Origin of the sequence: Streptomyces sp. NPDC046759 (assembly GCF_040645475.1) — a bacterium.
Lineage (GTDB): Bacteria > Actinomycetota > Actinomycetes > Streptomycetales > Streptomycetaceae > Streptomyces.
In genome coordinates, this window is the sequence record NZ_JBEYYJ010000005.1 from 229,437 (window position 1) to 339,331 (window position 109,895).

Consider the following 109,895-nt stretch of genomic DNA (forward strand, 5'->3'; position numbering starts at 1 on the left):
CCTGAGGGAGTCCTATGCGTCATTTCGGGCACATCGCCCCCGAGGTGCGGCAGCGCCTTTTCCACCGGGAGCCGGGCGCGTTCACCGCGGACTCCCCGGCCCGGCTGCTCGCCGCCGCCCTCGGCGCCACCCTGTACAGCCCGGCGACCCGGCCGCGGCTCGCCGACGACATCGTCAAGCAGGCCGGGAACGGCGTGGTCTCGATGGTGCTGTGCCTGGAGGACTCGATCGACGACGCGGACGTCGTGGCCGGCGAGGAGAACCTCGTGGGGCAGTTCGCCGAACTCGCCGCCCGGCCCGGAGCCGAGCCACCGCTGCTCTTCATCCGGGTCCGCACCCCCGAGCAGATCCCCGACCTGGTACGGCGGCTCGGCCCCACCGTGCGGCTGCTGTCCGGATTCGTGCTGCCGAAGTTCACCGAGGAGCGCGGCATCCCCTTCCTGGAGGCCCTGACCGCCGCCGAGGCCGAAAGCGGGCGTCGGCTGTTCGCCATGCCCGTCCTGGAGTCCCCCGAGCTGCTCTACCGCGAGTCCCGCGTCGACACCCTGGAGGGCATCGCCCGGGCGGTCGACAAGTACCGCGACCGGGTGCTGGCACTCCGCCTCGGCGTGACCGACTTCTGCTCCTCCTACGGCCTGCGCCGCGCCCCCGACATGACCGCCTACGACGTCCAGATCGTCGCCTCCGTGATCGCCGACGTCGTGAACATGCTGGGCCGCGCCGACGGCACCGGATTCACCGTGACCGGGCCCGTGTGGGAGTACTTCCGGGTCTCCGAGCGCATGTTCAAGCCGCAGCTCAGGCAGAGCCCCTTTCTGGAGGTGCAGGCCGTAGAACTGCGCGAGAAGCTGATCGAGCACGCCATGGACGGACTGCTGCGGGAGATCTCCCTCGACCAGGCCAACGGCCTGCTCGGCAAGACCTGCATCCACCCCTCCCATGTGCTGCCCGTCCACGCGCTGTCCGTGGTCAGCCACGAGGAGTACAGCGACGCCCAGGACATCGTGCGTCCGGAACGCGGCGGCGGGGGTGTACTCCGGTCGGCCTACACGAACAAGATGAACGAGGTGAAGCCGCACCGCGCCTGGGCCGAACGCACCCTGCTGCGCGCCGAGGTCTTCGGCGTGGCCCACGAGGACGTCGGCTTCGTGGAGCTGCTCGCCGCGGGAATACCCGGCTGAGGCCGGTCGATCGTCCCGGTTGATCCTTCCCATATCGTCCAAGGAACGCATGAACAACGCAGTGAACGACGGGGTCTGGTCCGGCAGCTGGGTCGCCGAGCGGCTCGGAGTCGAACTCGTGGGGGACGACGGCCTGCGGGGCCTGCTCGGGCTCGCCCTGCGCCGCAACCCCAAGCGGGCCCATCTGCTGGTCTCGAACGTGCTCGGCAAGCACGTCCCGCAGTCGCCGGCCGTGGTCTACGGGCACGGGTTCCGCCTGGGCCGGCGGGCCGCCGCGCTGCTCGGCGCGGAGGCGGGCGCCGCCGTCGTCCTGGGCTATGCGGAGACCGCCACCGGGCTGGGCCACGCCGTGGCCGACGGGCTCGGTACGGCGCCGTATCTGCACTCCACGCGGCGGCCGGTGACCGGGGCCGCCCGGGCCGGCGGCTTCGAGGAGTCGCACTCGCACGCCACGTCGCATCTTCTGCTGCCGGAGGATCCCGGGCTGCTGGCCGGGGACGGTCCCCTGGTGCTGGTCGACGATGAGTTCTCCACCGGTAACACCGTCCTCAACACCATCCGCGACCTGCACGAACGGTATCCGCGGGCGCGATATGTGGTGGTGGCGCTGGTCGACATGCGTTCGTCCGAGGACGTCGAGCGGATGCAACGGTTCGCCGGCGACATCGGGGCGCGCGTGGACCTGATCGCCGCAGCGTCCGGGGTCGTACGACTGCCGTCGGACGTGCTGGAGAAGGGGCAGCGGCTGGTGGCTCACCATGAGTCCGCCGGGTGCGGCTCCGCCATGGCTGACCGCGCCCACGCGGCGCCGGCCGCATGCCGGACCCGGTCCCGCGCCCCTCACCGTCTGGACCTGCACTGGCCCGCCCGCCTCCCCGACGGCGGCCGGCACGGCTTCACCCCCGCCCACCGCGCCCGCCTGGAGGCCGCGCTGCCTGCCATGGCGGCCCGCGTGCGCGACGCCCTGCCCGCCGGCGCCCGCCGCGTCCTCGTCCTCGGCTTCGAGGAGCTGATGTACGCCCCCCTGCGCCTCGCCCGGGAGCTGGAGGAGCTGACACCGGCCGAGGTGCGGTTCTCCACCACCACCCGCTCGCCCGTCCTGGCCGTGGACGACCCCGGGTACGCGATACGCACCCGGCTGGTCTTCCCGGCCCACGACGACCCGGCCGACGGACCCGGCGAGCGCTACGCCTACAACGTCGCCGGTGGCGGCTTCGACGCCGTCGTCGCCGTGGTCGACTCCGTCGCCGACACCCCTGCCCTGCACGCGCCGGACGGCCTGCTGGCGTGCCTCGCCGCCCACACCCCGCACGTTCTGTTCGCGGTCCTCCCGTCGTACGTCCCGCACGCTCCCGAAAGGCCGGCCATGCTGCCCGAGCCCCTCCGCGGCCCCGCATTCTCCAGTTACGCGCCCGACGAGGTGGGCTGGCTGCTCCAGGACCTCTCCGACGTCACCCTGGAGGCGCCGACCGAGGAACGGGAGGAGGCCATCCAGAGCGGCGGTGCGCACTACGCCGAGTCGCTGCCGGTGGAGTACCAGCCGAGTGAGCAGTACCAGCAGCTGTTCCACACGGCCCTGGACGCCTCCGCCGCCCGGATCGCCCAGGCGGTCGGCGTGGTGACCGAGGCCGTCATCGCCGAGCGGTCCCCGCGCCCGGTGCTGGTGTCCCTGGCCCGCGCCGGCACCCCGGTCGGCGTCCTGATGCGCCGCTGGGCCCGGTTCCGGCACGGCCTCGACCTCCCGCACTACGCCGTGTCGATCGTGCGCGGCCGGGGCATCGACGCCAACGCGCTGCGCTGGCTCGCCGCCCATCACGACCCCCGGGACGTCGTGTTCGTCGACGGCTGGACCGGCAAGGGCGCCATCACCCGGGAACTCACCGACGCCGTCGCGGAGTTCGAGGCGAAGGAGGGCATCACCGGATTCGACCCGGAGATCGCCGTGCTCGCCGATCCGGGCTCCTGCGTGCGCACCTACGGCACCCGCGAGGACTTCCTCATACCCTCCGCCTGCCTCAACTCGACCGTGTCCGGCCTGATCTCGCGCACGGTCCTGCGCGCCGACCTGGTCGGGCCGGACGACTTCCACGGCGCGAAGTTCTACCGTGAACTCGCCGGCGCCGATGTCTCCGTGGCCTTCCTCGACGCCGTCTGCGAGCGTTTCCCCGAGGTCGCCGACACCGTCGACACGGCGGTCAAGGAGCTGGTGGCCGAGGACCGCAGCCCGACCTGGGCCGGCTGGCGGGCGGTCGAGCGGATCAGCGAGGAGTACGGCATCCACGACGTCAACCTCGTCAAGCCCGGCGTCGGCGAGACCACCCGGGTGCTGCTGCGCCGGGTGCCCTGGAAGATCCTGGCGCGGGCCGGGGCGGGCACCGACCTCGACCACGTCCGGCTGCTCGCCGAGCAGCGCGGGGTACCGGTCGAGGAGGTCGGCGAACTGCCGTACACCTGCGTCGGCTTGATCCATCCCAGGTACACGCGCGGGGCCACCGGCGCCGACGGCAAGGCGGTGAACGCCTGATGCCGGTGCTGGTGGCGAGCGACCTCGACCGTACGCTCATCTATTCCTCGGCTGCCCTCGCGCTGACCATGCCGGACGCGCGGGCGCCCCGGCTGCTGTGCGTGGAGGTGCACGAGAGCAAGCCGCTGTCGTACATGACCGAGACGGCGGCCCAGCTGCTGACCGACCTCGGCGACACGGCGGTCTTCGTGCCGACGACGACCCGGACGCGCAAGCAGTACCAGCGGATCAACCTGCCCGGGCCGCCCCCCGCGTACGCGATCTGCGCCAACGGCGGGCATCTGCTGGTCGACGGGGTCACCGACGAGGACTGGCACGCGGGCGTGCAGGCGCGGCTCGCCGACGAGTGCGCGCCGCTGGCGGAGGTCCGCGAGCATCTGCTGCGCTCCGCCGATCCCGTCTGGGTGCGCAAGCACCGGGTCGCCGAGGACCTGTTCGCCTATCTCGTCGTCGAGCGCGAGCTGCTGCTCGAGGACTGGGTGAAGGAGCTGGCGGTGTGGGCGGAGAACCGCGGCTGGACCGTGTCGCTCCAGGGCCGCAAGATCTACGCCGTCCCGAAGCCCCTCACCAAGAGCGCGGCGGTACGGGAGGTCGCCCGCCGCGCCGGCGCCAACCTGACGCTGGCGGCCGGGGACTCCCTGCTGGACGCCGACCTGCTCCTCGCCGCCGACCGCGGCTGGCGCCCCGGCCATGGGGAGCTGGCGGACACGGGCTGGACGGCGCCCGAGATCGCGGCACTGCCGGAGCGGGGGGTGCTGGCGGGCGAGCGGATCGTGAGGGAGTTCCTGAAGGCGACGCGCGGGACGGCGTCCTGAGGGGCGCGGGGAACTGCGCGACGGGCCACGAGACCGCCGCACCCGCCCGACGGCAGGGTGCGGCGCCCAGGTGGGCCGCTAACCGCAACAGCCTCCACCACAACAACCCCCACCGCCCGGAGCCGCGGGCGCGCCCGCACTCTGTGCGACGCCGCCCACCGCCACGGTCGACAGCAACTTCACCGTGTCGTCGTGCCCCACGGGGCACGTCGCGGGGGCGGCGGACTCGGCCATGGGCCGGCTCAGTTCGAAGGTGTCTCCGCAGCTGCGGCACCGGTACTCGTAGCGAGGCATGAGCACAGGTTAGTGCTCCTCCTCCTTGCCGGGCAGCGGCATGGTCACCGGCGGCACACCGGTCTCGTGCTCACGTCCGGCAGGCTCGGTGGCCGGATCGGGGTGACGGGCCCGCCAGTACGGGTTGTCGTGCGGCAAGGTCGTGCCGACCCTGCCGTACATGCCGAAGGTCATCAGCAGCAGGCCCACGATGAAGCTGAAGAACACGTTCTGGATCCTGAACGCCAGGAAGTTGTAGGGGCTGTCCAGCAGGCCCAGGGTCAGGAAGCCGGCCAGCAGGAACAGCACGCCGAACACCATGTTCAGCGTGGACGCGATGTTCCCGCCGATCACCATCCCGGCGAGCAGGATCGCCCCGACGACGATCGACAGGACGCTCAGCGTGCCGTTGGAGTTCAGCCCGGCGACCGAGTTCCCACCGGTGCCGAAGAAGCCGATGTGGTTGATCAGGCCCAGGATTCCGAAGACGACGAGGAACGCCCCGATCAGGCCCGCGCCGATCCGGTAGACCAGGTTCAGCCGGTGGTCGACGGGCAGGTGCTTGTCGAACTCGATCCGTCGCCGCGGCCTCGTGTGCACTGCGTGTGTGGCCATATCCGCCTCCCTCGGGCGCTAGCGGAGGCCATCCGTCCATTTCAATATCCGCCTGCCCGGCCCGACCCGGCAACACACCCGGGTCGATGGGCGCCGCCATCCGGGTGACAGGGCATCCTCACGGCGCCCGCCGCCCGGCGGTCTCAGCGGGCCCCGCCCCGTTCCTCCCGGATCTGCGCCACCACCCGCGCGGCGGCCTGCCGCACCGCGTCCGTCTCCGTCAGGAAGTGCCAGTAGTCGGGGTGCCGGCCCTGCAGGCTGCCGATCGCCCGCTCCAGCCGGGCCACCGCGTCGTCCAGCGGGCGGGCGTGCCGTGGATCGGGGGTCGCGCGGCCCGTCATGGCCAGCCGCTGCGCGTCACGGATCGCGAACCGGGTGCGGTCGATCTCGGCCTGCGGGTCCTTCTGCACGCCGTTCAGCCGCTGCAGCCGGTCCCCGGCGGCCGACACGGCCTCGTCGGTGGAGTTCAGCAGGGTCCGTACCGTCGACAGCAGTGACGTGGCGTCCGGCCAGCGCTGGGCGTCGCGCGCCGTCTGGGCCTCGCGGAGCTTCAGCTCGGCCTGCCGTACGTTCTCCGCGGCCTGCTCGGGCACGTGCTGCAGGTCCTGCCAGCAGGCGGCCGCGAACCGGCGCCGCAGCTCACTCAGCACCGGGTCCACCTGGCCGGCCCTGGTGGTCAGTGCCTGCGCCCGGGTGCGCAGACTGACCAGCCGGTGGTCGATCTCGGCGGCCTTCTCCGGCAGCCGCTCGGCCTCGGCCCGGATCGCCCCGGCCTCCCGCTGCACCCGCTCGGCCCGCTCCAGGGTCTGCGCCGCGCCGTGCTGTCCCGCGCCCTGGTTCAGCTTGGTCAGCTCGGGCGACAGGGCGGCCAGCCGCCCGGCGAGATCATCCGCCCGCAGCCCCTTCTCCCGCACGGCGTCCAGCGCGTTGCTCGCGCCCAGCAGCGCCTGCCGGGCCCGTTCCACGGCGGGCGCCAGCCGGGCCAGCTGGGTCTCGGCCTTGCCGAGCAGCGGTCCGAGCGAGCTGCCGAAACGGTCCAGCTCCTGTTTGACGCGCACGAGCTCGTCCTTGGCGGACGTCAGCTCCGCGCGCGCCCGGGAGGCAGCGGATGCCTCCAGGTCGTCGCGGTCCAGGTCGTGGGCGTCCACGGCCTGGATGTACCGCTGGCTGACCTCGTCGATGCGCTGCCCGAGCGCCGCGAAGTCCGTCACGGCGCGCCGGGCGGCGGGGGAGTCGTCCACCGCCGTGATCGTCTCGATGGAGATCCGCAGATCGCGCTGGGCGGTGTCCAGTTCGTAGAACGCGGCCGCCGCGGCGTCCTTCGCGGCCTGCGCCTCGGCCCGCTGGCTCTCCGCCCGGCCGCCGAACCAGCGCCGGGTGCCGCCGCCGGCGAACGCGGCGGGCAGCGCGAGCGCGGCCAGCACCGGCAGCCCGACCACCAAGGTTAGGGTGTCCCGCAACGCAGTGGAACCCGACCGGTGTGACCGCGTCGCTGGCGTGCCCGGTGTCGCCGTCACATCCCTCTCCCGTGCCATGGTTCGCCGCCGTGGGTGGTGTCATTCTCCCACCCGCTGCAGACGAAGACACGGGCCGGTCAGTTCGGGTTCCGTACCGTGACCTTCCCGTTGGAGGACTCGGCGGTCACGCGGTGCGGGCTGCGGTCGCGCCGGGACACGCTCACCGACACCGGCCCGTTGTCCGAGTCCGCCTTCACGTGGTACTCGTCGCGGGGCACCGTGACCGTCACCGCGCCGTTGTCGGATTGGGCGTTCACCAGGTCGGGGACGCTGCCGAGCGTGAGGTCCACCGAGCCGTTGCTGACATCGGCCCGCACCTGCCGCGAGGTGACGTCCGCCGTGACCGCGCCGTTGTCGGAGCCGAGGTCGAGCGGCCCGGTGGAGTCGGTGACGTGCACATCGCCGTTGTCCGTCTGGACGCCGAGCGAGGCCGTGAAGCCGTGCGCCCGCACGTCTCCGTTGCCGTCGGTGACCTTGACCGCGACATCGCGCGGCACCTCGAGGCGGTACCGGGTCGAGCAGTCGGCGAAGAGCCCGGAGCAGTGGGTCCGCAGCACGAGCCGGTCGTGGGCGAGCGACCAACTCACCTTCGGCCCGCTGCCGATGGCCACCGATCCCTGGAACCAGCGCGTCACGTGGACGCTTCCCGGCTTGTTCGCGTCCGCGGCGACGATCTCCAGCGGCGCGTTGTCGGAGTCGACCGTGAGGGTGCGGCCGTGCAGCGCGAAGGACCGCTGGTCCGGGTGCTTGTCGTCGCCGGCGGAGGCACCGCAGGCGCTGAGCCCCGTGACCAGCGTGCCGGCGAGGACGGCTGCGGCTGCGGCGCGGAAGGGAACGGAACGGGTCATGCGTGATCTCCCCCTGGACCGGCCCGCCGGTAGGGCGAGCCGTGACTGTCGGTCGGCGACGACAGTAGATGATCATGCCGCGTGATCGGCATCCGGCAGCCTCCCGCGCCCGGGGTGGGGTTAACCCCCGTAGACCCCCGCACGCCCGGCGTCACGGTTTGCGGTGCACCGGTTCCGGCAGGGTAGGCTGTCGACTCGACCTGGGCGTATCGCCCGGGTGTCCGGGTGCGTAGCTCAGGGGTAGAGCGCCTGCCTTACAAGCAGGATGTCGGCGGTTCGAAACCGTCCGCGCCCACAGTCGAAGCCCCCGGCCGCGCGGCCGGGGGCTTCCGTCATTCCTCCGCTTCCGTCATTCCTCCTCGGTCGCCCGCTCGTGGGCGTGCTTCAGCCCGGTGCGGGCGTCCACGCGGTCCTCCGCGGCCACCTCGGCCCAGAACCGGTGGGTGCTGACGAAGACCGCGAGTTCGTGTTCGCGGCGACGCAGCTTCTCCACCTCGGCCTGTTCGTCCGCCGTCCAGCCCGGGGACGCGGGCCGCTCCACCTTCCGCCAGCCGGTGTCGTCACTGAAGCCGTCCATCGGCTCGACCGACCAGGGCAGCCGCTTGAGCAGGGCCGACAGCTCGGCCCGGACCTGATGCAGCTCCTCCTGACCGGCGAGGAGGTCACTGGGGAATTCATAGGTCGTAGCCACGCGGCAATGCTACGCCTGTTCGATTTTGGAGGGCGAGTTCGGTCGTGAGGTTCATGCGAACGGGTGGGCGGGCCCGGTCCGGTGACGGTTCAGGCGTGCCGGCCCGGCGAACCGAGGAGTCCTCGGTGCCCCGCCGCCCGCAGCTCGCCCACCAGGCGGGCCGTCACCGGCACCGGTACGCCGTGCCGGTCCGCCGCGCGGAGCAGTGCCCCGCCGATGGCGTCGAGTTCGAGCGGCCAGCCCGCCTCGGCGTCGCGTTGCATGGACGATCTGGCGCCGGGTGGGAAGGCGTCGTAGCGGGCCAGGGCCTGCGCCGGGTCGGCGGGGGCGCCGCAGGCGCGGCTGACCGCGGTGGTCTCGTCGACCAGGGACTCCAGCTCCTCGCGGTGCCGGGTGCGGGCCTCGCCGAGCGGGAGGCCGTACCGGGTGGTGAGCAGGGCGAACGGCGCGAGGAACGCCATCTTGGCCCACAGGGCCGCCGTCTCGTCCTCGACCGCCCGGGCCGTCACGCCGGCGGATGCCAAAGTGGCCACGAGGCCGTCCAGACGGGGACGGGGGACGGCGTCCCCGGCCAGGTCCAGCTCCGTGAACGGGCTGCCGTGTTCGATCACGCCCGGCGCGACCCGCGTGGACTCCACCCGGATCACCGCCGGGGCGACACGGTCGGGGCGGTAGCGGGCGCGCAACCGGGCGGGGTGTTCCACGCCGTTGAGCAGCGGTACGACGAGGGCGTCGCCCAGGACTGCGGGCGGCACCCGGGTGAGGGCGGCGTCCAGTGCGGTGTGCTTGACGGCGATCAGACAGGCGTCCACCGGGTCGCGCAGTTCGGTGTCCGCCTCGACGGGCGCGGTGAACTCGCCGAACTGCGCGCTGCGGACCGTGATTCCGCTGCGGCGCAGGGCGTCGGCGGTCCCGTCCTGGGCGAGGCAGACCACGTGGTGGCCGGCGCGGGAGAGCAGGGCGGCGAGCAGGCCGCCGGTGCCGCCGGGGCCGAGGACGGCCACGGTGCCCCTGCCTGTCGTCGGGCCGTGTGCCGCAGGGGTGTTCGCCATGGGATGTGCCGCGGGGTCGTTCGCCATGAGGCTGTTCCTTCCGACGGTCGGCCCCGGTGGTCGGTGGCCGCCTTCGGCGATCTTCGCACCGGGACGCGGGGCGCGGGAGACTGGGGGCATGTGCCGGAGTATCAAGACGCTGCGTCCGCCCGTGCTGCCCGATCAGGCCACGCAGGAGGACATCCATGCCGCCGCCCTGCAGTACGTCCGGAAGGTGTCGGGGTTCCGCGCTCCCGCCGCGCACAACCGCGAGGTCTTCGACCGCGCGGTGGCCGCGGTGGCCGAGGCCACGGCGGAGTTGCTCGGAGGGCTGGAGGTGCGGGGGCGGTCGGTGAGGAGCGGGAGCGGGGAGTCGTGAAGGCAGGAGCCGTGAAGGCCGGGGAGTGGGGCGTCATGGGGGGCCGGCCCGATCCGCAAGGTGGATGTTGAACTTGCAAGTACAAGTTAGGTAGCCCTAACCTGATCTCCGTTCGGTACCGCCGCCCCCACGACCGGCCACCCATGCCCCACCTCCCGGCCGGCCCGACCGACACCGAAGAGGAGAACCCCCCTCGTGACCGCACGCCTCAACTCCGCCCAGCCCTATGCCCTCGGGCTGTTCCGCATCGTCGTGGGCCTGCTCTTCGCCGTGCACGGCGCCGCCTCCCTCTTCGGGGTCCTCGGCGGCGCCGCCGGCACCGGGGGCGGCACGATCCCGGCCGGCACCTGGCCCGGCTGGTACGCGGCCGTGATCCAGCTGGTCGCCGGAGCCCTGGTGCTCCTCGGGCTCGGCACCCGCGGGGCGGCGCTGATCGCCTCGGGCTCGATGGCGTACGCGTACTTCGACGTCCACCAGCAGGCCGCGCTGTGGCCCATACAGAACGGCGGCGAGCTGCCGGTGCTGTTCTGCTGGGCGTTCCTCCTGCTGGTCTTCACCGGTTCCGGCGCCTTCGGCCTCGACCGGTTCGTCGCCCGCCGCGCCGCAGCCGACGGCCGGGACGCGGCCGAACGGGCGCCGATGGCCGCCTGACGCGAGGCGGCGCCCTTCCCTGCCACGAGGGGAAGGGCGCCGCCCCGACTGCCGCGGGCCCCGGTTACGAGGCTCCGGCGAACCGCACGGTGAAGCAGGCCACCCTGCTGCCCGCCGTGCCGGGCTCGTTGTGGATCACCACGGAGGAAGCCTCGCCCTTGCGGAACGCCCAGCTGTGCGTGGCGCTGGCATGGCCCGTGCCGGCCGCGCCGGACTTGAAGTCCAGCCAGACCTCGTTGTCTCTGTTCACGTGGTGGGTGTCCGTGCCGGGCACGTTCTGGTAGTGCTTGCCGGCGTCGGCGGGGTCGGCGCCACAGGGCTTCTGATGGATGTGGACACCGAAGGCGTGGTTGGCCTTGACGCCCGCCACCCGCAGTTCGACGGTCGTGACACCGTTCGGCTCGGTCCGCTGGTGGACCCGGATCCTGGAGCCCGCCGGGACCAGGTTCTGGTCGTAGGTCACCGCTGAGGACTTCCCGTGCGCGGTGGGCGGGGAGAACGTGCCGACGGTCTGCAGTGAATAGCCTTGGGCGCTTGCGCTCCCGGTCGCGAACAGGGCCGCGGCGAGGGCGCCCGCGTATACGGCTGCCACCATGATGTGCACCTTTTTCTGCGCATTTGCGACGTGTCGATCGGATGTGTGTCTGATGTCCGTTGACTGGGCTCTCTACCGTTGCTAAGGCACACGGATCCTCTCCACCACGCGAAACGCGCCACTCGGGTGACAGAACGCCACGGACGGCCTATGACCGTTCATCGTTCCGATGGGCCCCGTTCGCCCCCCACGGTCCTGCTGTCACACCCCCGGCGTACGCTGTATGGCTGTCAACGGGGGAACGGGAGTCGTCGTGTTCGAGAGCGTGGGGTCACTGGCCGCCGGGCCGTGGATCTATGCCGCGGTGGTCATGTCCGTCCTGCTGGACGTGTTCGTGCCGGTGCTGCCGAGCGGCGTACTCGTGATCACGGCGGGTACCGCCGCGGCGGCGGGATCGGGCGCGGCCGCCGGCCGGGTGCCGCACGGCGTGCCGGACCTGCTGGTCCTGATCCTCTCCGCGGCGACCGCCTCCGTCCTCGGCGATCTGGTGGCCTACCGCCTGGCCTGGCGGGGCGGTGAGCGGCTGGACCGGGCGATCGCGCGCTCGCGGCGGCTGACCACCGCGCAGGAACGTCTCGGCGACGCCCTGGCCCGGGGCGGCGGCGCGTTGGTCGTGCTCGCCCGCTTCGCCCCCGCCGGCCGCTCGGTGGTCTCCTTCTGCGCCGGCGCCGCCCACCGCCGGGCCCGCGACTTCGTGCCCTGGTCCGCCCTGGCCGGACTGTCGTGGGCCGCCTACAGCGTCGCCCTCGGCTACTACGGCGCGCAGTGGCTCGGCGCGACATGGCTGGCCACGGGCGTGTCCGTGGCGGCGCTGTGCGCGGCGGGCGCGGCGGCGGGCTTCCTGGTGCGCCGTCGCCCGGCTTCCTGACCGTTCGCGGCGCGTTGCGGCGCCGGTATCCGCAGGGTCTCGTGCGAGGGGTGGCGCCGACGGGTGATGCCCGGCATCGGGTGACACCCGCCGGCGCCCTGTCTCAGCCGATACCGGTGACCTGCAGTGCGGTGGTCCAGTTGGTCCTGATGGCGGAGCGTGCCGCCGACAGGGTGATCCGGCCGTCGCAGACGGCGTTCTTCAGCTTGGTCTCGACGCCGTCCTTGGAGTAGGCGGTCTGGCTGCCGTAGTGCGGCTCGGGCCAGAGGTTTGCCGGGTCCTTCGGGGCGCCCCCGAGTTCCAGGGGCACGAGGTGGTCCTCCTCGTAGTCGGACATGTTGGTGTCCGAGTAGCCGTAATCGATGATGCCCTGGGCCTTGAGGGCATTGGTGTAGCTGGTCGAGGGGCGGACCGTGCTGGTCCACCCGGAGGCGCAGATCGTCGAGCCGATGGTCGACTGCGTCACGTCCGGGTTGTAGGCGCCGGGGGTGCAGTGCGAGTCAGGCAGCGGCAGGTAGGCCCGGGAGCAGGTGCTGGCCTGTGCGGTCCCGGCGCTGACGCCGAGGATGAGGCCGCTGATCGCCAGGGAGAGGGCGGATGCGGCGGCGGTGGACAGTCGGGCTATGGGACGCATGAGGCTCTCCTGTGGGGAGGTGGGGAGGTGGGGAGGTGGGGAGTGGCACTCCGGAGTTGCGGGGTGCCGGAGGTGGAGATCATGGGCATGACATGCGAGGACGAGGAGTTGTCCTGGTCGCGCGTCGAGGTTCCGGGCGCCGTCGATCTCGTCGACGCGCGTAGAACCTGGTCATGCGTTGAACTCCCTTGTGGGATGGGGGCGTCGGCTGCGAGCGAGGGAATGTTCGCGGGGCCGTATTGCCGTGGGGTGAGCGCTTGGTGAGAAGCTAGTGACGCGTTCATGTCACAACAAGCCTGCGGCGAGGCTCACGACGGAACCTTCACATGCCTTACGATGGGAGGCGCAGAAGGGGAGTAGCCCTTCGCCGGACCGTCGACATACTGCTCAGCCAGCCTGAGCCGGCGCCCGGAGGCGGATCTGCGCGCAGGGCCGCCGGCGAGACCTTCGGCAAGCAGTGCACGCCCGTGTCCCGTGACGCGGGCGCCGTGTGCTGCCGTGCCGAGGTGTCATCGCGACGCAAGCCCCTCTCGGCCGGCAGCCCCGACCGATTGAGGAACCTTGATCAGCATCACCGTGACGGCGCTCGTCTTCGGCGTCATCTTCCTCGCCGAGCTGCCGGACAAGACCGCGCTCGCCGGCCTCGTCCTCGGTACCCGCTACCGCGCGAGTTACGTCTTCGCGGGCGTCGCCGCCGCCTTCCTGGTCCACGTCGTCCTGGCCGTCGCGGCCGGCAGCGTGCTCACCCTGCTGCCCCGGCAGATCGTGCACGCGATCACCGGCGTCCTCTTCCTCGGCGGCGCCGCGATGCTGCTGCTGCACAAGGGGGAGGACGAGGAGGAGATCAGGAAGCCCGCCGACCAGTCGTTCTGGCGGGTCGCCGGGACCGGCTTCATGCTGATCCTCGTCGCCGAGTTCGGCGATCTCACCCAGATCATGACCGCCAACCTCGCCGCCCGCTACGACGACCCGGTCTCCGTCGGCCTGGGTGCGGTGCTCGGCCTGTGGGCCGTCGCCGGACTCGGCATCGTCGGCGGAAAGGCCCTGATGAAGAAGGTGCCGCTGCGGCTGATCACGCAGATCGCGGCGCTGCTGATGCTCGCGCTCGGCGTGTGGAGCCTGTACGAGGCGGTGGCGGGCTGAGCCCTGCCCGGCTGAACGCCCGGTGAACCCTTTCGGGAGGCGGTGGCGTGACCGCCCAGGGTTTTGTACCGTGGAGGAACAAAGTGGCTCCCGCCCGTTTTCCCTGACCGGCGGGCGGGGCCGCCTTGTCCCTTCCGACGTCCAGCCCGACGTCTCCCCCCACGGGGGCCTTCTCGTTCCTGGAGCTGCCGATGACGGCCACCGCCACGCCCACCGTCCTCACCGCCCGCGCCCTCCTGCTCGACATGGACGGCACCCTCGTCAACTCGGACGCCGTCGTCGAGCGCATCTGGCGGCGCTGGGCCGAGCGGCACGGGCTGGACGGCGACGAGGTGATGAAGGTCGTCCACGGCCGGCAGGGGCACGCCTCCATGGCCCTGCTGCTGCCCGGACGGCCCGTGGAGCAGAACCTCGCCGACAACGCGCGCCTGCTCGCCGAGGAGACCGCCGACACCGACGGCGTGGTGGAGATCCCCGGCGCGAGCGCCTTCCTCGCCTCCCTGCGCGGTCTTCCGCACGCGCTGGTGACCTCCGCCGACGTCGCGCTGTCCACCGCGCGCATGAACGCCGCCGGGCTGCCGCTGCCGGAGGTCCGCGTCACCGCCGAGTCGGTCGGCGCGAGCAAGCCCGATCCCGAGGGCTTCCTGAAGGGCGCCGCCGAGCTGGGCGTGGACCCGGCCGACTGCGTGGTCTTCGAGGACTCCGGCGCCGGGATCGCGGCGGGGCGCTCCGCGGGCATGACGGTGGTCGGGGTCGGTCCCCGCGCCGGTGTGCACGCCCCGGACGTGGCGGTGCCCGACCTCACCCGGGTGCGGGTCGAGGCGACGGGAGACGGGGCGATCCGGCTGCACATCGGCTGACGTGGCGCCGGGGACGCCGGCCGGGGTGGCGCGCCGCCGCGGGGGGCGCCCCCGGCGCCGTTACGGCTTCCGCCCTGCTCTCACGGCTGCGACGTCTCCGCCTCCAGGCTCTTCCGGGTCGCCGGCCCGTACTCGCCCAGGGTGTCGCCCCGGATGCCCCGGGCCAGCTGGTAGATGCGTACGGCGTCCTCGACGGAGCCGGAGAAGATGCCGTTGATCTCGTCGCCGTAGAGGTTCAACTGCCTCAGCCGCTCCTGGAGTTCGCTCACCTGCGGGCCGTGGTCGCCGCGGTGCAGCACCGGGGCGACGGCGTGGGTGCTCGTGGGGGTGGCGGAGACCGGCGCGGACCGGCCGGGGGAGGCGGGGCGGGCCGAGACGGAGGAAGGAGCCGCGCTCGGCGACGCGGACCGAGGAGCCGACGGGCCCGGGCGGCTCGCCGGTGCGGAGGACGACGGCAGCGGCGGTCGAGGCGGGGCGGGGGAGGAGGGCGGTTCCGTCGCCGACGACGCCCCGGGGGCCGGCACGTCCGGCACGCTCTCCCTTACCTCCGGGGCCGCCCGGTCCCGGGACGGCGGGTGGTACGACAACAGCCCGCTCGCGAAGCCCGCCGCCGCCACGACCGCGGCACCGGCACCGGCGACGGACAGCAGAACGGCACGACGGCCCCACCGTGGTGACGGCTCCCCGTCCGGGGCCTCCACGGCACCGGGCCCGACACCTCCCCCGCCGTCACCGGCCCCCTCACCCCCGCCGACGCGACCGCTGCCCCCGGGCTCGCCGCCGGTCACGCATCCTGCGCCGGTCCTGTCCCCGCCGGTCCCGCCCTCGCCGGTCCCTGGGCCTGCGCCGGTCCCTGGGCCTGCGCCGGTCCCTGGGCTCCCGCCGGTCCCTGGGCTCGCATCGGTCGTTGGGCTTGCGCCGGTCCCTGGGCTCCCGCCGGTCGTTGGGCTCCCGCCGGTCCCTGGGCTCGCATCGGTCGTTGGGCTTGCGCCGGTCCCTGGGCCCCCGCCGGTCGTTGGGCTCCCGTCCGTCCCTGGGCCCGCGCCGGTCCCGCGTCCGGTGTCGCCGTCCGTGAACGCCGCTGGGTCGGCGGGGCGCGGCCGCGGCGTGGCGTCGGCGGCCGGTGGCGTGCGGGTCTCCGTCCTGGGCAGGGAGCCGGGCGTGGCCGGTGCCGGGCGGGTCCTCCCGGCGGGCGGCGCACCGGTCGTGGGTGGTGCGCCGGTGTCGCCGGGCGAGGGGTCCGGGGGCGGTGCCGGACGGGCGTCCCCCGCCTCCCCGGGGCGTGGTCCCCCGACCGCGACGTACGGCCGGATCCGCAGCGGATCGAAGTCCTCCGCCGCTGCCGCCTCGGCCGTGCGCGTCTCGCGCAGTGCCTCGGCCGCCCGCTCCGTGCAGTCGCACGACGGGCTGCGGTCCGGGCCTCTCGGCGCCCCGCACTCCGGGCAGGCGTGGCCCCCGAATTCCGTCATGTGTTCGCCCTCCCCTCGCGAACTTCCGAGACTATGCGCACCTTCTTCGCATCGGCCGCCGAAAACGCGGGACTCAACAGGCCATAAAGGGTGACACCGACCACGATGGAAGAGGTGCACTCGAGCCCCGGGAGGACTTCATGGCCCTGGACACGCACGGCACGCAGAAGGAGACCAAGGCCGCCGAGCACGTCTTTGGCAACGTGTTCGTCTCGATCGGCGCGCTGCTCCTCGGGCTGTTGCTCGCCGCGCTCGACCAGACGATCGTCGCGACCGCCCTGCCCACCATCGTCAGCGACCTCGGCGGTCTGGAGCACCTGTCCTGGGTGGTCACCGCCTATCTGCTGGCGTCGACCGCCGCGACTCCGCTGTGGGGCAAGCTCGGTGACCAGTACGGGCGCAAGAGGCTCTTCCAGACCGCCATCGTGATCTTCCTGATCGGCTCGGCACTGTGCGGCATGGCGCAGAGCATGCCCCAGCTGATCGGGTTCCGTGCGCTGCAGGGCCTGGGCGGCGGCGGGCTGATCGTGCTGTCCATGGCGATCGTCGGCGACATCGTGCCGCCCCGCGAACGCGGCCGCTACCAAGGGCTGTTCGGGGCCGTGTTCGGCGCCACGAGTGTGCTCGGCCCGCTGCTCGGCGGGGTGTTCACCGAGCATCTGAGCTGGCGCTGGGTGTTCTACGTCAACCTGCCCGTCGGTGTGGTCGCGCTCGCCGTGATCGCCACCGCGCTGCGCATCCCGCGCCGCACCGCCCACCACGTCATCGACTACCTCGGCACCGTCCTGATCGCCGCCGTCGCCACCTGCCTGGTCCTGGTCGCCTCCCTCGGCGGTACGACCTGGGCCTGGGGCTCGGCGCAGATCGTCGGGCTGGCCGTGCTGGGCGTGCTGCTGGCCGTGGCGTTCGTCGCCGTCGAGCGCCGGGCCGCCGAACCGGTCCTGCCGCTGAAGCTGTTCGGCATCCGCACCTTCACCCTCGCCGCCGTCATCAGTTTCATCGTGGGGTTCGCCATGTTCGGCGCGATGACCTATCTGCCGACCTTCCTGCAGGTCGTGCACGGCATCTCGCCGACCCTGTCCGGTGTGCACATGCTGCCGATGGTCGTCGGCCTGCTGCTGTCCTCCACCCTCTCCGGGCAGATCGTGAGCCGTACCGGCCGCTGGAAGGTCTTCCCCGTCGCCGGCACCGCCGTCACCACCGTCGGCCTGCTCCTGCTGCACCAGCTCGACGAACACAGCTCCACCGCCCGGATGAGCGCCTACTTCTTCGTCTTCGGTCTCGGACTCGGCCTGGTCATGCAGGTTCTGGTGCTCATCGTGCAGAACGCGGTGTCGTACGAGGACCTGGGCGTCGCCACGTCCGGCGCGACCTTCTTCCGCTCCATCGGCGCCTCCTTCGGCGTCGCCATCTTCGGCACGGTGTTCGCCGGCCGCCTCGGCGACAAGCTCGCCGCCGCCTTCCGGGGCGTGCATCTGCCGCCCGGCGCCTCCGCCAACGCCCTGAAGTCCGACCCGCGCGGCATCGCCGCCCTGCCGTCCGCCCTGCGCCCGGCGGCCCTGCACGCGTACGCGTCCGCCATCACCGACGTCTTCCTCTACGCCGCCCCCGTCGCCGCCCTGGGCTTCGTGCTGGCCTGGTTCCTGAAGGAAGACCGGCTGCGCGGCTCGGTCACCGCGCCGGACGTCTCCGAGACCATCCCGCCCAACCCGGTCGAGCGCTCCTCCTACGACGAGGTCTGCCGGGCCCTGTCCGTGCTCGGCACCCGCGAGGGCCGCCGCGAGGTCTGCCGGGACATCACCGAACGGGCCGGCTACGACCTGCTGCCCGCCACCAGCTGGATGCTGCTGCGCATCCGCAGGTACGGGTCGGTGGAACCGGGCGTGCTCGCCGAGCGCAGCCCCGTCCCGCTCGACGCCGTCCTCGCCGCGGCCCGCCAGGTGGAGGAACGTCGCCTCGCCGAACGCCGGGGCCTGGACCTGTACTTGACCCAGTCCGGCCGGGAGGTCGCCGAACGGCTGGCCAAGGCCCGCGAGGAGTCCCTCGCCGAACTCCTCGGCGACTGGTGGGCGCCCGGCCGTTCGGCCGACCTGACCCACCTCGTCCGGGACCTCACCGGCGAACTGTGCGGCTCGGAGCGCGAACGCCCGCACAAGGCGGCACCCACCGAGCTCGGTTGACCACCAGCTCTTGCGGACGTACACGAACCCCCGGGCCGGTTCCCTCCCCTGCGGCCGAATGTTCCGCAGACTGTCTGCCGTGAACCGCACCGACCGCCTCTACGCCCTCGTCGAGGAGCTGCGCGCCGCCGCTCCCCGGCCCCGCAGCGCCCGCGTCCTCGCCCGGCGCTTCGAGGTCAGTGTCCGCACCATCGAGCGGGACCTGGCCGCGTTGCAGCAGTCCGGGGTGCCCCTCCACGCCGAGCCGGGCCGCAGCGGCGGATACGTCCTCGACCGGGAGCGGACGCTGCCACCGCTGACCATCACCCCGGCCGAGGCGACCGCTCTCGCCGTCGGGCTCGAGGCCCTGGCCGGGACGCCGTTCGCGGCGGACGCGCGCAGCGCGCTGCACAAGGTGCTGGCCGTGATGCCGCAACGGGAGCGCAGGGCGGCGGCGGAGCTGACCGGGCGGGTGCGGCTGCTCGTCCCGGCCGCCCGCCCGGCGCCGTCCGCCGGACCGGTGGTGCCCGCCGCGCTGCGGGAGGCGCTGACGGCGGGCCGGGTGCTGCGGCTGGAGTACGCCGACGGCGCGGGCCGGATCACCGCGCGGGACGTGGAACCGCTCGGCTTCCTCGGCGGGCAGGAGCACTGGTATCTGGCGGGCTGGTGCCGGCTGCGGGGCGCGCCGCGCGGCTTCCGGCTGGACCGGGTCCGCGCCGCGACCGCACTGGACGAGCGGGCCCCCGACCGCGCCGTCGACCTCGGCGCGCTCGACACGCTCGGCTCCGACGTCGTACCGCTCGACGCGGCGACCGTGATGTGACCGCAATCACCGACAGGGGGGTGTCGCGGGCCGGGCGGAGGCTGTGCGCATGACTTCGACATCGACACAGCCGGCCGCCGGCGCGACCCTCACCCGCGCCGCCGGCATCGCCCTCTTCGACCGCTGGACCGCCCTGTGGAACGGCGACTTCAGTGACCCCGAGTCCTTCCTCGCGCCCGGCTTCCGCATCTGCTTCGGCAACGATCCCGAGCGCGGGGCGGTCACCGACGCGGTGCGCGGCCCGGCCGGGATCGCCGGGCTGGTCGCCGCCTTCCGGGAGGAGAAGCCCGGACTGCGGTTCACCGTCGACGGCACGCCCCTCGTGGACGCCGGGCCGGGCCAGGCCGCCTGCCGCTGGTACGTGACCCTGCCGGACGGCGCCCAGAAGAGCGGCATCGACCTGCTGGAGGTGGTGGACGGGCGTATCGCGGTGGTCTGGTCGGTGACCGGCCCGCGCCGCTTCGCCGTCTGACCGCCGTTTGTGGCTCCCCTTCCGGGTGACCCGGAAGGGGAGCCGGCCAGTGGGGCCGGCCCGATCGGAAGGCAACGATGTCCACAGGCATGATCGTGTTGATCGTGATCGTGGCGGTGGTGGTCTTCGGTGCGGCCATCGCCCCGACCCTGCGCGGCCGCGGACGGTCCCGCGGACGCGGTCTGAGGCGGCGCTTCGGGCCCGAGTACGAGCGGTCCGTCGCCCTGCACGACGGGGACACCAAGGCCGCCGAGCGGGAGCTCGCCGAGCGGGTGGAACGCCACGGCGACCTGCGGGAACGGCCATTGGACCCGGCTGGGCGGGAGCAGTACGCGGCCCGCTGGACGGCCGTGCAGGAACACTTCGTCGACTCGCCGCGGCAGGCGGTGGCCGAGGCCGACCGGCTGCTCGCCGAACTCGCCGCCGCGCGCGGTTACCCGGACGGCGGGCGCTACGAGGAGCAGCTCGCCGCACTGTCCGTGCACCACGCCGACCACGTCGACGGCTATCGGCAGGTGCACCGGGTGACCTGTGCCGGCGCGAGCGACGGGTCGGGGAAGACAGGCTCCGGGACCGAGGAGATGCGCGCGGCGCTCGTCGGGGCGCGTGCCCTCTTCGACGATCTGATCCAGCCCGCGCAGGACACGGGCCGCCACCGCGCGGCCCAGGCAGGCACCCGCTCGCACACTCCCTGGGCCTTCAGCAGGAGCCACCCGAAGGAGAGTTGACCATGTCGGACAGGACGAGCGGCCCCGGCGACGAACACCCCACCGGCCGCGCAGCGAGGGATCCCCTCCCGGAGGAACGCCTCCCCGGTGAACCCCCGGCACCGCCCGGCTCGGCCGGCTACGGCAGGGAGGGTGTCACGGCCGACGACCGCACCCCCGCCGACGCGCCCCCCTACCCGCCGGGCCCGGCCGGTGTGAGCCCCACGGACGGCCGAACCGCCTCCGGCACGGCCGACTCCGGCACGGCCGCCTCCGGCACGGCCATCGGCGGTTCCGCGGCTCCCGGCGGCGTGGAGCCCACGCCGGGCGGCGGCATACCCATGGAAGGTGCGCCTCGCGGTGGGCCGGCCGGGCGCGGGGCGGTGGGTGGTGGCTCCACGTACGGCGACAGCCCCATGCCGGACGACGGGCTGGGTGTGCCGTCCTCCGGGGAGGTGACCGCGCGCGAGGCGCACACCACCGAGTCCCGGGCGCCGGACGCCTGGCCGACCGCGCCCGGCGGAGCCGCGTCGGCCCCCGCGCCCTCCGGGATCGGTGCGCCGCTGCTGCCGCACGACGAGACCGACCGGTGGGAGCAGCGGATGCGGCAGGTGGCCGCCGGGTTCGTGGACGAACCCCGGGGCGCGGTCGAGCAGGCCGATCACATGCTGGAGGAGATCGTGGGGCGGTTCGGAGAGGCCGTGGCGCGGCGACGGCGTACCCTGCGCCGGTCCTGGGAGGCCTCCGAGGACCGCGGGCCGGGCTCGGAGGCCGACACCGAGCTGCTCAGGCTGGCCCTGCGCGACTACCGGGAGCTGGCAGGGCGCTTGCTACACCTGTGATCCCGGCAGCTCACCCCTGGCGGCAGCCCTGCGCTGCCGCCACTCGCGCAGGACCTCCTCGACGTCGTACGGCTTCTTGCCCAGTGGGGGGCCGGGCGGCGGCTTGAACATCATGTCCTTGATCTTGACGTTGACGTCCTCGATGATCTTCCGGGCGATCCGCTCGGAGGGCGCCGCATAGGCCGCGACCAGCGCGTCCTCGGCCTCCTTGCGCAGGGCGAGGGCGGGCGGCAGGACGGACAGTCCCTCGCACGCCATCTTCCGTCTGACCCACCACAGTTCGTCGTAGGCGGAGTCGAGTTCGGCGGGCAGCGGCTCACCCGTGCCCGGCAGCCGCTCGAACTCACCGCGCCCCTGCGCGTCGCGGATCTGCTTGTCGACCCAGGACTCGAACGGCACACCCGGTGGCTTTCGCTCGGTCATGAGCCCATTGTGCCGGACGCGGCCCGGCCGGGCGTTTTATCATGCGGCGGCGGCACGGCGATCCGGCCGCCGGGCAAGACGTCACACGCCGAACGCCGCAGGGGGAAACGCACGTGCTCGAACTCACCATGGCCACCGTGTCCGGGGCCGACGCGGGTGCCACGGCCGGCATGACGATGGCCGACGCGCCGAGCGAGCCGGGCGCCGTGCTCCGGGTCGGCCGGGACGCGTCCATGTGCCGGCTGGTCACCCCCGAGGACTGGCTGTTCGTCTCCCGGGTCCATCTGGAGTTCCTGTGCACCCCTGACGGCGGCTGGCAACTCACCTGGCTGCGCGGCTCGCAGCCCGATCCGGCGTCCGAAGTGCGCCTGACCGTCGGGGAGTACGCGCAGCCCATCGTCTACGGCGCGACCGTACGGCTGCCGCACGGCGGGTCCGGGGAGATCGTCGTCCAGGACCGCACCGCACCGCGCAGCGTCAACGTCGGTTTCTTCCACGAGGCTTGAGCCGCGAAGCGGACACGGGACCGCTCGGGTCTCCGGCCGGCACGTCTCAGGCCGGCACGTCTCAGGCCGTCACGTCTCCGGCCGGCACGGCTCAGGCCAGCACGCGGGCCAGCGCGAAGCCGTCGTAACCCTTGCTGCCGACCGTCTGGATCGCGGTGCCGCTCAGCCGCGGATGGGTGGCGATCAGCTCGATCGCGGCGCGTGTGCCCACGACGTCGGGTTCGGCGCTGCTCGCGTCGACGACCCGGCCGCCGCGCACCACGTTGTCCACGACGATCAGGCTGCCGGTGCGGGTGAGCCGCAGCGCCCACTCCACGTAGTGCGGGTTGTTGACCTTGTCGGCGTCGATGAACACCAGGTCGAACGGGGCCGGGTTCTCGTCGGCCAGCTTGGGCAGCGACTCCAGGGCCGGGCCCACCCGCACCTCCACGATCCGGTCCAGGCCGGCCCGGGCGATGTTCCGGGTCGCCACCTCGGCGTGTCGGGCGTTGTACTCCAGCGAGATCAGTCTGCCGTCCTCGGGCAGGGCGCGGGCCAGCCAGATGGTGCTGTAACCGCCGAGTGTGCCGATCTCCAGGATGTTCCGCGCGCCCTGCACCTGGGCGAGCAGATGGAGGAACTTGCCCTGTGCCGCGGTGACGGCGATGTGCGGCAGCCCGGCGGCGTCGTTCTCCCGCAGGGCCGCCCGCAGAGAGTCGTCGTCGGGGGCGAGTTGGCTGGTGAAGTAGTCGTCGACGTCGTCCCAGAGCTGGGAGTCGCTCATGCTCCTGCTGCCTTTCCCGAGTGCCTGCCCTTCCCACCAGCATCGTCTCAGCCCACGGGCACCGACGGGGTGATCATCGAGGGATTCACCGCCCCGAAGGGGCGCGGGGAACTGCACGGCCGGCCGCAGCCCACCCGCACCCGGGACACGGCAGCACCTTCTGCGGCGCCTACCGCCGTTCCACCGCCGGCGCCGAACCGGGAAGCGGACGGCCGGCCGACTCGGTCATCCGCCACACCGCGAACCCGCCGATCACCGCCGCGGCCATCATGTAGTAGGCGGGCATCATCATGTTCCCCGTCGCCCCGATCAGCGCGGTGACGACCAGCGGAGTGGTGCCGCCGAACAGGGACACGGACACGTTGAAGCCGATGGACAGGGAGCCGTAGCGCACCCGCGTCGGGAAGAGCGCGGGCAGCGCGGCCGGCATGGCCGCGGTGAAGCACACCAGCAGCAGACCCAGCGCGCCCATGCCCAGCGCGACGGCGAGCAGGCTGCCCTGGCGGATCAGCAGCAGCGCGGGGACGGACAGGAGCAGGAAGCCCGCACAGCCGGCAGCGATCACCGGGCGCCGGCCGACCCGGTCGGTCAGCGCGCCCGCGAACGGCTGCACGATCATCATCAGGGCCATCACACCCAGCACGACCAGCAGACCGTGCGTCTCGTCGTACTTCAGCTCACTCGTGAGATAGCTCGGCATGTACGACAGCAGCATGTAGTCGGTGACGTTGAAGACCAGCACCAGGCCCATGCACAGCAGCAGCGCCTTCCACTGGCCGGCCACCATCTCGCGCAGCGGCACCTTCGGCCGGGCGGCCTCCGCCTTCTCGACCTCCGCCGCGAACGCCGGGGTCTCCTCCAGGCGCATCCGCAGGTACAGGCCGATGATGCCCATCGGGCCGGCGATCAGGAACGGGATCCGCCAGCCCCACGACACCAGATCGTGCGAGGACAGCAGCGCGGTCATCAGGGTGACGAGACCCGCGCCGCCGATGTAGCCCGCCAGCGTGCCGAACTCCAGCCAGCTGCCGAAGAAGCCGCGCTTCTTGTCGGGCGCGTACTCGGCGATGAAGGTCGAGGCGCCCGCGTACTCACCGCCCGTGGAGAAACCCTGCACCAGCCGGGCGGCCAGCAGGAGCAGCGGCGCGCCCACGCCGATCGACGTGTACGACGGGATCAGGCCGATCGCGAAGGTGCCCGCCGCCATCATGATCATCGTGAGGGCGAGCACCTTCTGGCGGCCCACGCGGTCGCCCAGCGGGCCGAAGACCATGCCACCGAGCGGCCGGACCAGGAAGGCGGCCGCGAAGGCGCCGAAGGTCGACAGCAGCTGCGCGGTCGGGTTGGAGGACGGGAAGAAGACCTTGCCCAGGGTGACCGCGATGTAGCTGTAGACACCGAAGTCGAACCACTCCATCGCGTTGCCGAGCGCGGCCGCCTTCACGGCGCGCCTGACGAGTGCGGGGTCGGTGACGGTGACGTCGCGGGCCTTGGTGGCCCGCTGGGTCTTCAGGGACGGGGAGACGGCTGTGGCGGTCGCCAAAACGGGGCTCGCCTACCTTTCGACGGGGACAGGGGCGCGGTCCGTACGGCGACGCTGCCGGGAAACGGGCCGAAAAGCGACCATAGGGCGACTTCGGCGCCTCACGTCACGTACACGTTTAGCTGCACAGTGCAGCTAAATGTGGGATACGCAGGTACGTCTGCCCGATCACGACCAGCCGTGCCGGTCCCGCGCTGTGATGCTTCTCGCGCCCCGGACGGGCCCCCCATGGGCGGCCGACTATCGTCATCCGGACAAAAGGAGAACGGACGACAGGTGAATCGGGGGTTGCCCGCGTCCTTCTCCGGGGGGACGCGAGCCTCATAGGGTTCGCAGAAGATTCCGGCGTGACCGGCGCCGGAGACCGACGGGGCGGGAGGCCGACGCGGCGTGGCGAACGTGGAGCACAGGGGGCGACCGGCGGACACCTTCGGCAGAGCCCCGGCCGAGGCGCGGCTGCTCGCCGCCCGGCTGGCGCTGTGGGCGGTGGCGGCGGTCCTCGCGGTACGGCAGCTGACCGTCGTCCTCACCACGCCGAGCGGCCAGCGGCTGACCGACCTGGAGACCTGGGTCGGCCCACACGGCGTCCTGCACGTGAAGGGGTCGATCTACGACTCGACCCGGTTCACCGGCACCCCCTTCGGCGGTCTGGTCCTCAAGCCCCTCACCCGGTCCGCCCAGGCCGCGCTCGGCTGGGGCTGGACCTTCGGCAGCCTGCTGCTGGTCGTCGCCCTCGGCCTGATCGCCGCCCGCGCGCTGCCCCAGCCGATCGGCCGCCGCACCTCCCTGCTGGCCGCACCGATCGCGATCAGCCTGCTGATGCTGTCGCTGCCGGTCCGCAACGCCCTCTGGCTCGGTCAGACCAGCATCCTCCCGGTGCTGCTCGTCCTGCTCGGCTGCTTCACCGTACGCGGGGAACGTGGGAGCGGCCTGTGCATAGGACTGGCCGCCGCCCTGCAGCCGACCATGCTGCTCTTCGCCCCGCTGCTGTGGTTCACCGGCCGCCGCCGGGCCGCGGTCGCCACGGCCGGGACCTTCGCCGCCTGCACCGCGCTCGCCTGGGCGGCGCTGCCGCACGACTCGTACACGTACTGGGTGCACCACATGGCCGGGACGGGCCTCGGCGGCAAGGCCGACGCCCTGGGCAACCAGTCCCTGCACGGCGCCCTGCTCCGCCTCGGTGTGACCGGCCCGCTGGAGATCACGCTCTTCCTGGTGCTCGGCGCCGCCGTCGCGGCCCTCGCCCTGCGCCGCGCCGTCCACTACGCCCACGACGGCCAGCTGCTGCTCGCCGTGGCCGTCACCGGCTGCGCCGTCGTGGCCGTCTCTCCCACCGCCTGGCAGTACCAGCTTCTGTGGGTGCTGCTCGCGCTGGTCGGCCGGGTCGGCAGGCGGGCCTCCGACCGGTACGTCTGGCCGGTCGCGATGGTCCTGGTGACCACCCTGCCGGCGAAGATGCTGCTGCCGAACATGGCGGCGATGTATCCGCTGCGCGACAACCTCGTCCTGCTCGCGGCGCTGGCCGCCGCCACGGCCGTGCCGTTCCAGTCCCGGACGTCCCCGCACTACCAGAGGCCGGTCCCGGCCAAGTACGCGCCGCCGGTCCCGGCCCGCTTCGGGCGCGTCCCCCTGCTGCCCTTTCTGCGCCGGGTCCTCACCCGCCCGAACCTGCTGCTGGAACTGCTGCTCATCCGTGTCGTGTACGCCGCCTACCAGCAGGTCCGGCTGGCCGCGACCGGTGGCACCATCTCCGGCGGCCGGGTGCGGGCCGAGGACCACGGGCACATCGTGCTGGACATCGAGCGGTTCCTGCACATCGACATCGAGCACCGGGCCAACCACACCGTCGCGCAGATCGGCTGGCTGCGGGGCTTCTTCGACTACTACTACGAGTCCTTCCACTTCGTCGTCCCGCTGACGGTCCTCGCCGTCCTGTACTGGCGCCGTCCGGTCGACTACCGCTGGGCCCGTGCCTCCCTCGGGTTCGCCACCTTCCTCGCCCTGATCGGCTTCTGGCTCTTCCCGCTGGCCCCGCCGCGCCTGATGCCGGGGCTCGGCGTGATCGACACCGTCCACGGGGTCCAGGACTTCTCCAAGCCGGACTACGGCACGCTGACCGCGCTCACCAACCAGTACGCGGCGATGCCGTCGCTGCACTTCGGGTGGGCCCTGTGGTGCGGCGTCGTCATCGCGATCGTCGCCCCGAGGTGGTGGATGAAGGCCCTCGGCCTGCTGCACCCCCTCTTCACCGTCTCGGCCATCATCGCCACCGGCAACCACTGGGTGCTCGACGCGGTGGGCGGCGCGGCGGTGGTGGCGGCGGGCTTCGGACTGTCGTACCTCTGCCAGGGTCCACGGCCCCGGCTCGTCATGACGGCGGCGGTCCGCGAGGAGCCCCCCGTCCCGCTCGCCGTGCAGGAAGGGCAGCGATGACCAAGCTGGTGTCGCTGCCCTCGGGGGAGTCGGGGGAGAACCTCGCCTGGTTCGCGACGTCCGGACTCTTCGACGACGTGGCCGCCTTCATCCTCCGTCACGTGACGGACGAGCAGGTACGGCGCGAGGTCACCGCGGGTGCCGTATCGGGCTACGTCTTCGTCGGGGAGCTGCCCGAACCCGACCGGACGAACGTCCTGATCGCCCTGCGCGACGCGCTCCCCGGCCATGTCGACGCCGAGATCTACCCACCCGAGGTGAGGGCCCGGATGGACGACCCGGACGTCTTCGTCGCCCGCGCCAAGTCGCTCGCGCAGCTGGCCGGCCGCAGCATCGTGCTGCGCGCGACGTCCGCCTGGCCGGCCGGCCAGCCGGCAGTGCCCTCGGACACATCGCGCTGCACCAGCAACGTCAGCTCTTGTCGTCATCCACGGTGATCGGCTGCCTTGGCCTGGAACTCAGCCAAGAGTTCGCGGCTTTTCAACGTGTACGGATGCTCGGCTCCCAGGCTGAGTGTGCGTCTTTCGACGTTCGCCACCATCAGCTCGATCGCCGAATGCATATCGCCGAGGGCGGCTTGGATGCGCGCGTATTGCACTTGTGCCGAGAGCGTGAGTGCGTAGTCAGGACCGTGGGCACGGGCGTAATCCTCGACGATACGGCGAGCGTCTTCGGCAGCCTCCTCGATACGCCCCAGGCGCAACAGGCAAAACCCATAGCTGAGCCGTGATCCCAGCGTCACTGCATGGTCAGGGCCCAAGTGGAGGGCACACTCCTGGGGGAGCGGCATCTCCGCCTCGTCGAGGATGGCTGTCAGGTCGGAGACCGGCAGGAACTCCAGCAGGTGGGCTCGGGACTGCAACGTGAGAGCGTGCTCAGGCCCGAGTACTCGACGGCGGCCGTCCACCGCCCGTTTGAGCAGCGCGATCCCTTCCGCCTTCCGCCCCAGCAGACTCAACGGCTGGCAGATCGCGAAGCAGCTCTCCAGAGTGTCAGGATCATCGGGACCGAAGAGTCGTTCCCGATTGGCCAGCACGTGGCGGTGGGTTCTCTCGGACTCGCCGAACTCGCCGAGGCGGAACAGCGCTCGTGCGCTCCGTGACTGGGCGGACAGCACAAGCCGGTGATCAGGGCCGAACGTCGGCTCGGCGATGGCTGCCGCTTGTGAGGCCAGTTCCCAGGCCGACAGATAGTCGCCCGTGCGATGCAAGGCACAGGCCAATCGCACTGCGACGTCGAGCATCACAGTCGTCACAGACGTATCCACGGCATGCCGCAGCAGCGTGAGGACGTGAGGTGCAAGGAGGCGTAGCCGTAAATCCTGGGGTCCTCGCTGGGGGATTGCCGGCACGGCACCGTCGAGCAGCTGGGCTGCTGTGCTCGTAAGGTGCGCAACCTGCTCGTGCGGTGTGCCGGCCTGCACACTGGCGAGCAGTACGGCGTGGGTCTGCAGACATCGGACACCGGCGTCGACCACCGTGGTCAGGGATTGGTCGAGCAGTCCCCGTAACGCCGCTTCGGTTCGATTCAGCGGAATCAAGGTGGTGATCTGCTGGCTGTTCAACAAGGTGAGCGGGAGCGGGTCAGACCCGAAACAGGCCAGCAAACGAAGCAGCGCCGTTGACTCCGGCAGCCCTTGGGCAGCGAGCGCATCGAGGGACAACTGCCAGGTCCGGCTGATCAGATGCCTTGCGTCTTTTTGTGGCAGTGCGATCACCCCTTGATCGATCAATGCCACACTCTCGTGGCCATCGAGGTGGTGACCGTATTCCGTCATCGTCCACGGCTCGATCACCTGATGCGAAAGGAAACCTCCTGCGAGGACAAGCGCCAAGGGGAGTCTTCCCAATCGATCCGCAACTTTGGCCGCCTCCTCGACAGTTCCGGCCCCCGGTGCCAGGTCGAAGAGGACCTGTGCAGCGGCGTCTCGGGGCAGTTCACCGAGGTGGTGCAGCTTGGCGTGAGGCCACCATCCAGCAGCGGCCAGCCGGGTGGTGACCAGGACCGTGCCCCGCGGACTGCTGCGCAGCCAGTTGCCATCCTGCAGTATCGCCGGTTCGTCGGCGTTGTCGAGCACCAGGAGCCAGGGACGATCGGATGTGTCGAGCCGCTCCCACACCAGGTCCGCAGAGGCCCGTAATCCGCTTCGTGCGGCATGTAATTCTGCCTCCGACGCTCCCCGATCGGCAGCAACAGCAAGCATGCCGCTACGCAGGGTGATTCGATCAGCCGCATTGACCCAGAGGCCGACGCGGTCACCTTCGTTCGTGGCGTACTGGAAGAGCGTGCGGGCCACTGCGGTCTTACCGCAGCCGCCCATCCCGTGAAGGACGAGGATCTGGTTGCTCGTCCCTGGCGCCACCGCCATCTGAAGGTGCTCCATCAGCTTTGTACGATCGCGGAGCACCACGGGCGCCCGACCGCCCGTCGGCTGGCGGACGGATTCAACACCCGGCCAGGCAACCGAGGTGGCGTCACCGTGATGGTGGTGCTCGATGATGTGCTGGTCACCCGAGGACTGATACACCCGACCGCTTCCGTCGGCGCGGCCGTCCATTGCACGGGTCATCGCTCGGAGATGTGCTGGTCACGCCCTGCCTGGTAGATCCGCGCATGACCCGAAGCGGTGGCGTGCTGCGTCACCGCCGGGGTGGTCTCCGGGCTCGAGACGAACTCGTCCAGGAGCCTGCGCAGATCCTCGACCGCTTCCGGTCTGGTCGTGAGGAAACGTCGGATCCGGCCCTGCCACTCCGCTTGGAGCTCGCCCTCGATGTGCTGGTCTCCGGCGGCCGAGGCAGCGAGGAGATCCTCGCGGGTGGCATCGAGTTCAGCAGCGACAACATCCGCGCGCTCCGCCTGTCCGCGACGCCAGAGAGCAACGAAACCCTCCCGCACGCGTTGCCAGGCGTCGGTTGCCATCAAGGTGACGACGGTAGTCCCCGCGGTTCCCGCCAATGCGGCGATCTCCGGTTCCATAGCTCCCCGACCAGCGCTCGACGTCAACTCGTCATCACCCTAGGGCGTGCATGCCCTGCTGCAAGGCAAAACCCAGACAGGTGCCGTACTTCGCGGACACATCCGATCAACTGACCAAACCATCAAAGAGTCACACTTCGGCAGGTCCTGCACTCGAACCAGACCGTCTTCCCGCCGCCGGCGGCGGATGTCACGCCCCACTTGTCGACCACGGCGTCCAGGAGGGCCAGGCCACGGCCGCTCTCCTCCTCCTGAACCACTTCCATGCGGGGAAGCGGCAGTTGGGGGAGGCCGTCGGTCACCTCCGCCCGTACGCCCGTCGTGAGTCGCGCGAGCAGCACGGTGCAGCGGCGGTCCGGTACGTGCCGTACGACGTTGGTGACCAGCTCGCTGACGCCCAGCTCCACGGAGAACGTCAGCTCCGTCAGGGCCCACTCGTCCAGCAGCGAGCGGACGATTCGGCGGATGTGGCCAACCGAGTGCTCGCCGACGGTGAGGTGCATGCGGTACTGGGGGGTGTGGGGAATGTCGAGGTTCACAGGACGAGGCTGACCTGGCGTCACTACTCTGGGCTACGGGATGAATGCAACGGGTCCGAGAGGGGACTTACCGTGGTGAACATCAGCACCCTCGACCCGGGCGCCTCACCGCTCGACTACTACGGCTTCGAGCTGCGCCGGTGCCGGGAGGCCGCGGGGCTGACCCAGCGGCAGCTCGGGGAAATCATCAACTTCACGGGGTCGCTGGTCGGCCAGGTGGAGACGGCCCGGAAGCTGCCGACGCTGGACTTCAGCGAGCGCACGGACGCGGCGCTGGGGACGGGCGGGTTACTGTCCCGGCTCCACCCACTGGTGATGCGAAGCCAACTTCCGGTGTGGTTTCAGCAGGTGGCGGAGCTCGAGGTGCGGGCGATTGAGATCTGCACCTTTCAAGTGGGCATGATTCATGGGCTGTTGCAGACGCCGAACTACGTCCGTGCGGTGCTCGGCGCGTTGGACGACACCGACCTCGACGACCGCTCCGCCGTACGACTGGCCCGCCAGCGCATCTTCGAGAAGGAGGAGCCGCCGGTGTTCTGGATGGTTCTCAGTGAGGCCGCGCTGAAGCAGGAGATCGGCGGGTCGGAGATCATGCGCGGGCAACTGGCCCACCTGTTGAGTTTCGAAAACAACCCGCAGATCAACATTCAGGTCCTGCCGTTTTCGGCCGGGGCACACGCAGGATTGACAGGTCCGTTCAACGTCTACCGCTTCGCCGGCGACCCCGCCATCGTCTACACCGAGGGCTACGGCAGCGGGCACCCGACCGCGAATCCGGACACCGTCAAGGACTGCGCGCTCCGTTACGATCATCTACGAGCCGCCGCGCTCTCGATCAAAGATTCGGTGGCGCTGATCCGACGGGTGATGGAGGACCGCTATGGGGAGCAAGTGGCGTAAGTCCAGCTACAGCGGCGACCAGGGCGGGGATTGTGTCGAATGCGCCGCGCTCGGCGGCTCTGCCTGGCAGAAGTCGTCGTACAGCAGTGACCAGGGCGGCGACTGCGTAGAGGTCGCCGACACCCCCTGCGCCACCATCGCGCTCCGCGACTCGAAGAACCCGGCGGGACCGGTCCTCACCCTCGGCCCCGTCGCGTTCTCCACCTTCGTCGACTGGGCCGCTACAGCCGCTGAATGATCGTCCCGGTGGCCAGCCCGCCGCCCGCGCACATGGTGATGAGCGCGAACTCCTTGTCCGTGCGCTCCAGTTCGTGCAGTGCGGTGGTGATCAGGCGGGCGCCCGTCGCCCCCACCGGGTGACCCAGGGCGATCGCACCGCCGTTGACGTTGACCTTGTCCAGGTCCTGTTCGAAGACCTGGGCCCAGCTCAGCACCACCGACGCGAAGGCCTCGTTGATCTCGACGAGGTCGATGTCCTTCAGGGACATGCCCGCCTTGCCCAGCACCGCGCGCGTCGCGTCGATGGGGCCGTCGAGATGGAAGTGCGGGTCGGCGCCGACGAGGGCCTGGGCGACGATCCGTGCCCTCGGCCTCAGCTTCAGGGCGCGGGCCATCCGCTTGGAGGCCCACATGATCGCCGCCGCGCCGTCCGAGATCTGCGACGAGTTGCCCGCCGTGTGGACGGCCGTCGGCATCACCGGCTTCAGGCCGGCCAGCGCCTGCGGGGAGGTATCCCGCAGCCCCTCGTCCTTGTCCACCAGCCGCCACATGCCCTGACCGGCGTACTGCTCCTCCTCGGTGGTCGGGACCTGCACCGCGAACGTCTCCCGCTTGAAACGTTCCTCCGCCCAGGCGAGGGCCGCCCGCTGCTGGGACAGCAGGCCGAGCGCGTCCGCGTTCTCGCGCGTCAGGCCCCGGTGACGGGCGATGCGTTCGGCCGCCTCGAACTGGTTGGGGAGGTCGACGTTCCATTCGTCGGGGAAGGGCTTGCCCGGGCCGTGCTTGGAGCCGGAACCCAGCGGGACCCGGCTCATCGCCTCGACGCCGCAGCTGATGCCGATGTCGATCACGCCGCCCGCGACCATGTTGGCCACCATGTGCGAGGCCTGCTGGGAGGAGCCGCACTGGCAGTCGACGGTCGTGGCGGCCGTCTCGTAGGGGAGGCCCATGGTCAGCCAGGCGGTACGCGCGGGATTCATGGACTGTTCGCCGGCGTGGGTGACCGTGCCGCCGACGATCTGCTCCACCGCGTCGGCGGGGATGCCGGTGCGGCCGAGGAGTTCACGATAGGTCTCGCCCAGGAGGTAGGCGGGGTGCAGGTTGGCGAGCGCGCCGCCGCGCTTGCCGATCGGGGTGCGTACGGCTTCGACGATCACGGGTTCGGCGGCCATGGGTGCGGGTCCTCTCCGAGAGGGCTCTCCTCCAGAACTAGTACGCGTTCTAGTTCTGTTCAGCAGTCTGCTGACGTGATGTCCATCACCGCAAGGGTCTTGCAGGTCCCGAAGTTGCGATCTGCACGATTTCCGCACGGATTGGCGGCGCCTTGCCTCTTGCTAGTTGTAGAACCCGTTACTACGTTCACCGCACCGCTGATGGACCGTCAGAACGGACGGGAGCCGCCGATGCACTGCCCCGCGCTGCCCGACGGGTTCGACCTGACCGACCCCGATCTGCTGCACCGTCGCGTGCCCCTGCCCGAGTTCGCCGAGCTGCGCCGCACCGAGCCGGTCCGCTGGATCGCCCAGCCGCACGGCGTCGCGGGCTTCGCCGACTCCGGCTACTGGGCCGTGACGCGGCACGCGGACGTCAAGTACGTCTCCACGCACCCGGAACTCTTCTCCTCCACCCTCAACACCGCGATCATCCGCTTCAACGAGCACATCGAGCGCGACGCGATCGACGCTCAGCGGCTGATCCTGCTCAACATGGATCCTCCGGAACATACGCGGGTGCGGCAGATCGTGCAGCGCGGCTTCACGCCACGTTCCATCCGCGCCCTGGAGGAACGGCTCCGTGCGCGTGCGCAGGCCATCGTCGCGGGCGCCCGGGCCCGGTCCGGGCCCTTCGACTTCGTCACCGAGGTCGCCTGTGAACTCCCGCTGCAGGCCATCGCCGAACTGATCGGCGTCCCCCAGGAGGACCGGTCCAAGATCTTCGACTGGTCCAACAGGATGATCGCCTACGACGACCCCGAGTACGCCATCACCGAGGAGGTCGGCGCCCGGTCGGCCGCCGAGATCATCGCCTACGCGATGAACATGGCCGCCGAGCGCAAGCGGTGCCCGGCGCACGACATCGTGACGACGCTCGTCGCCGCGGAGGACGAAGGCAACCTGAACTCGGACGAGTTCGGTTTCTTCGTGCTGATGCTGGCGGTCGCCGGCAACGAGACCACCCGCAACGCCATCACCCACGGCATGCACGCCTTCCTCACCCACCCCGGGCAGTGGGACCTGTTCAAGCGGGAGCGGCCGGGAACGACCGCCGAGGAGATCGTGCGCTGGGCGACCCCGGTGAACGCCTTCCAGCGCACGGCCACCCAGGACACGGAACTGGGCGGGGCCGAGATCAAGAAGGGCGACCGGGTCGGGCTGTTCTACGCCTCCGCCAACCACGACCCCGAGGTCTTCACCGACCCCGACGCCTTCGACATCACCCGGGATCCCAACCCCCACCTCGGCTTCGGCGGTGGCGGGCCCCACTTCTGCCTGGGCAAGTCGCTCGCGGTCCTGGAGATCGACCTGATCTTCCAGGCGATCGCCGACGCGATGCCCGGCCTGCGGCTGGCCGACGCGCCCCGCCGGCTGCGCTCGGCCTGGATCAACGGAGTCAAGGAGCTCCAGGTCACCACCGGCTGACCCACCGGGTCGGCCCACCCCGAGGGAGGCAGGAGCACTCCTACCCCAACGCCCCGTTCCTGCCTCCCCCGAGGTCCGCGGCACTCACTCCCGGCCGGACGTCACCACCGCCAGCATCCCCGAGGTGACGGCCGCGAGCAGCAGCGGGATGCCCAGGCCGTGGTGGAGGACCAGCCAGGCACCCGGACAGGCGCCGGCGAGCATGGCGATCACCGAGGCCGTCCGGCGCGGGGAGCGATGCCCGGTGCCGTCGCCGAGACGGGACTCGGAGGCCAGACCGGTGAGGGTCATGGTCAGGACCGTGGTGGTCAGATCCGCGACGCCCAGTTTGCGGACGGTCGCGTTGCGCAGGCCCATCGCGAACGCCGTCAGGACGATCAGGGCGTAGCGGGTGCCGGTGGTGTCCGGCCAGACGAAGGCCACCACCGCCGACACGCCGACCAGCGCCGCCTCCGCCACCAGCGTCAGCCGGGCCCACAGGCGCCGGGAGCCCTGTGCGACCCGGGCCGCCACCCGGCCGCCCGCCGCCGCGCCGAGCAGGAAGCCGGCCAGTGAGGTCGCCGTGTGCGGCACGGAGAAGCCGGGCGCGCCGGCCGCCGCGAAACCCAGGACGACGACGTTGCCGGTCATGTTCGCCGTGAAGACCCGGCCCAGACCGAGATAGCTGACGGCGTCGATCAGACCGCTCACCACGGTCAGCATCAGCAGTACGATCACCAGCCGCAGGCCGCGCGCCTCCGGGTCCGGTACCGCCGCCTGTGTCGGTGCCGTCGTCATCGTTCCTCCGGGGGGCCGGACGGGCAGGGTGGTGACAACTCCACCACGGGGGCGGGGGAATCCCGGATGTCCCGGCCGAGCGTGTCTCCGTAGCGTTCCGGGCATGACACAGCACACGCGCAAGTCCTCCGGAAGCCATACCAGTTGGGGCAGGCGCAAGGCGGCGGCCGTCGCACTGGCCGCCCTGCTGCCGGCCGGCGCAGCGGCCACGCCGGTGGCCCACGCCGCCGACGGTTCCCCGGGCGGGCGGCAGGGCGAGGGCCGTAGGGGAGAGGTCGTATCGGTCGTTCCCGTCGCCCGGCACAGTAGGGCCGAGATCGCCGGGGAGCTCGAGGCCCAGCACGTCGGCACCGGCTCGCTGCGCTACGGCGTGCGGGCGTACCGGGTGACGTACCGGACCGTGGACCCGTACGGCCGGCCCACCACCGCCACCGGGCTGCTCACTCTCCCGGAGGGCGGCGGGCACCGGCTCGGCCTGGTCTCCGACACGCACGGCACCATGGCCGACCGGGGCTACGCGCCGTCCGTCGCCGAGGACGCGCGCGTCCAGTCGTACCTCTTCGCCTCCACCGGCCGGGCGGCCGCCGCGCCCGAGTACCTGGGCCTGGGCGAGGGGCCGGGCCCGCACCCCTACATGGACACCCGCTCCTCGGTGACCGCCTCCGTGGACATGCTGCGGGCGGCCCGGACGGCGGCGCGCGGGCTGGGCCGCACCGTGACCGGCGACCTGTACGTGACCGGCTTCTCCCAGGGCGGCCAGGTCGCGATGGCGCTGGCGCGGGCCGTGCAGGACGGGCACGCGCCCGGATTCCGGCTCAGGGCCCTCGCGCCGGTGGCGGGACCGTACGACCTGACGGGCACCGAGGTGCCCGCGCTCACGGACGGGCGGGTCAACGACGTCAGCGGAGTGTTCTACATCTCCTACTTCCTCGTCGCCCAGAACCGGCTGCACCCCGTCTACAAGGACCCGGCCGAGGTGTTCCGGCAGCCGTACGCCGCACGTGCGGAGCAGCTCTTCGACGGGCGGCACGAGGACGAGGACATCGTCCGGCAGCTCGCGCCGAACGTGAGGACGCTGCTCACGGACGACTTCTACCGGCGGCTCCGCCATCCGACGGGCGGCCTCGGTGAGGCGCTGCGCGCCAACGACGGCACCTGCTCCTGGAAGCCGGACGTGCCGGTGCGGCTGTACGCCGGCGACAAGGACACGGACGTGCCGATCGGCAACGCCCGGACATGCGCGCGCACCCTCGCCCAGCGGGGGGCGAGGGTGCGGTTGCTCGACATGGGCGCCGTCGACCACAACGGGTCGTACCGGGCGGCGCTGTCCCGGATCGCGCGCTGGTTCAGCGGCGGGAGCCTCGAGAGCGTGGGGCCCGGGGCGGGCAGCCGGCTCAGTACCAGCCGTTCGCCTGCCAGAAGCTCCAGGCCTTGACCGGGTTGCCGTAGCGGGAGTTCATGTAGTCCAGGCCCCACTTGATCTGGGTGGCGGGGTTGGTCTTCCAGTCGGCGCCGGCGGAGGCCATCTTGGAGCCCGGCAGGGCCTGGACCAGGCCGTAGGCGCCGGAGGAGCTGTTGGTGGCGGAGGGGTTCCAGCCGCTTTCATGGGAGACGATCTTGCTGAACGCGTCGAACTGCGCGGCGTCCGGGATCATCTTGTGCGCGATCGCCTGAGCGGAGGAGGCCGACGCGGGGGCGGCCTGGGCGGGCGCCGCGGTCAGTGCCATGCCGGCGGTGGCGGCGGCCACGGCGGCGACGGTGAGGGCCTTCTTCGGGGAAGCGATGCGGCGGATGAAGGAGACGGACACTGAGTACCTCTTGCGTCGGGGACAGGGGATCGCCCGCATGGGACGGGCCACGCGCTGTGGCCTCATGCGTCGGCGCCTCGGCCCTGTGGGCTCGTGGCGCCTGGCGACGTCGTCCAGATAAGCAGCCCGGAAACCCGTCCGCAATGACCCCTTTTACTAGTTGTGGCCGGATGGAGGGGAAAGGTCGCCTCTGTGACCTGGGTCGCAAAGCGCAGGTCAGCAGGGGTGGCGGAAGGTGCATATCCGACATTCCGCACTACGGCCCCACATCGTAGGTGACGTGCGTCATGTGGGGTGCTTCACGGTCTCGCTTCCAGAGGGTGAAGTATCCGTTGCGCACGGTGAGTATTCAGGGGCGTCGAATGTGACCGCGGTCTCGAACGCGGCCCGTCGGGTGGCCCGGCGCAGCGCACGCAGCACGGCCGGGCCGAGGACGAGGGTCAGCACCACCGTGCAGACGGCCCGGCCCAGATCCCAGCCGAGCGAGGTGGCCAGGCAGTAGGCCACGAAACGGGCCAGGTTGGCGGGGACCGAGGCATGGGCGTCGAAGGCGATGTCCGAGGCGGCGGCACCCATGAACGGCCAGCCGGCCAGATTCATGACCGTGCCGTAGGCGAAGGCGGCGAGGAAGCCGTAGACCGCCAGCAGCAGCGACTCCCCCCGGCCCCTGAGCCGGACCGGGCCCGGCAGCAGCCCGGCGCCCATCGTGAACCAGCCCATCGACAGCATCTGGAACGGCAGCCAGGGCCCGACCCCACCGGTGAGCAGCGCGGACGCGAACATCGTCACCGAGCCCAGCGTGAAGCCGAATCCCGGGCCCAGCACCCGCCCGCTGAGCACCATCAGGAAGAACATCGGCTCGATCCCGGCCGTACCCGCCCCGATCGGCCGCAGCGCCGCCCCCGTCGCGGCCAGCACACCCAGCATGGCCACGGCCTTCGGCCCCAGATCCGACTCGGAGATCGTCGCCGCCACCACCGCGACCAGCAGCACCAGCAGGCCCGCGAAGAGCCACGGCGCGTCCTGGGCGTGGGCACTCAGCCCGGACCCGGGCGGGGCGAGGAAGGGCCAGCCGAACGCGACCACGCCGACCGCGCCGACCAGCGCCAGCGCGGCGAGCGAGCGGGGGCCGAGACGGACGGCGTGCAGCCGTGGCGGCGCGCTCATCGCAGCGCCTCCCGCACCTCGGCCACCGTGAGCCACCGCTGCGGGGCGAGGATCTTCGTCACCTGCGGGGCGAAGGACGGCGAGGACACGACGATCTGCGCCGTCGGCCCGTCGGCGATCACCTCGCCGTCCGCGAGCAGCACCACCCGGTGGGCGATCTCGGCCGCCAGCTCCACGTCATGCGTCGCCATGACGATCGCGTGCCCCTCGGCGGCGAGCTCGCGCAGCACGCCCGCCAGGCGGCCCTTCGCCGCGTAGTCCAGGCCGCGGGTCGGTTCGTCGAGGAGGATCAGGGGCGGACGGGCGGTCAGTACGACGGCCAGGGCGAGCGCGAGGCACTGGCCCTCGGAGAGGTCGCGGGGGTGGACGTCGTCCGCGACGCCCGGGAGCAGGGCGGACACCAGGGACCGGCAGGTCCCCGGTGCGGCGCCCGCGTCCCGGTCGGCCGCCGCGCACTCGTCGGCGACCGTGTCGGCGTAGAGCAGGTCCCGTGGTTCCTGGGGGACGAGACCGGCGCGGCGCACCAGGTCGCGTGGGGCGGCGCGGTGCGGGGCGAGTCCGCCGACGGTGACGGTTCCGGAGGTGGGGGCCAGCAGGCCGACGAGTGAGCCGAGGAGGGTGGACTTCCCGGCGCCGTTGCGGCCCATGAGGGCGATGGTCTCGCCAGGGGTGACGGTGAGGTCCGTCCGGCGCAGGGCGTCGACGCGGGCCCGGCGGACGGACAGGGAGCGGACCTCGGCGACGTGCGTCTGCTGAGGCGGGCGGGAGGTGGAGGTGGCCCGGCGACGGAAGAGGCGCCGGGTGCCGGTGGCGCCCGGAAGGGGCGCGGGGAACCGCGCGACCGGCCCCGGCGTACCCGCGGGTGCTGACGCGGCGAGGCGTTCCTTCAGGTCACCGGCTCGGCGGCGGGCGTCCCGTACCGTCAGCGGAAGCGGGGACCAGCCCGCCAGGCGGCCCAGAGCCACCACCGGGGGGTGGACCGGGGAGACCGCCATCACCTCGGACGGGGAGCCGACGACCGGGGGCTCGCCGGGAGCGGGGAGCAGGACGAGCCGGTCGGCGTAGTGGATCACGCGTTCCAGACGGTGCTCGGCCATCAGGATCGTCGTGCCGAGGTCGTGCACCAGGCGCTGGAGCACCGCGAGGACCTCCTCCGCCGCGGCCGGGTCCAGGGCCGAGGTCGGCTCGTCGAGGACGAGCACCCGGGGGTGCGGGGTGAGCACCGAGCCTATGGCGACCCGCTGGCGCTGGCCGCCGGAGAGGGTGGCGATGGAACGGTCGCGCAGCCGGGCGAGGCCCAGCAGGTCCAGGGTCTCCTCCACCCGGCGCCGCATCACCTCCGGGGCGAGGCCCAGCGACTCCATGCCGTAGGCGAGTTCGTCCTCCACCGTGTCGGTCACGAAATGGGCTAGTGGATCCTGGCCCACCGTGCCGACCACGTCGGCGAGTTCGCGTGGCTTGTGGGTACGGGTGTCCCGGCCGGCCACCGTGACGCGGCCGCGCAGGGTACCGCCGGTGAAGTGCGGCACCAGCCCGCTCACCGCGCCGAGCACGGTCGACTTGCCGACCCCGGACGGGCCGACCAGCAGCACCAGTTCGCCCTCCGGCACCTCGAAGTCGACACCGCGGACGGTGGGTTCGGCCGCACCGTCGTACGTCACGCTGACATCCTCGAAGCGGATCACGACGGCTCCTTGGGGATGACGAAGGCGGGCAGCAGGGCGAGGAGGACCGCCGCGGCGGGCCACAGCGGGAGCGTCGGGGCGACCAGCGGGACGACGCCCGGGTGCAGCGCCCCCGGGTCACGGGCGGAGGCCAGGCCGAGCAGCGCGGCGACCGCCGCGCCGGAGCCGGCGACCAGCCAGGCTCGCAGGCCCCAGGGGTCCGGGCGGTACCGGGTGCGCAGCGAACGCCGGCCGCCCAGCCGCAGCCCCGCGAGAGCGGCGACGACACCGGCGAGCAGCAGCGGCAGCCCGTAGGTGCCGCCCTCGGCGGTGAGCAGCCCGTACGTCCCCGCGCACACGCCGAGCAGCCCGCCGAGGGTGAGCGCGCCCGTCGTACGGCGGACGCGGGCGGGGACCTCGGCACTGCGGCCGTAGCCGCGGGCCTCCATCGCCGCGGCGAGCGCGACCGAGCGCTCCAACGCGCCCTCCAGGACCGGCAGCCCGACCTGCAGCAGGCCGCGCACACCCCGGTCCGGGCGGCCGCGCAGCCGCCGGGCGGCACGCAGGCGCCGGACGTCGGCGACGAGGTGCGGAGCGAAGGTGAGGGCGACGACCACGGCGACACCGGTCTCGTACAGGGCGCCGGGGAGGGACTTGAGGAGGCGGCCGGGGCTCGCCAGCGCGTTCGCCGCGCCGACGCAGATCAGCAGGGTGGCCAGCTTGAGCCCGTCGTAGGCGGCGAAGACGAGGGACTCCGCGGTGACCCGGCCGCCCAGGCGGATGCCCTGCGCCCAGTGCGGGAGGGGGACTTCGGGGAGGGTGAGGAGGGTGTGGGTGCCGGGGACGGGGGAGCCGAGGGCGGTCGCGAAGAGGAGGCGGATGAGGAGGACGGCGACGGCGAGCCTGGCGAAGGCCGCGTAGGCGTGGGCGGTGGGGGCGGCGGTGCGGTGCGTCGCCACGACGAAGGCGGAGGCGGACACGAGGAGGGCGAGAAGGAGGGGGTTGGTGGTGCGGGTGGCGGCGGTGCCGAGGCTCAACGCCCAGAGCCACCAGGCGCCGGGATGAACAGTGGTCCGGCGCCGGTGCGGGGCGGGGACGGGGCCGGTCGCCGGCGCCGGCAGGGTGCCGCCGGCGCGACCGGCCGCGGACGGCCCGCGGTCAACCGGAGACATTTCGCCGCCGTGCCTGCCACAGCGCCGCACCCGCCAGGACGACGACCACCCCCGCGCCGATCGGCAGGCCAAGAGAGGGCCCGCTGTCCGAACCGCCGCTCCTTCGCGGCGCCTTCTTGCCCGAGGATCCCGAGACCTGCTCCCCGCAACCCTTCTGCGGATACCCGGCGATCGCACACAGCAGGGCGTTGGCGTCGTAGCGCAGGGGCGGCGCGACGGCCGCGAGCGCGTCGGCGGTCGTCGCGTCGGCCGGCAGTCGCGCACAGGCGGTGCGGACGGCCGGGGGCGCCTCGCCGGACGGCGCATCCGCCGGGGTGCCGAAGTCCAGGACCAGGGCGACCCGCTTCTTGCCCGACTCGGCGGGCGTACGCGCGCAGATGGTGCCGAAGTCCGCCGCCCCGCGTGGTCGGCTCGCGTCCGCCGAGTCCTCGCTGACCGCGAAGCGGAAGCCCTCCACGGCGCCGTCGTCGGGACGGGCGGTCGACGGGCCCTGCGTGGCGTACGTCCAGTGGCCGCCGCCCTGCTCCCAGAAGGACCAGTAGCGGTAGCCGGTGGCGTGTGCCGGGGCCGCGGCGGTCAGGAGGAGCAACGCGGCCGGCAGGACGCTCGCGGCGCGGCGGACGGCGGTCACGGCTGACGCTTCTTCCGGCCGCTGAGCAGGAAGCCGACGCCGGCGCCCGCGACGAGGCAGACGCCGGCGAACCACCAGACGCCGAAGCCCGGACCACTGCCGGACTTCTCGGACTCGGTGGTCTTCTTGACGGCGGAGTCCATGTGCGGGGCCGGGCCCAGCGCGTTGAGGGACCGGACCAGGCTGGTGCCGCCGAAGTCGCCCGGCTGCGCGCCGACCGCGTGCGCGGCGAGGATCAGCTGGGCGTACGCCGCCGGGCCGCTCTGCACCGCCCACGGGGAGGCGTTCTTCTCGAGCCAGTCGTACGACTTCTTCGCCTGCTCCGTCCGCCCGTCCGCGGCGAGCGCGACGACCGTGTCGGCCGTGTTGCCGAAGTCCGGCTGGTCCTTGGCGCCGGGCAGCACGGACAACAGGTGGCCGGTCCTGGCGACGGTCGCCGCCAGATACGCGCCCGCGTTGTCCGCCACCTGTGCCGGGGCCGGACTCCCGGCCTTGGCGCACGTCTCCTTCGCGGGCGCCCTGCCGGCCTCCGCCACGAACCCCCTGCCGAGCGCGCCGAGCACCCCGGCGGCCGTGGCGTCCGCGTTGGCGGCCAGTTCGCCCTTCTTGTCCGGCTGGTAGGGGAGGGCGCCGCCGCCGTCCCGGTCACAGGGGATGGACCAGGCGGCCAGCAGGTCGTAGGGGGACTTGCCGGCCTTGCGGACGGACGCAGGGTCCGTACCGACGGCGGCCAGCGCGCCGATGACCACGGAGGTGGAGTTGGTGTCGCTGGCCCCGCCCGGGGAGTAGCCCCAGCCACCGTCCTTGTTCTGGACGGACTTCAGCCAGGACACCGCCTTGCCGACGGCGTCGTCGTGTCCGCCGACCGCCTTCAGGGCCTGGATCGCGGCGGCCGTGCTGTTGCTGTCCACCATGACCTTGCTGTCGCAGGCCTTGGCGGGAGCGGCACGGAAGGCGGCGAAGGCGCCGTTCGCGCACTGCTGACCGGTGAGCCAGTCCACGGCCGCGTCGGCGGGCCGGTACCCGAGCGTCCGCTGAGCGACCAGGGTCAGCGACTGCCGCCACACCCCGTCGTACGTCGGGTCGGACCTGCCGTACAGCCCGGACGGGATCACGACCTTCGGGGACGGGGACGGGGACTGGCCGGCGGCCGTGGCGGGCGCGGCGGCGGCCAGCACGCCTATGGCGGCGAGAGCCGCGGCGCTGCGGCGGACGTTCATGGTCGGCGACTGCCTCTCCCTGTGGGGAGCCGGGCAGCGCGCGGGTGGGCCCCGGGCGGCTCGGCTCCGTAAACCTCGACGGTGCCGTACGCGGCGGAAGGCCGACGCACACGAGCCGGTCAACGTGTCCCGTCCGGGGCGTTCCGGCTCACCGCTCCTGGGAACGGCTCACGGTTGCGGGTCAGCGCCGGAATTGCACCGGCTTCCCCCCGTACGGGTGTGATGACGACGCCGCCACTTTACCGGCAGCCCCGGGCGGGCCGAGGAGTGGCTGTGGGCACAGGGGGGCGGTGACCGGGGTCACCGCTGGTGCTGTGACCGGAAAGGCTCACCGGCTCGCGACGCCCGCCGCGAGCTTTCCGGCAGACCTTTCCGGTCACAGCATCAGGCGGCGTCCAGCGCCCGCTCGCACTCCTGGGCATCCTCGCCCTCGACCACCCGGTACTCGCGCGCGGAGCGCCGGTCGGCCTCCCGCTCGGCGAACTGGACCGCCGCCGCCCGCTGCCGGGTCGGCGTCACGTCCACCGTCGCGCCGCACGCGAGTGACAGTGCCGCCCCCACCAGGTCCACCCCCGTGGCCCGTTCCACCAGCCACGGGATCAGATCGCCGGGCAGATGCGGCGTGACACCGGTGACCGCCGGCCCGCGCTCGGTCAGCCGCAGGGCCACGTGCGCGACGGTGTGTGTGAGACCGAGCGCCCGGACGGCCCGCTCGACGGCCTGCCGCAGGAACCTGTTGTGCAGCAGGCCGTCATGGGCGTGGACGGAGTGCCGCAACGGGGTCGTACGGGTCAGGGCGGTGATGCGGACCTCGTCGTCCAGCACGACGGTCTCGGCGGACACCAGTGGTCCCGTCATGTCCTCCGGCCCCGCCGGCACCGCCCGGTGCCGCACCAGCAGCGCCCGAAGGGACGCCGGGTCGGCGCAGGCCGCGGCCGTGTCGTACGGCAGGCCCGGCAGACCCAGCCGGCCGGCGATCCGCGCGGCCCCGGCCAGGTGCTCCCTGCGCCAGGTCAGCACGCCGGCCACCGGATGCCGGGCCGCGTACCGCGCCACCGTGTCGGCCGTCTCCACCTCCCGCGCCGGATCGGCCATGAGCAGGCCGGACAGATACGGCCGTGCCCAGGCGGGCACCGAGGCGCCGACCAGCACCACCGGGCGCACGGCGGCGATCCGCGCCAGCGGGAACCCCCCGTGCGCGACCCGGCCGGCCCCGAGCAGAAGGACGGGCTGCGGCATCGGCGGCATCACCTTCACGGGAGAAGTGGGACAGAGAACCACCCCGGTCGCCACTCCTCCGTCGGCGGTGCCCGGGGCGGTCGAAAGCTTGCTCTCTGCGCCGTGATCCTCACCCGCCGCGCCCTCGACTGTCAACGATTGCTGCCCCCTTGCGCAGGTAGACTTGTCATGTCTGGTCGTCGAACGAGTGACCGGGTAGCCTCCCGTCAGTCACAGGCGCAGCCACAGCCGCCGAACGGATGACCGCCCAGGGGGGACCTCGGTGAGTGACGCCTACACCTCGCTGGCCGATGTCCTGGACCGGCTCGGCGAGTTGACCGGACGGCCCGGACGGCTGCCGGAGGCCCTCGACGTGGCCGACCTGTCCCAGCGCACCGGCATCCCCGTCGGCCTCGTCGTCGACCTGCTCGCCGGGGGGCGGGCGCCCGAGACCTGTCTCGCCCAACGGGTGCGCCAGCGACTGGACTTCATCCGGGAGACCCGGCGCCGGCCGGACGGCAAGCGGTACTCGCTGGACGAGCTGGCGAGGATCGCCGGAACCAGCCGGCAGTGGCTCAGCGAGTGGCGCAAGAGCGGTATGCCGAGCCTGGAGCACACCGACCGGCTGCGCCGCCACTTCGGCCTGCCGGCCGGCTTCTTCACCGCCGACGAACCGGAGGCGCTGCACGAGGCGTTGCGGCCGGTGCTGCAGAACCTGGAGGCCGAGGCGGACCCGCTGCTGCGGCTGCGGGAGAGCGGCCTCGTCCGCCTCGCGGCCCGTGCCCCGCAGATGAACGCCCGCCAGCTGGCCACACTCGCCGACCTCGCCGAGATGATCATCTCCGCGGAGCGGCGCGAGGTCGGCTGACCGCCGGGTCAGCGGCCTTTCGGGGCCGGCGGCCTCGGGGCCGGCGGCCTCCGGGCCGGCCGTCCATCGGAGCCAGCGGTCCGTCGCGGTCAGCCGGCGTTCGGTGCTTTCGGGGTGTCGCCGCCGAAGGGCAGGCGCAGCGCACGGGAGGCGATCAGCCACGAGCCGTCGACCCGGCGGAACACGTCCTCGTAGTCGCCCACCTGGACGGGCGGTCCGGCGGGGACGGGGGCGCCGCCGCGGTACCCGTCGACGCGGTACGTCGTGAAGCAGGAGGCGGCGGTCGCCGTGTCCGGGCCGGTCACCGTGACCAGCACGTTCGACATCAGACGGCGGGACAGCCGGTCGGCGGGGCGGGAGCCGAAGTATGCGCCGAGGGCCTCCCGGCCCCGGATCCGGCGCCCGTCCCCCGGCGGGGGCCATTCCCACGTGCCGTCCTCGGTGAACAGCTCCCGCACGGAAGCCGGTTCACCCAGGTCGAGACGGTGGACGAAGTCGACGATCACGCGCTCGCAGGCGCGTTCGGCGAGAAGCCGCTCCAAGGAGTCCATGAGGCTGTGTAACAGGGGCACCCCGGCGGAGGCGAACCGTTCACACTGCCACGTACGCCACCGGACCGCTCCCCGTCAGCGGTTCCGCCCGGCCCTGCTTGACCAGGCGGCGCAGATGGGACTCCGCCTCCGAGACGGCGATGTTCCGGGAGCCGTGGGGGATCTCGGCCCAGGGGCGGTTCCACTCCATGCGCTCGGCGAGCTGCCAGGGCGTGAGCGGCTCGGCGAGCAGGGCGAGCAGGCCGGTCAGGCGCTCCTCGTGGTGCGCGAGCAACTCCCGTACGCGCCGCGGCGCGTCGGTGAAGGCGTGCTGGTGCGCGGGCAGGACCTCGGCGGGGGCGAGCCGGCCGATCCGTTCCAGGGAGTCGAGGTAGTCGCCGAGGGGATCGGTGACGGTCGCGTCGTCGGGGTCCTCGTACAGGCCGATGTGCGGGGTGATCCGGGGCAGGAGGTGGTCGCCGCTGAACAGGCGCCCGTGGCCAGGCCGTTGGGCCGGGTGCTCCTCCTCCAGGTGCAGGCAGACGTGGCCCGGTGTGTGGCCGGGGGTCCAGATCGCGCGCAGCCGGCGGCCGGGCAGGTCGAGGAGTTCGCCGGGGCCGATCTCCCGGTCCGGGAGGGCGGGGCAGAGGCCGGGCAGGGTGCGGGGAGTGCGGAGCGGCGCCAGGTGTTCCGCCGGGGCGCCGGCCGCCGCGAGCTTGGCGCTCATGTAGCGGAACCAGCGCTCCGGCCGGGCCTGACGGGTGCGCCGTACGATCGCGGCGTCGGCGGCGTGCATCGCCACCCACGCGCCGCAGGCCTCGCGCACCCGGGCCGACAGGCCGTGGTGGTCGGGGTGGTGGTGTGTGACGACCACGCCGTAGACCTCCGCCACCGCCGTACCGCACTCCACCAGCCCCGCCACGAGCGTGTCCCAGGACGCGGGATCGTCCCAGCCGGTGTCGATCAGCACCGGGCCGCGGTCGGTCTCCACGACGTACACCAGGGTGTGGCCGAGCGGGTTGTCCGGGATGGGAACCGCCACGGACCGTACGCCCCCGCCGTGATCGAACGTCGTCGTCATCGGTCCTCAGCCCCTCCCGCCGGTCCACGCGCCACCCACCGGTGCGTGACCGCCGTCAACTATAACGAGAACTGATGACACGTCAGCCAGACGTGCGGACCGGCTGCCCGGGCTCGCCGGAGACCTCGCGGCCTGCGCCGTCCGGGCCTGGGTCAGGCGGCGCCCGTGCCCTGGTTCCGGTACGAGGCGACCCTGGTGGCCACCAAGGTGGCGTTGGCGGCGGGGTCCTGCGGGACGGGAGGCACCTTTTCGCTGCTGCAGGCCAGCTGGACCTTGCCGGCCGTCGTCGGCGTCACCACCCCGGTGGAGCTCAGTGGCGCCTCGTTGCAGCCGCTGCCTCGCGGCGTTGCCATCGCGGGGCCACCCGTGATCGAGCAGTGCGCCTTGTCCGCGTGGATCACGTGCGCGGAACCGGTCAGCGTGGAGGTGCCCGCGGGAAGGGCGAGGGTGACGACCTGTGTGTCACTCGCCCCGATGGAGTGCACCGCGGTGGCCTTGCAGATGTCTCCGGGCGCGGCGGACGCGGCGGCGGCCCGCTGTGAAGCGAGCGCGGTGGCTCCTGCACAGGTGCCTTGCACCGGGAGTCCCGGTCACGCGACCGGCCCTGCGGGAGCCCCACGCTTCTGCTGGTCAGAGCCTGTCCGGCCGCAGGTCTGGCCTACTTCGGCGGGAGCTGATATCAGTTTCTGATACAGCGTCAGAAAGATGCGGTGCGGCGGGAGGCAGTCGGCCATGACCGAGCTCGTGGAACACGGACAGCTGTTCATCGGCGGGGAGTTGACCGATCCCCTGGGCGCGGACGTCATCGAGGTGATCTCCCCGCACACCGAGGAGGTCATCGGCCGGGTGCCGCACGCCTCACGGGCGGACGTCGATCGGGCGGTGGCCATGGCGCGCCGCGCCTTCGACGAGGGTCCCTGGCCGCGTGCCCCGCTCGAGGAGCGGATCGAGGTCGTCACCCGCATCAAGGACGGAATCGCCGTCCGGCACGAGGAGATCGCCCGGGTGATCTCCGCGCAGAACGGCTCCCCGTACTCCTGGAGCGTCCTCGCCCAGGCGCTCGGCGCGATGATGGTGTGGGACGCGGCGATCGGTGTCGCGCGGGGCTACACCCACGAGGAGCGCCGGGACGGCGTTCTCGGCCCGATCCTCGTCCGGCGCGAACCGGTCGGTGTCGTCGCCGCCGTGGTCCCCTGGAACGTCCCGCAGTTCGTCGCCGCCGCCAAACTCGCCCCCGCGCTGCTGACCGGCTGCACCGTCGTACTGAAACCGTCCCCCGAGTCCCCGCTGGACGCCTTTCTGCTGGCCGAGATCGCGCGGGACGCCGGGCTGCCCGAGGGTGTGCTCTCCATCCTCCCCGCCGACCGCGAGGTCAGCGAGTACCTGGTCGGCCACCCCGGCATCGACAAGGTGTCCTTCACCGGCTCGGTCGCCGCCGGCAGGCGGGTGATGGAGGTGGCCGCCCGCAACCTCACCCGGGTCACCCTGGAGCTGGGCGGAAAGTCGGCGGCCGTCGTCCTGCCGGACGCGGACGTGCAGACGGCGGTGTCCGGGATCGTACCTGCGGCCTGGATGAACAACGGGCAGGCATGCGTGGCCCAGACCCGCATCCTCCTCCCGCACGCCCGCTACGACGAGTTCGCCGACGCCTTCGCGCAGGCCGCGAGCGCGCTGGAGGTCGGCGACCCGCTGGACCCGGCGACCCAGGTCGGTCCGCTGGTCGCCCGCCGGCAGCAGCAGCGCACCATGGACTACATCCGCATCGGGCAGGAAGAGGGCGCCCAGGTGCTCACGGGCGGTGGGCGGCCGGCCGGGCTGGAGAAGGGCTGGTACGTCGAACCGACCCTGTTCGGCGACGTCGACAACGCCATGCGCATCGCCCGCGAGGAGATCTTCGGCCCGGTCGTCTGCCTGATCCCGTACGGCGACGAACGGGAGGCGGTCGGGATCGCGAACGACTCCGAGTACGGCCTGTCCGGCAGCGTGTGGACGGCGGACGTCGAGCACGGCATCGACATCGCCCGGCAGGTCCGCACCGGCACCTACTCGGTCAACACCTTCAGCCTGGACATGCTCGGCCCGTTCGGCGGCTACAAGAACTCCGGGCTGGGGCGGGAGTTCGGGCCGGAGGGGTACGGCGAGTACCTCGAACACAAGATGATCCACTTGCCGGCGGGGGCGTGAGCATGGGCGACCGCTGGCACGTCGAGGTCGACCGGTCGGTGTGCATCGGCTCGGCCCAGTGCCTCCATCACGCCCCGCAGGCCTTCCGCCTCGACTCCGCCCGCCAGTCCCATCCCGTGCAGCCGGACACCGATGCCGCCGAACCCGTCCTGGAGGCGGCCGAGAGCTGCCCGGTGGAGGCGATCGTGATCACACTGCTGGAGAGCGGGGAGACGGTGTTCCCGCCCGAGGAGTAGAGGTGTCGGTGTCCCGCGTTACTCTCCTGCGGTCTCGACGGAACGAGCAGGGCGGGGAAGCGTGGACAGGTCCGAGGCGGTCGTGCTGATCGAGCGGGCGCGGGAGGCATGGCAGGCGCAGGAGTGGCTGCGTGCGGCCGACCTCTACGAGCGGGTGCTCGCGCACTACCCCGACGAGGCCCCGAGCGCGGTGTGGTGGTACGACGCCGCGCTCGCCCACAAGTTCCTGCGCAACTGGGCGAAGGCGTACGAGCTCGGGCGCGAGGCCGCCGCCCGGGCCCCGCGCGGCGAGGGCGACCCCGCGTACTGGAACCTCGGCATCGCGGCGACGATCCAGCGCGACTGGGCGACCGCCCGCGACGCCTGGACCGGCTTCGGCATCGAACTCCCGCCCGGCGAGGGCCGGATCGACGGCCGGTTCGGCCCGGCCTGCGTGCGCCTGGACACGGGCGGCGAGCGGGAGGTGGTCTGGATCGACCGGCTGTGCCCGACGCGGGGCCGGGTCATGAATGTGCCGGTGACCGCCGGCCGCCGTTTCGGCGAGACCGTCGTCCACGACGGCGAGCCGAAGGGCACCCGGATCGTCGACGGCCGGGAGTTCCCCGTCTTCGACGAGCTCCTCCTCTTCGAGGCGTCCGGCCTGCCCACCTTCACGGTCACGGTGAACGCGGCCGAGGCCGCCGACGTCGAGGCGCTGGTGGAGCTGTTCGTGGCCGAGGACTACGGCGCCGAGCCGGCGAGCGGCTTCGAGCTCGTGTGCGCGTGCTGCAGCGGGGGCACGCTGGAACGGGAGCGCACCACGCACGGGGGAGCCCAGCGGGTCTCCCTGGCGGCCCCGGAGGGGGAGGCCCGCCGGCTGCTGGACCGGTGGGCCGCCGTCACCCCCGCCGGCCGCACCTGGAGCGAGCTGGCACCGGTGGGCTAGGACGCGCCCGGTTCCGTGAGGTCGATCAGGCGGCACACCGTCTCGATGTCGATCTTGACCTGGGCGATGGAGGCACGGCCGGAGAGCCAGGTGATCAGGGCCGAGTGCCAGGTGTGCTCGATCACCCGGACCGCGGAGAGCTGCTCGGGGGTGGGGTGCCCGGAGCCCATCGCGTCCAGGATGATCAGGGTCGTCTGGCGGGAGACCTGGTCGACCTCGGGAGAGACGCTGCGGTCGGCGAAGGTCAGGGCGCGGACCATCGCGTCGGCCAGGTGAGGTTCGCGCTGGAGGGCGCGGAAGGCCCGCATCAGGGTCTCCGCCACCCTCTCGGCGGCCGTGTCACCCGACGGGGGCTTCTTCCGCAGCGTCCCGTGCATGTGCTCCAGCTGGTCCTGCATGGTCGCCACCAGCAGGTGGATCTTGGACGGGAAGTAGCGGTACAGCGTGCCGAGGGCCACCTGGGAGGACTCGGCGACCTCGCGCATCTGCACGGCGTCGAAACCGCCCCGGCTGGCCAGCTGGGCGCTGGCGTGCAGGATCCGGCGGCGGCGGGCCTCCTGGCGCTCCGTGAGCGGAGACGATGGAGCCGGCGAGGGCCGGACCGTACTGGCTTCCACCTTGGATTCCGCAGGCATGGGTCCCGTTCCGTGACAGTCGGTGAAGGCGTCTGTGGGGCACGTGATCAGACAGCATGGCAGGGCCACGCGCCGTGGCGCGAATCACCTGATCCACTGCTCACAGCGCCCGTACCTGCCGGTAGATTCAGAGCCTCTTGAACGATCAAGTCTGAAACTTGTTCTAGATTAGCGTCCCGCGTAGTCTCGCGGGACAGTGCAGGCAGAAGGGGGCACGGAGTGACCGCTGAGGCCCGGGAAGCGGGTGCCCAGGAGGAACCCGCGTCCGACGGCGAGCGACCGCTCGACATCGCGCTCCTCACCTATAAAGGGAACCCGTTCTGCGGCGGGCAGGGTGTCTACGTACGGCATCTCTCGCGCGAGCTGGTCCGGCTCGGGCACCGGGTCGAGGTCATCGGCTCGCAGCCGTACCCCGTGCTCGACGAGGGGTATCCCGGACTCACGCTGACCGAGCTGCCCAGCCTCGACCTCTACCGCCAGCCCGACCCCTTCCGCACCCCCGAGCGGGACGAGTACCGGGACTGGATCGACGCCCTGGAGGTCGCGACGATGTGGACCGGCGGCTTCCCCGAGCCGCTGACCTTCTCGCTGCGCGCCCGCCGCCATCTGCGCGCCCGGCGCGGCGAGTTCGACGTCGTCCACGACAACCAGACCCTCGGGTACGGGCTGCTGGGGGACATCGGTGCGCCCCTCGTGACCACCGTCCACCACCCCATCACCGTCGACCGGCAGTTGGAGCTGGACGCGGCCGAGGGCTGGCAGCGGCGGTACTCGGTCCGCCGCTGGTACGCCTTCACCCGGATGCAGAAGCGCGTCTCGCGCCGGCTGCCGTCGGTCCTCACCGTCTCCGGCAGCTCCCGGCAGGAGATCGTCGACCACCTCGGCGTCCGCGACGACCGCGTGCACGTCGTCCACATCGGCGCCGACACCGATCTGTTCGCGCCGAATCCGGCCGTGCCCGAGGTGCCGGGCCGGATCGTCACCACCTCCAGCGCCGATGTGCCGCTCAAGGGGCTGGTGTTCCTGGTGGAGGCGCTGGCCAAGGTGCGCACCGAGCACCCCGCCGCCCATCTCGTCGTCGTCGGCAAGCGCCCCGAGGAGGGCCCCGTCGCGACCGCGATCGAGCGCTACGGCCTCGAGGACGCCGTCGAGTTCGTCAAGGGCATCTCCGACGCCGAGCTGGTCGACCTGATCCGCTCGGCCGAGATCGCCTGCGTGCCCTCGCTGTACGAGGGCTTCTCGCTGCCCGCCGCCGAGGCCATGGCCACCGGCACCCCGCTGGTCGCCACGACCGGCGGCGCGATCCCCGAGGTCGCCGGGCGCGACGGCGAGACCTGCCTGGCCGTACCGCCGGGGGACGCGGGAGCGCTGGCCGCCGGGCTCGTCCGGCTGCTCGGGGACCGGGAGCTTCGGGTACGGCTCGGCCGTGCGGGCCGCGAGCGGGTGCTGCGGCACTTCACATGGGCGCGGGCCGCGGAAGGGACCGTGGCCCACTACCGCGAGGCCATCGCCCGCTCCGCGGCCGCCCGCCGCGCCCCGTCCCGGGCTCCCGGCCCTCCGGCGGCCCCACAAAGTGTTGCTTCCGCGGCTTCACCCAGTGTTGCTCCCGCGGCCCCGGCAAGTGTTGCAGGCGTCTCTTCCGAAAGCAGGGCCACGTGCTGACCGTCGACTTCTCCCGGTTCCCGCTCGCCCCCGGCGACCGTGTCCTGGACCTCGGCTGCGGAGCCGGCCGGCACGCCTTCGAGTGCTACCGGCGTGGCGCCCAGGTGGTGGCCCTGGACCAGAACGGCGAGGAGATCCGCGAGGTCGCCAAGTGGTTCGCGGCGATGAAGGAGGCCGGGGAGGCCCCGGAGGGCGCGACCGCCACCGCCATGGAGGGCGACGCGCTGGCCCTCCCCTTCCCGGACGAGTCCTTCGACGTGGTCATCATCTCCGAGGTGATGGAGCACATCCCCGACGACAAGGGCGTGCTCGCCGAGATGGTCCGCGTGCTCAAGCCGGGCGGCCGTATCGCCGTCACGGTCCCGCGCTACGGCCCCGAGAAGATCTGCTGGGCGCTGTCCGACGCCTACCACGAGGTCGAGGGCGGCCACATCCGCATCTACAAGGCCGACGAGCTGGTGGGCAAGATCCGTGAGGCGGGTCTGAAGCCGTACGGCAGCCACCACGCGCACGCGCTGCACTCGCCGTACTGGTGGCTGAAGTGCGCCTTCGGCGTCGACAACGACAAGGCGCTGCCGGTGCGGGCGTACCACAAGCTGCTGGTCTGGGACATCATGAAGAAGCCGCTCGCCACGCGGGTCGCCGAGCAGGCGCTGAACCCGCTGATCGGCAAGAGCTTCGTGGTCTACGCGACCAAGCCGCACCTTCCGCGCCTCGCCGACGAGGCGGCCGCCAAGTGACCACTCCCCGGACAGAACACCTCGTCCTGCCCGGGGTCCTCACCGCCGGGCAGGCCGCCGCGACCGTCCGCGGCATCCTCGCCGTACAGCGGGAGGACGGCGCGATCCCCTGGTTCCGCGGGCACCACCTGGACCCGTGGGACCACACCGAGGCCGCGATGGCCCTGGACGCGGCCGGCGAGCACGAGGCCGCCGAGCGGGCGTACGAGTGGCTGGCCCGGCACCAGAACGAGGACGGCTCCTGGTACGCCGCCTACGCCGACGGCGCCCACGACGACGTCACCGACCCCGCGCGCGAGTCGAACTTCGTCGCCTACATAGCCGTGGGCGTGTGGCACCACTACCTCTCCACCGGCGACGACACGTTCCTCGACCGCATGTGGCCGGCCGTCTACGCGGCCGTCGAGTGGGTGCTCGCGCTCCAGCAGCCCGGCGGGCAGATCGGCTGGCGCCGCGAGGACGACGGGACGCCCACCGCGGACGCCCTGCTCACCGGCAGCTCCTCGGTCCACCACGCGCTGCGCTGCGCGCTCGCCATCGCCGAGCAGCGCGAAGAGCCGCAGCCGGACTGGGAGTTGGCGGTCGGGGGGCTCAGGCACGCGATCCGACGGCATCCGGAGCGCTTCCTCGACAAGGACCGCTACTCGATGGACTGGTACTACCCGGTCCTCGGCGGCGCGCTCACCGGCGAGGAGGCCAGGGCCCGCATAGCGCAGTCCTGGGACCGGTTCGTCGTCCCGGACCTCGGCGTGCGCTGCGTCGTCCCGAACCCCTGGGTCACCGGCGGCGAGTCCAGCGAACTCGCCCTGGCGCTGTGGGCGGTGGGGGAGTCGGACCGCGCCCTGGAGATCCTCCAGTCCATCCAGCACCTGCGCGATCCGGAGAGCGGCCTGTACTGGACCGGCTACGTCTTCGAGGACGACGCCGTCTGGCCCCGCGAACTCACCACCTGGACAGCCGGTTCCCTGCTGCTCGCCGTCGCCGCGCTGGGCGGCCACGAGGCCACCTGCGCGGTGTTCGGCGGGGAGCACCTGCCGGCCGGCCTGGACCCCGACTGCTGCGGCTAGTGCTGTGACCGGAAAGGTCTCGCGAGCCGGTGACCCTTTCCGGTCACAGCTTCCGGTCACAGCACTGGCCCGGGGGCTCAGTGCCGGTGCATCCGGTTGGCGATGGCGTGGCCGACGAACAGGTAGACGACGGCCGCCAGTCCGTAGCCGGCGACCACGCGGGCCCAGGCCTCGTTGAACGTGAAGAGGTCGTGGGACCAGCCCGCCAGCCAGGCGGCGGCGTCGTGGACGAACTGCACCAGGCTGTTGGCGCGGTTCGCGTCCAGCAGGTACATCAGGATCCACAGGCCGAGGATCAGTGCCATGACGTCGGCGACGACGGCGATGACCGTGCCGGCCTGATTCGCACCGTTGCGATATCGAGGGGACATACCTTCCGGATTGCCGGGCGGCGGCGGGTGAAACCCGAACGGCTGCGGCCGAGTGGCGCACCCGGCCGTCGTGGGCGAGTCTGCCGGAGGAAGCAAACCGCTCGGGGAGGACATGTCCGGAGGGTCCCGTGCCTGTACCCATACGGCGCCTCGTCTTGGCGCTTACGCTGTGCTGCACCCTGCTGGCCGGCTCCACGGCCTGCGGCACCGGCGAGAAGACCAGAACGAAGGACACCGCGGCGGTCCAGGTCAGTCCCGCCGCCGACACCCCCAGTCCGACCACGTCCGCCGAACGGCAGAAGTTCGCCAAGGCCCGGTTCGTGGCGAACGCGGGCCTCGCGGCCGGTGCGACCTACCAGTGGATCGTGAAGCCCTGGAAGGCGGGCAAGTTCAAGAAGGGCGCCCACGGCCGCAAGATGACCCTGGTCAAGGCCGCTCTGGCCGGTGCGTTCACCTACAACCGGCTCAAGGCGGCGAAGCGGAACGCCCAGGGCGATCCGCTGCTGTCGAAGGCCCTGGCGCCGCTCGGCGCCGCCATCGACGGCCTGAAGAACCTGCCGGCCAAACTGCGCAGCGGCGACGGGAGCGCGGCCGGCGCCTTCGGCGACGTCATCAACAAGGTCAAGGACGCGGGCGGCAGTGCCGGCGCCCCGGTCAAGGACCAGGTGCCCTCGGCCTCCCAGCTGAACAGCGGCGGCTAGGGGTCCGCTCAGGAGTTCAGCTCCGCCAGCACCCTGAGGGTGTGCGGGTCGGGTGACAGGGCCAGCAGGTCCGTCACCGGGCCCGCGCGCCACAACTGCAGCCGCTCGGCGATGCGTTCACGCGGGCCGACCAGCGAGATCTCGTCGGCGAAGGCGTCCGGCACGGCCCGTACGGCCTCCTCCCGCCGTCCCGCCAGGAACAGTTCCTGGATCCGCCGCGCCGCCTCCTCGTACCCCATGCGGGCCATGAGGTCGGCGTGGAAGTTGCGGGAGGCGTGGCCCATCCCGCCGATGTAGAAGCCGAGCATGGCCTTGACGGGCAGCAGCCCCTCGGTCACGTCGTCGCACACCTTCACCCGGGCCATCGCAGCCACCGCGAACCCCTCCGGCAGCTTGTGCACCACGTCCCCGTACACCTCGGGCCGGCTCGGCGACCAGTACAGCGGCAGCCAGCCGTCGGCGATACGGACCGTCTGCGCCACGTTCCTCGGCCCCTCGGCCCCCAGCAGCACCGGCAGGTCGGCCCGCAGCGGATGGGTGACCGGCTTCAGCGGCCTGCCCAGCCCGGTGCCGTCCGGCCCCCGGTAGGGCAGCGGATGGAACCGCCCGTCCACCTCCACCGGCGCCTCCCGGCGCAACACCTGCCGTACGGCGTCCACGTACTCCCGGGTGGCGGTCAGCGGCGACTTCGGGAACGGGCGGCCGTACCAGCCCTCCACCACCTGCGGGCCGGACAGGCCGAGGCCGAGCAGCATCCGCCCGCCGGAGAGGTGGTCCAGGGTGAGCGCGTGCATCGCGGTGGTGGTCGGCGGGCGGGCGGCCATCTGGGCAACGGCCGTACCCAGCCTGATCGTCGAGGTCCGTGCGGCGATCCAGGTCAGTGGCGTGAAGGCGTCCGAGCCCCAGGACTCCGCCGTCCACACCGAGTGGTACCCGAGCCGTTCCGCCTCCCGGGCGAGCGGCACATGCCGGGCGTCCGGACCGCGTCCCCAGTACCCGAGTGCCAGACCGAGCCGCATCCGTCCACCTCCTGACGTACCGTCAGTTCACCGTCGCCAGGCGACTGTACGACAACGGCCCCCCGCCCGGAAGGGCGAGGGGCCGACCGCGGCGCGAATGCGGGCTCAGCCGCGCTGGATGCCGGAGGTGTCCTGGAGCACACCACGGCGGCCGTCCTGGGTCTGCGCGACCAGCGCGGCACCGCGCTGCTCGACGGCCAGGTACCAGGTGCCCGGCGCCAGTTCGGCGATCGGGGCCGGCGAGCCGTCCTCCGCGAACAGCGGGCGGGTCACCGGCACCGCGAACCAGAACGGCGAGAAGTCCCCGGCGGGCGGCTGTGCCGCCGGAGCACCCTGCGCGGCGGGCTGCTGCCCGAACGGCTGGCCCGGCTGCGGCTGGGCACCGTACGGCTGCTGCGGCTGGGCGCCCGGGTAGCCGTAACCGGCGGGCGGCTGGGCGCCGTAGGGCTGCGGGGCGACCGGCTTGGGGGCCGGGACGAGGGCCGCCTGGAGGGCGGGGACGAGAGGTGTGGCGATGGCGGCGCCGGCAAGGACGAGAGCGGCGATGAGACCGACCACCAGACCGGCGCCGGCGTCCACGCCGTCGGGAACGTCGATCAGGGTCCACAGCAGGGTCCAGGCCGCCAGCACCCCGAACGCGGTGCCGACCTGGCCCAGGTCGAGCCCGAGTGCCTTGCGCGGCTGCGGCAGGCAGCGGTTGACGACGATGAGGACGGCACCGATCACCGCACCCATGTAGATGCCGAGGCCCATGCCCAGGTCGTCCCACGCGTTCCGGCTCTGGCTGGTGCTGAAAGCGGAGATGCTCTCGAAAGTGAGGAACGACGCGATGAACAGCACCACCGCTGCTCCGATCACCACGCCGTCGCCTCTAGTGAGGGAGCGGATATTCACTTCAGGTCCTTCGTAGGTCGTCTCGTCGTCGGTAGACACTACCGCCCGCAAGATCCGGGTGTCCGGCCGCGTCCGCCCGCCGGTCACGACTGACGCAGGAAACTCACGATTCCCTCAGAGATCCCTTGCGCCGCCCGCTGCCGCCAGGCTCCGCTGGTCAGGAGTGCCGCGTCCTTGCTATCGCGCATGTTGCCGCACTCGATGAACACCTTGGGAACCGTTGACAGATTGAGACCGCCCAGGTCCGTGCGTGTGACGAGACCGGTACCTTTGCCGACGTAGTTGGACGGCGGCTCACCGGTGTCGCGCAGGAAGTCGCCGGCGACGCGCGCGCCGAGGTCGTGCGAGGGGCCGACGATCCCACGGGTGTCGGCGGCACCGGAGTGCACCGACCCCGGCAGGATGACGTGGAAGCCGCGGTCGCCCTCGGCGGAGCCGTCGGCGTGGAGGGAGATCGCCGCGTCGGCGTGCGCCGCGTTGCCGATCCGGGCCCGCTCGTTCACACACGGTCCCCAGGCCGGGCTGTCGCCGTCGTGGGTCAGCTTCACGGTGGCGCCCTGCTTCTCGAGGAGTGCGCGCAGCCGGTGCGCGACGTCGAGGGTGAACCGGGCCTCGGTGTAACCGGCGTTGGTGGACGTCCCGGTGGTGTCGCACTCCTTCCAGTTCGTACCGATGTCCACCTTGCGGTTGATCTCGGCCGCGTGCTGGAAGTTGCCCGGGTTGTGCCCGGGATCGATGACGACGACCTTGCCCTTGAGAGGACCGGACGCGGGCGCCCCCGAAGGCCGCTTGCCGTCGTCGGTGGGCGAGGCCGAGGCGGACGGCGGCGGCACGGACGCGGCGGAGGTGCCGGCCGCGGGCGTGGCGGACGCCGTACGGTCCGCGTCGCCGCCTCCGGCACCGCCGCCCACCGCCTCGTACACCACCCAGCCGAGCAGCGCCCCGGGCACCAGCGCGGCGAGCGCCACGGTCAGCGGGCCACGCCGGGGCCGGCGCGGTTGCGGGGTTTCGAACTCCGGGCCTAGATACGACACGTCTGCGACTCTAACCGGGGCCTCAGATCACCGTGCCCGTTCGCCGCAGGACACGCAGCGAGCCGGTCACCGAGACCTCCGTGAACGCCCCGGACTCAAGTGCCCGCAGGTACACGCGGTACGGCGCCTGCCCGGTGAACTCGTCCTCGGGCTCCGGGAAGACGTCGTGGATGACGAGGAGGCCGCCTTCGGCCACGTGCGGCGCCCAGCCCTCGTAGTCGGCGCCGGCGTGTTCGTCGGTGTGGCCGCCGTCGACGAAGACCAAGCCGAGCGGGGCGTTCCAGATGGCCGCGATCTGCGGCGACCGGCCGACGAGGGCGACCACGTGCTCCTCCAGGCCCGCCCTGAACAACGTGCGGCGGAAGGCCGGCAGGGTGTCCATCAGGCCGACCTCCGGGTCGACCGTCTCCGGGTCGTGGTAGTCCCAGCCGGGCTGCTGCTCCTCACTGCCCCGGTGGTGGTCGACGGTGAGCGCGGTGACCCCGGCCCCGCGGGCGGCGTCGGCGAGCAGCACCGTGGACCGCCCGCAGTACGTGCCGACCTCCAGCAGCGGCAGCCCCAGCCGCCCGGCCTCCACCGCAGCCGCGTACAACGCCAGCCCCTCGTCCACGGGCATGAAGCCCTTGGCCGCCTCGAACGCGGCAAGGATCTCGGGCTTGGGGGAGGTGGCGGGCATGGAGGGCCTCTCGGTCGTACGGCGCTGACGGCGCGCCCCGAGGGGGCGCGGGGAACTGCGCGACCAGCCGCGACACACCGGCAGCCGCCGGCCGACAGTACCTCCCGGGCTCTACGCGTTCACAGTCTCCCCGGGCAACGAAAGGTCCAGAACGACAGCCCGCTCCTCACCGGAATGCGTTGCGGAGGAAGCGAGCGGCCCGTGGCCGGACGCCTTCGCGGCGAGCACGTACGCCCCCTGAGCCGGCACGGCCAGTGCATACGTGCCGTCCTCCTCGGAGACGGTCGCGCCGGCCTGCCGCCCCCGCCGGTCGATCAGCGTGACCTTGGCCCGGGCCACGGGAACGCCGTCGGCGCCCAGGACCCGGCCCCGGAAGCCCCGCAGCGCCTCCTCGGCCTGCGCCAGCGAGGCGTCCTCCTCGCTGCTCGCCCGGAGCTGAGTGTGCTGCTGGACCGGGCGGGCGGCCTTCGGCAGGCACAGGGCCATCAGCAGGCCGACGGCGACCGCGGCGGTCGCGATCAGGAAGGACACCCGGAAGCCGTGCATGGTGGGTATCGCGACGCCGCCCGCCTTCTTCGCCGTGTTGGCGAGCACCATGCCGATGACGGCGCTGGACACCGACGTACCGATGGACCGCATCAGGGTGTTCAGGCCGTTGGCCGCGCCGGTCTCCGAGGCGGGGACCGCGCCGACGATCAGTGCGGGCAGCGAGGAGTAGGCGAGGCCGATGCCGGCGCCGAGGACCACGGAGGTGACGATCGTCTGCCAGGCCGCGTCCATCAGACCGAGTCCGCCGCCGTAGCCGATCGCGATGATCAGCAGGCCGATGATGAGGGTGACCTTCGGGCCGTACCTGGCGGACAGGCGGGCGTAGACCGGCGCCGTGAACATCATCGTCAGGCCCAGCGGGGCGACGCACAGACCCGCGACGACCATGGACCGGCCGAGGCCGTAGCCGGTGGCGCTGGGCAGCTGGAGGAGCTGGGGCAGGACGAGCGAGACGACGTAGAACGCCACGCCGACCATGATCGACGCGAGGTTGGTGAAGAGGACGGCCGGGCGCGCGGTGGTGCGCAGGTCGACCAGGGGCGCCCGGTGGCGCAGCTCGAACAGGCCCCACAGGAGGAGGACGACGACCGACGCGGCGAACAGGCCGAGCGTCGTGCCCGACGACCAGCCCCAGTCGCTGCCCTTGGTGATGGGCAGCAGGAGCAGCACCAGGCCGGTCGACAGGCCCAGCGCGCCGAGGAGGTCGAAGGAGCCCTGTGCCCGCATCGGGGACTCGGGCACCACGAGGAGGGTGAGGACGATGGCGAGCGCGCCGAGCCCGGCGGCGCCGTAGAACAGGGCGTGCCAGTTCGTGTGCTGGGCGACCAGGGCCGCGGCGGGCAGCGCGAGGCCGCCGCCGACGCCGATCGAGGAGCTCATCAGGGCCATGGCCGAGCCGAGCTTCTCGCGGGGCAGCATGTCGCGCATCAGGCCGATGCCGAGCGGGATGGCGCCCATGGCGAAGCCCTGCAGCGTACGGCCGACGATCATGGTGAGCAGCTGGCTGGTGAGCGCGCTGATCAGGGCGCCGGCCACCATCACGGCGAGGCTGAGGATCAGCATCCGCCGCTTGCCGTAGAGGTCGCCGAGCCGGCCCATGATCGGAGTGGCGACGGCACCGGACAGAAGGGTCGAGGTGAGGACCCAGGTGGCGTTGGAGGGGGCGGTGTCCAGCAGCTGCGGCAGGTCCTTGATGACCGGCACGAGCAGGGTCTGCATCACCGCGACCACGATGCCCGCGAAGGCGAGCACCGGGACTACGGCGCCGCTCGGCCTTCGGCCGGGCTGGTCGGTCGTCGTGTGGGTCATTGGGTCGAGGCCTCCCCGTAGTGACAAGTGCTCGGTCAACCTCGTATGCACAGGCAACTATTCCGTTGCTTCGGGCCCCTAACGAATCCTTGACCGGTTCATGGGTTTCTGATCTGCCGTCAGGGGGTGGCGGCCTACTGGAACACGTTCTAATCTGCGCGTCATGAAGGCCTATGTCGCCGGGGTCGGGATGACCAGGTTCGAGAAGCCCGAGACCCGTGCATGGCACTACTGGGACATGGTGCGGGAGGCGGGCGAGGCTGCCCTGGCGGATGCCGGGGTCACCTATGCGGACGTGGAACAGGTTCCCGTCGGGTACTGTTTCCAGCCCTCGACGGCCGGCCAGCGCGCCGCCTACGAGCTCGGTCTGACCGGCATCCCCGTCTACAACGTCAACAACAACTGCGCGACCGGCTCGACCGCGCTCATGCTCGCCCGGCAGCTCGTCGAAGGGGGCGCCGCCGACTGCGTGCTGGCGCTGGGCTTCGAGAAGATGAAGAAGGGCGCGCTGGGCTCGGGCGCCGACGGCGGGGACTTCCGGACGTCTCCCGTCGCCCGGCACTACGGGATCATGGCCGCCCGGCACGGCTTCGAGCCGGCCCCGCCGACCGCACAGATCTTCGGCGACGCGGCCCGCGAGCACATGGAGAAGTACGGCACGACCGAGGCCCAGCTCGCCGCGGTCGCCGCCAAGAACCACCGGCACTCCGCGCACAACCCCTGCGCCCAGTTCCAGGACGTCTACGACGTCGCCGGCATCCTCGCCTCCCGCACGGTCCACCGGCCGCTGACCAAGCTCCAGTGCTCACCGACCTCGGACGGCGCGGCGGCGGCCGTGGTGGTGTCGCAGCGGTTCGCCGAGGCCCGCTCCCTCACCGGACTCGTCGAGATCGCCGGGCAGGCCATGACCACGGACACCGAGGAGTCCTTCGCGTCCGGCTCCTGCATCGACGTCGTCGGCCTGCCCATGTCCCGCCGGGCGGCCCGGCAGGCCTGCGAGCGGGCCGGGCTGGGCATCGAGGACGTCGACGTGATCGAGCTGCACGACTGCTTCTCCGTCAACGAACTGCTGACCTACGAGGCGCTCGGCATGTGCGCACCGGGGGAGTCCGGGAAGCTGGTCGAGTCCGGCGCGACGACCTACGGCGGCCGATGGGTGGTGAACCCGTCGGGCGGACTCATCTCCAAGGGGCACCCCCTGGGCGCGACCGGCCTGGCGCAGACCGCCGAGCTGGTGTGGCAGCTGCGCGGCGAGGCCGGCCGGCGGCAGGTGCCGGGAGCGCGGGTGGGGCTCGCGCACAACATCGGGCTGGGCGGGGCGGCGGTGGTGACGCTGCTGCGCGCGGCCTAGGCCGCAGGGCCTGGGCCCCGGTGGTCCGAAATGCCGATGCAAGGACCGTAACCGGGTTGAGAGCATGACGCTCATGCTGGAAGCCGCCGACACCGCACCCCTCATTGCCCGCCGCAGGACGGCGCCCACCTGGCTGGTCGTGGCGCTCGCCTGCGCCGGACAGTTCCTGGTCGTCCTCGACGTGTCGGTGGTGAACGTCGCCCTGCCGTCCATGCGGGCCGGGCTCGGCCTGACCCCGTCCGGTCTGCAGTGGGTGGTGAACGCTTACGCCATCGCCTTCGCCGGGTTCATGCTGCTCGGCGGCCGGGCCGGCGACCTGTACGGGCGCAAGCGGATGTTCCTGGTCGGCCTCGGCCTGTTCACCCTGGCCTCGCTGGGCGGCGGCCTCGCCCAGGAGGGCTGGCAGCTGCTGCTGGCCCGGGCCGTGCAGGGCCTGGGCGCGGCGGTGCTGGCCCCGTCGACCCTGACCCTGCTGACGTCCGCGGTGCCGGAGGGCGCGGCGCGGGCTCGCGCGATCGCCACCTGGACCGCGGTCGGCGCCGGCGGAGGGGCCGCGGGCGGACTGGTCGGCGGGCTGCTCGTGGATGTGCTGTCCTGGCGCTGGGTGCTGCTGATCAACGTGCCGGTGGGCGCGCTGGTGCTGGCCGGCTCGGTGCTCTGGCTCACCGAGAGCCGGGCCGGCGACGGACGGCGCCTGGACCTGCCGGGCGCCCTGCTGGTCACGGCGGGCCTCGCGACCCTGGCCTACGGCATCTCGCAGACGGAGGCGGAGGGCTGGACGGCCCCGGCCACGCTGCTTCCGCTGCTCGCCGGGTTGCTGCTGATCGCCCTGTTCCTGATGGCCGAGGCGCGTACCGCGGCGCCGCTCATGCCGCTCGGCCTGCTGCGGCTGCGCTCGGTCGCCTCGGCGAACGCGGCGATGTTTCTCTCCGGCTCGGCCATGTTCTGCATGTGGTACTTCATGACGCTCTACGCCCAGAACGTTCTCGGCTACACGCCCCTGGAGGCCGGGGTGGCGCTGGTGCCCAGCTCGCTGTCCGTGGTCGTCGGCTCCAAGCTGGCGCCGCGCCTGATGCGGCTCGCGGGCCCGCGGACCGTGGCGACGCTGGGCACGCTGGTGGCCACGGCCGGGTTCGGCTGGCAGTCGACGATGAGCGCGCACGGGGCGTACGTCACCGCGATCATGATCCCGGGGATGCTGATGATGCTCGGCGCGGGCCTGGCGGCGACCCCGCTGGCCTCCCTGGCCACGTCGGGGGCGGCGCCGGGCGAGGCCGGTGTGGTGTCGGGGCTGGTCAACACCTCGCGCACCATGGGCGGTTCGCTCGGGCTCGCCGTGATGTCGACCGTCGCCGCGGCCGGCACGGGCAGCGGCCACGGCCCCGAGGCACTGACGAACGGCTACGCGCTGGCGTTCCGGACCAGCACGGCGGTCCTGCTGGGCGGCGCGGCGCTGATGCTGCTGTGGCTGCCGCGGAAGAACTCCGGGGCGGGAGGAACTTCGGCCGCTTCCTGAGCGGCGGTCGGCGGTCCGGTCCGGGCGGGCGTCACGGACGACCGCGAACACGTCGACGTGGGGATGAGGTCACCCCGTCCCGGCGAGCGGGCAACGGCGCCGGATCCGGGCCCGGGTCCGGGTCCGGTCACAGCCACCCCTGCTGCCGGGCCTCCCGCACCGCCTCCGCCCGGTTGCGGGTGCCCGTCTTGCCGATCGCGGAGGACAGGTAGTTGCGCACGGTGGACTCCGACAGGTGCAGCTTGCCGGCGATGTCGGCGACGGCCGCCCCGTCCACCGACGCCTTCAGCACATCGCACTCACGGGCCGTCAGCGGACTCGGCCCGGCACTGAGCGCGGCGGCGGCCAGCGCCGGATCCACAACCGTCTCCCCGGTGAGCACGCGCCGGATCGCCGCGGCCAGTTCCTCCACGGGGCCGTCCTTGACGAGGAATCCGGCCGCCCCGGCCTCCATGGCCCGGCGCAGATAGCCGGGCCGGCCGAAGGTGGTGAGGATCAGCACCCGGCAGTCGGGAGCCTGCTCGCGCAGCTCGGCCGCCGCGTCCAGCCCGCTGATGCCCGGCAGCTCGATGTCCAGCAGGGCCACGTCCGGCCGGTGGATGAGCACGGCGTCCACGATGACGTCGCCCGAACCCACCTGGGACACCACCTCGATGTCGTCCTCCATGCCGAGCAACAGGGCGAGCGCACCCCGCATCATGCCCTGGTCCTCGGCGAGCAGCACCCGAATGGACTTGGTGGTCCGGTGCTCCCGGGGCATCTCGTTCATGGACTCAGGTTACGGCCGCAGAACCGGCCCGCCGCCCCGCTCACCGCATTAGCCTCGCCGCATGCCCACCCCCTCGACCGCACGCTTCTACGACGAGTTGGCCGACGACTACCACTTGATCTACCCCGACTGGACGGTGAGCGTGCGCCGGCAGGGCGCCGCCCTGGACGCCCGGCTCGGCCGGGCGGGAGCGGCCGTGCTGGACTGCTCCTGCGGCATCGGCACGCAGGCCGTCGGGCTGGCCCTGCGCGGTCACCGGGTCGTCGGGACCGACCTCAGCGCGCGGGCCGCCGCGCGTGCGCACCGGGAGGCCGCCCGGTTGGGGCAGGCACTGCAGACGGCCTGTGCGGACATGCGGCACCTGCCTTTCGGCGACGCCCGGTTCGACGCCGTCGTCTGTGCCGACAACTCGCTGCCCCATCTCCTGACGGAGCCGGACGTGCGGGCCGCGCTGGGGGAGATGCGCAGGGTGCTGCGGCCCGGCGGCCGGCTGCTGGTCAGCACCCGGCCCTACGACGAGCTGCTGCGCGACCGTCCGGTCTCGACGGCCCCGCAGGTGCACGAGCCCGCCGACGGAACCGGACGGACCCTCACCTTCCAGCTCTGGCACTGGCACGAGGACGGGGAGCACTACGACCTGGAGCACTTCCAGTTGCTTCCGGAGCAGCGGGAGTGGCGGGTCCGGGTGCGCCGGGTCACCTACTGGGCGCTCGGCAGGGAACGGCTCGCCGATTTCGCCGCCGGTGCGGGATTCACCGACATCGCCTGGATGATGCCCGAGGAGACGGGTTTCTTCCAGCCGTTGCTCACGGGCGTCCGCGCACATTAAAGACTTGGCATTGCCCGGTGCGGCGGGGGTTGACGCCCTGAAGTGGCTCTCAAACAATCGCCCGTGCATTTCCAGGAATCCGTGCGAATTTCACCGTCGAATAGGTTCGGTATTTCGATCGAACACCGTCCGAAATATCGACCAATGAATCCGAGGTGCACCGTGCCCGTGAGATCCCCCCACATACACCCCCTGTGGCCGAGCAGGGCCGCCCTGTCCGTGCTCGCCGTCTGCGCGACCCTCGCCGCGCTGCTCCTCGGCGCCGCCACCCCGCAGGCCGCCGCCGCGAGTTCGCTGCCCTGTGACGTCTACGCCGCCGCGGGCACCCCCTGCGTCGCCGCGCACAGCCTGGTCCGCGCGTTGTACTCCTCGTACGGCGGCCCGCTGTACCAGGTGCAGCGCGCCTCCGACGGGGTCACCGCGGACATCGGCCTGCTGTCCGCCGGCGGCTACGCCGACGCGGCCGCCCAGGACTCCTTCTGTTCCGGCACGACCTGCATCATCACCAAGATCTACGACCAGTCCGCCCGCCACAACGACCTGACGGTCGAGGGCGCCGGCGGAGCCGGGAAGGCCGATGTCGGGGCGCCCGCCGACGCCCTCCCGGTGACGGCCGGCGGCCACCGGGTCTACGGCCTGGAGATCTCCGCCGGCATGGGCTACCGGAACGACTCCACCTCCGGCGTCGCGACGAACGGCGCCGCCGAGGGGATGTACATGGTGACCTCCGGAACCCATGTCAACGGCGCCTGCTGCTTCGACTACGGCAACGCCGAGACCAGCAACAAGGACACCGGCAACGGGCACATGGACGCCCTCAACTTCGGCACCGAGTGCTGGTTCTCGCCCTGTTACGGGCAGGGCCCCTGGGTGCAGGCGGACCTGGAGAACGGGCTGTTCCAGTCCGACGCCGGACACAGCAAGAACACCTCCGGCACCGGCACCGGGCCACTGCCGTTCGTGACCGCCCTGCTCAAGAACAACGGCCAGAACCATTTCGCGCTCAAATGGGGAAATGCACAGTCCGGCGGGCTCACCACCACCTATTCCGGCGGTGAGCCGACCACGAGCGGATACGCGCCCATGCATCAGGAGGGCGCGATCGTCCTCGGCACCGGCGGCGACAACAGCAACGGCTCCATCGGCTCCTTCTTCGAGGGCGTCATGACCTCCGGCATCCCGACGGACGCCGCCGACAACGCCGTCCAGGCCGACATCGTCTCCGTCGGCTACGGCGGCGCGACCGGCGTCACCGGCACGCTGGCCCCCGGCTCGGAGATCTCGCTGCGCGCCACCACCGCCTGCTGCACCGCCGACTACGTCCGCCACCGGAACGACGCCGGCGTCATCTCCGCGATCACGTCCAGCAGTTCCGGCCTGGACAGGAACGACGCGACCTGGATCGTCCGCCGCGGCCTGGCGAGCAGCTCCTGCCTCTCCTTCGAGTCGCGCAACTACCCCGGCGACTTCCTGCGGCACTACGACTACAGGCTGTACCGCATGCCCATGGACGGCACCGCCCAGTTCCGGGCCGACGCCACCTTCTGCCCGCAGACCGGCAAGAGCGGCACCGGCACCTCGTTCGCCTCGTACAACTACCCGACGAGATTCCTGCGCCACTACGACTACGACCTCTACATGGCGAGCAACGGCGGCTCCGACGCCTTCGACAGCAGCGCGTCCTGGACCGACGACGTCAGCTGGGCGGTCAGCCCGCCCTGGGCGCCGTAGCCGCCGCGTCCGCGAACTGCGCCGATTGCACCGGGAGTTCGGCGGTCACCGTGAAACCGCCGCGTGGCGACGGGCCGGCCGTGAGTGAGCCGCCCGCCGCCGCGAGGCGCTCGGTCAGCCCCTTCAGCCCCGTGCCGCCGATGCCCTGCTGGGGCCGGCTCACGGCCTGGCCGCTGCCGTTGTCGGTCACGGTGAGCCGGGCCCGCTCGGCGCCGCTGTCGACGGTGATCTCACAGCGGCTCGCGTCGCTGTGCCGGACCACGTTGGTCACCGCCTCCCGCACCACCCAGCTCAGCAGCGCCTCCGCCTGCGGCTCGAGCGGCGCCCCGGACTGCCGCACCACCGGCTCCACGCTCGCCGCCGACAGCGCCGAACGGGCCCGGGTCAGCTCGGTGGCCAGGCTGCCCTCCCGGTAGCCGGTCACCGCCTCGCGGATCTCGGTGAGCGCCTGCCGGCCCACCGACTCGATGTCCGTGATCTGCCCCAGCGCCGCGTCCATGTCGCGCGGGGCCAGCCGCCGGGCCGCCTCCGACTTCACCACGATCACCGACAGCGTGTGCCCCAGCAGGTCGTGCAGGTCCCGTGAGAAGCGCAACCGCTCCTTCTCCACCGCGCGTCGCGCCAACTCCTCGCGCGCGGCGCGCAGTTCCCGTACGGCCTCGGACAGGCCGAGGATCGCGGCCGTCACCATGCTGGAGATGAAGGTGGCGTAGCCGATGCTGGACGCGTCTCCCCAGCCGCCGCGGACGTAGCTGACGGCACCCGCGTACACCGCGAGCAGCAGGCCCGTGCGACCCAGCCACGGGCCACGCAGGGCCGCCCCGGCCGCGAGCCCGAGCAGCGGGAAGAACGCCAGCCAGTCACCGCCGTAGCCGAGCGCCAGGCCCGTGGTCACCAGGCCCATGAGGAGCAGCGCCACCCGGGTGGAGGCCGCCTCCCGCCTCGCCCGGTCGAACGAGCGGAAGGTGACGTAGATGTAGAGGGAGTTGAAGACCATCAGGCCCAGGCCGCCGATCCACGGGTTCGGGGTCCGGCCCTGGAGGAGATTGGAGATGGACCCCATCCCCATCAGCAGCCAGGGCAGCAGCGCGAAGCCGGTGGGCGGCGGGCCGGGGTGGTCGACGTCCGGCTCCTTGCCCTGCTTGTTCGCGGCCCGCTGGGCGGCCTTGAAGTGCTCGTGCGCGGCCTTCCACTGGCGCCGCTCGGCCCGCAGGGCCCGTATCTGGCACCGAACTCCCCGTACCCATGTCATGTCTGATGTTTCCCCCGGTCAGATGGTCCCCGCGCGACGGCGGTACGACAGCACAGCGTACGAACCGAACAGAACGAGCCAGGCCGTCAGCACGATGATGGCACCGGCTCCCGGGGCGTGCCCCTCCGATACGGCGGTGCCCAGCTGGGCGAACCGGTGGGTGGGGGTGTACGCCGACACGGCGCGCAGCGGGCCGGGAAAGAGGCTGACCGGGAACCAGAGGCCGCCGAGCACCGCGAGCCCCAGGTTGCACAGCATGTTGACGACCCCGGTGGACGGCCCGGTCAGCCGGTAGCCGTTGCCGAGGCCGAGCAGGGTGAACGGCACCGAGCCGAGCCACAGCAGCAGCGCGATCCCCGCCCACTGCCAGGCCGCCAGCCGCACCCCGTCGACCAGCCCGCCCGCCGCCAGCACCGCGAGTATCGAGGGCAGCACGGTCACCACGCCGGTCAGGGTCCGCCCGGTCACCACCTCGCGCGGTGTCATCGGGGTCACGCGCAGCTGGCGCAGCCAGCCGACGGCGCGGTCCTCGGCGACGGCACCTCCGGTGTTCAGCGCGGAGCCGACGGCGCCGTAGGCGGCCATGCCGACCATCGCCGCGGTGCGCCAGTTCCCGTCGTTCTCACCCAGGTTGGTGAACAGCAGGTACATCATCACGGGCATCGCCGTTCCGCCGATGACGAAGCCGGTGTCGCGGAGCGTGCGGCGGATCTCGAGACGTACGTAGGCGAGCATCAGACCGTCTCCCGGGCGTGAGGGGGCAGGGGGCTGCCCGTCGTGGTCCGGGTGCCGGTCGGCCGTGGCTGGCCGCGCAGTCCCCCGCGTCCCTTCGGGGCGCCTGCGTCTTCCCCGGCCGTCAAGGCGAGGAAAGCGTCGTCCAGGGACGCCCGAGTCACCTCCAGCCCCCTGATCGCCCCCAGCTCGGCCAAGGCGATCACCGTCGCGTCCGAGTCGTCCGTGCGCAGTCGGGCCCGGTCGCCGTGCACCTCCACCGAACGGACCCCGGGAAGCAGGCCGAAGGACGCCGGATCCCGTCCCGCCGGGTCCACGCAGACCAGGTTGCCGCCCGCCGCGCGGCGCAGTTCCCCGCTCGTGCCGTCGGCGGCGATCCGGCCCCGGTCGATCACCACGACGCGGTCGGCGTACGCGTCCGCCTCCTGCAGGTAGTGCGTGGAGAACAGGACGGTGTGACCACGACCGGCGTAGGCCCGCATGGAGTCCCAGAAGGCGTGCCGGGCCTCCACGTCCAGCGCCGCCGTCGGCTCGTCCAGCACCAGCAGCGCGGGGTCGCCGGCGAGCGCGACGGCGAACCGCACCCGCTGGACCTGACCGCCCGACAGCCGGTCCACCCGCCGCCCGGCCAGGTCCGCGATCCCGGCCAGCTCCAGGGCTCGCGCCACCGCCATCGGTGCCGGACAGCGGGAGGCCACGAAACCGACCAGCTCGCCCACGGTGACCCGGGGCACCGGGCGCGCGTCCTGCAGCATGGCGCCCACGCGCCCCGCGCGCACGGACCGTTCGGGCGCCGCGCCGAACAGTTCCACCGTGCCGGCGTCGGGCGCGTGCAGGCCGAGCAGCAGCCCGATCGCGGTCGACTTGCCCGCGCCGTTGCGGCCCAGCAGGGCCACGGTCTCCCCGCGGCCGATCTCCAGGTCGATACCGTCCACGGCGCGCACCGCGCCGTATTGCTTGACCGCCCCCGTGACGGAGACGGCGCTTCCCCGTTGCGTCATGCCCACGACGCTACGGACCGGGTCCCCCGTCCGGCAGATGCGCATGTACGGACTCGGGCAGTACGAATGTCACCTCCCGAGCGGATCTGACACGGTGTCAGGAGCCTTCACAAGTACGGAGCGCTGGGCTATACAGAGGGCGCCGGACTGGAACGCGTTCTAGGTCGGCCCGTAGCGACCTCGGTGCGGCCGACGGTGCGGACGTCCGCACCGGGGTCTTGAACCGCCAGTGTCAGGAGCCCTATGCCCATCGACGCAGCGAAAGCCCTCGCGGCCCCACCCCGGACCGGCGAGATCTCCTGGACCACCAAGGACGTCCAGCTCTACCACCTCGGCATTGGCGCGGGCGTTCCCGCCACCGACCCCGACGAGCTGCGCTACACCCTGGAGTCCCGGCTGCACGTCCTGCCGAGCTTCGCCACCGTCGCGGGCTCCGGCGCGCCCGGCGTGATCAGCGGGCTGTCCATGCCCGGCGTCGAGGTCGAGCTCGCCAAGGTCCTGCACGGCGGTCAGACGCTGGAGATCCACCGCCCCATCCCGGCCGAGGGCACGGCGAGGGCGGCCAACCGGCTCGCCGCCGTCTACGACAAGGGCAAGGCCGCGATCCTGGTCCTGCGCACCGAGGTCCGCGACGCCGACGGCCCGCTGTGGACCAACGACGCCCAGATCTTCGTACGCGGCGAGGGCGGCTGGGGCGGCGACCGCGGCCCCTCCATCCGCCTGGATCCCCCGGTCGGTGAGCCCGACCGCACCGTCGAGCGCCCGATCCGCGAGGACCAGGCCCTCCTCTACCGCCTCTCCGGCGACTGGAACCCGCTGCACGCCGACCCCGAGTTCGCCAAGCTCGCCGGGTTCGACAGGCCGATCCTGCACGGGCTGTGCAGCTACGGCATCACGCTCAAGGCGGTCGTGGACACGCTGCTCGCCGGCGACGTCACACGCGTCCGCTCCTACACGACGCGCTTCGCCGGAGTGGTGTATCCGGGCGAGACCCTGCGCATCCGGATGTGGCGGCAGGAGGGGAGCGTCAGGGTGGACGTGAGCGCGGTCGAGCGCGACGACGCGCCGGTCCTCGCCGACACCGTCGTCCAACACTCCTGAGCCAGCCCACAGCCGAGGGGAGAGCCGCACCATGCGCGCAGCCGTACTGCACGAGATCGGCCAGGAAAAGCTGGAGGTCCTCGACGACGTCGAGGCGGTGGGCTTCGGGCCCGGCAAGGTCAGGGTCCGGGTGCGGGCCACGGGGCTGTGCCACTCGGACCTGTCCGCGATGAACGGGGTGCTGCCCCAGCCCGCGCCGTTCGTACCGGGCCACGAGGGTGCCGGCGAGATCCTCGAAGTCGGGGACGGCGTACGGAACCTGAAGCCGGGCGACCGGGTGGTCATCTGCTGGCTGCCCGCCTGCGGCGCCTGTCCGGCCTGCCGGCGCGGCCAGACGGAGCTGTGCCTGGCCGGGTTCATGAACGCGGGCACCCCCAACTTCAAACGGGCCGGCGGCGGCGCCGCGGACGTGTTCGGCTTCGCCGGCACCGGCACCTTCGCCGAGGAGGTCGTGGTCGACGCCGGCTGCGCGGTGCCGGTCCCGGACGACGTGCCCTACGACATCGCCGCCCTCATCGGCTGCGGGGTCACCACCGGCCTCGGCGCCGCCCTGAACACCGCCGACGTCGAGGCCGGTTCGTCGGTCGCCGTCATCGGATGCGGCGGCGTCGGCATCTCGGCGGTGCAGGGGGCGCGGCTGAAGGGCGCCGCCGAGATCGTCGCCGTCGACCCGGTCGCCTCCCGGCGCGAGTCGGCCCTCGCGTTCGGCGCCACCAGGGCCGTCGCGCCTCAGGAGCTGGCCGACGCCAGACAGCAGGTCACCGGCGGGGAGGGCTTCGACTACGTCTTCGAGGTCGTCGGCAGGTCGGCCACCGCCCGCACCGCCTACGAGAACACCCGGCGCGGCGGCACCCTCGTCGTGGTCGGCGCCGGCGCCATGGACGACTTCCTGCAGCTCAACATGTTCGAGCTGTTCTTCGACGAGAAGCGCATCCTGCCGTCCATGTACGGCGGCGGGGACGTGCTGCGCTCCTACGAGCGCACGATCGCCCTGTGGCGGGCCGGCCGGGTCGACCTGGCGGGCCTGATCACCCACCGGGTCCGGCTCGCGGAGATCAACGAGGCACTGGACCAGATGCGTACCGGGACGGCCCTGCGTACGTGCATCGAGATCTGAGGACGGAGACCGGCATGGCACTGGCGCTGCCACTTGAGGGGCTGTCCGCCGTCGTCACCGGCGCCGGACGCGGGCTCGGCCGGGCCGAGGCCCTGGAACTCGCCCGGCTCGGCGCGGCCGTCGTCGTCAACGACTACGGGCAGCCGGGACGGGACGGGTCGGGTGAGGCCTCGGCGGGCCCCGCCGGGGAGGCCGCCGCCGAGATACGCGCCCGGGGCGGCCGGGCGGTCGCCCACACCGGGGACGTCGCCGACTTCCGTCAGGCCCGCGAGCTGGTCGACGTGGCGATCACCGAGTTCGGCAGGCTGGACATCCTGGTCAACAACGCGGGCATCCTGCGCGACCGCATGGTCTTCTCGATGACCGAGGACGAGTGGGACGCCGTGATCCGCGTCCACCTCAAGGGCCACTTCAACACCACCCGCTTCGCCGCCGCGCACTGGCGGGAGCGGTCCAAGGCGGCCGGGGGAGAGAGGGTCTACGGGCGGATCGTCAACACCTCCTCCGAGGCGTTCCTCGCCGGATCCGCGGGGCAGCCCAACTACGCGGCCGCCAAAGGCGGAATCGTCGGCCTCACCACCTCCACGGCCCTCGCGCTCGCCAAGTACGGGGTCACCGCCAACGCCATCTGCCCGCGCGCCCGTACCCGCATGACCGAGGACGTGTTCGCCGGGTTCGAGCGGCCCGCCGAGGGGCTGGACCCGCTGGCCCCCGAGCATGTCGCCCCGCTCGTCGGCTATCTGGCCTCACCGGCCGCCGCCCGGGTCAACGGCCAGCTGCTCGTCGTACACGGCGGCATGGTCGCGATCGTCGAACGGCCGCGGGTGCAGGCGAAGTTCGACAGCAAGCAGGAGACGTTCAGCTACGACGAACTCGACGCGCTGCTCACCCCGCACTACGCGGACCGGCCACCGGGTGAGACCTTCGCGGCGGCGGAGGTGCTGGGACTGAAACGCGGGTGAGGAGACGACAGAGGGGGCGTCCGTCGGACGCCCCCTCTTTCCGTTACGGCCGTCAGGCGGCCACCTCGGTGGTCTCCCCGGCCGGCTTGCGGTGCCGCCCGTGCGGAGCCGACTCGCTCTCCTGGGCCGCGATCGGGCCCCGGTGCCGGCCGTGGCCGGCAGCCCCCTGAGAGTCGGCAGACAGCTGCTCGGTCGTGCTGGTGTCGCTCATCGGAAGTATTCACCCCGTCAACATGATCTTTCGTACAGCCGGGCGAGTGTAACCGGCACACCACGGGCCGAATCCAGGCGCACACGCCAACCGGCACTACTTCGTTACAAGACGTCCCAGGGGCGCCTGCTGCAACGGCACCGGACGCGCCACCAGGGGCTTTGGAGCGGGCTGCGCCGCGGGCTCCGGAGGATCCGGTTCCGTCGGCTCCGGCGACGCCCCGCGCGCGCCGGCAGCCGCGCCGTCCCGGACCGGGCCCTGCGGACCCGCGCCCCCCGAGGCCGCGGCGGTACCGCCGCCCGCGGCCGTCTCCCCCCTGGGCACCGTCAGCTCCGCCACTCCGCACGGGGTCTCCCGTGTGGCGTACGGCAGCCGCAGCACCCCCTCCCGGGTCCACAGCCCGGCCCCGGCCAGCCACCCCGCCGGCGCCGGGAGATGGCTCATCTGCCGGCCGGCCGGGCGCCAGGTGGCCACCCAGCCGCCCAGCGGCCCGTCGACGCGCAGCGCCACCGCACAGGTCTCCGGCATCAGCACCTGCCCGGGCTGGATCGCGAACGGCGTCACCGCGCAGTCCGGCACCCGCAGGCTCTCCGGGAAGCGCACCGGCAGCGTGCTGCCGAGCACGCCCCAGCCCAATCGTTCCCGTCCCGGAGACGGCGCGTCGGAGGAGATGAGCAGCAGCCCGCTGTCGGGGTCGGCGAGCAGCAGCCGGTCGTCGCTCGCGGCCGCGATCTGCAGCAGCGGCGAGATCTCGGCGCGCCCCAGGTCCACCACGACCGTCTTGACCGGCCCGCCGACCTGCTCCCGGTCCAGCGCCAGCATCCGCCCGGCGCGGTCCAGCCACACCCCGCCCGAACAGCGCCCCGGCACCTCGGCGAGCCGCTCGGGCCCGAACGCCCCGCCGGCCACCACCCACACCGCACTCGACCGCGGCCCGACGGCGAGGGCGTACGCGTGCGTGCCCCCCGGCGCGGGCGGCAGCAGCGTGAGCCGGGTGCCGGGCTCGGGGCACTCCACCGCGCCCAGCGGCAGCTCCCCGGTGCCGGGACCGGTCGGATACAGCAGCGAGAAGGCGTGCCGGTGCTCGACCAGCCGGTGGATCAGCACCCGGCCGTCCGACAGGGGCTGCACCTCGGTGCCGGGCTCCTCCGGCTGGTTGCCGGGCAGCGGCACCGCGTACGGCTCCGGGCCGTCCAGCGTCCAGCGCTCCGGGAACCACACGTCACCGGCCGGCGCGAGCCGGGCGGCGTACGCACCGTCCGCCGTCACCGAGAACGCCGTCCCCGGCACACCGTCGGCCCCGTCCGTCGACGGGGGTTCGATCGCACAGACCGTCATCGTTCGGTCACCTCCCGCGACGAAGCTAGTTTTCGCGCGCACAGGCGTGAGACCGGCCGACCCCGGCTTCACACATACGGGTGGCGCAGAAGCGATTCGCCTGAGGGGACCGGGGCGTTTGTGCTGAGCGGGGCCGGACCGGACGGATGCGGTACGGCCCCGCCGACCAGCCAGGTAGCCTTTCCCTCGTGCCCCGTCTGTCAGAAGTCATCGCCGCGCTGGAGAACCTGTGGCCCGCCGAGCGGGCCGAGTCCTGGGACGCGGTCGGCACGGTCGTGGGCGACCCCGACCAGGAGGTCACCCGGGTCCTGTTCGCCGTCGACCCCGTGCGGGAGATCGTCGACGAGGCGGTGACGCTCGGCGCCGACCTGCTGGTCACCCACCACCCGCTCTACCTGCGGGGCACCACCACGGTCGCGGCGACGCACTTCAAGGGCCGTGTCGTGCACACGTTGATCAAGAACGACATCGCCCTGCACGTCGCCCACACCAACGCCGACACGGCGGATCCGGGTGTCTCGGACGCGCTCGCGGGCGCCCTGGACCTCCGTGTCGTACGACCGCTGGTGCCGGACCCCACCGACCCGGCGGGCCGCCGCGGCCTCGGCCGCGTCTGCGAGCTGGACCACCCCCTCACCGTCCGCGAGCTGGCCGCGCGTGCCGCCGAGCGGCTGCCCGCCACCGCGCAGGGCGTCCGGGTGGCCGGCGACCCCGAGAAGCCCGTCCGCACGGTCGCCGTCAGCGGCGGCTCCGGCGACAGCCTCTTCGACCAGGTCCGGGCGGCCGGCGTCGACGCCTTCCTCACCGCCGACCTGCGGCACCACCCGGCCTCCGACGCTGTCGCCCACAGCCCCCTCGCGCTGCTCGACGTGGCGCACTGGGCCACCGAGTGGCCCTGGTGCGAGCTGGCCGCGAGCCAGCTCGACGAGATCTCCGACCGCCACGGCTGGGACCTTCGCGTCCACGTCTCCAAGACGGTCACCGACCCCTGGACCGCCCACGCGGCGTCCACCCCTTCTAGCTGAACCCGGGAGCCCCCAACTGAACGCCGCGCCCGCCGACCAGATCCGACTCCTCGACGTGCAGGCCCTGGACGTCCGCCTGCAGCAGCTCGCGCACAGGCGGAGGTCCCTGCCCGAACACGCCGAGATCGACTCGCTGAACAAGGACCTCACCCAGCTGCGGGACCTGCTCGTCGCCGCGCAGACCGAGGAGAGCGACACCGCCCGCGAGCAGACCAAGGCCGAGCAGGACGTGGACCAGGTGCGCCAGCGCGCCGCCCGCGACCAGCAGCGCCTGGACTCCGGCGCGGTCACCTCGCCGAAGGACCTGGCCAACCTGCAGCACGAGATCGCCTCCCTCGCCAAGCGGCAGGGCGACCTGGAGGACGTCGTCCTGGAGGTCATGGAGCGCCGCGAGTCCGCCCAGGAGCGGGTGGGTGAGCTGAGCGAGCGGGTCGCGTCGGTGCAGGCGAAGATCGATGCCGCGACCGGCCGCCGGGACGCCGCGAACCAGGAGATCGACGCCGAGGCCGGTTCGGTCGCCAAGGAGCGGGAGGTCGTTGCGGCAGCCGTCCCCGCGGACCTGCTCAAGCTCTACGACAAGCTGCGCGAGCAGCAGGGCGGCATCGGCGCGGCCAGGCTGTACGCCCGCACCTGCCAGGGCTGCCGTCAGGAGCTGGCGATCACCGAGCTGAACGAGATCCGCGCGGCGGCGCCGGACACCGTGGTGCGCTGCGAGAACTGCCGCCGCATCCTGGTGCGTACGGCCGAGTCGGGTCTGTAGAAGTCGGTAAGGGGCTTTCGGGTGCGGCAGTTCATCGTCGAGGCGGACGGCGGGTCGCGGGGCAACCCGGGGCCCGCGGGCTACGGTGCGGTCGTCAGTGACGCGGCTACGGGTGAGCCCCTGACCGAGGCCGCCGAGTACATCGGGATCGCCACCAACAACGTGGCCGAGTACCGGGGCCTGCTGGCCGGCCTGCGCGCGGCCCACGCTCTCGACCCGACCGCTCTCGTCCACGTCCGCATGGACTCCAAGCTCGTCATCGAGCAGATGTCGGGCCGCTGGAAGATCAAGCACCCCGACATGAAGCCGCTGGCGACGGAGGCGAGGTCCGTCTTCCCGCCCGACCAGGTCACCTACGAGTGGATCCCCCGCGAACAGAACAAGCACGCCGACCGCCTGGCGAACGAGGCGATGGACGCGGGGGCGAAGGGGCAGCAGTGGTCGCCCGCCGACTCCGCCGCGGGCCGTGGTGCCGCTGAGCCGGCACGGGTGGCCGGTGGGGGCGTCCCCGCTCGGGCGAGGCCGGGAGCGGGGCAGGCACCGGTCGGCGGGCAGCGGACCGGCACCACCGACGAGCAGCACCTGTCCACGCCGGAGCGGCAGCACACGTCGGCCCCCGGCTGGAGCAGCGCCCCGGACCTCGGCGCCCCCGCCACCTTCGTCCTCCTCCGCCACGGCGAAACCCCCCTCACCCCCCAGAAGCGCTTCTCCGGCAGCGGCGGCACCGACCCCTCCCTCTCCGCCGCCGGCCGCGAACAGGCCCACCGCGCAGCCGAGGCACTCGCACGACGCGGCACCATCCAGGCCGTCGTCGCCTCCCCCCTCACCCGCACCCGTGAAACCGCCGCCGTCGTCGCCACCCGCCTCGGGCTCGACGTGACGATCGAAGACGGCCTGCGCGAGACGGACTTCGGCGCCTGGGAGGGCCTCACCTTCGGCGAGGTCCGCGAACGCCACCCCGACGACCTGAACGCCTGGCTCGCCGACCCGGAGGCCCACCCCACCGGCGGCGGCGAGAGCTTCGCCGAGACGGCCACCCGGATCGCCGCGACCCGGGACAAACTGGTCGCGGCCCACGCGGGCCGCACGGTCCTGCTGGTCAGCCATGTGACCCCGATCAAGACCTTCGTCCGCCTCGCCCTCGGCGCCCCGCCCGAGTCCCTGTTCCGCATGGAACTCTCGGCCGCCTCCCTGTCGGCGGTGGCGTACTACGCCGACGGAAACGCGAGCGTCCGCCTCTTCAACGACACCTCGCACCTGCGTCCCTGAGCCCGGCGAGCTGCGCCGCTCCCCGCGCCAGCCTCTCGATCCGCGCCCAGTCCCCGGCGGTCACCGCGTCCGCCGGGACCATCCAACTGCCGCCCACACAGCCCACGTTGGGCAGGGAGAGATACTCCGGTGCGTTCGCCGGACCGATTCCGCCCGTGGGACAGAAACGAGCCTGCGGCAACGGCCCGGCCAGCGATCTGAGATACGCCGTGCCGCCCGCCGCCTGCGCCGGGAAGAACTTCATCTCCCGCACTCCGCGCTCCAGCAACGCCACCACCTCCGAGGTGGTCGACACCCCCGGCAGGAACGGCACCCCGGACCCGCGCATCGCCGTGAGCAGGGCGTCCGTCCATCCGGGGCTGACCAGGAACCGTGCCCCCGCCGCCACACTCGCGCCGACCTGTTCCGGCGAGATCACCGTGCCCGCGCCGACCACGGCCTGCGGCACCTCGCCGGCGATCGCGCGGATCGCCTCCGGCGCCGCCGGTGTCCTGAGCGTCACCTCGATCGCCGGCAGCCCGCCCGCCACCAGAGCCCGCGCCAGCGGTACGGCGTCGGCGGCGTCGGAGACGACCACCACGGGCACGACCGGGGCGAGATCCAGCACGGACGCAGCCGAAGGGGAGGGCGGCGGTGAGGTCATGCCCTCATCGTGCCCAGCGGCTGCACTGCTCGCAATGAGCGTTGCGCATGCTGCAATGTGAAGGGCTGAGGCTCAGTGGATCTCCTCCACCAGCACGTCCAGCGACCACGCCTTGCCCGCCCTGTCCGGCGCCTGCGCCTCCACGACATAGCCGAGTGCCCGCAACACCTCGACCAGTTCGGCCGGGTCCTTCGGCGCGGCACCGGCCGTCAGCAGACTGCGCACCATCCGGCCCTTGGTCGCCTTGTTGAAGTGGCTGACCACCTTCCGGGTCGGGGCGTGCAGCACCCGTACGGTCGCCGTGCGCCCCGCGACCTCGCCCTTCGGCCTCCAGGCCGCCGCGTACGCCGAGGAGCGCAGGTCCAGCACCAGTCCGGACCCGGCCGCCTCCGGCAGCACCTCGGCCATCGGCGCCCGCCAGTGCCCGGACAGCGCGCCCAGTCCCGGCAGCTTCACACCCATCGAGCAGCGGTACGACGGGATCGGGTCCGTCACCCGCACCGCGCCCCACAGACCCGAGAACACCAGCAGCGTCTTCGCCGCCCGCCGGCGTGCCGCCGCGTCGAGCGTGGCCAGGCCCAGGGCGTCGTAGAGGACACCGGTGTAGATCTCCCCGGCGGGGCGGGCGCCGGCCGTGCGCAGCCCGGCGTTCTTCGCGACCTCGCCGCGCAGCCCCTCGCTCAGCCCGAGCACCTCGCGCGCCTTCTCGTTCTGGTCGGGGTCCCCGGCGCACAGCTCGACCAGCTCGGTGAGCACGGCCTCGCGCGCGGCGGTCAGCCCCGGCAGGGACAGCGCCGCGAGCTCCAGCGGAGCCCCTTCCCCCGAGTTCGCCTTGCCTTCCGAGGGCGGCAGCAGGACCAGCAACACGTACTCCTCACGTAGACCTCCGCGCCAGCGTACGGCGTGCCGCCCCCGCGGCACCGACCTACGCTCGCTGTATGCCCTGCCGCAAGATCCGTGTGACCGGCGCCCCGGAAGCCCCCTTGCGGGCCGCCCTCGCCGCGCTGCGCGCAGGACTCGGGCTGCCCGAGGGATTCCCGCCGGAGGTCCGGGCCGAGGCCGAGCGCGCGGCGAAGGCGCCCGCCCTGCCGTCGTACGACGCCACCGGCATCCCCTTCTTCACCCTCGACCCGCCCGCCTCGCTCGACCTCGACCAGGCGGCCCACCTGTCCCGTCGGGGCACCGGCTACCGGATCCGGTACGCCATCGCCGACGTCGCCGCCTTCGTCGCGCCCGGCGGGGCGCTGGACGCCGAGGCCCACCGGCGGGTGAACACCCTGTACTTCCCCGACGAGAAGATCCCGCTGCACCCGACCGTGCTCAGCGAGGGAGCGGCCAGCCTGCTGCCGGACCAGGTCCGTCCGGCCGTGCTGTGGACGATCGACCTCGACGCGGACGGCCGGACCGTCGCCGCGGACGTGCGCCGCGCCCTGGCCCGCAGCCGGGCCAAGCTCGACTACGCGCGCGTGCAGCGGGAGATCGACGCCGGGAGGGCCGAGGAGCCCGTCGCACTGCTCAAGGAGATCGGCGAGGCCCGGGAACGGCAGGAGACCGAGCGCGGCGGCATCTCCCTGCACGTGCCCGAGCAGGAGATCACCCAACAGGACCACACCTACGTCCTCGGGTACCGGGCCCCGTTGCCCGCCGAGCGCTGGAACGCCCAGTTGTCCCTGCTCGCCGGCATGGCCGCCGCCGACCTGATGCTCGCCCACGGCACCGGCGTGCTGCGCACCCTGCCGGCCGCCCCCGACGGTGCCGTGGCGCGACTGCGCCACACCGCGACCGCCCTGCGCATCGACTGGCCGCACCACGTGTCGTACGCCGCCCTGATCCGCGTCCTCGACCCGCGCGACACCCGCCACGCCGCCTTCCTCCAGGAGTGCACCACTCTGCTGCGCGGCGCCGGCTACACCGTCTTCCGCGACGGCGACCTGCCCGCCATCACCACGCACGCCGCCGTCGCCGCTCCCTACACCCACTGCACCGCCCCGCTGCGCCGCCTCGCAGACCGGTACGCCTCGGAGATCTGCCTCGCCGCCGTCGCCGGCCAGGACCCGCCCGACTGGGCGCTCGCCGCGCTCGACGCGCTGCCCCGGCGGATGGCCGACGGCTCCCGCATCGCCGGCACGGCCGAGCGCGAGTGCGTGGACGTCGTGGAGGCGGCCCTGCTCAAGGACCGGATCGGGGACGTCTTCGACGGCTGCGTGGTGGACGTCGACGAGCACCGCCCGACCGAGGGCACCGTCCAGGTGGACTCCCCGGCGGTCATCGGCCGTATCGAGGGCGACCGGCTGCCGCTCGGCGAACGCCTGCGGGTGCGGCTGGTCCGGGCCGAGCCGGGCACCGCGAAGATCCTGTTCACTGCGGTGTGAGCGCCCTGACGGGCGTGCGGGTCGAGGCGGGCGCCGGCTGCGGCGCCGAGGCCGCGGTCGGCTCGACCGGTGACGGCCGGCACACCGGCCCGATGCTCCAGGGATTCCGCCGGCCCCTCGCCGCCTTCCGTGTCGGCGGCCCGGCCCACGGACGGCGCTGACGCCTTCGCCCACGGCATGGTCGTCCTGGAGATCCACGGCCGCCTCCCGGCCGGCGCCGACCTGGACGCGGCATGGAAGCGGGGTCTGAAGGCGTTGCATCCTTGGCGGGACCGATACGACAAGGGGGTGTTCCATGGCGGAACAGGCGCTGTGGACACGCGCCCGACTGGGCCGGGGCGGACCCCCGCTCGATCTGCTGACGGCGGACTTCCGCCGGCACACCTACGCACCGCACGCCCACGACGAGTACACGATCGGCGTCTGCGTGGGCGGCTCCGAGGTGATCGACTACCGGGGCGGACACATCCGCACCGGCCCCGGCACGATCGTTGTCCTCGACCCCGGCGAGATGCACACCGGCGGCCCCGGCAACGCCACCGACGGCTACGCCTACCGCGCCCTGTACGCCGAGCCGTCCCTCCTGGCCGACGGCACCCTCGGCGGCCTCCCGCACTTCCGCGAACCCCTCCTGGACGACCCCGAACTGGCCGCGGCCCTCCGCCGCGCCCACACCGCGCTGAGCGCCTGCCCCGACCCCCTGGAGGCCGAGTCCGTCCTGCCCTGGCTGCTGACGGCCCTGGCCCGCCGCCACTCCACGGCCAGACCGGCGTCCGACGAGATCCCCGGTGCGGGCGCGATCGCCCTGACGGTCCGCGACCGCCTCGCCGGCGAACTCACGGCACCCCCGCCGCTGGCCGGCCTGGCGGCCGAGCTGGGCCTGTCCCGCTACCAGCTCCTGCGGGCCTTCCGCACGACCATGGGCATACCGCCGTACGCCTGGCTGGCCCAGTACCGGGTGAGCAGGGCGCGGGGGCTGCTGGAGGCGGGCCTGCGCCCGGCCGAGGTGGCGGGTCTGGTGGGTTTCGCCGACCAGGCGCACCTGACCCGCTGGTTCCGGCGCGTGCTCGGGGTGACGCCGGCGGCGTACCGCAACAGCGTTCAAGACGCGGCCTGAGGGAGCGGCCGAAACTCGCCGTATGACTGCACGCGGCTGGTTCCTGTTCTCCCTCATGGGAGTGATCTGGGGCATCCCCTATCTGATGATCAAGGTGGCGGTGGACGAGGTGTCCCCGCCGGTGGTGGTGTTCACACGCTGCGCGGTCGGAGCGCTCCTGCTGCTGCCCCTCGCCCTGCGCCAGGGCGGCCTGTCCCGGACCGTACGCGCCCACTGGCGCCCCATGCTGGCCTTCGCCTGCCTGGAGATCATGGTCCCCTGGATGACCCTCACGGACGCCGAACGGCACCTGTCCAGCTCGACGGCGGGCCTGCTGATCGCCGGGGTGCCGATCGTCGGCGTGGTCGTGGCCCGTCTCCTGGGTGGCACCGAACACCTGGGCGCCCGCCGCCTGACGGGCCTCGTGCTCGGCCTGACCGGCGTGACGGTCCTGACCCTTCCCCACCTGACCGGCGGCGACGACCGCTCCCTGGCCGAGGTCCTGCTGACGGTCGTGGGTTATGCGACGGCCCCCCTGATAGCCGCACGCCGTCTGAAGGAGGTCCCGTCCCTGCACCTGACGGCGGCCTGCCTGACCCTGGCCGCCCTGGTCTACGCCCCGTTGGCGATCGCCGTACACCCGTCGTCCGTCCCCTCGCCCTCCGCCCTGGCGGCACTGGCGGGCCTGGGCGTGCTGTGCACCGCGGTGGCCTTCGTGGCCTTCCTGGAACTGATCAAGGAGGCGGGCCCGACGCGGGCCACCGTCATCACGTACGTCAACCCGGCCGTGGCGGTGGCGGCGGGCGCGTTCTTCCTGCACGAGCCGCTGACGCCGACGGTCCTGGTGGCCTTCGCCCTGATCCTGGCGGGCTCCGTCCTGGCGACGGCGGCCGCCGGTCCTCGCCGCTCCCGCCGCCCGGTACCATGGTCGACACGGCAGACGAGCCGGGCGGACGGCCGCGTGGAGTCCCCGTAGGGGGCTTCCCGAGGAACGTCCGGGCTCCACAGGGCAGGGTGGTGGCTAACGGCCACCCGGGGTGACCCGCGGGACAGTGCCACAGAAAGCAGACCGCCCGGGGCTCCGGCCCCTGGTAAGGGTGAAACGGTGGTGTAAGAGACCACCAGTGCCCAGGGTGACCTGGGCAGCTAGGTAAACCCCACCCGGAGCAAGGTCAAAAGGGGACGCTTCGGCGTCCCTGCGCGGACGCACGAGGGCTGCCCGCCCGAGTCCGCGGGTAGACCGCACGAGGCCGGTGGCAACACCGGCCCTAGATGGATGGCCGTCGCCCCGGGGCCCGCGAGGGCCCCGGGGAACAGAACCCGGCGTACAGCCCGACTCGTCTGCCAGCGAAGCTCTGACCAGGGGAAACAGCCTGGCCGGGGCTTTGGTGCGTGCGGCTGGGACTGACGTGCGCGGCAGGGGAGTGGCTTACGCCGGCGGTGTGAGCGGACGCTCCCCGACCCCCTTCACATGAGCCTCGAACACCCCCTGCGCCTGCGGCGTCAGCGTCCGTAGCGCCACCAGCGCCGTGATGGCGACGTCGCACAGTTCCCCCTGTACGTCCTCCCACGTGTGGGTGACGCCCTTGCGCGGGTTCTGGCCGGTTGCCCCGATCACCGCTTCCGCGACCTCGCCGACCTCCTCCGACAGCTTGAGGATGCGCAGGAGGAGGCCCTCGGTCCCGGGGTGGGCGCGGCTGGCCTCCAGGCGGGACCAGAGTTCGTCGATGGTGGGCCAGAGGGCGGGAGCGTCCTGATCGGTCATGCCGGGCAGCTTTCCATGCCCCCGGCGCCGCACCGTACCGACTACTCCTCGAACTCCTCGAACAGCACCTCCTGCTCTCCCTCCGCCTTGACCCGCACCCGCCGGTTCCGCGCCCCGATGACCACCGCCGTGGCCGCCGCCGTCACGCCCAGGGTCACCGGCACCATCCACCCCCGGTCGAAGACGTGACCGAGGGCGTGGTCGAGGGAGAGGCGGCCGGGGCCGGTCACCGCGAGGCCCGCCGCCGCGAGGCCCAGGCTCGCCGCGTGCTCGTAGCCGCCCTCCTGGGCGAAGAAGCCGTTGGGCATGTGGACCGCCGCCGCCCCCGCCATCGCGCCGGCCGCCGCCGCGCCCGCCGCCGGGGTCGCCAGGCCCAGGGCGAGGAGGGTGCCGCCGCCCGTTTCCGCGAGACCCGCCGCCGTGGCGCTCGCCCTGCCGGGGGCGTATCCGACGGATTCCATGAACTGGCCGGTGCCCTCCAGTCCGTGGCCGCCGAACCAGCCGAACAGCTTCTGCGCGCCGTGCGCGGCCAGCACCCCGCCGGTCCCCAGCCGGAGCAGCAGCAGGCCCAGATCACGTCGGTCGTAACAGCTCACGGTGACTCCCATGCAGAGACATGCGGACAGGTGGACACTCGGACGGGTGCCTTGCGGGTCCGCGTCCGCGTTTCCACCGTCGCAGCTCTCACACCCGTCAGCCCGCCGTGGGCGGCGTTCGGGTGGCGGGCCCGGCGGCGCGGTGTGAGCCTTGCGCCATGACGATTCAGCCAGCCAAGCTCAGCGACCCGGCCGTCCGTGCCTTCGTCAACGCCGTCAACTCCCATGACAGGGAGGGGTTCCTCGCCCTCCTGGCGCCCGGCGCGACCATGTCCGACGACGGCTCCGACCGTGACCTCGCCGAGTGGACCGACCAGGAGATCTTCTCCTCCCACGGCCACATGGAGGTCGACAACGAGTCGGCCGGCGGCCGCGTCCTCCTGGCCCGCTACAGCAATGACACCTGGGGCGAGATGCGCACCAAGTGGACCTTCACCGTCGAGGACGACGGCCGGATCTCCCGCTTCGAGACCGGACAGGCATAAGACGCGGACCGCGGGCACGGACCGACGGCACCAGGCAGGGCGGGAAAGGCCGTCGCGGCTCTTGCCCTCGTGTGCGCTTCACCTCCTAGCGTCCCGCGGCATGACGCACATGACGCGAAGGACAAACGGCGCGATGACGTCGTGCTCGCCACCAAGTGGGGCAACGTCTTCGACCCGGAGACCCGCACCGCCGACGGCCAGGACGACACCCCCGAGTACGCCCGCCGTGCCTCACCGCCTCCCTGCGCCGCCTCGGCACCGACCACATCGATCTGTACCAGCTGCACATCTCCGACGCCGACGCCGCCCGGGCCGCGGAACTCCGGGACCAGTGCGAGGAGTTCGTCCGGCAAGGCCTCGTCCGCGGGTACGCCTGGAGCACCGACGACCCCGAGCGCGCCGCCGTGTTCGCCGAGGGGCCGCACTGCACGGCCGTGCAGCACGCCCTCAACGTGCTCCACGACGCCCCTGAACTCGTCGCACTGTGCGAGCGGTTGGAGCTCGCCAGCATCGATCGCAGTCCGCTGGGCATGGGGCTGCTGGCCGGGCGGCGCAAGGAGCCCCTGGCCGCCGGGGACATCCGGAGCCGGCCGCCCGCCTGGATGCAGGGGTACGACGGTGACGGCTCCGGCGCCGACGGCATGTGGCTGGACCGGGTCGACGCCCTGCGCGACGTCCTGACCAGCGGTGGACGTACCCTCGCCCAGGGCGCCCTGGCCTGGATCTGGGCCCGTAGCCCGCGCACCCTCCCCATCCCCGGCTTCCGCACGGTCGCGCAGGCCGAGCAGAACGCGGGGGCGCTGGAGAAGGGGCCGCTCACCCCGCAGCAGATGGCCGACATCGACCGGATCCTGGGGAGGTGAGCGGCCCCCGGCCAGAGCCGGTCGGCGGCGGTGACCGCCGCGCGGCTGCCCGTCGTCGGCGAGACAGGCGCAGAACATCCCGTTCCCCGAAGGTTCTTGGCGCCCGCTGTGGGCGCGGTCACAAGCTGGGCAGGAACCTTTGAGCCACCCTGGGTAAGGGTTGCGCAAGGGAGGGGGCGGCGGAGTAACTCATCAGATTCTCATAAGGTTGCAAATTCCCTGGACGCGGCGGCCGTCCGGTGCGGAGTGCGCTGCTGGGCGCGGTGTACCGTCCCCAGGTGCGCGAATGCTCCCGGCTCAGTCGGCGTGCCGTCCTCGGACTGACGGCCGCCGCCCTTCCCGTGTCCATGACCACCCCGGCCGCCGCCGAGTCCACCGTCATCGGCGGTGAGCGGCTGGCCGGCACCGGCGTCCAGGTGCGCGGCGCCTCCGGACTGCCCGAGAAGCTCACCGCCCGCTCGTGGCTGATCGCCGACTGCGAGAGCGGCGAGGTGCTCGCCTCGTTCGACGCGCACCGGCGGCTGCCGCCCGCGTCCACGCTGAAGATGCTGTTCGCGGACACCGTGCTGAAGAAGTTCGACCGCACCGAGCGGTACACCGTCAAGGACGCCGATGTCGCCGACGTCCCGCTCGGCTCCAGCCTGGTCGGTATCAAGCCCGGTATCACCTACACCGTGGAGCAGCTGTGGCAGGGCGTGTTCCTGCGCTCCGGCAACGACGCCGTGCACGTGCTCTCCCACATGAACGGCGGCATCGCCGAGACCGTCGCCGAGATGCAGGCGAAGGCCCAGGACCTGCAGGCCCTGGACACCCATGTGGTCAGTCCGGACGGCTTCGACCACCCGGGTCAGATCTCCTCGGCGTACGACCTCACGCTGTTCGCCCGCCACGGCCTGAAGGACGCCGACTTCCGTGGGTACTGCGGCACGAAGACCGCCGACTTCCCGGCCGGCGGCAAGAAGACCTTCCAGATCCAGAACACCGACCGTCTGCTGACCGGGGCGTGGGGGCTGAAGGCGTACGACGGCCTGATCGGCGTCAAGAACGGCTACACCAGCCATGCCGGCAACACCTTCACCGGCGCGGCCACCCGGGGCGGACGCACCCTGCTGGTGACCGTGATGCACCCGGCCACCGGCAGCAACGCCGTCTACGAGCAGACCGCCGCGCTGCTCGACTGGGGTTTCGGACGCGGGCGTTCGGCGCAGGCCGTGGGCCTGCTGGTCGATCCGCTCAGCGAGGGCGGGGCGAAGGCGAGCCCGGCGCCCACCGGCAACGCGGCACAGGCGGCCGGCAAGTCGGCCTCGGGCTCCGGCGGGCCGTCGGCCGGCCGGGTGGCGGAGGGTGCGGGGCTCACCGCGCTGCTGGTGGCGGCCGGCACGGCGATGGTGGTGAAGCGGCGTCGCCGCAGGGCGGCCGCCGTGGCGGCGTCCGAGGAGGCAGCCGAGGTGATGGAGACCGCGGAGGCGGGCGGACGGCACCGGCGCTGAAGCGTGCGGCGGCCGTTCCACCGACCGGTGCGCACCCCGCGTCCCGCGAGGTCCACCCCCAACTCCGGTCCGGTGGAACGGCCGCCGCCTCCCCCCTCACCATGGCTGCGGAATCCACGTGCTCCAAGTGTGAAGCAGTTGTGGAGGAAAGTTGAGCATATGTGCTGGACGGCCGCAATACCGCGGATGTTCAAATTCCGTTTGTGTGGAAGGCGAGTGGGACCGCGCTCCCGTCCTCAGCCCCGCCCGATGTACGGCATCGTCGTCGCCAGCACCGTGGCGAACTGCACGTTCGCCGCAAGCGGCAGCTCGGCCATGTGCCGCACGGTCCGTGCCACATCGGCCACGTCCATCACCGGCTCCGGGAGCACCTCGCCGTTCGCCTGGAGCGCGCCGGTCTCCATCCGGGCAGTCATGTCGGTGGCCGCGTTGCCGATGTCGATCTGCCCGACCGCGATGCCGTACCGCCGCCCGTCCAGCGACAGCGACTTGGTCAGGCCGGTCAGCGCGTGCTTGGTCGCGGTGTAGGCGACCGAGTGCGGGCGGGGCGCATGGGCGGAGACGGAGCCGTTGTTGATGATCCGGCCGCCCTGCGGATCCTGCTCCTTCATCCGCCGGTACGCCGCCTGCGCGCACAGGAACGCCCCGTTGAGGTTGGTGTCCACCACGTGCCGCCAGGCGTCGTAGGGCAGCTCCTCGACCGGGACCCCGCCCGGCCCGAAGGTCCCCGCGTTGTTGAACAGCAGGTCCACCCGCCCGAAACGGTCCACCGTCGCCGCGAACAGCGCGTCCACCTCCTCGGGGCGGGACACGTCGGTGCGCACGGCGAGCGAGGCGGCCGCCGGAGCCAGCGCCGCCGTCTCCTCCAGTGTTCCCGTACGCCGGCCGGCCAGCGCCACCGACCAGCCCGCCCCCAGCAGCTCCACGGCGACGGCCCGGCCGATGCCGGAGCCGGCCCCGGTCACCACCGCGATCTTCGATTCCCTGTCAGTCATGGCTCCGCAGCGTAGGCGGCGCATCCGCCATGCGGAATCCACTGTCCGTCATACGGTTATCCGGTGACAGCGGTCACCGCTTCCCCGGGATACCGCACCCCGATCCGCTCCCGCACCGCGTCCAGCGTCCGCATCACCGCCAGCGAGCCCTCCAGCGGCACCAGTGGCGACTCCTTCTCGCCCGCCCGCAGCGCGCGCATGACCTCGGCCGCCTCGTGCCGCAGGGTGGTGCGCGGCCCGTCGGCCGGATCGGCGGTGAACTCCTCGGGCTCACGGCCGTCGCGGCGCAGCACGAACCGCTCCGGGTGGAAGAAGCCGGACGGCACGTCGATCCGGCCGCGCGAACCGGTCACCGAGGCCGTGCCGCCGGTGCCGCCGACGATCGAGCAGTGCAGCGAGGCCATCGCCCCGCTGTCCCAGGACAGCACCACGCCCGTCTGCAGATCGACGCCCTCGGGCGAGAGTAGCGCGCTCCCCGCGACCGCCTCCGGTTCCCCCAGCAGCAGCTGGGCGAACGACACCGGGTACACGCCCAGATCCAGCAGCGCCCCGCCGCCCAGCGCCGGGTCCCGCAGCCGGTGCGCCGGCGGGAAGGGACCGGCCAGCCCGAAGTCGGCCTGCACGGTGCGGACGTGGCCGATCGCGCCGTCGTCCACCAGCGCCTTCAAGCGCCGCACGAGCGGATTGCAGTACATCCACATCGCCTCCATCAGGAAGCGGTCGTGCTCCCGCGCGAGCGCGACGAGTTCCTCGGTGTCGCGCAGGTTCAGCGTGAACGGCTTCTCGCACAGCACGTTCCGCCCCGCCCGCAGGCACAGCCCGGCCGCGACCCGGTGCGCCGAGTGCGGGGTGGCGACGTACACGACATCGATGTCCGGATCGGCCGCCAGCGACTCCCAGTCGCCGTACGCCCGGCCCGCCCCGAACCGCTCCGCGAACGCCTCCGCCGACTCCCGCCGCCGCGAGGCCACCGCCGCGATCTCCGCGTCCGGCAGGTCGACCAGGTCCGCGGCGAACGCCGCCGCGATACCGCCCGTCGCCAGGATCCCCCAGCGCACCCTCTGCTCCGCCATCGCCCCGCCCTCGCTCATGTGTGCCCCGGCAATCCGTACGGGCTGAGAGCATAGGGGCCGGTCGGGTACGGCAGGTGGCCCGACGGCAGGACCACGGACAGGGGAGGGACGGATGCGCGAGCACGCGGCGGTGCCGGCACCGAAGACACAGGACGCGTCCGCCACCACCACCGCGGCGCCGGCCGGCGCGGTACGGCGCACCGGTCCGCTCGTCACCCTCCTCCTGGGCGGCCTCACCGCGACGACCCCGCTCGCGATGGACATGTACCTGCCCTCCCTGCCGGAGGTCACCCGCTCGCTGCACGCCCCCGCCGTCACCGTCCAGCTCACCCTCACCGCCTGCATGGCCGGGCTCGCGCTCGGGCAGCTGGTCGTGGGCCCGATGAGCGACCGCTGGGGCCGTCGGCGCCCGCTGCTGGCCGGTCTCGGCGTCTACCTCCTCGCGACCGCCCTGTGCGCCCTCGCGCCGGACGTCGGGACACTGACCGCCTTCCGCCTCGTCCAAGGCCTGTCCGGCGCGGCCGGAGTCGTCATCGCGCGCGCCGTCGTACGCGACCTCTACGACGGCGTCGCCATGGCCCGGTTCTTCTCCACCCTGATGCTGATATCGGGGGCCGCCCCGATCGTGGCGCCGCTGATCGGCGGGCAGATCCTCCGGGTGACCGACTGGCGGGGCGTGTTCGCCGTCCTCACGGTCGTCGGCGCCGTCCTCACCGCGGTCGTCTGGCTGCGGCTGCCCGAGACCCTGCCGCCGGCCGAGCGGCACGCCGGCGGGGTGGGGGAGGCCCTGCGCTCGATGCGCGGCCTGCTCGCCGACCTGCCCTTCACCGGCTACATGCTGGCCGGCGGTTTCGCCTTCGCCGCGCTGTTCGCCTACGTCAGCGCATCCCCTTTCGTCATCCAGGACATCTACGGCGCCTCCCCGCAGACGTTCAGCCTGCTGTTCGGCCTCAACTCGGTCGGCCTGGTGGCCGCCGGGCAGATCAACGGCAAGCTGCTGGTCGGCCGGGTCGCCCTGGAGAAGGTGCTGGCCTGCGGCCTCACCGTGATCGTGCTCGCCGCGACCGCCCTGCTGCTGATGTCCACCGGCGCCCTCGGCGACACGGGCCTCGCCCCGCTCGCCGCCGCGCTCTTCGTCCTCATGTCCGCCATGGGCCTCACGCTCCCCAACGCCCAGTCCCTCGCCCTGCTGCGCACGCGGCACGCGGCCGGCTCCGCCTCCGCGCTGCTCGGCACCTCCTCCTTCCTCGTCGGCGCGGTCGCCTCACCGCTCGTCGGCGTCGCCGGGGAGCACACCGCCGTCCCCATGGCGGTGGTCCAACTGGCGGGAGCACTGGTCGCGGTGGCCTGCTTCGTGGGAATGTGCCGTCCCTGGGATGCGCGTGGGAACACACGTGCGGGCTCGGAGGGAGACGAGAACTGAGCGCACCGAGACTGCGCGCCGACACACCGGAACGGGCCGGGCTCGACCCCGAGGAACTCGGGCACCTGGTCGGCGAGCTGCACGCCCTCACCGCCGGAGACCGCCCCTGGGCGGCCGGCGCCGTCGTGCTGGCCGGGCGCGGCCCCGTGATCGCCGTGGCCGAGGCCGCGGGCTGGGCCGTCCGCCACCGCGCCTACGACCCCGAGACCGACACCGGTGTCGAACTGCCGCTCGCCGCCCGGGTCCCGGCGACCGTCGGCACACCCTTCGACCTGGCCTCCCTCACCAAACTGTTCACCTCCGTCGCCGCCGTGCAGCAGATCGAGCGCGGCACCCTCGGCATGGACGCCCGGGTCGGCGACTACCTGCCCGACTTCCACGCCGCGGCCGCGCATCGCGTCACTGTGCGGCAGCTGCTCACCCACACCTCCGGGCTGCGCCCCGAACTGCCGTTGTACGACTGCCCGGACGACGCCGGCCGGCTCGCCCTGCTGCGCGCCGAGCACCCGACGGGCCGGCCGGGCCGGTATCTGTACTCCGACCTGAACATGCTCCTGCTCCAGGCCGTGCTGGAGCGCATCACCGGCCGCGGTCTCGACGTCCTCGTCCGGGACGGCATCACCCGGCCGCTCGGCATGACGTCCACGACGTTCGGACCCTGCCCCGGCGCGGCCGCCACCGAGGACCAGCGGCGACCGTGGGCGAAGGCGGACCGCGGCATGCTGCGGGGCGTGGTGCACGACGAGAACGCCTGGGCGCTGGGCGGCGTCGCCGGGCATGCCGGGCTCTTCTCCACCGCCCGCGACCTGGCGGTCTTCTGCCGCGCCCTGCTCACGGGCGGCTCCTACGGCCCCGCCCGCATCCTCGGCCCCGACTTCGTCGAGCTCCTGCTCACCCCGCCGGGTCTGGGCTTCGCCGTCGACCAGTCGTGGTTCATGGGCGAACTGGCGGGCCACGGAGCGGCGGGCCACACGGGCTTCACGGGCACGTCCCTCGTCCTCGACCCGAGGACGGACACGTTCCTGGTCCTGCTGGCCAACACGGTCCACCCGAGACGCCGACCGACGGACAGCGCACCGCGGGCAGCCCTGGCGACGCGTCTGGCAAGGGCGGTGATCTGAGGGACACCCCCAGAACCCATCCGCCCGGAACCGAGCGGTGCTCGCTGCCGAGCCCGTCCCGGAGCTCGCTGCGATCCTCCCCGTCGCCGAGACCGTCGGGTCCCCGTCCCGGCCCCCGAGCCAGTCCGGAACCTGCCCCGGATCCGTCCCCGACCGCGTCCCGGATCCAGCCCCTGAGCCTGTCCGGAACCCGCCCCTGGATCCGTGCCCGAGCCCGTTCCGGATCCCGCCTCCGAGCCTGTCCCGGGGCTCGTCGCGGAGTCCGTCCCCGAGCTCGCCGCGGTGCTCGCTGCCGAGCCCGTCCGGATCCGTCCCGGAGCCCGCCCCGGGCCCTTCCGGTTCCCGTCCCGGCCCCCCGGGCCCTTCCGGAACCCGTCCCTGAGCCCGACCCCGGACCCGTCCCCGAGCCCGTCCCGGATCCGCCCCGGAACCCGCCCCGGAATCCGCCTTAGAATCTCCGGGTGAACGACCCCGTATCCCCGGCCGAAGCCCTGCGCAGGACTCTCGCCGGGCTGCTCGACGGACTTCCGCCCAGGCAAGCGGCGGGGGCGGTCGACAGGCTGATCGCCAACTACCGCGGCGCCACCCCCACCCACGCCCCCATCCTCCGCGACCGTGCCGACGTGGTCGCGTACGCCGCCTACCGCATGCCCGCCACCTTCGAGGCCGTCCGCTCGGCGCTGGAGGCGTTCGCGGACGCCGTACCCGACTGGACGCCCGGCAGCCATGTGGACGTCGGTGGCGGCACCGGCGCCGCCACCTGGGCCGTCGGCGCGACCTGGCCCGGCGAGCGCGCCGTCACCGTGCTGGACTGGGCCGAGCCCGCGCTCGCCCTCGGCCGGGAGATCGCCGACGCCCACCCGGCCCTGCGCGGGGCCCGCTGGCAGCGCGCCCGGATCGGCGCCGACCTCACCCTGGACGACACCGATCTCGTCACGGTGTCGTACGTCCTCAACGAGCTCTCCGAGCCCGACCGCGCCGCCCTCGTCGATGCCGCCGCGGCCGCCGCGCGGGCCGTGGTGATCGTGGAGGCCGGCACCCCGGCCGGCTACGCCCGTGTCATCGAGGCCCGCGACCGCCTGATCCGGGCCGGCCTGCACGTCGTCGCCCCCTGCCCGCACAGTGCCGCCTGCCCCATCGAGCCCGGCAGGGACTGGTGTCACTTCTCCGCCCGGGTGAGCCGTTCCTCCCTGCACCGGCAGGTCAAGGGCGGCACCCTGCCGTACGAGGACGAGAAGTTCTCCTACGTCGCAGCCACCCGCCTGCCCGCCGAGCCGGCCGCCTCCCGTGTGATCCGGCGCCCGCAGATCCGCAAGGGCCAAGTGCTCCTCGACCTGTGCGAGGCGGACGAACGGCTGACCCGTACGACGGTCACCAAACGCCACGGCCACCTGTACAAGGCGGCCCGGGACGCCGACTGGGGAGATGCGTGGCCGCCCGTGTAGCCGTCGTGGCTTGTCAGCGTCCCCCATGGTCAAGAAGCCGGCCCCCGACGCCTCCCGCCGCAGCGAGAAGTCCCGCAGAGCGATCTACGCCGCCGCCCTCGCCCTGGTCGGCTAGGTGGGCTATCCGAAGACCACCGTCGAGGGGATCGCCGCGCGAGCCGGCGTCGGCAAGCAGACGATCTACCGCTGGTGGTCCTCCAAGGCGGACGTCCTGCTGGAGGCCTTCCTCGACCTCGGCGCGCGGACGGCCCGGGAAGCGGGGCAGGAACCGTACACCGTCCCCGACACCGGAGACCTCGCCGCCGACCTCAAGGCGGTGCTCCGGGCCACCGTGGACGAACTCCTCGACCCGCGCTTCGAGCCGGCGGCGCGTGCGCTGGCCGCCGAAGGCGTCGTCGACGAGCAGGTGGGCCGCGAGTTCGTCTCGACGTTGCTCGAACCCCAGCTCCAGCTCTACGTCTCCCGGCTGCGCTCGGCACAGCAGGGTGGGGCGGTACGGGGAGACATCGACCCCCGCATCGCCCTGGAACTGTTCGTCTCGCCGCTTGCGCAGCGGTGGCTGCAGCGGACCGGGCCGATCTCGTACGACTACACGGACACCCTCGTCGACTACGCGCTGTACGGAATCGCACCCCGTTGACGCGCCGCCCCGCCCACCCGTGGCTGTGGGTCTTCCGTCTCCGGCGGGCCCCCCGAAGCGCATGAAGATGGGACGATAAGGCACACTGTCCGCACACCAGCGAGGCGAGGGGATAGATGAGCGCGACGTTCGGCGGCCGGTCCGGTCGGCAGGGCAGGCTCTCCCAGTGGCTGCGGGGACGCCGTCCGAAGGAGGCTGCCGACGACGGCGGCCGCGAGTCCCTGCTGCTCGCCGCCGCCGCGGCGGGTCTGCCGCTCGCCCCCGCCGCGCACCCCGCGCCCGGCTACCGCTGTTCCTGCGACCGCGTCGGCTGTCCCACCCCGGCCCGGCACCCGGTGTCGTTCGCCTGGCAGACCCAGTCCACCACCGACCGCGCCCAGATCGAGCGCTGGGCCCGGCACCAGCCGCAGGCCAACTTCATCACCGCCACCGGCATGGTCCACGACGTGCTCGACGTGCCGCTGCAAGCCGGGCGGGAGGCCCTGGAGCGGCTGCTCGGCTCCGGGATCGAGGTGGGGCCCGTCGCCGAGAGCGACGACGGCCGCATGCTGTTCTTCACCCTCACCCGCGGCACCCCCGAGGACGAGGACGAGTGGTGGCCGTGCGAGCTGGACTGCCACCCCGAGACCATGGACGAGCACCCCGGCCTGCGCTGGCACTGCCGGGGGTCGTACGTGCTGGTGCCGCCCGCCCGGCTGCCCGGCGACGACCAGCGGGTGCGCTGGGCGCGCGGGCCTGAGCACGCCTTGCCGGACCCGCTGACCCTGCTGGAGGCGTTGACCGACGCGTGCGCCCGCTGTGCCGACACGGGCACCGCCTGGCCGCTTCGGCATCAGTAGAAACTGCCGGGGGTTTCAGGACCCCTGCGCCGACGTCAGACCCGGTACCCGGCCCACTATCGCCACCCGGCCGACGCCCGGTGGGTCCAGGGCGGCCTCGGCGGAGATGAACTCCATCGTCAGGGACTGTTTGACCTCGCCCTTGGTGAGCGCCTGCACGTCCTTGCCCTGCGGCGGCACGGTGGTGCCGGGGGCGGCGGTCTGCTTCTCGTAGTGGTGCGTGGTGAAGAACACCAGCGCCCCGCCGCCGACCGTACGCAGCGCCAGCGGAGCGTAGTCCCCGCCCGTCAGCGGCCGGTCGATGAACTGCGTGACCAGGCCCGGCTTGCGCGCCCGCGCGGCCCGGTCGGTGCGCTCGCGGCTGGTGTACAGCCCTTCGGTGAAGGTCTGCGTGCCCTTCTTCAGATAGGTGGCGTAGTCCTCGCTCAACTTCCCGGGCGCGACAGCAAGTTGACGGGATTCGGCGGGCACGGTTTCGGCCCGGCCGTCCTCGCCGGTCTCGAACTCCGGTACGCGGCCGGGGGCGACGAGGGTGACGTACGCCACCCGCCAGTGCTCGCCGAGGTCGTTGCGGGTGAACACCATCAGCCAGCGCTGGTCGCCGGTCTTGTTGGCCCGGGCGTCGGCGAGGAACCAGCGCGGCCAGCCGGCCTTCTCGGGGATCGTGATCTTCACGTCCGTCAGCTTCAGCGGCACGTGGTTGGGGTTGCCCGACGGGTTGTTGGTGTGCCCCGCCTTCAGCCGCGCGGCGGTGATGTCACCGAACGGGCCGGTCAGATAGGGCGCGTCCAGGGAGTTGTCGTAGGCCTTGTCGGCCTTGTTGTACGCGGTGGTGAACGCGGTGACCGCCTTGGCGGCCTCGGCGCGGGTGGCGGCGGGGAGCACCTCGCGCTCCCCGTGCACCACCACGCAGCCGCTCGCCGTCAGCGACAAAGCGGTCAGCGAAGCCGCTACGAGTGCGTTACGGTCACGCCTGCGGAGCCTGCGCGGGCTGCGATCCCTGCTCATCGGGTCCCTTCACCTTCCCCTTTCCGGAGGCGAACCCTACCGGGGCGAGGAAGAGCGCGAGTGCCGGGACCAGGTACAGCAGCCACACCGTGACCTGAAGGACCGTCGGGTCGGGCTGGAAGTTGAACACGCCCTTCAGGAGCGTGCCGTGCCAGCTGTCCGGCGGGACGGTGCCGCTGATGTCGAACGCCAGGTTCGTCAGGCCCGGCAGCCAGTCGGCCTCCTGCAGGTCGTGGAAGCCGTACGCCAGCACACCCGCAGCGACCACCACCAGCATCCCCCCGGTCCAGGTGAAGAACTTGGCCAGGTCGATCCTCAGGGCGCCCCGGTAGAACAGCCAGCCGAGCAGGACGGCGGTGGCGAGGCCGAGGGCGACACCGATCAGCGGGCGCGGGGTGCCGTCGCTGGCCGCGTGCACCGACGCCCACACGAACAGCGCGGTCTCCAGGCCCTCCCGGCCGACGGCCAGGAAGGCGGTGGCGACCAGCGCGCCCGTGCCCATGGCGAGGGCCGCGTCCAGCCTGCCGTGCAGCTGCGACCTCAGGTGCCGTGCGGTGCGCCGCATCCAGAACACCATCCAGGTCACCAGGCCCACCGCGACCACCGACAGCGAGCCGCCGAGCGCCTCCTGCGCCTCGAACGTCAGCTCCTGGGAGCCGAATTCGAGGGCGCAGCCGAACCCCATGGCGATGGCGATCGCGATGCCGATGCCGGTCCAGATCGGCCTCAGGGCGTCCCGGCGGCCGGTCTTGACCAGGTAGGCGATGAGGATGCAGACGACGAGCGACGCCTCCAGACCCTCGCGCAGGCCGATCAGGTAGTTGGAGAACACGGGTTACGCCTCCTCGGAGAACAGCGTGCGGCCCCACCAGTCGTCCGCGTCCCGAACACCGGGCGGTATCGCGAACACCGCCGAACCCACGTGCTGGATGTATTCGTTGAGGGCGTCGTGCGCGGACAGCTTGCGCTGCAGCGGGACGAACCCCTGGCGCACGTCGCGCTGGTAGGCCAGGAAGAACAGGCCGGCGTCCAGACGGCCGAGGCCGTCGGTGCCGTCCGTGAAGGAGTAGCCGCGGCGCAGGATGGTGATCCCGCCGTTGGCGTCCGGGTGCGCGAGCCGTACGTGCGCGGTCGGTTTCATGGCCTTCAGGAACGGCTCGTCGTGCTCCTCGGCCCTGCCGGCCGGGGCGCCCTCGCGCTTGTCCCGGCCGAACACGTCCTCCTGCTCCTGCAGGGAGGTCCGGTCCCAGGTCTCGATGTTCATCCGGATGCGCCGGGCGACGAGGTACGACCCTCCGGTCATCCAGGCGTCCTTCGCGCTTGCGTCCCGCTCGCCGACCCACACGTGCTGCGTCAGCCGGTCCGCCTCGCTGCCCGCGATGTTGCGGGTGCCGTCCTTGAAACCGAAGAGGTTGCGCGGGGTCTGCGCGTCCGGGGTGGTCGAGGAGGTCTTGCCGAAGCCGAGCTGGGACCAGCGCACGGCGACCTTGCCGAAGCCGATGCGGGCGAGGTTGCGGATGGCGTGCACGGCCACCTGCGGGTCGTCCGCGCAGGCCTGGACGCACAGGTCGCCACCGGTGCGGGCCTTGTCCAGGTTGTCGCCGGGGAACGCGGGCAGCTCGACCAGGGCCTCCGGCCGCCTGTCGGCCAGGCCGAACCCGCCGAAGAGCGACGGACCGAACCCTATGGTCAGCGTCAGGCGGGACGGCTTGAGGCCCATCGCCTCGCCGGTGTCGGCCGGCGGGGCCTCGGCGAGCCCGTCGAAGGCGCCCTCGCCGACCGGCTTTCCGGCGGTCATCCGCCGGGCCGCCGCCGTCCAGTCCTTCAGCAGCCGGACGAACTCCTCGCGGTCGTCGGTCTTCACGTCGAACGCGGCGAAGTGCAGCCGGTCCTGCACCGGCGTGGCGATGCCGGCCTGGTGGGCGCCGTGGAACTGCACCGCGCCACCCGCCTCGGCGGCCGCCGGGTCCATGTCGTCACCGGCCCGGGTCACGGCCATGGCTCCGCCGGCCGCGGCGGCGCCGAGCGCGAGCCCGGCACCGCCCCAGCCGATCAGTGCCCGGCGCGACGGAGCGCTGTGGGTGTCGGTCACGGTCACTTCACCACCGCGGCGGCGAGCTTGGACAGCGGCTCGGCGAGTGCGTTCACCGCGTCGGACAGCTCCTTGCGCTGCTCCCCGGTTACCTTGTCGTAGGGGACGAAGTCGTAACCGGTCCTGTCCGAGCGGTACTTGTCGAGCAGCGCGCCCAAAGAGGTGAACTGCTTGTCCAGTTCCGCGGTCAGTGCCCGGTCGTTCCTGGCGGCGATCGGCTTCAGCAGCTCGTACGCCTTCTGGGCGCCCTCCACGTTGCCCTTGAAGTCGACCAGGTCGGTGTGCGCGTAGCGGTCCTCCTCGCCGGTGACCTTGCCGGTGGCGACCTCGTCCAGCAGTTCCTTGGCGCCGTTGGCCATGGAGGTCGGGGTGATCTCGGCCTTGCCGACCCGGCCCTGCCAGTCCCTGAGATCCTTCACCAACCGGTCGGCGAGGGTCTTCTCCGCCGCGCCGATCTTCTTGTCCTGCCAGAGTGCCTTCTCCAGCCGGTGCCAGCCGGTCCACTTCTGGCCGTCCTCCAGGCCGTCCTCGCGGACGTCGACCTCGGGGTCGATGTCGCCGAAGGACTCGGCGACCGGCTCGGTGCGCTCCCAGCCGAGGCGGGAGATCGCGTAGGTCTTCTTCGCGGCGTCCAGGTCGCCGGCCTTGATCGCCTCCACGAAGGTCTCGGCCCGGGGCAGCGTCTCGTCGGCCTGGTCCTGGACGTACCGGCGGTACTCGGCGACGGCCTTGTCGAGCCCGGGGTCGCGTTCTGCGGTGCTGCCGGCGCCGGTCACGGTGAGCTTCTGCCGGACGCCGTGGCCCTTCATGCCCGGGCGGCAGGCGATCTCGTACGAGCCGGCCTTCACCTCGGCGGTCAGCGTGTACCTGGTGCCCGGCCCGATGTTCTCCTTCTCGGAGACGATCCGGTCGTCCGGGAACAGGATTTCGACCTCGGTGGCCCGGGAGCCCTTGTTCTGTATCTCGAGCCTGACGTGGCCGGCCGGCACGGAGGTGCTGGAGGTGGCGCACGTGGAGTCGGCCGCGGTGACCCGGATGGCCTCGCCCTCCTTGGCATCGCTCTTCGCGGTGCAGGCCGTGAGGCCGGTCAGAGCGGCCACGGTGGTGGCGGCGGTGACGGTCAGTCGGACGGCTCGCATGCGGGCTCCCGCGCATCTGGTGTGGTGAGGCTTGCCTAACTTACCGGAGTCTTACCTCCCTCATACCCTCCGGGGTCGTGATTCAGATCTCAAACGCCTTCGCGGGACACTGAAAAGGGCCTCCTGCCGGCCTATCGGGAGCAGCCCTCGCCCGCTGTCCCGCGCAGCGGCCCGCACCTGCTCCTGACCGCTCCCCGGCGGCGCCCCCGCCGGGGACGCGTTCGCGGCCGCCGCGATGTTTCAATTCCCCCGTGACTGACTACGACGTACTCCGCGTCTTCTGCGGACCGAACGGCGGCTACGGCAACGAACTCGGTGTCGTGCGCGACGGCTCGGTGCTGCCCGAGCGGAGCGACCGGCAGGAGCTGGCGGCCAAACTCGGCTTCAGCGAGACCGTGTTCGTGGACGACCCCGAGCGCGGCGTGATCGACATCTACACCCCCACCCTCCGCCTGCCCTTCGCCGGTCACCCCTGCGTCGGCACCGCCTGGCTGCTCGACGTGCCCGAGCTGGTCACGCCCGCCGGGGTGGTGGGCGCCCGGCTGGACGGCGAGTTCAGCTGGATCGAGGCCCGGGCGGAGTGGGCCCCGCCGCGCACCCTGCGCCAGTACGGCACCGCCGCCGAGGTCGACGCCCTCGACGTGCCGCCGCCGGGGGAGTGGGTCTACGCGTGGGCCTGGGAGGACGAGGCGGCCGGCCGGATCCGCGCCCGCGCCTTCCCCGGCCGGAACGACGGCATCGACGAGGACGAGGCCACCGGGGCGGCCGCCCTCCTCCTCACCGACCGGCTGGGCCGTGCGCTGAACATCACCCAGGGCCAGGGCTCCCAGATCCTGACCGCACCCCAGCCGCACGGATGGGTGGAGGTCGGCGGGCGGGTGTTCCTGGAGCGCTAGTGCTGCGGCCGGAAGGGTTCACCGGCTCGCGACGCCCGGCACGGCACCTCGCCGCGTTCTCGCCTCACCCTGGTACATCCCGTACGCGGGCGATGCTCCGCCTTGCGATGCTCCCCCGCTGCCTGAAGGGCGTGGGAGGTGCCCTCGGCACCGGACGCCGCGAGCTTTCCGGCACACCTTCCCGGGCGCAGCACTAGGCGCTCAACGGGAACTCGTCCCCCAGGGCCCGGAAGACGCCCGTGTTGAGGGCGAACGCGAGCTTGCACTCGGCCACGATCCGCTGCCTCTCCAGCTCGTCCGCCCGTATCCCGTCCAGCAGTTCCCGGTAACTCCGCTTGAACGCGGCCGGATTGGTGACGCCCTCGAAGACGTAGAAGCGCACCCCGTCGCCCTTCTTCGCGAAGCCCCAGGTCTTCTCCGCCCGGTCGCGGATGATCTGGCCGCCGGACAGGTCGCCCAGATAGCGGGTGTAGTGGTGGGCGACGTAACCGCTGGGCCGGCGCTCGGCGCACTCGCGGATCCGGTCCGCGTACGCCCTGGTGGCCGGCAGGGCGGACAGGCCCGCCCGCCAGTCCGGCCCCCGCAGATGCGCCAGGTCCCGCTCCAGCGCGGCCAGCCTGAACAGCTCGGGCCGGATGAACGGTCCCGCCACCGGGTCCGACGTCAGCCGCTCGGCGCCGCTCTCCAGTGCCTCGTACACGAACCACAACTGCTCCGTGTAGCGGGCGTAGGCGGCCACGCCCAGCCGGCCGCCGAGCAGGCCGGTCATGAACGACGACGTCTCCGCCGCCCTGTGCTGCTCGTGGGACGCGGTGCGGATCACGGCCGAGAACGACTGCATGGACACTCCTCATGTGCCGACGCCCTGTCGGTAAGTTTACCGACAGGGCGTCGGTAAAACATCCGGAGCACGAAGAAGGCCCGCCCTCCGAGGAGAGCGGGCCGAGGTCCCGGGCGGCGTCAGGGCAGGGTGAGGATCTCCGCACCCGTCTCGGTGACCACCAGCGTGTGCTCGAACTGGGCCGTCCGCCTGCGGTCCTTCGTCACGACCGTCCAGCCGTCGTCCCACATGTCGTACTCGTGGGTGCCCAGCGTCAGCATCGGCTCGATCGTGAACGTCATGCCCGGCTGCATGACCGTCGTCGCGTGCGGGCTGTCGTAGTGCGGGATGATCAGACCCGAGTGGAACGAGGAGCTGATGCCGTGGCCGGTGAAGTCGCGGACGACCCCGTAGCCGAACCGCTTGGCGTACGACTCGATGACCCGGCCGATGACGTTGATCTGCCGGCCCGGCCTGACCGCCTTGATCGCACGGTTCAGGGACTCCCGGGTCCGCTCCACCAGCAGCCGGGACTCCTCGTCCACGTCCCCGACCAGGTAGGTGGCGTTGTTGTCGCCGTGCACCCCGCCGATGTACGCCGTCACGTCCAGGTTGACGATGTCGCCGTCCCGCAGGACCGTCGAGTCCGGGATGCCGTGGCAGATGACCTCGTTGACCGAGGTGCACAGCGACTTCGGGAAGCCGCGGTAGCCGAGCGTGGAGGGGTAGGCGCCGTGGTCGCACATGTACGTGTGGGCGACCTTGTCCAGCTGGTCCGTGGTGACGCCCGGCGCGATGATCTTCGCGGCCTCCTCCATCGCCTGCGCGGCGATACGGCCGGCGATCCGCATCGCCTCGATGGTCTCCGGTGTCTGCACCTCCGGCCCGGTGTACGGCGCCGGCGCGGGCTTGCCGACGTACTCGGGGCGGCGGATGTTTCCGGGGACCGGACGGGTGGGGGACAGCTCCCCTGGTACGAGCAGCGACTGGCCAGACATGCCAGTGAGTCTATCGAGCGGACATGGGGGAACATGTCCGTGGCGAGAGGAGCTGGTCATGCCCCTGTTCAAGAAGCGCACCGTCGGCAAGCCGGGCGAGTGGTATTACTGCCTGGAGCACAAGAAGGTCGAGGAGGGCCCGGACTGCCCGGGCAAGGACCGGTTCGGGCCGTACGCCTCCCCGCAGGAGGCCCGGCGCGCGATGGAGACCGCCGCCGAGCGCAACCTCGAGTGGGAGAACGACCCGCGCTGGCATGACGCGCCTGCGGCGGGCCCGGCCGACGAGGAGTGATCACGCCTCGGTGGGTACGGGGGCGGCGCGCCGCTCGCGCATGCGTACCGCGTGCTCGTTGGTGCGGGCGTCGTACCTCATGAGCCCCGGCAGGCACAGCGCGAGCAGCCCCATGGCGCCCGCGCACGCAAGCCCGCCGGAGACGACGGAGGACCGTACGCCCGCCCAGGCCGCCATGCCGCCGGCCCGGACCTGGGCGAGCTGCGGGCCGACCGAGTAGGACAGCAGCTCGATCCCGGCGAGCCGGCCGCGCAGCTCGTCCGGGATCGTCTGGTTCCACATCGCGGCCCGGAAGACCCCGCTGACCATGTCGAAGCCGCCGCCGACGGTCAGGAAGACCAGAACCAGCCATACGTTCCCGCACACACCGGCGGCCGCGACCGCGAGGCCCCAGCCCGTCGCCGACAGCAGCACCATCAGCCCGTGCCGGTGGATCCGGGACGCCCAGCCGCTGGTCAGGCTCACCAGCATGGCCCCGGCCGGGAGGGTGGCGTACATCAAGCCGAGCGCCCAGTCGGCGTGCAGTTCGTCCGCGAGGAACGGCAGCACCGCGAGCGGCATGGCCAGGAACATCGCCGCGAGGTCGACGACATAGGTGCCGAGGAGTTCCTTGCGGCTCCAGGCGTACCGGGCGCCTTCGAGAATGGCGTGCACGGAGGGCTTCGACGCCTCGTGGGAGGCGGGGGAGGGGGCGATCCGGACGATGTACGCCAGCGAGACGGCGAAGGTCAGCAGGTCGGCGGCGTACGCCCAGGCGAGGCCCGCGTAGGCGACGACCACGCCCGCGAGGGCCGGTCCCGTGACTCCGCCGACGGTCCACCGCAGGGAGTTCAAAGAGGCCGCGGCGGGCATGTCGTCGTGGGCGACGATCCGGGGCCACAGGGAGTCGAGCGCCGGACGCTGGACGGAGACCAGGGCGGAGGAGAGGGCGGCGACGGCGTACAGCGGCCAGACGGTGGGCTGCGGGGCCAGGGCGTTGAGCAGCAGGACGGCACTCAGCACCCCCTGCCCGGCCTCCGTCCACACGATGAGCTTCCGCTTGTCGAGCGCGTCGGCGAGGGCGCCGCCGTACAGGCCGCACACGATGAGGGGCAGCAGCTCCACGGCGCCGACAGCGCCGACGGCTGCCGCCGAGCCGGTGAGGTCCTTCAGCTGGACGGGCAGGGCGACGAAGGCGAGGAAGCTGCCGAAGTTGCTGATCAGCCCCGACTTCCAGAGCCGGCGAAAGTCTGCGGAGGTCTTCCAGGGGGCGAGGTCGGGGAGGAGGGCGCGGATCACTCCAGGCATGCTGGGCGGCCCGGCACCACAGGGCAACCGCTTTTCTCCACGCCGCCCGGGGCCCCGCCGCAGCCCCCGATTCCCACCCGCCGACCCGTCCCGGCCGGCTGGAGGGCGCCCCTAAAACCTGGCTGCCGCGCGGCAGACCCGACGGCTCTGTCTTCCGCTCACCCCGGGCTCTGTCTCGTCCGCTCGCCGGGCTCTGTCTCGCGCTCGCCCGAGGTCTGTCTCGTCCGCTTGCGCTCCGCCTCTCGTACGCCTCGAGGTCTGTTTCGCCCGCGCTCCGGGCTCCGTCTGGCTCCCGCCCGGCCTGCGGTGGGGCTCCCTCGGTCTCGGTGCGTGCCTCCGCTGGGCGGTTCAGCGTCCAGCCGGCCGGGGCGGGTGGGTGGGCGAACTCACCAGGGGGCCGGCGGCGGTGCCGTCAGGGCTTCCGCCAGTCTTGCCAGCCTGTCCCGGAATCCCCGCCGAACCCTCGGAGAGCCACCGTTCTCGCCGGCCGCCGCGCTGACCAGGTGCTGGACGGTGTCCAGGTCCAGCTCCGCCCCGTCGGGCACGGCCAGCGTGTCATGGGCCATGGCCGCGAGGTCGCCGTCACCCGGCCCGAGGGCCAGTACCGTCGCCCCGGCCCGCCGGGCCGAGTGGACGCGCTCCAGCAGCGGCGCGGGCTCCGAGGGAGCCACGACCAGCAGGGTCTCACCGCGTCGCGCCGCCTCGAGCCGGCCCGGTCCCACGGCGAGGTGAGGCGGGTCGGACGGCCGCGCGTGCTGCCGTACCAGGGTCGGCGCCAGTTCCGGTGTCCCGGACCACGCGGCCTCGTCCACCAGATGCGCCGCCAGGTGCCACGGCTCGTACTCCGGCGTGCCCACCAGCAGCAGCCCGCCCCCGTGCGCGACCACCGAACCGCGCAGCACCCCCGCGAATCTCCGGGTGGCCCCCAACCACTCGGTCCCGGCGAGCACTTCCCGCAGCAACGCGACCCGTACGGCGTCCATGCCGCCGCATCCTGCCGCAACCGGTCACTCGTGACGCGGAGTTCACCCGGAATTCGCCCGCTCTGGGGACATGCACCGGTCGCCGCACGCACACCGGCCCCCGTGCCCTACTGCCGTCCCCGTCGCCGTCCCGTCCCCCTGCGACCCCGAGGAGCCGCCCGATGGCCGACGTCACCGTCCCCTTCCGCGCCGGAGACGAGGGCTACGCCGCCTTCCGCATCCCGGCCGTCGTCGCCACCGGGACCGGCACGCTGCTCGCCTTCTGCGAGGGCCGTGTCGACTCCGCCGCCGACCACGGCCACATCGACATCGTGCTGAAGCGGTCCACGGACGGCGGCCGCACCTGGGCGCCGCTCCAGGTCGCCGCGAGCAACGGCGACGACCTCGCCGGAAACCCCGCCCCCGTCGTCCTCGACACCGGCCGCGTCCTGCTCGTGCACATCCGGGCCGCCGCCACCGCCACCGAGGCCGCCATCCTGCGCGGCCAGGTCGACGACGCCGACGGGCGGCGGGTGTGGGTGCAGCACAGTGACGACGACGGGGTGAGCTGGTCCGCGCCGCGGGAGATCACCGCGCAGGTGAAGCGGCCCGGCTGGCGCTGGTACGCCACCACCCCCGGGCACGCCCTCCAGCTGAGCACCGGCCGGGTCCTCGTCCCCGCCAACCACACCCTGCCGCCCACCGGCACGGACACCGGCGCCGAACCGCGTTACAACAGCGGGCACTGCCTGCTGAGCTACGACCGGGGAGAGTCCTGGCACCTCGGGTACCTCGACGAGAACACCGACGGGTACGTCAACGTGAACGAGACCACCGCCGCCGAACTCCCCGACGGGCGGATCTACTTCAACACGCGCAACGACTCACCGGCACCCGGCAACCGCGCCGACGCCCACTCGGAGGACGGCGGCAGAACGCTCCTCACCCCCTTCCGGCCGCAAGCCGGGCTGACCGCGCCCGTCTGCCAGGCCTCCGTCCTCCAGCTCCGGGACCCCGACCTGCTGCTGTACTCCGGCCCGGCCGACCCCGCCCGCCGCGCGCGGATGACGATCCGCGCCTCCACCGACGGCGGCACCACCTGGCGCCCGGCGTTCACCGTCGACGGGCTGCCCGCCGCCTACTGCGACCTGGTCCGCGTCGACCGGGACACCGTGGGACTCCTCTACGAGACCGGGGACTGCGGCGCCTACGAGACCATCACCTTCCGCCGGCTGCCCGTGCGCCGCCTCGCGTGAGCATGCTCCTCCCGCCACGGACGTAGGCTCGCCCCATGACCTCTACCGACAGCGCACAGACCCCTGCCAAGGCCCCTGCCAAGGACCCCTGGGACCTGCCCGACGTCTCCGGGTACGTCGTCGGCGTGCTCGGCGGCACCGGACCGCAGGGCAAGGGCCTCGCCCACCGGCTCGCCCGGGCCGGCCAGAAGGTGATCATCGGCTCCCGGGCCGCCGAGCGTGCCCGGGTCGCCGCGGAGGAGCTCGGCCACGGCGTCGAGGGTGCCGACAACTCCGAGACCGCGCGCCGCAGCGACATCGTGATCGTCGCCGTGCCGTGGGACGGCCACGGCGACACGCTGAAGGCCCTGCGCGAGGAACTGGCCGGCAAGCTCGTCGTGGACTGTGTCAACCCGCTCGGCTTCGACAAGAAGGGCGCCTACGCCCTCAGGCCCGACGAGGGCAGCGCCGCCGAGCAGGCCGCCGCGCTGCTGCCGGACTCCCGGGTCACCGCCGCCTTCCACCACCTGTCGGCCGTGCTGCTCCAGGACCCTGAGATCGAGCAGATCGACACCGATGTGATGGTCCTGGGCGAGGAGCGGGCCGACGTGGAGATCGTGCAGGCGCTGGCCGGGCGCATCCCCGGCATGCGCGGTGTCTTCGCCGGGCGGCTGCGCAACGCCCACCAGGTCGAATCGCTCGTCGCGAACCTGATCTCCGTCAACCGCCGCTACAAGGCACACGCCGGGCTCCGCGTCACGGACGTGTGAGGCCATGGGGGACACTGGTCGGCGAAGCAGTTCCGAGCAGTGTCCCCGACAGGAGCCTCCCGCAATGCCCGCCTTGCCCCCGCCCGCCCGGACCCGGCGACTCGCCCTCTACACCCTCGTCGTCTGCGTCCTTTCCGTGGCCGCCGCCGTCGTCTCCTTCCTCCAGGGCAGCTGGCTGGGGATCGTCTGGGTGCTGCTGGCGGGCCTGACGTCCAACATGACCTGGTACTACGTCAAGCGCGGCCGGAGCGCCGGGCAGGGCAAGTCCCTCACGGGCTGACCTGGCAGATCTCGGGAGTGCCCTGCCAGAAGCGGTACAGCTCCTGGCCGCAGTAGCGCGGGAAGTCACCCACGCCCAGGTCGCGCAGCAGCGCGTCGACCAGGTCGAAGAAGACGTTGTTCACCGACGGCACCCACAGCAGCGCGAACACGAACAGCAGGCCGAACTGCGCGAACGGCTCCACCTGGCGCTTCACCCGGTACGACAGCCAGGGCTCGACGACGCCGTAGCCGTCCAGGCCCGGCACCGGCAGGAAGTTCAGGATCGCGGCCGTCACCTGCAGCAGGGCCAGGAACGCCAGCGCGTACTGGAAGCCGGTGGGCACGCCGTCCAGCGCGTGCAGCCAGAAAGGTGCCGTGCACACGGCGGCGAACAGCACGTTCGTCAGGGGGCCCGCCGCCGAGACCAGGCTGTGCCGCCAGCGGCCCCTGATCCGGCCGCGCTCGATGAACACCGCGCCGCCGGGCAGACCGATCCCGCCCATGATCACGAAGAGCACCGGGAGCACGATGCTCAGCAGCGCGTGGGTGTACTTCAGCGGGTTCAGCGTCAGGTAGCCCTTGGCGCCGACGGTGATGTCGCCGCTGTGCAGGGCCGTACGCGCGTGCGCGTACTCGTGCAGGCACAGGGAGACGATCCAGGCCGCCGTCACGAACAGGAAGACCGCGACGCCCGGCCTCGCCGCGAACCCCGACCAGGTGGCCCAGCCGGTCACCGCCGTCACGGCCAGGATCCCGACGAAGACGGGACTGACCCGGCGCTCGCCGCGGCGGGTGGTGGCGGTGGTCATCGGCGGGCTCCTGTGCGGTGGGGACGGTCGGAAGTGCGACCGTACCGGCCGCGCAGTCGTCGGGGAAACGTCTCGTGCCCACCCCGTGGTTCCTGGACCCTGGAGGGATGCCACGGATGAGGGTGTTCTACGAGGACTGGCAGATGGAATGCTGCGGCACGCCGTTCGCGGTGGGCGACGAGATGGTCTGGAAGCTCGTCCCCCACGCGTCCGGGGCCGTCCGGGACGGCGACGGCCACGGCGCCGAGGCGTGGGTGGAGAACCACGGCGGCCCCGACGAGGAGACCGTCGGCCGCGTGCGCGCCGTCGACCTGGTGCGGCAGGAGTACCTGGCCCGTCACGACCCGCGCCCTGTCGAACCCACCGGCGCGGAACCCGGGACGGTGACCTTCCGGGCGACCGGACGCGCCCTGGAGGCCGTGGCCGGCGCACGGACCCTGGAACCCGCCGACGCCTGCCCGAAGTGGTTCGGCCGGTTCGAGGACGAGGAGCAGCCGCCGCGAGAGGTGCCGTACCGGGTTCGCCGTGCCGTCGGCGCCCTCGTGACCCTGGACGTCCCGGACGGCACGCCGCCGAAACCCGGTGACCACCGCTGACGGCACCGGCGACAATGGTCCCCGTGCGCTATCGGCTGCTCGGCACCACCCAGGTACTCCGCCCCGACGGCACGGCCGTCCCCGTCGGCGGGGCGCGGCTGCGTGCCCTGCTGGGCGTGCTCGCGCTCCGGGCCGGGCGGACCGTGCCCGTGGGCGTGCTCGTCGACGAGGTGTGGGGCGCCGACCCGCCCGCCGACGCCGCCGGGGCGCTCCAGGCTCTGGTCGGCCGGTTGCGCCGTGCCCTCGGCGCGGACGCCGTCGCCTCCGCCGAGGGCGGCTACCGGCTCGCCGCCGCGCCGGACGACGTCGACCTCACTCGTTTCGAGCGGCTGACCGGCGACGGCCTCGCCGCCCTCGCCGACGGCGACCCGGCCAAGGCCGCCGCCGTCCTGGACGACGCGCTCGCCCTGTGGCGCGGCCCCGCGCTCGCGGACCTGCCCGACCACACCGCCGAGGCGGCCCGCTGGGAGACCCGCCGGCTCGACGCGCTGCGCGCCCGGCACACCGCCGCCCTCGCCCTCGGGCACGCCGAACGGTCACTGCCCGAGCTGGCCGCGCTGTGCGACGACCACCCGCTGGACGAGCCGCTGCAGGCGCTGCGGCTGCGCGCCCTGCGCGACGCGGGCCGCCCGGCGCAGGCGCTCGCCGCCTACGAGGACGTACGCCGGCTGCTCGCGGACCGGCTCGGCTCCGACCCGGGCCCCGAACTGCGCGCCCTGCACGCCGTACTGCTCACCGACGAACCCCCGCCCCCGTCCCCGCCGCCCGGACCGCCGGCCCTGGGCAACCTCCCCGCCCGGCTCACCTCCTTCGTCGGGCGGGAGGCCGACATCGAGGCCATCGGCGCCGACCTCGCCGCCGCCCGTCTGGTCACCCTGCTCGGGCCCGGCGGGTCCGGGAAGACCCGGCTGTCCCAGGAGGCCGCCGAGGCGGTACGGCACACCGTCCGGGACGGGGTGTGGCTGGCCGAGCTCGCGCCCGTGGACGACCCCGAGGCCGTGCCGCAGGCCGTGCTCACCGCGATCGGCGCCCGCGACACCGTGCTGCACGGTGCCGGCGCCGAGAGCATCCGCGCGGTCACCGACCGGCACGACGACCCCCTCGAGCGGATCGTGGAGCACTGCGCCCGGCGCCGGATGCTGATCGTCCTGGACAACTGCGAGCACGTCGTCGAGGCCGCCGCGCATCTCACCGAGCGCCTGCTGGCCCGCTGCCCGGAGCTGACCGTCCTCGCCACCAGCCGTGAACCCCTCGGTGTGCCGGGGGAGGTGGTGCGTCCGGTGGAGCCACTGCCCGAGCCGGTCGCGCTGCGACTGCTCGCCGACCGGGGCGTGGCGGCCCGGCCCGGATTCCGGGTCGGGGACGATCCGGAGGCCTGCGCCGAGATCTGCCGGCGGCTCGACGGGCTTCCGCTCGCGATCGAGCTGGCGGCGGCACGCCTGCGGATGCTGTCCCCGCGCCAGATAGCGGACCGGCTCGACGACCGTTTCCGGCTGCTCACCTCCGGCAGCCGCACCGTGCTGCCCCGGCAGCAGACCCTGCGGGCCGTCGTGGACTGGTCCTGGGAGCTGCTCGACGCCGGCGAACGGGACGTCCTCGCCCGGCTGTCCGTCTTCGCCGGCGGCTGCGACCTGACCGCCGCCGAGGCCGTGTGCGGTCCGGCCGCCCTGGACGCGCTCGGCTCGCTGGTCGACAAGTCCCTGGTGGTGGCCGCGCCTTCGGCCGAGGGCGGGATGCGCTACCGGCTGCTGGAGACCGTCGCCGAGTACGCCGGCGAACGGCTCGACGAGGCCGGGCACCGTACCGGGGCCGAGCGCGCCCATCTGACGTACTACCGCGAACTCGCCCGCACCACCGACCCGTTGCTGCGCGGCCCCGAACAGCGCGCCGCCATCGACCGGTTCCAGCTGGAGTACGAGAACCTGCGCACCGCGCTGCGGCACGCCGTCGCCGGCCGCGCCGAGCAGGAGGCGCTGTGCCTGGTGCTGTCCCTGCTGTGGTTCTGGCAGATGCGCGACCAGCGCATCGAGACCCGCACCTGGTGCCAGGAGGTCATGGCGCTCGGCCCGGACCCGTTCGCCGAACCCGTCCGTCGCGCCGAACCGGTGTGGCAGCGCTGCACCGACGCCCCGCCCCCGTACACCGGCGAGATCCTCGTCGAAGCCCGGCGCGGCATCCACCTGGCCCACCTCGCCTGCATGGACACCGAACTGCACTCCTGGCAGACCCCCGAGGCGCAGGCCAAGCTGCGTGCCGTCGCCCGCGTCTACGAGCCCGGTCTGCCGCAGGTCTGCCGCTCGCCCGGCATGCTGTGGTTCTTCGCCGTGATGCTGACCGGTGGCATGGACAGGATGCGGACGGTCATCGACGCCTGTGTGCTCACCTGCCGGGAGACCCCCGGCTTCGAATGGGAGCTGGCCGGCTCCCTGCAGATGCGCGCCAACATCCTCGCCAACCGCACCGCCTGGGCGGGCGACGCCGCCCGGGACGCCGACGAGTCGCTGGAGATCTTCCGCCGCCTCGGCGATGCCTGGGGCACCGCCGAGGCCCTGTCCGCCCGCGGTGAGGCCCATGAACGCCAGGGCGCCCACCGGGAGGCCGCAGCCGACTACCGGGAGGCCATCGAGTGCGCCGAACGCCTCGGCGCCCGTGGGCAGACGGCCGTCCTCCGGGCGCGCCTGGGCAGTGTGCTCATGGACGCGGGGGACCTGGAGCACGGTGAGCGACTGCTCCGGGACGTCATCG

General features: G+C 72.6%; 109 protein-coding genes, 1 tRNA gene, 1 other RNA gene, 3 pseudogenes and 1 riboswitch (1 of these 115 only partly in view). Of the genes and pseudogenes, 59 read left to right on the forward strand and 55 right to left on the reverse strand.

The window, feature by feature from the left end; genetic code table 11:
• Positions 1–14 precede the first annotated feature (14 nt).
• Genes ABZ919_RS09375 through ABZ919_RS09385 form a run of 3 tightly spaced genes read left to right on the forward strand, consistent with a single transcriptional unit; the run spans position 15 to position 4,520 of the window.
• Positions 15–1,181, forward strand: coding sequence for an HpcH/HpaI aldolase/citrate lyase family protein (locus tag ABZ919_RS09375; protein WP_361244584.1), 1,167 nt, complete (start codon positions 15–17; stop codon positions 1,179–1,181).
• Between the two features lie 49 nt (positions 1,182–1,230).
• On the forward strand, positions 1,231–3,705 hold the full coding sequence (locus ABZ919_RS09380) for a phosphoribosyltransferase (protein WP_361244587.1): 2,475 nt from the start codon (positions 1,231–1,233) through the stop codon (positions 3,703–3,705).
• Positions 3,705–4,520 carry an HAD family hydrolase gene (locus tag ABZ919_RS09385; RefSeq protein ID WP_361244589.1) on the forward strand — a complete coding sequence of 272 codons (816 nt, stop codon included), beginning with the start codon at positions 3,705–3,707 and terminating at the stop codon, positions 4,518–4,520. Before ABZ919_RS09380 ends, ABZ919_RS09385 begins: the two co-directional genes overlap by 1 nt.
• 78 nt (positions 4,521–4,598) lie before the next feature.
• On the opposite strand, the gene ABZ919_RS09390 is transcribed toward ABZ919_RS09385, so the two are convergent.
• The 4 genes from ABZ919_RS09390 to ABZ919_RS09405 form a co-directional block, all read right to left on the reverse strand.
• On the reverse strand, positions 4,599–4,814 hold the full coding sequence (locus ABZ919_RS09390) for a zinc ribbon domain-containing protein (RefSeq protein WP_361244592.1): 216 nt from the start codon (positions 4,812–4,814) through the stop codon (positions 4,599–4,601).
• 9 nt (positions 4,815–4,823) lie between these two features.
• Positions 4,824–5,408 (reverse strand): DUF4383 domain-containing protein, encoded by a 585-nt coding sequence (locus ABZ919_RS09395; protein ID WP_361244595.1) that lies wholly within the window; start codon positions 5,406–5,408, stop codon positions 4,824–4,826.
• Between the two features lie 143 nt (positions 5,409–5,551).
• Positions 5,552–6,925, reverse strand: coding sequence for a hypothetical protein (locus ABZ919_RS09400; RefSeq protein ID WP_361244598.1), 1,374 nt, complete (start codon positions 6,923–6,925; stop codon positions 5,552–5,554).
• A 77-nt stretch (positions 6,926–7,002) separates the two neighbouring features.
• Entirely contained in the window at positions 7,003–7,773 is a 771-nt protein-coding gene (locus tag ABZ919_RS09405) for a DUF4097 family beta strand repeat-containing protein (protein WP_361244601.1), read from the reverse strand.
• Between the two features lie 223 nt (positions 7,774–7,996).
• Between ABZ919_RS09405 and ABZ919_RS09410 the strand changes: the two genes are divergently transcribed.
• Positions 7,997–8,068, forward strand: a tRNA-Val gene (locus ABZ919_RS09410).
• 54 nt (positions 8,069–8,122) lie between these two features.
• Here the strand turns inward: ABZ919_RS09410 and ABZ919_RS09415 are convergent.
• Together ABZ919_RS09415 and ABZ919_RS09420 are read right to left on the reverse strand one after the other, a co-directional pair.
• On the reverse strand, positions 8,123–8,464 hold the full coding sequence (locus ABZ919_RS09415) for a hypothetical protein (RefSeq protein WP_361244604.1): 342 nt from the start codon (positions 8,462–8,464) through the stop codon (positions 8,123–8,125).
• 89 nt (positions 8,465–8,553) lie between these two features.
• Complete coding sequence (locus ABZ919_RS09420; protein ID WP_361244939.1) at positions 8,554–9,516, reverse strand: 2-dehydropantoate 2-reductase; 963 nt, start codon at positions 9,514–9,516, stop codon at positions 8,554–8,556.
• A 118-nt stretch (positions 9,517–9,634) separates the two neighbouring features.
• Here ABZ919_RS09420 and ABZ919_RS09425 point away from each other — a divergent pair, with 118 nt between their 5' ends.
• Together ABZ919_RS09425 and ABZ919_RS09430 are read left to right on the forward strand one after the other, a co-directional pair.
• Entirely contained in the window at positions 9,635–9,874 is a 240-nt protein-coding gene (locus ABZ919_RS09425) for a DUF2277 domain-containing protein (protein ID WP_361244607.1), read from the forward strand.
• 195 nt (positions 9,875–10,069) lie between these two features.
• Complete coding sequence (locus tag ABZ919_RS09430) at positions 10,070–10,525, forward strand: DoxX family protein (RefSeq protein ID WP_361244610.1); 456 nt, start codon at positions 10,070–10,072, stop codon at positions 10,523–10,525.
• Between the two features lie 64 nt (positions 10,526–10,589).
• Here ABZ919_RS09430 and ABZ919_RS09435 read toward each other — a convergent pair whose 3' ends face one another.
• A complete protein-coding gene (locus ABZ919_RS09435; RefSeq protein ID WP_361244613.1) occupies positions 10,590–11,120 on the reverse strand; it encodes a superoxide dismutase family protein in 531 nt (176 codons plus the stop codon).
• A 223-nt stretch (positions 11,121–11,343) separates the two neighbouring features.
• On the opposite strand from ABZ919_RS09435, the gene ABZ919_RS09440 reads away from it, so the two are divergent.
• Entirely contained in the window at positions 11,344–11,988 is a 645-nt protein-coding gene (locus ABZ919_RS09440) for a VTT domain-containing protein (protein WP_361244616.1), read from the forward strand.
• Positions 11,989–12,091: 103 nt separating this feature from the next.
• On the opposite strand, the gene ABZ919_RS09445 is transcribed toward ABZ919_RS09440, so the two are convergent.
• Positions 12,092–12,622, reverse strand: coding sequence for a hypothetical protein (locus ABZ919_RS09445; RefSeq protein WP_361244618.1), 531 nt, complete (start codon positions 12,620–12,622; stop codon positions 12,092–12,094).
• A 561-nt stretch (positions 12,623–13,183) separates the two neighbouring features.
• On the opposite strand from ABZ919_RS09445, the gene ABZ919_RS09450 reads away from it, so the two are divergent.
• Both ABZ919_RS09450 and ABZ919_RS09455 read left to right on the forward strand, forming a co-directional pair.
• Positions 13,184–13,765 (forward strand): TMEM165/GDT1 family protein, encoded by a 582-nt coding sequence (locus tag ABZ919_RS09450; protein WP_361244620.1) that lies wholly within the window; start codon positions 13,184–13,186, stop codon positions 13,763–13,765.
• Between the two features lie 191 nt (positions 13,766–13,956).
• On the forward strand, positions 13,957–14,625 hold the full coding sequence (locus tag ABZ919_RS09455) for an HAD family hydrolase (protein WP_361244623.1): 669 nt from the start codon (positions 13,957–13,959) through the stop codon (positions 14,623–14,625).
• Between the two features lie 80 nt (positions 14,626–14,705).
• Here ABZ919_RS09455 and ABZ919_RS09460 read toward each other — a convergent pair whose 3' ends face one another.
• Positions 14,706–15,326 carry a peptidoglycan-binding domain-containing protein gene (locus tag ABZ919_RS09460; RefSeq protein ID WP_361244626.1) on the reverse strand — a complete coding sequence of 207 codons (621 nt, stop codon included), beginning with the start codon at positions 15,324–15,326 and terminating at the stop codon, positions 14,706–14,708.
• Between the two features lie 908 nt (positions 15,327–16,234).
• Here ABZ919_RS09460 and ABZ919_RS09465 point away from each other — a divergent pair.
• From ABZ919_RS09465 to ABZ919_RS09485, 5 genes are all read left to right on the forward strand, one after another.
• Complete coding sequence (locus tag ABZ919_RS09465; protein WP_361244629.1) at positions 16,235–18,274, forward strand: MDR family MFS transporter; 2,040 nt, start codon at positions 16,235–16,237, stop codon at positions 18,272–18,274.
• A 79-nt stretch (positions 18,275–18,353) separates the two neighbouring features.
• Positions 18,354–19,076: a YafY family protein gene (locus tag ABZ919_RS09470; RefSeq protein ID WP_361244632.1), complete on the forward strand. Its 723-nt coding sequence runs from the start codon at positions 18,354–18,356 to the stop codon at positions 19,074–19,076.
• Between the two features lie 49 nt (positions 19,077–19,125).
• Positions 19,126–19,548 carry a nuclear transport factor 2 family protein gene (locus ABZ919_RS09475; RefSeq protein WP_361244635.1) on the forward strand — a complete coding sequence of 141 codons (423 nt, stop codon included), beginning with the start codon at positions 19,126–19,128 and terminating at the stop codon, positions 19,546–19,548.
• Positions 19,549–19,625: 77 nt separating this feature from the next.
• A complete protein-coding gene (locus ABZ919_RS09480) occupies positions 19,626–20,276 on the forward strand; it encodes a hypothetical protein (protein ID WP_361244639.1) in 651 nt (216 codons plus the stop codon).
• A gap of 2 nt (positions 20,277–20,278) precedes the next feature.
• Positions 20,279–21,097 (forward strand): hypothetical protein, encoded by an 819-nt coding sequence (locus ABZ919_RS09485; protein WP_361244642.1) that lies wholly within the window; start codon positions 20,279–20,281, stop codon positions 21,095–21,097.
• Here the strand turns inward: ABZ919_RS09485 and ABZ919_RS09490 are convergent.
• Positions 21,086–21,520, reverse strand: coding sequence for a DUF1992 domain-containing protein (locus ABZ919_RS09490; RefSeq protein WP_361244645.1), 435 nt, complete (start codon positions 21,518–21,520; stop codon positions 21,086–21,088). The two genes, ABZ919_RS09485 and ABZ919_RS09490, sit on opposite strands and share 12 nt — an antisense overlap.
• A gap of 113 nt (positions 21,521–21,633) precedes the next feature.
• Here ABZ919_RS09490 and ABZ919_RS09495 point away from each other — a divergent pair, with 113 nt between their 5' ends.
• Positions 21,634–22,026 (forward strand): hypothetical protein, encoded by a 393-nt coding sequence (locus ABZ919_RS09495; RefSeq protein ID WP_361244648.1) that lies wholly within the window; start codon positions 21,634–21,636, stop codon positions 22,024–22,026.
• Positions 22,027–22,117: 91 nt separating this feature from the next.
• Here the strand turns inward: ABZ919_RS09495 and ABZ919_RS09500 are convergent, their stop codons facing one another.
• A complete protein-coding gene (locus tag ABZ919_RS09500) occupies positions 22,118–22,789 on the reverse strand; it encodes an O-methyltransferase (RefSeq protein WP_361244651.1) in 672 nt (223 codons plus the stop codon).
• 169 nt (positions 22,790–22,958) lie between these two features.
• Positions 22,959–24,302, reverse strand: coding sequence for a glycine betaine/L-proline transporter ProP (gene proP / locus ABZ919_RS09505; protein WP_361244942.1), 1,344 nt, complete (start codon positions 24,300–24,302; stop codon positions 22,959–22,961).
• Positions 24,303–24,722: 420 nt separating this feature from the next.
• Between proP and ABZ919_RS09510 the strand changes: the two genes are divergently transcribed.
• The gene (locus tag ABZ919_RS09510) at positions 24,723–26,765 is read left to right on the forward strand and encodes a bifunctional glycosyltransferase 87/phosphatase PAP2 family protein (protein WP_361244653.1); all 2,043 of its coding nucleotides are present in this window, start codon (positions 24,723–24,725) and stop codon (positions 26,763–26,765) included.
• The gene (locus ABZ919_RS09515; RefSeq protein WP_361244656.1) at positions 26,762–27,202 is read left to right on the forward strand and encodes a hypothetical protein; all 441 of its coding nucleotides are present in this window, start codon (positions 26,762–26,764) and stop codon (positions 27,200–27,202) included. Before ABZ919_RS09510 ends, ABZ919_RS09515 begins: the two co-directional genes overlap by 4 nt.
• On the opposite strand, the gene ABZ919_RS09520 is transcribed toward ABZ919_RS09515, so the two are convergent.
• From ABZ919_RS09520 to ABZ919_RS09530, 3 genes are all read right to left on the reverse strand, one after another.
• Complete coding sequence (locus ABZ919_RS09520) at positions 27,190–29,334, reverse strand: tetratricopeptide repeat protein (protein ID WP_361244658.1); 2,145 nt, start codon at positions 29,332–29,334, stop codon at positions 27,190–27,192. The genes ABZ919_RS09515 and ABZ919_RS09520 overlap by 13 nt on opposite strands.
• Positions 29,331–29,741: a hypothetical protein gene (locus tag ABZ919_RS09525; RefSeq protein WP_361244661.1), complete on the reverse strand. Its 411-nt coding sequence runs from the start codon at positions 29,739–29,741 to the stop codon at positions 29,331–29,333. The genes ABZ919_RS09520 and ABZ919_RS09525 overlap by 4 nt, the downstream gene beginning before the upstream one ends.
• A gap of 122 nt (positions 29,742–29,863) precedes the next feature.
• Positions 29,864–30,244: an ATP-binding protein gene (locus ABZ919_RS09530; protein ID WP_361244945.1), complete on the reverse strand. Its 381-nt coding sequence runs from the start codon at positions 30,242–30,244 to the stop codon at positions 29,864–29,866.
• Positions 30,245–30,352: 108 nt separating this feature from the next.
• On the opposite strand from ABZ919_RS09530, the gene ABZ919_RS09535 reads away from it, so the two are divergent.
• Positions 30,353–31,180: a helix-turn-helix transcriptional regulator gene (locus ABZ919_RS09535; protein WP_361244664.1), complete on the forward strand. Its 828-nt coding sequence runs from the start codon at positions 30,353–30,355 to the stop codon at positions 31,178–31,180.
• On the forward strand, positions 31,161–31,418 hold the full coding sequence (locus tag ABZ919_RS09540) for a DUF397 domain-containing protein (RefSeq protein ID WP_361244666.1): 258 nt from the start codon (positions 31,161–31,163) through the stop codon (positions 31,416–31,418). The genes ABZ919_RS09535 and ABZ919_RS09540 overlap by 20 nt, the downstream gene beginning before the upstream one ends.
• On the opposite strand, the gene ABZ919_RS09545 is transcribed toward ABZ919_RS09540, so the two are convergent.
• A complete protein-coding gene (locus ABZ919_RS09545; RefSeq protein ID WP_361244669.1) occupies positions 31,402–32,571 on the reverse strand; it encodes a steroid 3-ketoacyl-CoA thiolase in 1,170 nt (389 codons plus the stop codon). The two genes, ABZ919_RS09540 and ABZ919_RS09545, sit on opposite strands and share 17 nt — an antisense overlap.
• A gap of 231 nt (positions 32,572–32,802) precedes the next feature.
• Here ABZ919_RS09545 and ABZ919_RS09550 point away from each other — a divergent pair, with 231 nt between their 5' ends.
• Complete coding sequence (locus tag ABZ919_RS09550; RefSeq protein WP_361244947.1) at positions 32,803–34,038, forward strand: cytochrome P450; 1,236 nt, start codon at positions 32,803–32,805, stop codon at positions 34,036–34,038.
• A gap of 84 nt (positions 34,039–34,122) precedes the next feature.
• On the opposite strand, the gene ABZ919_RS09555 is transcribed toward ABZ919_RS09550, so the two are convergent.
• A complete protein-coding gene (locus tag ABZ919_RS09555) occupies positions 34,123–34,815 on the reverse strand; it encodes a YoaK family protein (RefSeq protein ID WP_361244672.1) in 693 nt (230 codons plus the stop codon).
• A 103-nt stretch (positions 34,816–34,918) separates the two neighbouring features.
• Here ABZ919_RS09555 and ABZ919_RS09560 point away from each other — a divergent pair, with 103 nt between their 5' ends.
• Positions 34,919–36,250 (forward strand): alpha/beta hydrolase, encoded by a 1,332-nt coding sequence (locus ABZ919_RS09560; protein ID WP_361244674.1) that lies wholly within the window; start codon positions 34,919–34,921, stop codon positions 36,248–36,250.
• Here ABZ919_RS09560 and ABZ919_RS09565 read toward each other — a convergent pair.
• The 7 genes from ABZ919_RS09565 to ABZ919_RS09595 all read right to left on the reverse strand — a co-directional run bounded on the left by ABZ919_RS09565 (position 36,210) and on the right by ABZ919_RS09595 (position 43,716).
• On the reverse strand, positions 36,210–36,623 hold the full coding sequence (locus tag ABZ919_RS09565) for a transglycosylase SLT domain-containing protein (RefSeq protein ID WP_361244676.1): 414 nt from the start codon (positions 36,621–36,623) through the stop codon (positions 36,210–36,212). The two genes, ABZ919_RS09560 and ABZ919_RS09565, sit on opposite strands and share 41 nt — an antisense overlap.
• Before the next feature lie 285 nt (positions 36,624–36,908).
• On the reverse strand, positions 36,909–37,790 hold the full coding sequence (locus ABZ919_RS09570; RefSeq protein WP_361244679.1) for an ECF transporter S component: 882 nt from the start codon (positions 37,788–37,790) through the stop codon (positions 36,909–36,911).
• Positions 37,787–39,475 carry an ATP-binding cassette domain-containing protein gene (locus ABZ919_RS09575; protein WP_361244682.1) on the reverse strand — a complete coding sequence of 563 codons (1,689 nt, stop codon included), beginning with the start codon at positions 39,473–39,475 and terminating at the stop codon, positions 37,787–37,789. The genes ABZ919_RS09570 and ABZ919_RS09575 overlap by 4 nt, the downstream gene beginning before the upstream one ends.
• On the reverse strand, positions 39,472–40,626 hold the full coding sequence (locus ABZ919_RS09580) for a CbiQ family ECF transporter T component (protein ID WP_361244685.1): 1,155 nt from the start codon (positions 40,624–40,626) through the stop codon (positions 39,472–39,474). The genes ABZ919_RS09575 and ABZ919_RS09580 overlap by 4 nt, the downstream gene beginning before the upstream one ends.
• A complete protein-coding gene (locus tag ABZ919_RS09585; RefSeq protein ID WP_361244688.1) occupies positions 40,613–41,257 on the reverse strand; it encodes an SCO2322 family protein in 645 nt (214 codons plus the stop codon). Before ABZ919_RS09585 ends, ABZ919_RS09580 begins: the two co-directional genes overlap by 14 nt.
• Complete coding sequence (locus ABZ919_RS09590) at positions 41,254–42,477, reverse strand: prenyltransferase/squalene oxidase repeat-containing protein (protein ID WP_361244691.1); 1,224 nt, start codon at positions 42,475–42,477, stop codon at positions 41,254–41,256. The genes ABZ919_RS09585 and ABZ919_RS09590 overlap by 4 nt, the downstream gene beginning before the upstream one ends.
• A 136-nt stretch (positions 42,478–42,613) precedes the next feature.
• A riboswitch (cobalamin riboswitch) is annotated at positions 42,614–42,686 on the reverse strand.
• A gap of 175 nt (positions 42,687–42,861) precedes the next feature.
• Positions 42,862–43,716: a hypothetical protein gene (locus ABZ919_RS09595; RefSeq protein WP_361244693.1), complete on the reverse strand. Its 855-nt coding sequence runs from the start codon at positions 43,714–43,716 to the stop codon at positions 42,862–42,864.
• Between the two features lie 262 nt (positions 43,717–43,978).
• On the opposite strand from ABZ919_RS09595, the gene ABZ919_RS09600 reads away from it, so the two are divergent.
• Complete coding sequence (locus ABZ919_RS09600) at positions 43,979–44,563, forward strand: helix-turn-helix transcriptional regulator (protein ID WP_361244696.1); 585 nt, start codon at positions 43,979–43,981, stop codon at positions 44,561–44,563.
• A gap of 89 nt (positions 44,564–44,652) precedes the next feature.
• Here the strand turns inward: ABZ919_RS09600 and ABZ919_RS09605 are convergent, their stop codons facing one another.
• From ABZ919_RS09605 to ABZ919_RS09615, 3 genes are all read right to left on the reverse strand, one after another.
• The gene (locus tag ABZ919_RS09605; protein ID WP_361244698.1) at positions 44,653–45,114 is read right to left on the reverse strand and encodes a nuclear transport factor 2 family protein; all 462 of its coding nucleotides are present in this window, start codon (positions 45,112–45,114) and stop codon (positions 44,653–44,655) included.
• 40 nt (positions 45,115–45,154) lie between these two features.
• Positions 45,155–46,174, reverse strand: a complete 1,020-nt coding sequence (locus ABZ919_RS09610; protein ID WP_361244701.1) for an MBL fold metallo-hydrolase — start codon at positions 46,172–46,174, stop codon at positions 45,155–45,157.
• 152 nt (positions 46,175–46,326) lie between these two features.
• Positions 46,327–46,752: a hypothetical protein gene (locus ABZ919_RS09615; protein WP_361244703.1), complete on the reverse strand. Its 426-nt coding sequence runs from the start codon at positions 46,750–46,752 to the stop codon at positions 46,327–46,329.
• A 154-nt stretch (positions 46,753–46,906) separates the two neighbouring features.
• On the opposite strand from ABZ919_RS09615, the gene ABZ919_RS09620 reads away from it, so the two are divergent.
• The 3 genes from ABZ919_RS09620 to ABZ919_RS09630 all read left to right on the forward strand — a co-directional run bounded on the left by ABZ919_RS09620 (position 46,907) and on the right by ABZ919_RS09630 (position 49,519).
• Positions 46,907–48,358 carry an aldehyde dehydrogenase gene (locus ABZ919_RS09620; protein ID WP_361244706.1) on the forward strand — a complete coding sequence of 484 codons (1,452 nt, stop codon included), beginning with the start codon at positions 46,907–46,909 and terminating at the stop codon, positions 48,356–48,358.
• A 2-nt stretch (positions 48,359–48,360) separates the two neighbouring features.
• Positions 48,361–48,594, forward strand: coding sequence for a ferredoxin (locus ABZ919_RS09625; RefSeq protein WP_361244950.1), 234 nt, complete (start codon positions 48,361–48,363; stop codon positions 48,592–48,594).
• Positions 48,595–48,655: 61 nt separating this feature from the next.
• Positions 48,656–49,519 (forward strand): tetratricopeptide repeat protein, encoded by an 864-nt coding sequence (locus ABZ919_RS09630; protein WP_361244708.1) that lies wholly within the window; start codon positions 48,656–48,658, stop codon positions 49,517–49,519.
• On the opposite strand, the gene ABZ919_RS09635 is transcribed toward ABZ919_RS09630, so the two are convergent.
• Positions 49,516–50,154 carry a TetR family transcriptional regulator gene (locus tag ABZ919_RS09635; protein ID WP_361244711.1) on the reverse strand — a complete coding sequence of 213 codons (639 nt, stop codon included), beginning with the start codon at positions 50,152–50,154 and terminating at the stop codon, positions 49,516–49,518. The two genes, ABZ919_RS09630 and ABZ919_RS09635, sit on opposite strands and share 4 nt — an antisense overlap.
• A gap of 219 nt (positions 50,155–50,373) precedes the next feature.
• Between ABZ919_RS09635 and ABZ919_RS09640 the strand changes: the two genes are divergently transcribed.
• From ABZ919_RS09640 to ABZ919_RS09650, 3 genes are read left to right on the forward strand one after another with little or no spacing between them, the layout of a single operon-like run.
• On the forward strand, positions 50,374–51,816 hold the full coding sequence (locus ABZ919_RS09640) for a glycosyltransferase family 4 protein (RefSeq protein ID WP_361244714.1): 1,443 nt from the start codon (positions 50,374–50,376) through the stop codon (positions 51,814–51,816).
• Complete coding sequence (locus ABZ919_RS09645; protein WP_361244717.1) at positions 51,810–52,556, forward strand: class I SAM-dependent methyltransferase; 747 nt, start codon at positions 51,810–51,812, stop codon at positions 52,554–52,556. The genes ABZ919_RS09640 and ABZ919_RS09645 overlap by 7 nt, the downstream gene beginning before the upstream one ends.
• The gene (locus ABZ919_RS09650) at positions 52,553–53,623 is read left to right on the forward strand and encodes a prenyltransferase/squalene oxidase repeat-containing protein (protein ID WP_361244720.1); all 1,071 of its coding nucleotides are present in this window, start codon (positions 52,553–52,555) and stop codon (positions 53,621–53,623) included. Before ABZ919_RS09645 ends, ABZ919_RS09650 begins: the two co-directional genes overlap by 4 nt.
• A gap of 77 nt (positions 53,624–53,700) precedes the next feature.
• On the opposite strand, the gene ABZ919_RS09655 is transcribed toward ABZ919_RS09650, so the two are convergent.
• Positions 53,701–53,994 (reverse strand): hypothetical protein, encoded by a 294-nt coding sequence (locus ABZ919_RS09655; protein WP_361244723.1) that lies wholly within the window; start codon positions 53,992–53,994, stop codon positions 53,701–53,703.
• Between the two features lie 128 nt (positions 53,995–54,122).
• On the opposite strand from ABZ919_RS09655, the gene ABZ919_RS09660 reads away from it, so the two are divergent.
• The gene (locus ABZ919_RS09660; protein ID WP_361244726.1) at positions 54,123–54,695 is read left to right on the forward strand and encodes a hypothetical protein; all 573 of its coding nucleotides are present in this window, start codon (positions 54,123–54,125) and stop codon (positions 54,693–54,695) included.
• Between the two features lie 8 nt (positions 54,696–54,703).
• Here the strand turns inward: ABZ919_RS09660 and ABZ919_RS09665 are convergent, their stop codons facing one another.
• The 5 genes from ABZ919_RS09665 to ABZ919_RS09685 all read right to left on the reverse strand — a co-directional run bounded on the left by ABZ919_RS09665 (position 54,704) and on the right by ABZ919_RS09685 (position 60,175).
• Positions 54,704–55,714: an LLM class F420-dependent oxidoreductase gene (locus ABZ919_RS09665; protein WP_361244729.1), complete on the reverse strand. Its 1,011-nt coding sequence runs from the start codon at positions 55,712–55,714 to the stop codon at positions 54,704–54,706.
• A 105-nt stretch (positions 55,715–55,819) separates the two neighbouring features.
• Positions 55,820–56,608, reverse strand: coding sequence for a hypothetical protein (locus tag ABZ919_RS09670; RefSeq protein WP_361244732.1), 789 nt, complete (start codon positions 56,606–56,608; stop codon positions 55,820–55,822).
• 83 nt (positions 56,609–56,691) lie between these two features.
• Entirely contained in the window at positions 56,692–57,642 is a 951-nt protein-coding gene (locus ABZ919_RS09675; RefSeq protein WP_361244734.1) for an N-acetylmuramoyl-L-alanine amidase, read from the reverse strand.
• Between the two features lie 22 nt (positions 57,643–57,664).
• Positions 57,665–58,318, reverse strand: a complete 654-nt coding sequence (locus tag ABZ919_RS09680) for a class I SAM-dependent methyltransferase (protein WP_361244738.1) — start codon at positions 58,316–58,318, stop codon at positions 57,665–57,667.
• A 111-nt stretch (positions 58,319–58,429) separates the two neighbouring features.
• Positions 58,430–60,175, reverse strand: coding sequence for an MFS transporter (locus ABZ919_RS09685; protein ID WP_361244741.1), 1,746 nt, complete (start codon positions 60,173–60,175; stop codon positions 58,430–58,432).
• 163 nt (positions 60,176–60,338) lie between these two features.
• Between ABZ919_RS09685 and ABZ919_RS09690 the strand changes: the two genes are divergently transcribed.
• Both ABZ919_RS09690 and ABZ919_RS09695 read left to right on the forward strand, forming a co-directional pair.
• Positions 60,339–61,526 (forward strand): lipid-transfer protein, encoded by a 1,188-nt coding sequence (locus ABZ919_RS09690; protein ID WP_361244744.1) that lies wholly within the window; start codon positions 60,339–60,341, stop codon positions 61,524–61,526.
• Positions 61,527–61,590: 64 nt separating this feature from the next.
• Positions 61,591–63,042 carry an MFS transporter gene (locus ABZ919_RS09695; protein ID WP_361244747.1) on the forward strand — a complete coding sequence of 484 codons (1,452 nt, stop codon included), beginning with the start codon at positions 61,591–61,593 and terminating at the stop codon, positions 63,040–63,042.
• A gap of 127 nt (positions 63,043–63,169) precedes the next feature.
• On the opposite strand, the gene ABZ919_RS09700 is transcribed toward ABZ919_RS09695, so the two are convergent.
• Positions 63,170–63,811 carry a response regulator transcription factor gene (locus ABZ919_RS09700; RefSeq protein ID WP_361244750.1) on the reverse strand — a complete coding sequence of 214 codons (642 nt, stop codon included), beginning with the start codon at positions 63,809–63,811 and terminating at the stop codon, positions 63,170–63,172.
• 61 nt (positions 63,812–63,872) lie between these two features.
• Here ABZ919_RS09700 and ABZ919_RS09705 point away from each other — a divergent pair, with 61 nt between their 5' ends.
• Together ABZ919_RS09705 and ABZ919_RS09710 are read left to right on the forward strand one after the other, a co-directional pair.
• Positions 63,873–64,640, forward strand: a complete 768-nt coding sequence (locus ABZ919_RS09705) for a class I SAM-dependent methyltransferase (protein WP_361244752.1) — start codon at positions 63,873–63,875, stop codon at positions 64,638–64,640.
• A gap of 168 nt (positions 64,641–64,808) precedes the next feature.
• Positions 64,809–66,371 carry an alpha-L-arabinofuranosidase B gene (locus ABZ919_RS09710; RefSeq protein ID WP_361244754.1) on the forward strand — a complete coding sequence of 521 codons (1,563 nt, stop codon included), beginning with the start codon at positions 64,809–64,811 and terminating at the stop codon, positions 66,369–66,371.
• Here ABZ919_RS09710 and ABZ919_RS09715 read toward each other — a convergent pair.
• From ABZ919_RS09715 to ABZ919_RS09725, 3 genes are read right to left on the reverse strand one after another with little or no spacing between them, the layout of a single operon-like run.
• Positions 66,349–67,623: a sensor histidine kinase gene (locus tag ABZ919_RS09715; RefSeq protein WP_361244757.1), complete on the reverse strand. Its 1,275-nt coding sequence runs from the start codon at positions 67,621–67,623 to the stop codon at positions 66,349–66,351. The genes ABZ919_RS09710 and ABZ919_RS09715 overlap by 23 nt on opposite strands.
• An 18-nt stretch (positions 67,624–67,641) precedes the next feature.
• Positions 67,642–68,358: an ABC transporter permease gene (locus tag ABZ919_RS09720; protein ID WP_361244760.1), complete on the reverse strand. Its 717-nt coding sequence runs from the start codon at positions 68,356–68,358 to the stop codon at positions 67,642–67,644.
• Positions 68,358–69,356, reverse strand: a complete 999-nt coding sequence (locus tag ABZ919_RS09725; RefSeq protein ID WP_361244763.1) for an ABC transporter ATP-binding protein — start codon at positions 69,354–69,356, stop codon at positions 68,358–68,360. The genes ABZ919_RS09720 and ABZ919_RS09725 overlap by 1 nt, the downstream gene beginning before the upstream one ends.
• Before the next feature lie 243 nt (positions 69,357–69,599).
• On the opposite strand from ABZ919_RS09725, the gene ABZ919_RS09730 reads away from it, so the two are divergent.
• Genes ABZ919_RS09730 through ABZ919_RS09740 form a run of 3 tightly spaced genes read left to right on the forward strand, consistent with a single transcriptional unit; the run spans position 69,600 to position 72,536 of the window.
• Complete coding sequence (locus ABZ919_RS09730; protein WP_361244766.1) at positions 69,600–70,457, forward strand: MaoC/PaaZ C-terminal domain-containing protein; 858 nt, start codon at positions 69,600–69,602, stop codon at positions 70,455–70,457.
• A gap of 31 nt (positions 70,458–70,488) precedes the next feature.
• Positions 70,489–71,574, forward strand: a complete 1,086-nt coding sequence (locus ABZ919_RS09735; RefSeq protein ID WP_361244769.1) for a Zn-dependent alcohol dehydrogenase — start codon at positions 70,489–70,491, stop codon at positions 71,572–71,574.
• Positions 71,575–71,594: 20 nt separating this feature from the next.
• Positions 71,595–72,536: a 3-oxoacyl-ACP reductase gene (locus tag ABZ919_RS09740; protein WP_361244953.1), complete on the forward strand. Its 942-nt coding sequence runs from the start codon at positions 71,595–71,597 to the stop codon at positions 72,534–72,536.
• A 52-nt stretch (positions 72,537–72,588) separates the two neighbouring features.
• On the opposite strand, the gene ABZ919_RS09745 is transcribed toward ABZ919_RS09740, so the two are convergent.
• A complete protein-coding gene (locus tag ABZ919_RS09745) occupies positions 72,589–72,747 on the reverse strand; it encodes a hypothetical protein (protein WP_361244772.1) in 159 nt (52 codons plus the stop codon).
• A gap of 96 nt (positions 72,748–72,843) precedes the next feature.
• A complete protein-coding gene (locus tag ABZ919_RS09750; protein WP_361244775.1) occupies positions 72,844–74,085 on the reverse strand; it encodes a hypothetical protein in 1,242 nt (413 codons plus the stop codon).
• 188 nt (positions 74,086–74,273) lie between these two features.
• Here ABZ919_RS09750 and ABZ919_RS09755 point away from each other — a divergent pair, with 188 nt between their 5' ends.
• Genes ABZ919_RS09755 through ABZ919_RS09765 form a run of 3 tightly spaced genes read left to right on the forward strand, consistent with a single transcriptional unit; the run spans position 74,274 to position 77,139 of the window.
• Positions 74,274–75,110 (forward strand): Nif3-like dinuclear metal center hexameric protein, encoded by an 837-nt coding sequence (locus ABZ919_RS09755; protein WP_361244778.1) that lies wholly within the window; start codon positions 74,274–74,276, stop codon positions 75,108–75,110.
• A gap of 16 nt (positions 75,111–75,126) precedes the next feature.
• Positions 75,127–75,870 (forward strand): C4-type zinc ribbon domain-containing protein, encoded by a 744-nt coding sequence (locus ABZ919_RS09760; protein ID WP_361244955.1) that lies wholly within the window; start codon positions 75,127–75,129, stop codon positions 75,868–75,870.
• A 21-nt stretch (positions 75,871–75,891) separates the two neighbouring features.
• Entirely contained in the window at positions 75,892–77,139 is a 1,248-nt protein-coding gene (locus ABZ919_RS09765) for a bifunctional RNase H/acid phosphatase (RefSeq protein WP_361244781.1), read from the forward strand.
• Here the strand turns inward: ABZ919_RS09765 and eda are convergent.
• Both eda and yaaA read right to left on the reverse strand, forming a co-directional pair.
• Entirely contained in the window at positions 77,111–77,782 is a 672-nt protein-coding gene (eda, locus tag ABZ919_RS09770) for a bifunctional 4-hydroxy-2-oxoglutarate aldolase/2-dehydro-3-deoxy-phosphogluconate aldolase (protein WP_361244784.1), read from the reverse strand. The genes ABZ919_RS09765 and eda overlap by 29 nt on opposite strands.
• A 72-nt stretch (positions 77,783–77,854) precedes the next feature.
• Positions 77,855–78,646 (reverse strand): peroxide stress protein YaaA, encoded by a 792-nt coding sequence (gene yaaA / locus ABZ919_RS09775; RefSeq protein ID WP_361244958.1) that lies wholly within the window; start codon positions 78,644–78,646, stop codon positions 77,855–77,857.
• 74 nt (positions 78,647–78,720) lie between these two features.
• Between yaaA and ABZ919_RS09780 the strand changes: the two genes are divergently transcribed.
• The 5 genes and pseudogenes from ABZ919_RS09780 (at position 78,721) to rnpB (ending at position 82,594) form a co-directional block, all read left to right on the forward strand.
• Positions 78,721–80,154 (forward strand): RNB domain-containing ribonuclease, encoded by a 1,434-nt coding sequence (locus ABZ919_RS09780; RefSeq protein WP_361244787.1) that lies wholly within the window; start codon positions 78,721–78,723, stop codon positions 80,152–80,154.
• Complete coding sequence (locus tag ABZ919_RS09785) at positions 80,151–80,315, forward strand: hypothetical protein (protein ID WP_361244790.1); 165 nt, start codon at positions 80,151–80,153, stop codon at positions 80,313–80,315. The genes ABZ919_RS09780 and ABZ919_RS09785 overlap by 4 nt, the downstream gene beginning before the upstream one ends.
• 134 nt (positions 80,316–80,449) lie before the next feature.
• A complete protein-coding gene (locus ABZ919_RS09790; RefSeq protein ID WP_361244793.1) occupies positions 80,450–81,271 on the forward strand; it encodes an AraC family transcriptional regulator in 822 nt (273 codons plus the stop codon).
• 85 nt (positions 81,272–81,356) lie between these two features.
• A pseudogene (locus tag ABZ919_RS09795) lies at positions 81,357–82,073 on the forward strand (DMT family transporter); the annotation flags it as partial.
• A gap of 118 nt (positions 82,074–82,191) precedes the next feature.
• Positions 82,192–82,594: RNase P RNA component class A (rnpB, locus tag ABZ919_RS09800), an RNA gene on the forward strand.
• Positions 82,595–82,679: 85 nt separating this feature from the next.
• Here the strand turns inward: rnpB and ABZ919_RS09805 are convergent.
• Complete coding sequence (locus ABZ919_RS09805) at positions 82,680–83,015, reverse strand: MazG-like family protein (RefSeq protein ID WP_361244796.1); 336 nt, start codon at positions 83,013–83,015, stop codon at positions 82,680–82,682.
• A 41-nt stretch (positions 83,016–83,056) separates the two neighbouring features.
• The gene (locus tag ABZ919_RS09810; RefSeq protein WP_361244799.1) at positions 83,057–83,611 is read right to left on the reverse strand and encodes a DoxX family membrane protein; all 555 of its coding nucleotides are present in this window, start codon (positions 83,609–83,611) and stop codon (positions 83,057–83,059) included.
• A 158-nt stretch (positions 83,612–83,769) separates the two neighbouring features.
• Here ABZ919_RS09810 and ABZ919_RS09815 point away from each other — a divergent pair, with 158 nt between their 5' ends.
• The 3 genes and pseudogenes from ABZ919_RS09815 to ABZ919_RS09825 all read left to right on the forward strand — a co-directional run bounded on the left by ABZ919_RS09815 (position 83,770) and on the right by ABZ919_RS09825 (position 86,449).
• Positions 83,770–84,096 carry a nuclear transport factor 2 family protein gene (locus tag ABZ919_RS09815; protein WP_361244802.1) on the forward strand — a complete coding sequence of 109 codons (327 nt, stop codon included), beginning with the start codon at positions 83,770–83,772 and terminating at the stop codon, positions 84,094–84,096.
• Positions 84,097–84,219: 123 nt separating this feature from the next.
• A pseudogene (locus ABZ919_RS09820) lies at positions 84,220–84,959 on the forward strand (aldo/keto reductase); the annotation flags it as partial.
• Positions 84,960–85,237: 278 nt separating this feature from the next.
• A complete protein-coding gene (locus ABZ919_RS09825) occupies positions 85,238–86,449 on the forward strand; it encodes a serine hydrolase (RefSeq protein WP_361244805.1) in 1,212 nt (403 codons plus the stop codon).
• Between the two features lie 236 nt (positions 86,450–86,685).
• On the opposite strand, the gene ABZ919_RS09830 is transcribed toward ABZ919_RS09825, so the two are convergent.
• A complete protein-coding gene (locus tag ABZ919_RS09830; protein WP_361244808.1) occupies positions 86,686–87,444 on the reverse strand; it encodes an SDR family oxidoreductase in 759 nt (252 codons plus the stop codon).
• A gap of 56 nt (positions 87,445–87,500) precedes the next feature.
• A complete protein-coding gene (locus tag ABZ919_RS09835; RefSeq protein ID WP_361244811.1) occupies positions 87,501–88,517 on the reverse strand; it encodes a Gfo/Idh/MocA family oxidoreductase in 1,017 nt (338 codons plus the stop codon).
• Between the two features lie 112 nt (positions 88,518–88,629).
• Here ABZ919_RS09835 and ABZ919_RS09840 point away from each other — a divergent pair, with 112 nt between their 5' ends.
• From ABZ919_RS09840 to ABZ919_RS09860, 5 genes and pseudogenes are all read left to right on the forward strand, one after another.
• Entirely contained in the window at positions 88,630–89,940 is a 1,311-nt protein-coding gene (locus tag ABZ919_RS09840; protein WP_361244814.1) for a multidrug effflux MFS transporter, read from the forward strand.
• Positions 89,880–91,061 carry a serine hydrolase domain-containing protein gene (locus ABZ919_RS09845; RefSeq protein WP_361244817.1) on the forward strand — a complete coding sequence of 394 codons (1,182 nt, stop codon included), beginning with the start codon at positions 89,880–89,882 and terminating at the stop codon, positions 91,059–91,061. Before ABZ919_RS09840 ends, ABZ919_RS09845 begins: the two co-directional genes overlap by 61 nt.
• 461 nt (positions 91,062–91,522) lie before the next feature.
• Positions 91,523–92,506, forward strand: a complete 984-nt coding sequence (locus tag ABZ919_RS09850) for a small ribosomal subunit Rsm22 family protein (protein WP_361244819.1) — start codon at positions 91,523–91,525, stop codon at positions 92,504–92,506.
• A 25-nt stretch (positions 92,507–92,531) separates the two neighbouring features.
• A pseudogene (locus tag ABZ919_RS09855) lies at positions 92,532–93,146 on the forward strand (TetR/AcrR family transcriptional regulator).
• A gap of 116 nt (positions 93,147–93,262) precedes the next feature.
• Complete coding sequence (locus tag ABZ919_RS09860; RefSeq protein ID WP_361244821.1) at positions 93,263–93,985, forward strand: bifunctional DNA primase/polymerase; 723 nt, start codon at positions 93,263–93,265, stop codon at positions 93,983–93,985.
• Between the two features lie 15 nt (positions 93,986–94,000).
• Here ABZ919_RS09860 and ABZ919_RS09865 read toward each other — a convergent pair whose 3' ends face one another.
• From ABZ919_RS09865 to efeO, 4 genes are read right to left on the reverse strand one after another with little or no spacing between them, the layout of a single operon-like run.
• Positions 94,001–94,993 carry a hypothetical protein gene (locus ABZ919_RS09865; RefSeq protein WP_361244824.1) on the reverse strand — a complete coding sequence of 331 codons (993 nt, stop codon included), beginning with the start codon at positions 94,991–94,993 and terminating at the stop codon, positions 94,001–94,003.
• A complete protein-coding gene (gene efeU / locus ABZ919_RS09870) occupies positions 94,953–95,825 on the reverse strand; it encodes an iron uptake transporter permease EfeU (RefSeq protein ID WP_361244827.1) in 873 nt (290 codons plus the stop codon). The genes ABZ919_RS09865 and efeU overlap by 41 nt, the downstream gene beginning before the upstream one ends.
• A gap of 3 nt (positions 95,826–95,828) precedes the next feature.
• Positions 95,829–97,091, reverse strand: a complete 1,263-nt coding sequence (gene efeB, locus ABZ919_RS09875) for an iron uptake transporter deferrochelatase/peroxidase subunit (RefSeq protein WP_361244830.1) — start codon at positions 97,089–97,091, stop codon at positions 95,829–95,831.
• The gene (efeO, locus tag ABZ919_RS09880; protein WP_361244833.1) at positions 97,088–98,224 is read right to left on the reverse strand and encodes an iron uptake system protein EfeO; all 1,137 of its coding nucleotides are present in this window, start codon (positions 98,222–98,224) and stop codon (positions 97,088–97,090) included. Before efeO ends, efeB begins: the two co-directional genes overlap by 4 nt.
• Before the next feature lie 251 nt (positions 98,225–98,475).
• Between efeO and ABZ919_RS09885 the strand changes: the two genes are divergently transcribed.
• Complete coding sequence (locus ABZ919_RS09885) at positions 98,476–99,120, forward strand: PhzF family phenazine biosynthesis protein (RefSeq protein WP_361244836.1); 645 nt, start codon at positions 98,476–98,478, stop codon at positions 99,118–99,120.
• A gap of 193 nt (positions 99,121–99,313) precedes the next feature.
• On the opposite strand, the gene ABZ919_RS09890 is transcribed toward ABZ919_RS09885, so the two are convergent.
• Entirely contained in the window at positions 99,314–99,961 is a 648-nt protein-coding gene (locus tag ABZ919_RS09890) for a biliverdin-producing heme oxygenase (RefSeq protein WP_361244839.1), read from the reverse strand.
• A gap of 119 nt (positions 99,962–100,080) precedes the next feature.
• Positions 100,081–100,938, reverse strand: a complete 858-nt coding sequence (gene map / locus ABZ919_RS09895; RefSeq protein WP_361244841.1) for a type I methionyl aminopeptidase — start codon at positions 100,936–100,938, stop codon at positions 100,081–100,083.
• A gap of 58 nt (positions 100,939–100,996) precedes the next feature.
• Between map and ABZ919_RS09900 the strand changes: the two genes are divergently transcribed.
• On the forward strand, positions 100,997–101,230 hold the full coding sequence (locus ABZ919_RS09900; protein WP_361244844.1) for a hypothetical protein: 234 nt from the start codon (positions 100,997–100,999) through the stop codon (positions 101,228–101,230).
• Here the strand turns inward: ABZ919_RS09900 and ABZ919_RS09905 are convergent, their stop codons facing one another.
• Together ABZ919_RS09905 and ABZ919_RS09910 are read right to left on the reverse strand one after the other, a co-directional pair.
• A complete protein-coding gene (locus ABZ919_RS09905; RefSeq protein ID WP_361244847.1) occupies positions 101,231–102,517 on the reverse strand; it encodes an MFS transporter in 1,287 nt (428 codons plus the stop codon). It lies immediately after the preceding gene.
• A 386-nt stretch (positions 102,518–102,903) separates the two neighbouring features.
• The gene (locus ABZ919_RS09910) at positions 102,904–103,500 is read right to left on the reverse strand and encodes a hypothetical protein (protein ID WP_361244850.1); all 597 of its coding nucleotides are present in this window, start codon (positions 103,498–103,500) and stop codon (positions 102,904–102,906) included.
• A 161-nt stretch (positions 103,501–103,661) separates the two neighbouring features.
• Here ABZ919_RS09910 and ABZ919_RS09915 point away from each other — a divergent pair, with 161 nt between their 5' ends.
• The 3 genes from ABZ919_RS09915 to ABZ919_RS09925 are packed head-to-tail and all read left to right on the forward strand — an operon-like array spanning position 103,662 to position 105,764.
• Complete coding sequence (locus ABZ919_RS09915) at positions 103,662–104,735, forward strand: sialidase family protein (RefSeq protein ID WP_361244852.1); 1,074 nt, start codon at positions 103,662–103,664, stop codon at positions 104,733–104,735.
• 35 nt (positions 104,736–104,770) lie between these two features.
• Positions 104,771–105,484 (forward strand): NADPH-dependent F420 reductase, encoded by a 714-nt coding sequence (gene npdG / locus ABZ919_RS09920; protein WP_361244854.1) that lies wholly within the window; start codon positions 104,771–104,773, stop codon positions 105,482–105,484.
• Between the two features lie 4 nt (positions 105,485–105,488).
• Positions 105,489–105,764 carry a hypothetical protein gene (locus ABZ919_RS09925; RefSeq protein ID WP_361244856.1) on the forward strand — a complete coding sequence of 92 codons (276 nt, stop codon included), beginning with the start codon at positions 105,489–105,491 and terminating at the stop codon, positions 105,762–105,764.
• Here ABZ919_RS09925 and ABZ919_RS09930 read toward each other — a convergent pair.
• Complete coding sequence (locus tag ABZ919_RS09930; RefSeq protein ID WP_361244859.1) at positions 105,754–106,554, reverse strand: site-2 protease family protein; 801 nt, start codon at positions 106,552–106,554, stop codon at positions 105,754–105,756. The two genes, ABZ919_RS09925 and ABZ919_RS09930, sit on opposite strands and share 11 nt — an antisense overlap.
• 116 nt (positions 106,555–106,670) lie before the next feature.
• On the opposite strand from ABZ919_RS09930, the gene ABZ919_RS09935 reads away from it, so the two are divergent.
• Complete coding sequence (locus ABZ919_RS09935) at positions 106,671–107,150, forward strand: DUF6578 domain-containing protein (RefSeq protein WP_361244861.1); 480 nt, start codon at positions 106,671–106,673, stop codon at positions 107,148–107,150.
• 14 nt (positions 107,151–107,164) lie between these two features.
• Positions 107,165–109,895 carry the 5' portion of a BTAD domain-containing putative transcriptional regulator gene (locus tag ABZ919_RS09940; RefSeq protein WP_361244863.1) on the forward strand. 536 nt of this gene lie beyond the right edge of the window, so the window shows 2,731 of its 3,267 coding nt (coding positions 1–2,731); the start codon lies at positions 107,165–107,167; its stop codon lies beyond the right edge, outside the window.

What these genes read in the sequence shown, in the direction of transcription:
- ABZ919_RS09375 (WP_361244584.1), top strand. Translation starts at nt 15, where the DNA reads ATGCGTCATTTCGGGCACATCGCCCCCGAGGTGCGGCAGCGCCTTTTC.
- ABZ919_RS09380 (WP_361244587.1), top strand. Translation starts at nt 1,231, where the DNA reads ATGAACAACGCAGTGAACGACGGGGTCTGGTCCGGCAGCTGGGTCGCC.
- ABZ919_RS09385 (WP_361244589.1), top strand. Translation starts at nt 3,705, where the DNA reads ATGCCGGTGCTGGTGGCGAGCGACCTCGACCGTACGCTCATCTATTCC.
- ABZ919_RS09390 (WP_361244592.1), bottom strand. Translation starts at nt 4,814, where the DNA reads ATGCCTCGCTACGAGTACCGGTGCCGCAGCTGCGGAGACACCTTCGAA.
- ABZ919_RS09395 (WP_361244595.1), bottom strand. Translation starts at nt 5,408, where the DNA reads ATGGCCACACACGCAGTGCACACGAGGCCGCGGCGACGGATCGAGTTC.
- ABZ919_RS09405 (WP_361244601.1), bottom strand. Translation starts at nt 7,773, where the DNA reads ATGACCCGTTCCGTTCCCTTCCGCGCCGCAGCCGCAGCCGTCCTCGCC.
- ABZ919_RS09420 (WP_361244939.1), bottom strand. Translation starts at nt 9,516, where the DNA reads ATGGCGAACACCCCTGCGGCACACGGCCCGACGACAGGCAGGGGCACC.
- ABZ919_RS09425 (WP_361244607.1), top strand. Translation starts at nt 9,635, where the DNA reads ATGTGCCGGAGTATCAAGACGCTGCGTCCGCCCGTGCTGCCCGATCAG.
- ABZ919_RS09435 (WP_361244613.1), bottom strand. Translation starts at nt 11,120, where the DNA reads ATGGTGGCAGCCGTATACGCGGGCGCCCTCGCCGCGGCCCTGTTCGCG.
- ABZ919_RS09440 (WP_361244616.1), top strand. Translation starts at nt 11,344, where the DNA reads ATGGCTGTCAACGGGGGAACGGGAGTCGTCGTGTTCGAGAGCGTGGGG.
- ABZ919_RS09445 (WP_361244618.1), bottom strand. Translation starts at nt 12,622, where the DNA reads ATGCGTCCCATAGCCCGACTGTCCACCGCCGCCGCATCCGCCCTCTCC.
- ABZ919_RS09455 (WP_361244623.1), top strand. Translation starts at nt 13,957, where the DNA reads ATGACGGCCACCGCCACGCCCACCGTCCTCACCGCCCGCGCCCTCCTG.
- ABZ919_RS09465 (WP_361244629.1), top strand. Translation starts at nt 16,235, where the DNA reads ATGGCCCTGGACACGCACGGCACGCAGAAGGAGACCAAGGCCGCCGAG.
- ABZ919_RS09475 (WP_361244635.1), top strand. Translation starts at nt 19,126, where the DNA reads ATGACTTCGACATCGACACAGCCGGCCGCCGGCGCGACCCTCACCCGC.
- ABZ919_RS09480 (WP_361244639.1), top strand. Translation starts at nt 19,626, where the DNA reads ATGTCCACAGGCATGATCGTGTTGATCGTGATCGTGGCGGTGGTGGTC.
- ABZ919_RS09485 (WP_361244642.1), top strand. Translation starts at nt 20,279, where the DNA reads ATGTCGGACAGGACGAGCGGCCCCGGCGACGAACACCCCACCGGCCGC.
- ABZ919_RS09490 (WP_361244645.1), bottom strand. Translation starts at nt 21,520, where the DNA reads ATGACCGAGCGAAAGCCACCGGGTGTGCCGTTCGAGTCCTGGGTCGAC.
- ABZ919_RS09500 (WP_361244651.1), bottom strand. Translation starts at nt 22,789, where the DNA reads ATGAGCGACTCCCAGCTCTGGGACGACGTCGACGACTACTTCACCAGC.
- ABZ919_RS09515 (WP_361244656.1), top strand. Translation starts at nt 26,762, where the DNA reads ATGACCAAGCTGGTGTCGCTGCCCTCGGGGGAGTCGGGGGAGAACCTC.
- ABZ919_RS09520 (WP_361244658.1), bottom strand. Translation starts at nt 29,334, where the DNA reads ATGACCCGTGCAATGGACGGCCGCGCCGACGGAAGCGGTCGGGTGTAT.
- ABZ919_RS09525 (WP_361244661.1), bottom strand. Translation starts at nt 29,741, where the DNA reads ATGGAACCGGAGATCGCCGCATTGGCGGGAACCGCGGGGACTACCGTC.
- ABZ919_RS09530 (WP_361244945.1), bottom strand. Translation starts at nt 30,244, where the DNA reads ATGCACCTCACCGTCGGCGAGCACTCGGTTGGCCACATCCGCCGAATC.
- ABZ919_RS09540 (WP_361244666.1), top strand. Translation starts at nt 31,161, where the DNA reads ATGGGGAGCAAGTGGCGTAAGTCCAGCTACAGCGGCGACCAGGGCGGG.
- ABZ919_RS09545 (WP_361244669.1), bottom strand. Translation starts at nt 32,571, where the DNA reads ATGGCCGCCGAACCCGTGATCGTCGAAGCCGTACGCACCCCGATCGGC.
- ABZ919_RS09550 (WP_361244947.1), top strand. Translation starts at nt 32,803, where the DNA reads ATGCACTGCCCCGCGCTGCCCGACGGGTTCGACCTGACCGACCCCGAT.
- ABZ919_RS09555 (WP_361244672.1), bottom strand. Translation starts at nt 34,815, where the DNA reads ATGACGACGGCACCGACACAGGCGGCGGTACCGGACCCGGAGGCGCGC.
- ABZ919_RS09560 (WP_361244674.1), top strand. Translation starts at nt 34,919, where the DNA reads ATGACACAGCACACGCGCAAGTCCTCCGGAAGCCATACCAGTTGGGGC.
- ABZ919_RS09570 (WP_361244679.1), bottom strand. Translation starts at nt 37,790, where the DNA reads ATGAGCGCGCCGCCACGGCTGCACGCCGTCCGTCTCGGCCCCCGCTCG.
- ABZ919_RS09580 (WP_361244685.1), bottom strand. Translation starts at nt 40,626, where the DNA reads ATGTCTCCGGTTGACCGCGGGCCGTCCGCGGCCGGTCGCGCCGGCGGC.
- ABZ919_RS09590 (WP_361244691.1), bottom strand. Translation starts at nt 42,477, where the DNA reads ATGAACGTCCGCCGCAGCGCCGCGGCTCTCGCCGCCATAGGCGTGCTG.
- ABZ919_RS09595 (WP_361244693.1), bottom strand. Translation starts at nt 43,716, where the DNA reads ATGCCGCAGCCCGTCCTTCTGCTCGGGGCCGGCCGGGTCGCGCACGGG.
- ABZ919_RS09605 (WP_361244698.1), bottom strand. Translation starts at nt 45,114, where the DNA reads ATGGACTCCTTGGAGCGGCTTCTCGCCGAACGCGCCTGCGAGCGCGTG.
- ABZ919_RS09610 (WP_361244701.1), bottom strand. Translation starts at nt 46,174, where the DNA reads ATGACGACGACGTTCGATCACGGCGGGGGCGTACGGTCCGTGGCGGTT.
- ABZ919_RS09620 (WP_361244706.1), top strand. Translation starts at nt 46,907, where the DNA reads ATGACCGAGCTCGTGGAACACGGACAGCTGTTCATCGGCGGGGAGTTG.
- ABZ919_RS09625 (WP_361244950.1), top strand. Translation starts at nt 48,361, where the DNA reads ATGGGCGACCGCTGGCACGTCGAGGTCGACCGGTCGGTGTGCATCGGC.
- ABZ919_RS09635 (WP_361244711.1), bottom strand. Translation starts at nt 50,154, where the DNA reads ATGCCTGCGGAATCCAAGGTGGAAGCCAGTACGGTCCGGCCCTCGCCG.
- ABZ919_RS09655 (WP_361244723.1), bottom strand. Translation starts at nt 53,994, where the DNA reads ATGTCCCCTCGATATCGCAACGGTGCGAATCAGGCCGGCACGGTCATC.
- ABZ919_RS09665 (WP_361244729.1), bottom strand. Translation starts at nt 55,714, where the DNA reads ATGCGGCTCGGTCTGGCACTCGGGTACTGGGGACGCGGTCCGGACGCC.
- ABZ919_RS09680 (WP_361244738.1), bottom strand. Translation starts at nt 58,318, where the DNA reads ATGCCCGCCACCTCCCCCAAGCCCGAGATCCTTGCCGCGTTCGAGGCG.
- ABZ919_RS09685 (WP_361244741.1), bottom strand. Translation starts at nt 60,175, where the DNA reads ATGACCCACACGACGACCGACCAGCCCGGCCGAAGGCCGAGCGGCGCC.
- ABZ919_RS09690 (WP_361244744.1), top strand. Translation starts at nt 60,339, where the DNA reads ATGAAGGCCTATGTCGCCGGGGTCGGGATGACCAGGTTCGAGAAGCCC.
- ABZ919_RS09695 (WP_361244747.1), top strand. Translation starts at nt 61,591, where the DNA reads ATGACGCTCATGCTGGAAGCCGCCGACACCGCACCCCTCATTGCCCGC.
- ABZ919_RS09700 (WP_361244750.1), bottom strand. Translation starts at nt 63,811, where the DNA reads ATGAACGAGATGCCCCGGGAGCACCGGACCACCAAGTCCATTCGGGTG.
- ABZ919_RS09705 (WP_361244752.1), top strand. Translation starts at nt 63,873, where the DNA reads ATGCCCACCCCCTCGACCGCACGCTTCTACGACGAGTTGGCCGACGAC.
- ABZ919_RS09715 (WP_361244757.1), bottom strand. Translation starts at nt 67,623, where the DNA reads ATGACATGGGTACGGGGAGTTCGGTGCCAGATACGGGCCCTGCGGGCC.
- ABZ919_RS09720 (WP_361244760.1), bottom strand. Translation starts at nt 68,358, where the DNA reads ATGCTCGCCTACGTACGTCTCGAGATCCGCCGCACGCTCCGCGACACC.
- ABZ919_RS09725 (WP_361244763.1), bottom strand. Translation starts at nt 69,356, where the DNA reads ATGACGCAACGGGGAAGCGCCGTCTCCGTCACGGGGGCGGTCAAGCAA.
- ABZ919_RS09730 (WP_361244766.1), top strand. Translation starts at nt 69,600, where the DNA reads ATGCCCATCGACGCAGCGAAAGCCCTCGCGGCCCCACCCCGGACCGGC.
- ABZ919_RS09735 (WP_361244769.1), top strand. Translation starts at nt 70,489, where the DNA reads ATGCGCGCAGCCGTACTGCACGAGATCGGCCAGGAAAAGCTGGAGGTC.
- ABZ919_RS09745 (WP_361244772.1), bottom strand. Translation starts at nt 72,747, where the DNA reads ATGAGCGACACCAGCACGACCGAGCAGCTGTCTGCCGACTCTCAGGGG.
- ABZ919_RS09750 (WP_361244775.1), bottom strand. Translation starts at nt 74,085, where the DNA reads ATGACGGTCTGTGCGATCGAACCCCCGTCGACGGACGGGGCCGACGGT.
- eda (WP_361244784.1), bottom strand. Translation starts at nt 77,782, where the DNA reads ATGACCTCACCGCCGCCCTCCCCTTCGGCTGCGTCCGTGCTGGATCTC.
- ABZ919_RS09780 (WP_361244787.1), top strand. Translation starts at nt 78,721, where the DNA reads ATGCCCTGCCGCAAGATCCGTGTGACCGGCGCCCCGGAAGCCCCCTTG.
- ABZ919_RS09790 (WP_361244793.1), top strand. Translation starts at nt 80,450, where the DNA reads ATGGCGGAACAGGCGCTGTGGACACGCGCCCGACTGGGCCGGGGCGGA.
- ABZ919_RS09805 (WP_361244796.1), bottom strand. Translation starts at nt 83,015, where the DNA reads ATGACCGATCAGGACGCTCCCGCCCTCTGGCCCACCATCGACGAACTC.
- ABZ919_RS09815 (WP_361244802.1), top strand. Translation starts at nt 83,770, where the DNA reads ATGACGATTCAGCCAGCCAAGCTCAGCGACCCGGCCGTCCGTGCCTTC.
- ABZ919_RS09830 (WP_361244808.1), bottom strand. Translation starts at nt 87,444, where the DNA reads ATGACTGACAGGGAATCGAAGATCGCGGTGGTGACCGGGGCCGGCTCC.
- ABZ919_RS09835 (WP_361244811.1), bottom strand. Translation starts at nt 88,517, where the DNA reads ATGGCGGAGCAGAGGGTGCGCTGGGGGATCCTGGCGACGGGCGGTATC.
- ABZ919_RS09840 (WP_361244814.1), top strand. Translation starts at nt 88,630, where the DNA reads ATGCGCGAGCACGCGGCGGTGCCGGCACCGAAGACACAGGACGCGTCC.
- ABZ919_RS09860 (WP_361244821.1), top strand. Translation starts at nt 93,263, where the DNA reads ATGAGCGCGACGTTCGGCGGCCGGTCCGGTCGGCAGGGCAGGCTCTCC.
- ABZ919_RS09865 (WP_361244824.1), bottom strand. Translation starts at nt 94,993, where the DNA reads ATGAGCAGGGATCGCAGCCCGCGCAGGCTCCGCAGGCGTGACCGTAAC.
- efeO (WP_361244833.1), bottom strand. Translation starts at nt 98,224, where the DNA reads ATGCGAGCCGTCCGACTGACCGTCACCGCCGCCACCACCGTGGCCGCT.
- ABZ919_RS09890 (WP_361244839.1), bottom strand. Translation starts at nt 99,961, where the DNA reads ATGCAGTCGTTCTCGGCCGTGATCCGCACCGCGTCCCACGAGCAGCAC.
- map (WP_361244841.1), bottom strand. Translation starts at nt 100,938, where the DNA reads ATGTCTGGCCAGTCGCTGCTCGTACCAGGGGAGCTGTCCCCCACCCGT.
- ABZ919_RS09900 (WP_361244844.1), top strand. Translation starts at nt 100,997, where the DNA reads ATGCCCCTGTTCAAGAAGCGCACCGTCGGCAAGCCGGGCGAGTGGTAT.
- ABZ919_RS09905 (WP_361244847.1), bottom strand. Translation starts at nt 102,517, where the DNA reads ATGCCTGGAGTGATCCGCGCCCTCCTCCCCGACCTCGCCCCCTGGAAG.
- ABZ919_RS09910 (WP_361244850.1), bottom strand. Translation starts at nt 103,500, where the DNA reads ATGGACGCCGTACGGGTCGCGTTGCTGCGGGAAGTGCTCGCCGGGACC.
- ABZ919_RS09915 (WP_361244852.1), top strand. Translation starts at nt 103,662, where the DNA reads ATGGCCGACGTCACCGTCCCCTTCCGCGCCGGAGACGAGGGCTACGCC.
- npdG (WP_361244854.1), top strand. Translation starts at nt 104,771, where the DNA reads ATGACCTCTACCGACAGCGCACAGACCCCTGCCAAGGCCCCTGCCAAG.
- ABZ919_RS09925 (WP_361244856.1), top strand. Translation starts at nt 105,489, where the DNA reads ATGGGGGACACTGGTCGGCGAAGCAGTTCCGAGCAGTGTCCCCGACAG.
- ABZ919_RS09930 (WP_361244859.1), bottom strand. Translation starts at nt 106,554, where the DNA reads ATGACCACCGCCACCACCCGCCGCGGCGAGCGCCGGGTCAGTCCCGTC.
- ABZ919_RS09935 (WP_361244861.1), top strand. Translation starts at nt 106,671, where the DNA reads ATGAGGGTGTTCTACGAGGACTGGCAGATGGAATGCTGCGGCACGCCG.